The sequence below is a fragment of the Pseudomonas versuta genome (genome assembly GCF_001294575.1).
Taxonomy (GTDB): Bacteria; Pseudomonadota; Gammaproteobacteria; order Pseudomonadales; family Pseudomonadaceae; genus Aquipseudomonas; species Aquipseudomonas versuta.
Genome location: NZ_CP012676.1, coordinates 4224992 through 4340334 on the forward strand (window position 1 = coordinate 4224992; position 115343 = coordinate 4340334).

Annotated in this window: 102 protein-coding genes and 2 tRNA genes (2 of these 104 running past the window's edge); 56 read left to right on the forward strand and 48 right to left on the reverse strand. The window is 58.5% G+C overall.

Translation table 11 applies throughout. The features are described from left to right. Positions 1-1024: the 5' portion of a RecQ family ATP-dependent DNA helicase gene (locus AOC04_RS18880; protein ID WP_060696047.1), read on the reverse strand. Its footprint begins 938 nt before the window's first position; only the first 1024 of its 1962 coding nucleotides appear in the window; its start codon is at positions 1022-1024; its stop codon lies beyond the left edge, outside the window. A gap of 262 nt (positions 1025-1286) precedes the next feature. Between AOC04_RS18880 and AOC04_RS18885 the strand changes: the two genes are divergently transcribed. Together AOC04_RS18885 and AOC04_RS18890 are read left to right on the forward strand one after the other, a co-directional pair. Continuing rightward, complete coding sequence (locus AOC04_RS18885) at positions 1287-2321, forward strand: S8 family peptidase (protein ID WP_060696994.1); 1035 nt, start codon at positions 1287-1289, stop codon at positions 2319-2321. A 292-nt stretch (positions 2322-2613) separates the two neighbouring features. Then, complete coding sequence (locus AOC04_RS18890) at positions 2614-7659, forward strand: RHS repeat domain-containing protein (protein WP_060696049.1); 5046 nt, start codon at positions 2614-2616, stop codon at positions 7657-7659. Between the two features lie 139 nt (positions 7660-7798). On the opposite strand, the gene AOC04_RS18895 is transcribed toward AOC04_RS18890, so the two are convergent. The 3 genes from AOC04_RS18895 to AOC04_RS18905 form a co-directional block, all read right to left on the reverse strand. Then, on the reverse strand, positions 7799-9340 hold the full coding sequence (locus tag AOC04_RS18895) for a phosphoenolpyruvate carboxykinase (protein WP_060696051.1): 1542 nt from the start codon (positions 9338-9340) through the stop codon (positions 7799-7801). Between the two features lie 179 nt (positions 9341-9519). Next, complete coding sequence (gene hslO, locus AOC04_RS18900) at positions 9520-10422, reverse strand: Hsp33 family molecular chaperone HslO (protein WP_060696054.1); 903 nt, start codon at positions 10420-10422, stop codon at positions 9520-9522. A gap of 261 nt (positions 10423-10683) precedes the next feature. Then, on the reverse strand, positions 10684-11091 hold the full coding sequence (locus tag AOC04_RS18905; protein ID WP_060696056.1) for an RNA-binding S4 domain-containing protein: 408 nt from the start codon (positions 11089-11091) through the stop codon (positions 10684-10686). A 255-nt stretch (positions 11092-11346) separates the two neighbouring features. On the opposite strand from AOC04_RS18905, the gene rimB reads away from it, so the two are divergent. Together rimB and rimK are read left to right on the forward strand one after the other, a co-directional pair. Further along, positions 11347-11829, forward strand: a complete 483-nt coding sequence (gene rimB / locus AOC04_RS18910; protein ID WP_060696058.1) for a retropepsin-like aspartic endopeptidase RimB — start codon at positions 11347-11349, stop codon at positions 11827-11829. Beyond that, entirely contained in the window at positions 11826-12731 is a 906-nt protein-coding gene (gene rimK, locus AOC04_RS18915) for a 30S ribosomal protein S6--L-glutamate ligase (RefSeq protein WP_060696060.1), read from the forward strand. Before rimB ends, rimK begins: the two co-directional genes overlap by 4 nt. Before the next feature lie 65 nt (positions 12732-12796). Here rimK and AOC04_RS18920 read toward each other — a convergent pair whose 3' ends face one another. Both AOC04_RS18920 and ompR read right to left on the reverse strand, forming a co-directional pair. Next, positions 12797-14110, reverse strand: coding sequence for an ATP-binding protein (locus AOC04_RS18920; protein WP_060696062.1), 1314 nt, complete (start codon positions 14108-14110; stop codon positions 12797-12799). A 111-nt stretch (positions 14111-14221) separates the two neighbouring features. After that, positions 14222-14962 carry an osmolarity response regulator transcription factor OmpR gene (gene ompR, locus AOC04_RS18925; protein ID WP_003438667.1) on the reverse strand — a complete coding sequence of 247 codons (741 nt, stop codon included), beginning with the start codon at positions 14960-14962 and terminating at the stop codon, positions 14222-14224. Positions 14963-15319: 357 nt separating this feature from the next. Between ompR and AOC04_RS18930 the strand changes: the two genes are divergently transcribed. From AOC04_RS18930 to gshA, 3 genes are all read left to right on the forward strand, one after another. Further along, complete coding sequence (locus AOC04_RS18930) at positions 15320-17641, forward strand: Tex family protein (RefSeq protein ID WP_060696064.1); 2322 nt, start codon at positions 15320-15322, stop codon at positions 17639-17641. Beyond that, positions 17641-18024 (forward strand): PaaI family thioesterase, encoded by a 384-nt coding sequence (locus AOC04_RS18935; RefSeq protein ID WP_060696067.1) that lies wholly within the window; start codon positions 17641-17643, stop codon positions 18022-18024. Before AOC04_RS18930 ends, AOC04_RS18935 begins: the two co-directional genes overlap by 1 nt. A 206-nt stretch (positions 18025-18230) precedes the next feature. After that, positions 18231-19814: a glutamate--cysteine ligase gene (gene gshA / locus AOC04_RS18940; protein WP_060696069.1), complete on the forward strand. Its 1584-nt coding sequence runs from the start codon at positions 18231-18233 to the stop codon at positions 19812-19814. 52 nt (positions 19815-19866) lie between these two features. Here the strand turns inward: gshA and argA are convergent, their stop codons facing one another. After that, positions 19867-21165 carry an amino-acid N-acetyltransferase gene (gene argA / locus AOC04_RS18945; protein WP_060696071.1) on the reverse strand — a complete coding sequence of 433 codons (1299 nt, stop codon included), beginning with the start codon at positions 21163-21165 and terminating at the stop codon, positions 19867-19869. 149 nt (positions 21166-21314) lie between these two features. After that, positions 21315-22457 (reverse strand): acetylornithine deacetylase, encoded by a 1143-nt coding sequence (gene argE / locus AOC04_RS18950; protein WP_060696073.1) that lies wholly within the window; start codon positions 22455-22457, stop codon positions 21315-21317. A gap of 158 nt (positions 22458-22615) precedes the next feature. On the opposite strand from argE, the gene AOC04_RS18955 reads away from it, so the two are divergent. Then, positions 22616-24004 carry a CYTH domain-containing protein gene (locus AOC04_RS18955; RefSeq protein WP_060696075.1) on the forward strand — a complete coding sequence of 463 codons (1389 nt, stop codon included), beginning with the start codon at positions 22616-22618 and terminating at the stop codon, positions 24002-24004. Positions 24005-24053: 49 nt separating this feature from the next. Here AOC04_RS18955 and AOC04_RS18960 read toward each other — a convergent pair whose 3' ends face one another. From AOC04_RS18960 to AOC04_RS18975, 4 genes are all read right to left on the reverse strand, one after another. Further along, positions 24054-24620: a lipocalin family protein gene (locus tag AOC04_RS18960; RefSeq protein WP_060696077.1), complete on the reverse strand. Its 567-nt coding sequence runs from the start codon at positions 24618-24620 to the stop codon at positions 24054-24056. A 21-nt stretch (positions 24621-24641) separates the two neighbouring features. Further along, on the reverse strand, positions 24642-24896 hold the full coding sequence (gene bamE / locus AOC04_RS18965) for an outer membrane protein assembly factor BamE domain-containing protein (protein ID WP_060696080.1): 255 nt from the start codon (positions 24894-24896) through the stop codon (positions 24642-24644). A 212-nt stretch (positions 24897-25108) separates the two neighbouring features. Continuing rightward, positions 25109-26119 carry a class 1 fructose-bisphosphatase gene (locus tag AOC04_RS18970; protein WP_060696082.1) on the reverse strand — a complete coding sequence of 337 codons (1011 nt, stop codon included), beginning with the start codon at positions 26117-26119 and terminating at the stop codon, positions 25109-25111. Between the two features lie 235 nt (positions 26120-26354). After that, positions 26355-28802 (reverse strand): glycogen/starch/alpha-glucan phosphorylase, encoded by a 2448-nt coding sequence (locus AOC04_RS18975; RefSeq protein WP_060696084.1) that lies wholly within the window; start codon positions 28800-28802, stop codon positions 26355-26357. A 265-nt stretch (positions 28803-29067) separates the two neighbouring features. On the opposite strand from AOC04_RS18975, the gene AOC04_RS18980 reads away from it, so the two are divergent. Further along, positions 29068-29505: a YkgJ family cysteine cluster protein gene (locus tag AOC04_RS18980; RefSeq protein ID WP_029612548.1), complete on the forward strand. Its 438-nt coding sequence runs from the start codon at positions 29068-29070 to the stop codon at positions 29503-29505. A 175-nt stretch (positions 29506-29680) separates the two neighbouring features. Here the strand turns inward: AOC04_RS18980 and typA are convergent, their stop codons facing one another. Beyond that, positions 29681-31501 carry a translational GTPase TypA gene (gene typA / locus AOC04_RS18985; protein WP_003438614.1) on the reverse strand — a complete coding sequence of 607 codons (1821 nt, stop codon included), beginning with the start codon at positions 31499-31501 and terminating at the stop codon, positions 29681-29683. Positions 31502-31640: 139 nt separating this feature from the next. Then, complete coding sequence (gene thiI / locus AOC04_RS18990; protein ID WP_060696085.1) at positions 31641-33095, reverse strand: tRNA uracil 4-sulfurtransferase ThiI; 1455 nt, start codon at positions 33093-33095, stop codon at positions 31641-31643. Positions 33096-33427: 332 nt separating this feature from the next. Between thiI and glnA the strand changes: the two genes are divergently transcribed. The 4 genes from glnA to ntrC all read left to right on the forward strand — a co-directional run bounded on the left by glnA (position 33428) and on the right by ntrC (position 38142). Continuing rightward, the gene (gene glnA / locus AOC04_RS18995) at positions 33428-34834 is read left to right on the forward strand and encodes a glutamate--ammonia ligase (protein ID WP_003438610.1); all 1407 of its coding nucleotides are present in this window, start codon (positions 33428-33430) and stop codon (positions 34832-34834) included. A gap of 211 nt (positions 34835-35045) precedes the next feature. Further along, positions 35046-35402, forward strand: coding sequence for a DUF4124 domain-containing protein (locus AOC04_RS19000; protein ID WP_157883482.1), 357 nt, complete (start codon positions 35046-35048; stop codon positions 35400-35402). A 224-nt stretch (positions 35403-35626) separates the two neighbouring features. Continuing rightward, positions 35627-36712, forward strand: coding sequence for a nitrogen regulation protein NR(II) (gene glnL, locus AOC04_RS19005; protein ID WP_060696088.1), 1086 nt, complete (start codon positions 35627-35629; stop codon positions 36710-36712). Further along, positions 36709-38142, forward strand: a complete 1434-nt coding sequence (ntrC, locus tag AOC04_RS19010; protein WP_060696090.1) for a nitrogen regulation protein NR(I) — start codon at positions 36709-36711, stop codon at positions 38140-38142. Before glnL ends, ntrC begins: the two co-directional genes overlap by 4 nt. A gap of 407 nt (positions 38143-38549) precedes the next feature. Here the strand turns inward: ntrC and AOC04_RS19015 are convergent, their stop codons facing one another. Continuing rightward, positions 38550-38987 (reverse strand): hypothetical protein, encoded by a 438-nt coding sequence (locus AOC04_RS19015; protein ID WP_060696092.1) that lies wholly within the window; start codon positions 38985-38987, stop codon positions 38550-38552. Between AOC04_RS19015 and AOC04_RS19020 the strand changes: the two genes are divergently transcribed. Then, positions 38986-39441, forward strand: a complete 456-nt coding sequence (locus tag AOC04_RS19020; protein WP_060696095.1) for a tRNA (cytidine(34)-2'-O)-methyltransferase — start codon at positions 38986-38988, stop codon at positions 39439-39441. The two genes, AOC04_RS19015 and AOC04_RS19020, sit on opposite strands and share 2 nt — an antisense overlap. A gap of 137 nt (positions 39442-39578) precedes the next feature. On the opposite strand, the gene secB is transcribed toward AOC04_RS19020, so the two are convergent. Genes secB through AOC04_RS19035 form a run of 3 tightly spaced genes read right to left on the reverse strand, consistent with a single transcriptional unit; the run spans position 39579 to position 40776 of the window. Further along, the gene (secB, locus tag AOC04_RS19025; RefSeq protein WP_060696097.1) at positions 39579-40064 is read right to left on the reverse strand and encodes a protein-export chaperone SecB; all 486 of its coding nucleotides are present in this window, start codon (positions 40062-40064) and stop codon (positions 39579-39581) included. A 41-nt stretch (positions 40065-40105) separates the two neighbouring features. Then, positions 40106-40360 carry a glutaredoxin 3 gene (grxC, locus tag AOC04_RS19030; protein WP_060696099.1) on the reverse strand — a complete coding sequence of 85 codons (255 nt, stop codon included), beginning with the start codon at positions 40358-40360 and terminating at the stop codon, positions 40106-40108. Positions 40361-40362: 2 nt separating this feature from the next. Continuing rightward, on the reverse strand, positions 40363-40776 hold the full coding sequence (locus tag AOC04_RS19035) for a rhodanese-like domain-containing protein (protein WP_003438586.1): 414 nt from the start codon (positions 40774-40776) through the stop codon (positions 40363-40365). A gap of 148 nt (positions 40777-40924) precedes the next feature. Here AOC04_RS19035 and gpmI point away from each other — a divergent pair, with 148 nt between their 5' ends. The 4 genes from gpmI (at position 40925) to AOC04_RS19055 (ending at position 46084) form a co-directional block, all read left to right on the forward strand. Continuing rightward, positions 40925-42460 (forward strand): 2,3-bisphosphoglycerate-independent phosphoglycerate mutase, encoded by a 1536-nt coding sequence (gpmI, locus tag AOC04_RS19040; RefSeq protein ID WP_060696101.1) that lies wholly within the window; start codon positions 40925-40927, stop codon positions 42458-42460. A gap of 177 nt (positions 42461-42637) precedes the next feature. After that, the gene (locus AOC04_RS19045; RefSeq protein ID WP_060696103.1) at positions 42638-43924 is read left to right on the forward strand and encodes a murein hydrolase activator EnvC family protein; all 1287 of its coding nucleotides are present in this window, start codon (positions 42638-42640) and stop codon (positions 43922-43924) included. 35 nt (positions 43925-43959) lie between these two features. Beyond that, positions 43960-45273, forward strand: coding sequence for a S41 family peptidase (locus AOC04_RS19050; protein ID WP_060696105.1), 1314 nt, complete (start codon positions 43960-43962; stop codon positions 45271-45273). A gap of 1 nt (position 45274) precedes the next feature. Continuing rightward, positions 45275-46084 carry a divergent polysaccharide deacetylase family protein gene (locus tag AOC04_RS19055; RefSeq protein ID WP_060696107.1) on the forward strand — a complete coding sequence of 270 codons (810 nt, stop codon included), beginning with the start codon at positions 45275-45277 and terminating at the stop codon, positions 46082-46084. Positions 46085-46135: 51 nt separating this feature from the next. Here AOC04_RS19055 and AOC04_RS19060 read toward each other — a convergent pair whose 3' ends face one another. The 7 genes from AOC04_RS19060 to AOC04_RS19090 all read right to left on the reverse strand — a co-directional run bounded on the left by AOC04_RS19060 (position 46136) and on the right by AOC04_RS19090 (position 51849). Next, on the reverse strand, positions 46136-46891 hold the full coding sequence (locus tag AOC04_RS19060) for a substrate-binding periplasmic protein (protein WP_060696109.1): 756 nt from the start codon (positions 46889-46891) through the stop codon (positions 46136-46138). A 72-nt stretch (positions 46892-46963) separates the two neighbouring features. Further along, positions 46964-47734 (reverse strand): imidazole glycerol phosphate synthase subunit HisF, encoded by a 771-nt coding sequence (hisF, locus tag AOC04_RS19065; protein ID WP_003438568.1) that lies wholly within the window; start codon positions 47732-47734, stop codon positions 46964-46966. Positions 47735-47744: 10 nt separating this feature from the next. Then, positions 47745-48482, reverse strand: a complete 738-nt coding sequence (gene hisA / locus AOC04_RS19070; RefSeq protein ID WP_003438566.1) for a 1-(5-phosphoribosyl)-5-[(5-phosphoribosylamino)methylideneamino]imidazole-4-carboxamide isomerase — start codon at positions 48480-48482, stop codon at positions 47745-47747. A 39-nt stretch (positions 48483-48521) separates the two neighbouring features. Beyond that, on the reverse strand, positions 48522-48779 hold the full coding sequence (locus AOC04_RS19075) for a DUF2164 domain-containing protein (RefSeq protein WP_003438564.1): 258 nt from the start codon (positions 48777-48779) through the stop codon (positions 48522-48524). After that, positions 48779-49417, reverse strand: coding sequence for an imidazole glycerol phosphate synthase subunit HisH (hisH, locus tag AOC04_RS19080; RefSeq protein ID WP_060696111.1), 639 nt, complete (start codon positions 49415-49417; stop codon positions 48779-48781). The genes AOC04_RS19075 and hisH overlap by 1 nt, the downstream gene beginning before the upstream one ends. Beyond that, the gene (hisB, locus tag AOC04_RS19085; RefSeq protein ID WP_003438561.1) at positions 49417-50010 is read right to left on the reverse strand and encodes an imidazoleglycerol-phosphate dehydratase HisB; all 594 of its coding nucleotides are present in this window, start codon (positions 50008-50010) and stop codon (positions 49417-49419) included. The genes hisH and hisB overlap by 1 nt, the downstream gene beginning before the upstream one ends. 177 nt (positions 50011-50187) lie before the next feature. Then, the gene (locus AOC04_RS19090; protein ID WP_060696113.1) at positions 50188-51849 is read right to left on the reverse strand and encodes an OFA family MFS transporter; all 1662 of its coding nucleotides are present in this window, start codon (positions 51847-51849) and stop codon (positions 50188-50190) included. Between the two features lie 294 nt (positions 51850-52143). On the opposite strand from AOC04_RS19090, the gene AOC04_RS19095 reads away from it, so the two are divergent. The 6 genes from AOC04_RS19095 to AOC04_RS19120 all read left to right on the forward strand — a co-directional run bounded on the left by AOC04_RS19095 (position 52144) and on the right by AOC04_RS19120 (position 57423). After that, positions 52144-54357 carry an AsmA family protein gene (locus AOC04_RS19095; RefSeq protein WP_060696115.1) on the forward strand — a complete coding sequence of 738 codons (2214 nt, stop codon included), beginning with the start codon at positions 52144-52146 and terminating at the stop codon, positions 54355-54357. Next, positions 54354-55421 carry an A/G-specific adenine glycosylase gene (gene mutY, locus AOC04_RS19100; protein WP_060696117.1) on the forward strand — a complete coding sequence of 356 codons (1068 nt, stop codon included), beginning with the start codon at positions 54354-54356 and terminating at the stop codon, positions 55419-55421. The genes AOC04_RS19095 and mutY overlap by 4 nt, the downstream gene beginning before the upstream one ends. Continuing rightward, entirely contained in the window at positions 55418-55690 is a 273-nt protein-coding gene (locus AOC04_RS19105) for an oxidative damage protection protein (protein ID WP_003438557.1), read from the forward strand. The genes mutY and AOC04_RS19105 overlap by 4 nt, the downstream gene beginning before the upstream one ends. Positions 55691-55794: 104 nt before the next feature. After that, positions 55795-55870 (forward strand) — tRNA-Phe (locus AOC04_RS19110). Positions 55871-56035: 165 nt separating this feature from the next. Further along, positions 56036-56506 carry a hypothetical protein gene (locus AOC04_RS19115; RefSeq protein ID WP_060696119.1) on the forward strand — a complete coding sequence of 157 codons (471 nt, stop codon included), beginning with the start codon at positions 56036-56038 and terminating at the stop codon, positions 56504-56506. A gap of 59 nt (positions 56507-56565) precedes the next feature. After that, entirely contained in the window at positions 56566-57423 is an 858-nt protein-coding gene (locus AOC04_RS19120; protein ID WP_060696121.1) for an alpha/beta hydrolase family protein, read from the forward strand. An 81-nt stretch (positions 57424-57504) separates the two neighbouring features. On the opposite strand, the gene arsH is transcribed toward AOC04_RS19120, so the two are convergent. The 5 genes from arsH to AOC04_RS19145 form a co-directional block, all read right to left on the reverse strand. Beyond that, on the reverse strand, positions 57505-58197 hold the full coding sequence (gene arsH, locus AOC04_RS19125; protein ID WP_060696122.1) for an arsenical resistance protein ArsH: 693 nt from the start codon (positions 58195-58197) through the stop codon (positions 57505-57507). A gap of 12 nt (positions 58198-58209) precedes the next feature. After that, positions 58210-58680, reverse strand: coding sequence for an arsenate reductase ArsC (locus AOC04_RS19130; protein WP_060696124.1), 471 nt, complete (start codon positions 58678-58680; stop codon positions 58210-58212). A 3-nt stretch (positions 58681-58683) separates the two neighbouring features. Then, complete coding sequence (locus tag AOC04_RS19135; RefSeq protein ID WP_060696125.1) at positions 58684-59967, reverse strand: arsenic transporter; 1284 nt, start codon at positions 59965-59967, stop codon at positions 58684-58686. Positions 59968-59986: 19 nt separating this feature from the next. Beyond that, complete coding sequence (locus AOC04_RS19140; RefSeq protein WP_060696127.1) at positions 59987-60340, reverse strand: metalloregulator ArsR/SmtB family transcription factor; 354 nt, start codon at positions 60338-60340, stop codon at positions 59987-59989. Between the two features lie 80 nt (positions 60341-60420). Then, a complete protein-coding gene (locus AOC04_RS19145) occupies positions 60421-60669 on the reverse strand; it encodes a DUF1272 domain-containing protein (RefSeq protein ID WP_060696128.1) in 249 nt (82 codons plus the stop codon). A gap of 206 nt (positions 60670-60875) precedes the next feature. On the opposite strand from AOC04_RS19145, the gene AOC04_RS19150 reads away from it, so the two are divergent. Next, a complete protein-coding gene (locus AOC04_RS19150) occupies positions 60876-61481 on the forward strand; it encodes a biliverdin-producing heme oxygenase (RefSeq protein WP_060696130.1) in 606 nt (201 codons plus the stop codon). Then, the gene (locus tag AOC04_RS19155) at positions 61478-63715 is read left to right on the forward strand and encodes an ATP-binding protein (protein ID WP_060696133.1); all 2238 of its coding nucleotides are present in this window, start codon (positions 61478-61480) and stop codon (positions 63713-63715) included. The genes AOC04_RS19150 and AOC04_RS19155 overlap by 4 nt, the downstream gene beginning before the upstream one ends. A gap of 54 nt (positions 63716-63769) precedes the next feature. Here the strand turns inward: AOC04_RS19155 and gltS are convergent, their stop codons facing one another. The 4 genes from gltS to gabP all read right to left on the reverse strand — a co-directional run bounded on the left by gltS (position 63770) and on the right by gabP (position 68303). After that, positions 63770-64978: a sodium/glutamate symporter gene (gene gltS / locus AOC04_RS19160; protein WP_060696135.1), complete on the reverse strand. Its 1209-nt coding sequence runs from the start codon at positions 64976-64978 to the stop codon at positions 63770-63772. 58 nt (positions 64979-65036) lie between these two features. After that, complete coding sequence (gene hutG, locus AOC04_RS19165; RefSeq protein ID WP_060696138.1) at positions 65037-65975, reverse strand: formimidoylglutamase; 939 nt, start codon at positions 65973-65975, stop codon at positions 65037-65039. Positions 65976-65995: 20 nt separating this feature from the next. Further along, positions 65996-66721, reverse strand: a complete 726-nt coding sequence (locus AOC04_RS19170; RefSeq protein WP_060696139.1) for an IclR family transcriptional regulator — start codon at positions 66719-66721, stop codon at positions 65996-65998. A gap of 190 nt (positions 66722-66911) precedes the next feature. Then, positions 66912-68303, reverse strand: a complete 1392-nt coding sequence (gene gabP, locus AOC04_RS19175; RefSeq protein ID WP_060696141.1) for a GABA permease — start codon at positions 68301-68303, stop codon at positions 66912-66914. Positions 68304-68838: 535 nt separating this feature from the next. Here gabP and AOC04_RS19180 point away from each other — a divergent pair. From AOC04_RS19180 to AOC04_RS19200, 5 genes are read left to right on the forward strand one after another with little or no spacing between them, the layout of a single operon-like run. Next, positions 68839-69612 (forward strand): ABC transporter ATP-binding protein, encoded by a 774-nt coding sequence (locus AOC04_RS19180; RefSeq protein WP_003438521.1) that lies wholly within the window; start codon positions 68839-68841, stop codon positions 69610-69612. Positions 69613-69625: 13 nt separating this feature from the next. Further along, on the forward strand, positions 69626-70378 hold the full coding sequence (locus tag AOC04_RS19185) for a transporter substrate-binding domain-containing protein (protein WP_060696143.1): 753 nt from the start codon (positions 69626-69628) through the stop codon (positions 70376-70378). A 58-nt stretch (positions 70379-70436) separates the two neighbouring features. Next, complete coding sequence (locus tag AOC04_RS19190; RefSeq protein ID WP_060696145.1) at positions 70437-71129, forward strand: ABC transporter permease; 693 nt, start codon at positions 70437-70439, stop codon at positions 71127-71129. Further along, on the forward strand, positions 71129-71818 hold the full coding sequence (locus AOC04_RS19195) for an ABC transporter permease (RefSeq protein WP_060696148.1): 690 nt from the start codon (positions 71129-71131) through the stop codon (positions 71816-71818). The genes AOC04_RS19190 and AOC04_RS19195 overlap by 1 nt, the downstream gene beginning before the upstream one ends. After that, positions 71799-73022: a methyltransferase gene (locus AOC04_RS19200; protein WP_060696151.1), complete on the forward strand. Its 1224-nt coding sequence runs from the start codon at positions 71799-71801 to the stop codon at positions 73020-73022. The genes AOC04_RS19195 and AOC04_RS19200 overlap by 20 nt, the downstream gene beginning before the upstream one ends. Positions 73023-73060: 38 nt before the next feature. Here AOC04_RS19200 and uraH read toward each other — a convergent pair whose 3' ends face one another. After that, positions 73061-73471 carry a hydroxyisourate hydrolase gene (uraH, locus tag AOC04_RS19205; RefSeq protein WP_060696154.1) on the reverse strand — a complete coding sequence of 137 codons (411 nt, stop codon included), beginning with the start codon at positions 73469-73471 and terminating at the stop codon, positions 73061-73063. 30 nt (positions 73472-73501) lie between these two features. Continuing rightward, entirely contained in the window at positions 73502-73981 is a 480-nt protein-coding gene (locus AOC04_RS19210) for a GlcG/HbpS family heme-binding protein (RefSeq protein WP_060696156.1), read from the reverse strand. Positions 73982-74116: 135 nt separating this feature from the next. Here AOC04_RS19210 and AOC04_RS19215 point away from each other — a divergent pair, with 135 nt between their 5' ends. Beyond that, the gene (locus AOC04_RS19215) at positions 74117-74791 is read left to right on the forward strand and encodes a heavy metal response regulator transcription factor (RefSeq protein ID WP_010656843.1); all 675 of its coding nucleotides are present in this window, start codon (positions 74117-74119) and stop codon (positions 74789-74791) included. Further along, positions 74784-76163, forward strand: coding sequence for a heavy metal sensor histidine kinase (locus AOC04_RS19220; protein ID WP_060696159.1), 1380 nt, complete (start codon positions 74784-74786; stop codon positions 76161-76163). The genes AOC04_RS19215 and AOC04_RS19220 overlap by 8 nt, the downstream gene beginning before the upstream one ends. Here AOC04_RS19220 and AOC04_RS19225 read toward each other — a convergent pair. Together AOC04_RS19225 and AOC04_RS19230 are read right to left on the reverse strand one after the other, a co-directional pair. Further along, a complete protein-coding gene (locus AOC04_RS19225) occupies positions 76112-76864 on the reverse strand; it encodes a DUF72 domain-containing protein (protein ID WP_060696161.1) in 753 nt (250 codons plus the stop codon). The genes AOC04_RS19220 and AOC04_RS19225 overlap by 52 nt on opposite strands. Continuing rightward, positions 76861-77292 (reverse strand): HhH-GDP family DNA glycosylase, encoded by a 432-nt coding sequence (locus AOC04_RS19230; protein WP_060696164.1) that lies wholly within the window; start codon positions 77290-77292, stop codon positions 76861-76863. Before AOC04_RS19230 ends, AOC04_RS19225 begins: the two co-directional genes overlap by 4 nt. A gap of 147 nt (positions 77293-77439) precedes the next feature. Here AOC04_RS19230 and AOC04_RS19235 point away from each other — a divergent pair. The 5 genes from AOC04_RS19235 (at position 77440) to AOC04_RS19255 (ending at position 85320) form a co-directional block, all read left to right on the forward strand. After that, positions 77440-77515, forward strand: a tRNA-Thr gene (locus AOC04_RS19235). Between the two features lie 522 nt (positions 77516-78037). Then, entirely contained in the window at positions 78038-79378 is a 1341-nt protein-coding gene (locus AOC04_RS19240) for a GntT/GntP/DsdX family permease (protein WP_060696166.1), read from the forward strand. Positions 79379-79422: 44 nt separating this feature from the next. Beyond that, entirely contained in the window at positions 79423-80775 is a 1353-nt protein-coding gene (gene dsdA, locus AOC04_RS19245; RefSeq protein WP_060696167.1) for a D-serine ammonia-lyase, read from the forward strand. A 99-nt stretch (positions 80776-80874) separates the two neighbouring features. Beyond that, entirely contained in the window at positions 80875-81846 is a 972-nt protein-coding gene (gene dsdC, locus AOC04_RS19250) for a DNA-binding transcriptional regulator DsdC (protein ID WP_060696170.1), read from the forward strand. A gap of 534 nt (positions 81847-82380) precedes the next feature. Continuing rightward, positions 82381-85320, forward strand: coding sequence for a M66 family metalloprotease (locus tag AOC04_RS19255; RefSeq protein WP_060696171.1), 2940 nt, complete (start codon positions 82381-82383; stop codon positions 85318-85320). A gap of 283 nt (positions 85321-85603) precedes the next feature. Here the strand turns inward: AOC04_RS19255 and AOC04_RS19260 are convergent, their stop codons facing one another. Both AOC04_RS19260 and AOC04_RS19265 read right to left on the reverse strand, forming a co-directional pair. Then, complete coding sequence (locus AOC04_RS19260; protein WP_060696174.1) at positions 85604-86887, reverse strand: OprD family porin; 1284 nt, start codon at positions 86885-86887, stop codon at positions 85604-85606. Between the two features lie 249 nt (positions 86888-87136). Then, positions 87137-87835, reverse strand: coding sequence for a DsbA family protein (locus AOC04_RS19265; protein WP_060696177.1), 699 nt, complete (start codon positions 87833-87835; stop codon positions 87137-87139). A 259-nt stretch (positions 87836-88094) separates the two neighbouring features. Between AOC04_RS19265 and AOC04_RS19270 the strand changes: the two genes are divergently transcribed. Then, positions 88095-90167: a TonB-dependent receptor gene (locus tag AOC04_RS19270; protein ID WP_060696179.1), complete on the forward strand. Its 2073-nt coding sequence runs from the start codon at positions 88095-88097 to the stop codon at positions 90165-90167. A gap of 81 nt (positions 90168-90248) precedes the next feature. On the opposite strand, the gene aguA is transcribed toward AOC04_RS19270, so the two are convergent. After that, complete coding sequence (aguA, locus tag AOC04_RS19275; RefSeq protein ID WP_060696181.1) at positions 90249-91355, reverse strand: agmatine deiminase; 1107 nt, start codon at positions 91353-91355, stop codon at positions 90249-90251. A gap of 307 nt (positions 91356-91662) precedes the next feature. Between aguA and rfbB the strand changes: the two genes are divergently transcribed. The 5 genes from rfbB to AOC04_RS19300 all read left to right on the forward strand — a co-directional run bounded on the left by rfbB (position 91663) and on the right by AOC04_RS19300 (position 97504). Then, positions 91663-92745 carry a dTDP-glucose 4,6-dehydratase gene (gene rfbB / locus AOC04_RS19280; protein WP_060696183.1) on the forward strand — a complete coding sequence of 361 codons (1083 nt, stop codon included), beginning with the start codon at positions 91663-91665 and terminating at the stop codon, positions 92743-92745. 17 nt (positions 92746-92762) lie between these two features. Next, the gene (gene rfbD, locus AOC04_RS19285; protein WP_060696996.1) at positions 92763-93632 is read left to right on the forward strand and encodes a dTDP-4-dehydrorhamnose reductase; all 870 of its coding nucleotides are present in this window, start codon (positions 92763-92765) and stop codon (positions 93630-93632) included. A gap of 198 nt (positions 93633-93830) precedes the next feature. Next, a complete protein-coding gene (locus tag AOC04_RS19290; RefSeq protein WP_060696185.1) occupies positions 93831-95645 on the forward strand; it encodes a sensor histidine kinase in 1815 nt (604 codons plus the stop codon). After that, entirely contained in the window at positions 95642-97036 is a 1395-nt protein-coding gene (locus AOC04_RS19295; protein ID WP_060696187.1) for a sigma-54-dependent transcriptional regulator, read from the forward strand. The genes AOC04_RS19290 and AOC04_RS19295 overlap by 4 nt, the downstream gene beginning before the upstream one ends. 12 nt (positions 97037-97048) lie before the next feature. Then, a complete protein-coding gene (locus tag AOC04_RS19300) occupies positions 97049-97504 on the forward strand; it encodes a thioesterase domain-containing protein (RefSeq protein ID WP_060696189.1) in 456 nt (151 codons plus the stop codon). Positions 97505-97558: 54 nt separating this feature from the next. Here the strand turns inward: AOC04_RS19300 and cysQ are convergent, their stop codons facing one another. Together cysQ and nudE are read right to left on the reverse strand one after the other, a co-directional pair. Next, positions 97559-98392, reverse strand: a complete 834-nt coding sequence (cysQ, locus tag AOC04_RS19305) for a 3'(2'),5'-bisphosphate nucleotidase CysQ (RefSeq protein ID WP_060696191.1) — start codon at positions 98390-98392, stop codon at positions 97559-97561. Further along, positions 98389-98955 (reverse strand): ADP compounds hydrolase NudE, encoded by a 567-nt coding sequence (gene nudE / locus AOC04_RS19310; RefSeq protein WP_060696193.1) that lies wholly within the window; start codon positions 98953-98955, stop codon positions 98389-98391. Before nudE ends, cysQ begins: the two co-directional genes overlap by 4 nt. Positions 98956-99043: 88 nt before the next feature. Here nudE and yrfG point away from each other — a divergent pair, with 88 nt between their 5' ends. Next, entirely contained in the window at positions 99044-99706 is a 663-nt protein-coding gene (yrfG, locus tag AOC04_RS19315; protein WP_060696195.1) for a GMP/IMP nucleotidase, read from the forward strand. Positions 99707-99779: 73 nt separating this feature from the next. On the opposite strand, the gene lysM is transcribed toward yrfG, so the two are convergent. Beyond that, on the reverse strand, positions 99780-100220 hold the full coding sequence (gene lysM / locus AOC04_RS19320) for a peptidoglycan-binding protein LysM (RefSeq protein WP_003438388.1): 441 nt from the start codon (positions 100218-100220) through the stop codon (positions 99780-99782). 115 nt (positions 100221-100335) lie between these two features. On the opposite strand from lysM, the gene AOC04_RS19325 reads away from it, so the two are divergent. The 5 genes from AOC04_RS19325 to AOC04_RS19345 all read left to right on the forward strand — a co-directional run bounded on the left by AOC04_RS19325 (position 100336) and on the right by AOC04_RS19345 (position 106455). After that, positions 100336-101223: a LysR family transcriptional regulator gene (locus AOC04_RS19325; protein ID WP_060696198.1), complete on the forward strand. Its 888-nt coding sequence runs from the start codon at positions 100336-100338 to the stop codon at positions 101221-101223. 94 nt (positions 101224-101317) lie between these two features. After that, positions 101318-102157, forward strand: a complete 840-nt coding sequence (gene fdhD / locus AOC04_RS19330) for a formate dehydrogenase accessory sulfurtransferase FdhD (protein WP_060696199.1) — start codon at positions 101318-101320, stop codon at positions 102155-102157. After that, positions 102154-104502 carry an FdhF/YdeP family oxidoreductase gene (locus AOC04_RS19335; protein WP_060696201.1) on the forward strand — a complete coding sequence of 783 codons (2349 nt, stop codon included), beginning with the start codon at positions 102154-102156 and terminating at the stop codon, positions 104500-104502. The genes fdhD and AOC04_RS19335 overlap by 4 nt, the downstream gene beginning before the upstream one ends. Before the next feature lie 292 nt (positions 104503-104794). Then, positions 104795-105271 carry a glycine zipper domain-containing protein gene (locus AOC04_RS19340; protein ID WP_060696203.1) on the forward strand — a complete coding sequence of 159 codons (477 nt, stop codon included), beginning with the start codon at positions 104795-104797 and terminating at the stop codon, positions 105269-105271. A 251-nt stretch (positions 105272-105522) separates the two neighbouring features. Continuing rightward, positions 105523-106455, forward strand: coding sequence for a hypothetical protein (locus AOC04_RS19345; RefSeq protein WP_060696205.1), 933 nt, complete (start codon positions 105523-105525; stop codon positions 106453-106455). A 153-nt stretch (positions 106456-106608) separates the two neighbouring features. On the opposite strand, the gene AOC04_RS19350 is transcribed toward AOC04_RS19345, so the two are convergent. Continuing rightward, positions 106609-107073 carry an Lrp/AsnC family transcriptional regulator gene (locus AOC04_RS19350; RefSeq protein WP_060696206.1) on the reverse strand — a complete coding sequence of 155 codons (465 nt, stop codon included), beginning with the start codon at positions 107071-107073 and terminating at the stop codon, positions 106609-106611. A gap of 127 nt (positions 107074-107200) precedes the next feature. On the opposite strand from AOC04_RS19350, the gene AOC04_RS19355 reads away from it, so the two are divergent. From AOC04_RS19355 to AOC04_RS19380, 6 genes are all read left to right on the forward strand, one after another. Further along, on the forward strand, positions 107201-107557 hold the full coding sequence (locus AOC04_RS19355; RefSeq protein WP_060696207.1) for a hypothetical protein: 357 nt from the start codon (positions 107201-107203) through the stop codon (positions 107555-107557). A gap of 112 nt (positions 107558-107669) precedes the next feature. After that, positions 107670-109436 carry a type IV pilus assembly ATPase TfpB gene (gene tfpB, locus AOC04_RS19360; RefSeq protein WP_060696208.1) on the forward strand — a complete coding sequence of 589 codons (1767 nt, stop codon included), beginning with the start codon at positions 107670-107672 and terminating at the stop codon, positions 109434-109436. Positions 109437-109565: 129 nt separating this feature from the next. Beyond that, positions 109566-110486 (forward strand): SPFH domain-containing protein, encoded by a 921-nt coding sequence (locus AOC04_RS19365; RefSeq protein ID WP_060696209.1) that lies wholly within the window; start codon positions 109566-109568, stop codon positions 110484-110486. Between the two features lie 3 nt (positions 110487-110489). Continuing rightward, entirely contained in the window at positions 110490-110966 is a 477-nt protein-coding gene (locus tag AOC04_RS19370) for an NfeD family protein (RefSeq protein ID WP_060696210.1), read from the forward strand. A 37-nt stretch (positions 110967-111003) separates the two neighbouring features. Then, positions 111004-111318, forward strand: coding sequence for a DUF2388 domain-containing protein (locus AOC04_RS19375; protein ID WP_060696211.1), 315 nt, complete (start codon positions 111004-111006; stop codon positions 111316-111318). Between the two features lie 190 nt (positions 111319-111508). Then, positions 111509-112651, forward strand: coding sequence for a DegT/DnrJ/EryC1/StrS family aminotransferase (locus AOC04_RS19380; protein WP_060696212.1), 1143 nt, complete (start codon positions 111509-111511; stop codon positions 112649-112651). Between the two features lie 96 nt (positions 112652-112747). Here AOC04_RS19380 and gcvH read toward each other — a convergent pair whose 3' ends face one another. The 3 genes from gcvH to AOC04_RS19395 all read right to left on the reverse strand — a co-directional run. Beyond that, complete coding sequence (gene gcvH / locus AOC04_RS19385) at positions 112748-113131, reverse strand: glycine cleavage system protein GcvH (protein WP_060696213.1); 384 nt, start codon at positions 113129-113131, stop codon at positions 112748-112750. A 62-nt stretch (positions 113132-113193) separates the two neighbouring features. Beyond that, positions 113194-114276, reverse strand: coding sequence for a glycine cleavage system aminomethyltransferase GcvT (gene gcvT, locus AOC04_RS19390; RefSeq protein ID WP_060696214.1), 1083 nt, complete (start codon positions 114274-114276; stop codon positions 113194-113196). Between the two features lie 155 nt (positions 114277-114431). Continuing rightward, positions 114432-115343, reverse strand: partial view of an ABC transporter permease gene (locus AOC04_RS19395; protein ID WP_060696997.1) — the 3' portion only. The gene runs 705 nt beyond the window's last position; 912 of the gene's 1617 nt are visible here — the last part of the coding sequence; its start codon lies off the right edge, out of view; its stop codon occupies positions 114432-114434.

Below are 115343 nucleotides of genomic sequence, written 5' to 3' on the forward strand. Positions count from 1 at the left end.
CAAAATTTTCCAGCACGTTGAGACTGTCACGATTGGCCAGGACCAGACAGTCCGATGGCTGGCCATCGCGCCCGGCACGACCGATTTCCTGACTGTAGTTTTCGATCGACTTGGGCAAGTCGAAGTGCACCACATTACGGATGTCGCTTTTATCGATGCCCATGCCAAAGGCAATGGTGGCGACGATGCAATTCAATTGCCCGCCCATGAACTGACGCTGAATGCCCTCGCGCTGATCGTGGGGCAAACCGGCGTGATAAGCGTTGGCGCTGATTCCGTTCTGGTTCAGATGCGCGGCGATCTGCTCGGCGGTCTTTTGCAATGTGACATACACAATGCTCGGCTGGCCGATGCGTTCACCCATCCATTGCACCAGACGCTGGCGCTTGGCGGCCCCGGTGACCGGCTCGACCCACAGGTTGAGGTTGGCGCGATAGAAGCCGGTGGTGATGACATCCTCCTCGGCAATCGCAAATTTGGCCTGCATGTCGGCAATCACGTTGGGCGTGGCCGTTGCTGTGAGTAGTAAGGCTTGCGGGATGTTGAACTGGCGCTGGTAGTCCGGGAGCTTCAGGTAGTCCGGTCGGAAGTTATGCCCCCACTCGGAAATACAGTGCGCCTCGTCCACCACCAGCAATGAAATCGGCACCTGCTGCAAAAAGTTTCGAAAACGCTCGTTCTTCAGGCGCTCCACCGAAATCATCAGGATTTTCAATTCACCCGCCTTGGCCCGGGCCATGACGGCGCTGGCGTCATCACGGCTCTGCGCCGAGTCAATGCTGGCGGCTGCAATGCCATGGCGTTGCAAAAACGCCAGCTGGTCCTGCATCAGCGCCAGCAGGGGCGATACCACCAGCGTCAGGTGCGGCAACAACAAGGCGGGAAGCTGGTAGCACAGCGACTTGCCCGAGCCCGTCGGGAAAATCGCGGCCGCCGAACGCCCGGCCAGCACGGCACTGATCGCCGCCTCTTGCCCGGCACGAAACTGTGGATAACCGAAAACCTGTTCCAGGGTGTTGTGCATCACTGTCACTCCATTGACCGTCGCAAAGCGCAAAACTCTATCGCGGACTTTGCAGACGATCGAAAAAAGGCAGCAGGTTTAACGCCACAAATTGATACAGAGAAAACCTGCACACCCAAACAAAACCGCAGACATTAACACGCTTGACCGGCACTACCGCTCGCACTGTCGCGACGGGTCTGCTGCCCCTGGATATTTAACAACGATGGACCCGCACATGCCTCAAGCGCTACCCAAACATCCGTTTAAACAATCCTGTTCCATGCTGCAACGCACCACCCTGCTGCTCCTGCCCGCGCTGCTTCTGGGCTGTGCCACAGCGGGGGCTCCTCCGGCCGAGGAACTCGATACAAGCACGTTTGAAACAACCGAATACCGTGCCCAAAAAGCTCTTGCGGTGGTTAAAGCCTCGACGCTCTATGCCCGGGGCGGCACCGGCCAGAACGTCAAGGTTGCCCTGATTGATTCGGGCATCAACGACACCCTTCCCGAGTTCCAGGGGCGCATCGCCGACCCCGGTCATGACTTTGTACTCAAGCGCCCCGGCACCCTCGATATCAAGGGTCACGGGACCCAAATGGCGGGCATTCTGGCCGCCAACAAAGACGAAAAAGGCATGCATGGCATGGCCTTCAACGCCCAACTGATCCCTATGCGCTTTGGCGACGACAAGGAACCGTTCTACTTCGACTCTGAAATCGCTCAAGCGTGGCAGCTCAGCTATGACAAGGGCGCACGGATAATCAGCAACTCATGGGCCAACCCGATAGAAGCCAACACCAATGAAGCCGTTATTTATCAACGCTTGATGGGCGACTCGCTGGAGGCTGCCAAAAAGCTGGTAGCGGACGGTGCCGTTTTCGTATTTTCCACCGGCAATGAAGTCAAACGTGAACCCCTTGCCGAGCCGGGCCTGCCAGCCCTGTTTCCAGAACTGGAACATGGCTGGATTGCTGTCATGGCCCTCAAGAGCGACGGCACCGCCATCAACCAGAAGTCCAACTACTGCGGCCTGGCGGCACGCTGGTGTATTGCAGTACCCGGGGGCGACAGCGGGGATGGCTTGCTCACCACACAGCAGGACGGCAGCTATGGACCGACCATTGGCACCTCGCCTGCTGCAGCGCTGGTCAGCGGGGCTCTGGCGGCATTACAAAGCCGTTACCCGCAGATGACTGCACAACAGTTGCGCGAGCGCTTGCTCAGCACTGCCAATCGCAGCGGCATCTATGCCAACAGCGAGGCCTACGGCCAAGGCTTGATGGATCTGGAGGCAGCTTCGCGCCCGGCCCCTTAGCAGTAGATAAAAACTGAACACGCCCATGCCTCCAGGCATTGGGCGCCAACTGGCAAACGCTAAAGCCGTATTTGCGATTGGGCGCCGGATGGGCGTATTGAGCTGTGCCTGTGTGGTAATGCGCTATAAACAAACGCTGGAAGACACGGGGCTGACACCCGGCCGCACTTATAAAAACCTGGTTTCTTCAGGTTTTTTTGTAGTCACACCACCTACAGCCCTTGCTCGTTGTTCTCTCCAAGTCAGCGCTTCTATGTTGCCACTCCTTCAAGCGAACCAAGGAGTAGCAAGCATGCTTGCCCCATCTGAGCACACCCCCGCAATCCAATCCGCCGCCAGCCTGCTCAGCAGCGGCGACGTCTATTCCGGTGCCTACAACTTTATGAGCAGCGTCAGTGCCGGGGTTGATCCGCGCACCGGTTCGTTCTCGGCCTCGATCAGCCTGCCCACCGGCGCCGCCAACGACCTGCGCGGGCCCATCAGCCAGCTGCGCCTCGGTTACAGCCCTTTGATGACTGAAGACCAGGGTTTTGGCCTGGGCTGGGGGCTCGGCACCACCTCGTGGGACGGTGCCAGTCAGCAACTTCAGCTGAACTCCGGCGAGCGTTTTCGCGGTGAAATTGTCGGCCAGGGCATGCGTTTTCCCGATGTGCGCTTGCCGGTGGTAACAGTCACGGTGCAGCGCCAGGAGATGTGGGTCCGCCACAACGACGGCACCTCTGAACGCCTGACGCCGTTGGCCGGGCACCCGAGCCTGTGGGTGGTCCGCACCCTGGTCGGCGCTGATGGTAGCGCCCTGAACTTTGACTGGCGCTCGATTGGCAACGCGGCTTATTTGCAGCACGTCAGCGATGCCCAAGGGCGAGTCGTTGTCGCGCTGGACTATGAAGGCCCGACCCGTCTGACCTTGCAACCGGGCACGCCCTCACAAGTGGTGATGACTTTTCTGCGTATCTCCGGGCAGTTGCGCCGGGTAACGGTGGACGGGTTGCCTGACAATGGCTGGCAGTTTGACTACAGCACTTCAACCTCGGGCCTGTTGCTGCTGAGCAAATGCACCCAGCCTACCGGCAGCACCGAGGAGGTGACCTACAGCGAAGCCAACGGTCTGACGTTGCCGCCGGGAGCGCCGTTCGCACGCATGCCGGTGGTCATCCAGACCCGCAAGGACCCGGGTGACGGCCAGCCGGTGCAATTGGTGGGTTATGACTATGGCCTGCATAGCAGCAACAATTATTTCGGCTGGCCGGCGGTGCGCCAGTGGCGCAACCGCGAGGACAACCTCTACCACCTGACCGGGGCCGGCGATTTTCTGTATGGCTCCACCGAGACCCTGATGGATGCCCGGGGCACGCCGCTGCAGACCATCAGCCGCACCTTTAACCGTTTCCATCTGATGACCCGCGAACGCACGCTGCAAGGCCAGACGCTGCAGGAAACCGAGACCACCTATTACGACGAACCCTGGCTGCCGATTGCCCGGCAACTGCCTTATTTCCAGTTCCCGCACAAGGTGATTACCCGCAAGGCGCAGCTGGACGGGCAGCGGGTTTTGCGTGAATTGAGTACTGAGGAAGAGACCCGTTACGACGACTTGGGCAACCCGATTTGGCACCGCAATTCCCTGGGCGCGGTTGAGGTGTCCGAGTACTACCCGGTCAGTGGTGAGACCGATAACTGTCCGGCTGATCCGTTGGGCAGGATTACCCGTCTGAAAAGTCGCACAGTGAGTCCACCGCCCGGCACCGAAGGCCCGGTGAAGCAGACTCAATATCGCTATCAATCATTGCCAGTACGTCAGGATGCACCGGCGTTTGCGCTGCCGACTTTTATTCAGAGCAGTGAAGAACGTTTACTACAGGTGGAAGGTGAAAAGCGTACCGAGCTGGGTCGTTCCAGCCAGACCTTTATCGTCGATCCAGCCTCGCCCCATCACGGGCGCATGCTCAGTGAAATGCAGACCGTACAGGGTAAAAGCACCACCCGTTCCTACAGCTATCAGCTCAACCAAGCCCGCAATGCCCGCTCGCTTGAGCATGCGGTGCTGCAGGAAAACGTCACCGTCACCGGCCACGACGGGCATGAATCCAGCTCCCAATCCTCGCAGGATATTTACTCGGGCCTGATGGTGACCGAGCAGACCGATGAACAGATGCGCATCGCCTTTGCCCACGATGTATTGGGCCGGGTGGTGCAGGAAGTTGCCGCCCCGGATTCGGCGTTCGAGGCCGAGGTCAACTGGACCTATTCCTTGTCAGCAAGCGAGCGTTGCCAGAGCCGAATAGGCGCTTCGGGGCGTAAGGAAACCGTCTGGCTGGATGGTATGGGCCGGGAAATTCGTCGAGAAAAACAGACCGACAGCGGTGAGACTTATACCGCCTGGACTGGCGAATATGACGTGTTGGGCCGGGTATTTCGGGAGACCAGCTACGACCCCGGTAACGAAGACACTCCGGCCCTGAGCCTGAGCACCGAACGTACCTTTGATGACTGGGGCAATGTGCTGACCGAAACCGGGGCAGACGGCGTCACCCAACACACTGTTGCCGACCCGGTAGCCCTGACCGGCACCCGCTGGCAGACCGACGCCAATGGCGTGGCCGGGCCCAAAACCGTGACCACCCATGGTCTTAATGGACAGCCTTTAAAAGAACAGGTGTTTTGCGCCGACGGCGTGCTGCAGCACGAACTGAGCTGGGCCTATGACGGGCTGGGCCGCTGTGTCAGCCAGTCCGACGCCATGGGCCGCGAGACCTTGCAAGAATGGGATGTGCGCGATCGGTTGGTGTCGACCACGCTGCCAGATGGCAGTGTGATCAAGCGCACCTACGCCGAAGGCCATGACGGTGAACTACCGGCCACAGTGTCGATCACCCATCCTTCGCTAGGCAGCAATGAAGTGCTGCTGGGCGAGCGCAAATACGACGGTCTTGGCCGATTGGTGTGGGAAAAGATCGGCCAGAGTGTGTCTGAATGGCAATACGCCGAAGGACAAATCCACGCCCATACCCAGACACTGCCCGACGGCACCCAGGTCCTGACCGAACGCCAGCCGGAACTGGGCGGTGCGCTGCTGTCGATGCACGCGCCGGGCATCAGCGTGTTCAACAAATACGATCCTCTGAGTGGCCGGTTGCTGGAAGCGCAGGGCAACCTGGGGCTGCAAAAAGATCACTGGTCGCCGTCGGGCCAACTGACCAGGGCCGATTACGCCTGGCAAGGCGACCAACCACGCTCGCAACAGCAAACCGCCACGCCATCGGGCAAGGTCACACGGCTGACCGATGCCGACGGCGCCGAACAGCGCTGCCAGTACGACAAATTTGGGCGCCTTAGTACGCAGCAAGGCCCAGACGTCACGGTCACTATCACCTACGATGCGGCCTCGCGAATTCACCAGCAGCGCACCCAATCCCGTGATGGCTCGCGGGACATGACCGTGACCCTGGGCTACGACAGCCTCGGACGTCCGGCCCGTCGCACCACCGAAACCCACACACCCAGCGCACAACATGTAGAAGTCCAGACTCAGCAATGGCGCAAAGACGGCAAGCTGACCCAGCGCGAACTGACCCGGGACGGTGTTCTGGTACGTCGTGAAACCTTCGACTACGACATCCGTGGCCGCATGATCGCCCAGCGGCTCGTGGGCGAGGAATTGCCCGAAGACGCCCACGGCAAAACCTACCGCGAGCAGCACTTCGAATACGATGCGCTGGACAATGTGCGCCGTCTGGAAACGGTATTGGCCGACGCCAACGCAAACAATGTCACCACATTTACCTACAACCCCTCTGACCTCACCCAGCTGATAAACATCAGCCACAGCCGAAGCGATTACCCGGCACCGGTCACCCTGGAGTACGACGCCCTCGGCAATCTCAAACGCGACGAGAAAGGTAATCCACTGCACTACGACGCCCTCGGCCGACTGATCGGGGTCACCCTGCCTACAGGCGAGCGTCGTTGGCACTACGGCCCCGGTGGCAACATCATCAAGACCGAGGATGCTCGCGGGCCGCGCTGGCGTTACCACACCGGCGGCCAGCTCAGCTGCGAGACGGGTGAAGACACTCAAACCCGCTGGGTGCGGGCCGGTGCGGTGCCGGTGGCTGAAAGTCGACTGGCTTCGGCAGTGCGTGAAGTCATGCTGCTGGGCACCGATGCCCAGGGCTCGGTCACCACTGAAGCCCAAGACGGGATCAACCACCCGGTCTATGGCGCCTATGGTTCAAGCGTGGCCGGGACCAGCCGTCTGGGCTATGCCGGGAGCCTGCGCGAGGACGTCACCGGCTGGTATTTCTTGGGCGACTACCGCATCTACAACCCGGCGCTGATGCGTTTTCACAGCCGTGACAGCCTCAGCCCCTTCGGTGAAGGCGGCCTCAATGGCTATGCCTACTGCGCCGGCGACCCGGTCAACCGCATCGACCCCTCGGGCCATTCGTGGCTGGACTGGTTGCTGCCAGCGGTGGGGATTGCGTTCGGGGTGATGGGCGCGGTGGCCTCATTCGGTGCCCTGGCGGCTCCCGCTGCGGCGTTGACCGCCAGTTACATCACCGCAGTGACCACCGCGACCTTAAGCGTCGTGTCACTGGCCGCAGACGTGGCCTCGATAGCCTTGCTGGCCACCGGCAATGAAAGCGCGGGTCGGATTCTGGGTTTTGTGGGCATGGCCACAGGTCTGGCGTCGGCGGCGCCGTCAATCGCCGGGGCGGCGGCCAAGGGAGTGAAAAAAGTAGGCAAGTTTGTCGGTGGCTGGCAGCACAAGTTGCAGCATGCGGGGGGGGTGCCGGGAGGAGGACGGGCATTGCCAGGTCACGCTCAACGAGTTGGCTCGCGTTCGCCCATGCGCGACATGGACCTGTCTTACCTGCTGGAACAAGGGCCGACCAGGGAAAGTTTCTTGCCGCGTTTGTCCCGTGGCGATTTGCAAAACATAGGGCAGACCAACTCAGCTAACCGAACTTCTGTTTATGCGGCCAGGCCGCCTGAACCACTAGAGCTGCCTTTCCGTGGGAACGCTGGTGTGGTTGATGGGCAATTACAGCAATATGGTTATCCGGTTATTGCCAATCCCGAGTATGTAAATCAAGTAAGACAGACCATATCCGGCACTCATCCCAGGAATTACCCTTGGCAAATCGGTGAAGCGGGTATCGAGAATCCAAGTCAATTAAGGATCATAGACCGTCCGATTTTCGAGGACTATGCTGCGCAGAGACTGGCAGGGCAAGAACCTATGAGGTTAGGACTCTTGAATTTTGAGTCGGATTTTCGGTGGTTTTCACAACGCGGAGAAATAGCGCAAAGAGGATGGAACTGCCGGATCTTGTAACTCCTTTGAGATATCCAGCAGTCTGACATCCCCGGACATAACCCGCGAAGGTGTGAACCTTTTTCAGACCGGGGCACGATGCACAAAAAAGCCGCCCATTCAGGCGGCTTTTTCGTGGACCAACTGACTGACCGGATGCTTACAGCTTCGGGCCGGCAGCCTTGATCGCGTCGCTGACGTCGAACTTCTTGAAGTTCTCTACGAACAGGCCGGCCAAGGCTTTGGCAGCTTCGTCGTAGGCAGCTTTGTCTGCCCAGGTGTTACGCGGGTTGAGCAGAACAGTGTCAACGCCCGGTACGGCCAATGGCACGTCGAGGTTGATGGTGTCCAGGTGCTCGGTTTCTGCGCCGATCAGAGCACCGCTCTGGATCGCTGCAATCACGCCACGGGTGGTCGGGATGTTGAAGCGCTTGCCAACGCCGTAACCGCCGCCGGTCCAACCGGTGTTAACCAGGTAAACCTTGGAGCCGAAACCACGGATACGCTTGATCAGCAGCTCTGCGTATTCGCCAGCCGGACGCGGGAAGAATGGCGCACCGAAGCAGGTGGAGAAGGTCGACTTGATGCCGCTGCCCGAACCCATTTCAGTCGAACCCACCAATGCGGTGTAGCCGGACAGGAAGTGGTAAGCCGCCTGTTCTTCGCTGAGGATCGAAACCGGTGGCAGCACGCCAGTCAGGTCGCAGGTCAGGAAGATCACAGCGTTTGGCTCGCCGCCCAGGTTCTTCTCGGAACGCTTGGCAACGTGCTCCAGCGGGTAGGCGGCACGGCTGTTCTGGGTCAGGCTGACGTCGGCGTAGTCAGGGTGCTTGGCATCGTCCAGAACAACGTTTTCAAGCACGGCTCCGTGCTTGATGGCTTTCCAGATAACCGGCTCGTTCTTCTCGGACAGGTCGATGCACTTGGCATAGCAACCGCCTTCGATGTTGAACACTACGCCCTCGCCCCAACCGTGTTCGTCGTCACCGATCAGGTAACGGCTTTCATCGGCCGACAAGGTGGTTTTACCGGTGCCGGACAGGCCGAAGAACAGGGTCACATCGCCCGCTTCGCCAATGTTGGCGGCGCAGTGCATCGGCAGTACGTCGGCAGCAGGCAACAGGAAGTTCTGTACCGAGAACATGGCTTTTTTCATTTCACCGGCGTAACGCATACCGGCGATCAGCACTTTTTTCTGGGCAAAGTTGAGGATCACGCAACCGTCGGAGTTGGTGCCGTCACGCTCGGGCACGCATTCGAAGTTGGCCACATTGAGCACTTGCCACTCTTCACGACCGGCCGGGTTGTACTGAGCCGGGTTGATGAACAGGCAACGACCGAACAGGTTCTGCCAGGCAGTCTGGGTGGTCATTTTAACGGCCAGGTAGTGGTCTTCGGAAGCACCTACATGAACGTGGGAAACGAAATGTTCTTGCGCGTTGTTGAACGCCTCGACGCGGTCCCACAGAGCATCAAACTTGTCAGCCGGAAACTTGCGGTTGATTGGCCCCCAGGCAATGGCATCCTGAGTAGTCGGCTCTTCAACGATGAAGCGGTCAGCTGGCGAACGGCCTGTACGATGGCCAGTTGTAACCGCCAGTGCACCATTGTCGGCAAGCTCGCCTTCACCACGGCTCAGGGCTTCTTTGACCAGATCGTCGATGCTCAGATCGGTGTACACGGCGTTATTAGCTTGCGTCATGAGGTTCCCCGTCGGCCATTGGCCGAGTGCGCCAAACGTTTTGTAGTAGAAAAGTTTGCACTACTACCGCGAAAAAAGTGGGGCGGATTATGCCAGAAATGCCCAAAAAAAGTAGGGCCCACCTGTCAGAACCGCGCAAGAACGGGGTTTGACAGGTGTTTCACCTGGGCTGAAACGTTTTAGTGATGAGTGTCGGAGGGCGACTTTACACCGGCACCGGAGAACAATTGATCCACATCGGCAGCATCAAACAGGTAGCGCTCATTGCAAAACTGGCAGTCAATTTCGATATGGCCGCCATGTTCAGCTACAAGATTTTGCGCATCTTCAAGGCCCAGACTGGTCAATGCATTGCCCGAACGTTCACGCGAGCAGCTGCATTTGAACTCCACCGTTTCATCGTCAAACAGGCGCACGGTTTCTTCGTGGTAAAGACGATGCAGGATGGTTTCGTTATCCAGACCCAACAACTCTTCAGCTTTGAGGGTGTCGCCCAGCGCGAGCAATGTGTTCCAGCTGTCGACGCGCTCTTCTTCATCTTTAATTTTGTCGCCCGGCAGTTGCTGCAGGAACATGCCGCGCGCACGCTTGCCATCAGCGACCAGCCAGAAGCGGGTCGGCACTTGCTCGGACATTACAAAATAGTTGGTGAAACAGTCAGCCAGGGTTTCGCCGTTCAGATCCACGATGCCCTGATAGCGTTTGCCAACGGTCGGGTCGATAGTGATGGCCAATACGCCGTTGGGCAGCAGGTCTGCAAGGGTCGCATCCGGCGCAATCCGCTCGGCGTCAAAACGGGCAATACCGCGAATTTCACGGTCGCTGGTGCACTCGATCATCAACAACGGCACCGGACCTTCGGAGCGCGCTTGCAGGCTCAAAAGACCATCGATTTTCTGGTTGCCCACCAGCAACGCAGCCGCCGCCATCAGCTCGCCCAACAACTGCTGGACCGGCAATGGATAAGCATGCTTGGCCAATACTTCGGCGTAGCTGTGCTCCAGCGAAGCCAGCTCGCCGCGGGCATCGCAGGTGTCAAACATGAAGCGTTGGGTGGCATCGGTTTTGTTTAAGTCGGACATAGGAATAGGATTCTAAAAGTGGTTACTAAATGTGTACGCACCTGTAAACAGCATGCAGATTTAAGGCTAATAGCCCTATATGGCGCCACACCTGGATAGTTACAAGCCTTGGCTACCCGGACACGACGCACGGTCGGTGAGTCATTGATGCCCGGGCAGCCCTTGTGGGAGCCGGCTTGCCGGCGATGCCAGCGACGCGGTTCCGTGGTAATTCAATCGCTGGCAGGCCAGCTGCCGCAGGGGTCGAGATACGGTACAAACCTATTGCGCGGCGCCCGAATCTTGAAACTGATGCAACTGGCGGCGTTGCTTCTTGGTCGGTTTGCCGTCGCTGATAATGCCCATTGCCCCTGATTTGCGCATGGCGGCCATGCTTTCACGCTTGGCAATGCTTTGCTCGGTTTCGGCATACAGCAGCTGCGCCTCCGGGGCGCCTCGGCGTACAACTGAAAGTCCTTTGACCTCCACTGTACGCTCTTCGAGTCCGACACGAATTTGCAGCTCATCACCCAAACGGGGCTCTTTGCTCGGTTTGCAGCGTTCACCACGGCAGTGCACCTTGCCGCTTTCAATGGCGGTCTTGGCCAATGCACGGGTCTTGTAAAAACGCGCGGCCCAGAGCCACTTGTCCAGACGGACCTTGTCGTCCTCTTCCTGTTTCTGCGCCATTGGAATCTCCTTCACTCGATATTCGCAACTCTACTACTACTTTGGGTGAACCCAAGAAGGAACCTGCCCGATAGAATGCCGCCTGCTGCCATACCGCAACTAAAATACAGCACAGCGTGAACGCAGATAACTGTCGCCATTTACCGGATATTCTGCGTGAATACCGCCTTTATGCTTTCAAGTCGGCATTCGCCGGCTGCTTTACCTGCAGGGCCTGCCCTGCAGCCTGGATACGTTAATCGCCGGTTACCTATATTGAAGACTTTTGACCATTTGACCGTTGTCGGTCTGCGCGAGTGGGTGGCGCTTCCCGATTTGGGAGTCGCGGGCCTGCGGGCGAAAATCGACACCGGTGCCAGTACCTCCAGCCTGCACGCCACTGAAATCGAGCCATTTGTGCGCGACGGTGTCGAGTGGGTACGTTTCAATGCCCATTTGGGCACGCTTGTACAACTACGCCACCGCCGTTGCGAAGCGCCACTGGTGGCGATAAAAACGATTAAAAGCTCCAACGGTCATACACAGGTTCGTTATGTGATCCGTACCGGCCTTGCGCTGGGAGATCGGGTCTGGTCGGTGGAGTTCACCCTCGCCTGCCGCAAATCCATGCGTTACCGCTTGCTGCTGGGCTCCAAAGCGCTGATCGACGGCCAACTGGTGGTCAATCCAGCGTTTAAATACGTACAAGACAAGCCGGTGTTCCCGGTCACTACTACCTCTGCCACAGGTGTTGCATGAAGATCGCTGTGCTGTCGCGTAACCCGCGTCTGTATTCCACTCGTCGTCTGGTTGAAGCCGGTACTGAACGAGGCCATGAAATGGTAGTGATCGATACCCTGCGCGCCTATATGAACATCGCCAGTCATAAGCCGCAGATCCACTACCGCGGCAAGCCGCTGGAAGGCTTTGACGCGGTCATCCCGCGCATTGGTGCATCAGTCACGTTTTATGGCTGCGCGGTGTTGCGCCAGTTCGAGATGATGGGGGTTTTCCCGCTCAACGAATCGGTGGCAATCGCCCGCTCGCGAGACAAGTTGCGCTCGCTGCAACTGTTGTCGCGACGCGGCCTGGGCCTGCCGGTGACAGGCTTTGCCCACTCGCCGGATGATATTCCGGACCTGATCGAGATGGTCAATGGTGCGCCGCTGGTGATCAAGGTACTGGAGGGCACCCAGGGGATTGGCGTGGTGCTGTGTGAAACCGCCACGGCGGCGGAGTCGGTGATCGAGGCCTTTATGGGTCTCAAACAGAACATCATGGTGCAGGAATACATCAAGGAAGCCGGTGGTGCGGATATCCGCTGCTTCGTGGTGGGTGACAAGGTGATTGCGTCCATGAAACGCCAGGCCAAGCCCGGCGAGTTCCGCTCCAACCTGCATCGTGGCGGCAGTGCCAGCCTGATCAAAATCACCCCGCAAGAGCGCATGACAGCCATTCGCGCGGCCAAAGTCATGGGGTTGAGTGTGGCGGGGGTCGATATCTTGCGCTCCAACCACGGCCCGCTGGTGCTGGAGGTCAATTCATCGCCCGGACTGGAAGGTATCGAAACCACCACGGGCAAGGATGTAGCCGGGATCATCATTGAGCATCTGGAGAAAAACAGCACGCCGCACATGACCCGGACCAAAGGGAAAGGTTGAAAGCAGCCACCCCTGACAACTCTGCAAGAGCGAGCAAGCTCGCTCCTGCAGACAGGTCGAAGGCTTTAAACCGCCCCTCTGGGCAACATCAGGCCCAGCGGCAATCGCACCCGGGCCTCAAGGCCTCCGCCGGCACGGTTACGCAGTTCAACATTGCCGCCGTGCATGGAGGCGATGCGCTTGACGATGGCAAGGCCCAAACCTGTCCCCTTGCCGCCACGTGCACGGTCACCGCGGATAAACGGATTGAAGATGTCTTCAAGCTCTGAAGGGTCGATGCCCGCCCCCCGGTCCATCACACTCAGCACCACATACGGCGCACTGGTGTCGCCGGAGACGTAGGCGGCCACTTCCACGTTATCCCCCGCATGGTGCAACGCATTGCCGATCAGGTTGTTGAGCAGACGTTTCATCGACACCCGACGCAACGCAAACGGCTGAATCGGCTGCAGGCGCAGGCTCACTTGCTGTTCGTTCTGGTTGTAAGGCGCAACAACCTCGCGGATCAATTCGCACAAGTCGACTTCTTCGACCGGTTCATCGCGCCCGTCACGTATAAAGGCCAGGAATTGATCGAGAATCGCGTCCATGTCTTCAATGTCGCGCACCATGTCGTCGGTCAGGTCACTGTGGTTGCCCATCAGCTCCAAAGACAGACGCAAGCGGGTCAATGGCGTTCGCAGGTCATGGGACACACCGGCGAGCATCAGTTCGCGTTCGCGGCCTGCCTGCTCCACATCTTCTGCCATCTGATTGAAAGCGCTGTACACCTCGGTCATCTCGCTCGGTGTATCACTGATCGGCAGCCGTACACTGCGCCCCTGCCCCAGTTGCCTGGCCGCATAAACCAGACGCTTGAGCGGCTGGTTGAGCTGACTGACGAAAATCCATGCCGAGGCAGTCGATAACAAACCGATGGCCAGGAACCAGCCGAGCACACTCCAGATTTTCTGCCCGCGTAGCGGATGCGGATACAGCGGTACTTTCAGCCAGCCGTCGCCAAGGCTCGGAGCACGCACCCACAGCGCGGGTGGCGCGTGCATGCGCAAGCGCACCTCGGTGTCGGCCCCCAGCTCGGCCTGCATCTGGCGCTCATAAATTTCACTGTACGGCCAGTGCTGCTCGCCTTCGGGTACGCCACCACCGACCACCCGAATCAAACCGGCTGCATCGGCAATCTTTTCGCGATTCTCCTCGTCGGCAGCCCAATAAGCACGCAGGGTCAAGGCCGCGCCGTGGCTGTACTGGCGGTCGACCAGCATGTCTTCGTTCATCAACAGATAAACCAGGGTCAGTGCCTTGGAGAACAGCACGACAATGAGGACCAGCCACAGGGTGCGAGAGAAAAAACTTTGGGGGAACCACAGAGGGGTTTTCATAGACAGCCGTCTTAACACTTTGCAGGAGCGAGCTGTGAGGCTCGCATAATTTGGAATCGCGAGCCTTCGGGCAACCGGGTACCGGAAAGGCTCGCTCCTACAAATGATCCATCACTTGGTCGCGTTGCCATCCGGCACGAACACATAACCTACGCCCCAAACGGTCTGGATATAGCGTGGCTTCGACGGGTCCGGCTCGATCATGCGGCGCAAGCGGGAGATCTGGACGTCGATGGAACGCTCCAGTGCATCCCATTCACGGCCACGGGCCAGGTTCATCAGCTTGTCGCGGGTCAACGGCTCGCGGGCATGCATGACCAGAGCTTTAAGCACGGCGAACTCACCCGTGGTGAGCATGTGGACTTCGTCGCCACGCTTGAGCTCGCGAGTTGCCAGCGACAGTTCGTAATCACCGAACGTCACGCTTTCGTCTTCGCTACCCGGGGCACCCGGTACAGGAGCGGCCTGGCGGCGCAATACCGCGCGCACCCGCGCCATGAGTTCATCGGGGTTGAACGGCTTGGCCAGATAATCGTCGGCGCCCAGTTCCAGGCCCTTGATGCGGCTCAGCTCGTCACCCTTGGCGGTGAGCATGATGATCGGCACCCGGTTGCCCGCAGCACGCAAGCGGCGGCAAGCAGACAGCCCGTCTTCGCCGGGCAGCATCAGGTCCAGCACCACTAGGTTGAATACCTCACGGGCCAGCAAACGGTCCATTTGCTCGACGTTTGGCACAGCGCGGGCGCGATAGCCCTTGCTGACGAAGAAACGTTCCAGCAGGCTGCTCAGCCCGGGATCGTCGTCAACGATGAGAATTTTTTCGCCTTCTGCCGCTTGTGCAATGCTGCTCATTAGATGCTCCTGTGATCTCGGCGCGCATTATGGCTTAGCTGCTGTCATACGCATGGAGTGCATTGTTAGCAGATTTTTCCTTCACTAACAGCACGCAGACCAATGTGCTGCGCCGCGTAGCCCCCTGAATTCGGGAACGCTGGTTATAATGCGCCGCCTTTTGTGTCGGGCAACCTTGGATTTTCAAAGATCGCGTCAGGACTTATTTTTCCGGTGTCTGGCGTAATGTGCTGATTTCGCGGGTCAACAGGCCGCCCTTTTGGCCCAGGCAGCGGCCTCATTCAGGTCGCTCAACCAGCCTCGCAAGCCTAGAAACCCGGGCATGCGAGCCTGCTTCACAATTTGTCAGGTGGTTTTATGGACAGCATCAACAGCCGCATCGCCGAAGAACTTGGCGTGCGCCCGCAGCAGGTCGAAGCGGCCGTCGCGCTTCTGGATGAAGGCTCCACCGTACCCTTCATCTCCCGCTACCGTAAGGAAGTGACCGGCAGCCTGGATGACACCCAACTGCGTCATCTGGAAGAACGCCTGCGCTACCTGCGTGAACTCGACGAACGGCGTATCAGCATCCTCGCCAGCATCGAAGAACAAGGCAAATTAACCCCTGAACTGGCCCGCGACATCAAACTCGCCGAGACCAAGACACGCCTCGAAGACTTGTACCTGCCGTACAAGCAGAAGCGCCGCACCAAGGGCCAGATTGCCCTGGAAGCGGGTCTCGGCGAACTGGCAGACGGTCTGTTCAACGACCCGGCCCTGAGCCCCGAAACCGAAGCAGCCCGTTTTGTCGACGCCGAAAAAGGTGTGGCAGACGTCAAGGCAGCTCTGGACGGCGCCAAGTACATCCTGATGGAGCGCTTCGCCGAGGACGCCAGCCTGCTGGATAAACTGCGCAGTTTCCTGAAACAGGAAGCGATTCTCAGCGCCCGGGTAATTCCCGGCAAAGAAGAGGAAGGCGCCAAGTTCCGCGACTACTTCGAGCACGACGAACCGCTCAAAAGCATGCCGTCGCACCGCGCGCTGGCCATTTTCCGTGGCCGCAACGAAGGCATTCTCAGCTCCTCGCTCAAGGTCGGTGAAGAACTGCCCGGCACCCTGCATCCCGGCGAGATGATGATCAGCGAGCGTTTCGGCCTGCAAAATCAGAACCGCCCCGCTGACAAATGGCTGAGCGAAGTGGTGCGCTGGACCTGGAAGGTCAAGCTCTATACCCACCTTGAAACCGACTTGCTGGGAGAGTTGCGCGACGGGGCTGAAACCGAAGCCATCAACGTGTTCGCCCACAACTTGCACGACTTGCTGCTGGCCGCACCTGCCGGCCCGCGCGCGACCCTGGGGCTGGACCCGGGCCTGCGTACCGGCTGCAAGATTGCCGTGGTCGATGCCACCGGCAAAATGCTCGAATACGCCACCGTGTATCCGCACGTGCCGCACAACAAGTGGGACCAGACCATCGCCGTGATGGCCGCCCTGTGCGCCAAGCACTCGGTCGAACTGATCGCAATCGGCAACGGCACCGCCAGCCGCGAAAGCGACAAGCTGGTGATTGACCTGATCAAAAAGTACCCGGCCCTGAAAGTCACCAAAGTGATGGTGTCGGAAGCCGGCGCCTCGGTGTACTCGGCCTCGGAGCTGGCCGCCAAGGAGTTCCCGGACCTGGACGTATCGATCCGTGGCGCGGTGTCGATTGCCCGCCGCCTGCAGGATCCGCTGGCAGAGCTGGTGAAAATCGACCCTAAATCCATCGGTGTCGGCCAGTACCAGCACGACGTCTCCCAGCTCAAGCTGGCACGCGGCCTGGACGCCGTGGTTGAAGACTGCGTAAACGCCGTGGGTGTTGACGTCAACACCGCATCGGTGGCGCTGCTGGCCCGTATCTCGGGGCTCAATGCCACACTGGCGCAGAACATCGTCAGTCACCGCGATGAAAACGGCGCATTCAAAACCCGTGCTGCATTGAAGAAAGTCAGCCGTCTGGGCGAAAAAACCTTCGAACAGGCAGCCGGTTTTCTGCGTGTCATGAATGGCGACAACCCGCTGGACGCTTCGGCGGTTCACCCCGAGGCCTACCCGCTGGTCAAACGCATTGCCTCGGACACCGAGCGCGACATTCGCTCGCTGATCGGTGACGCAAGCTTCCTCAAGCGTCTTGATCCGAAGAAATTCACTGACGAAACCTTCGGCCTGCCGACGGTCACCGACATCCTCCAAGAACTGGAAAAACCCGGCCGCGATCCGCGTCCCGAGTTCAAGACTGCCGAGTTCCAGGAAGGCGTCGAAGATCTCAAGGACTTGCAACTGGGGATGATTCTGGAAGGCGTGGTGACCAACGTGACCAACTTTGGTGCCTTCGTCGACATCGGTGTCCATCAGGACGGCCTGGTGCATATCTCGGCATTGTCCGAGAAATTCATCAAGGACCCGCGTGAAGCCGTTAAAGCCGGTGACGTCGTCAAGGTCAAGGTCATGGAAATCGATATCCCGCGTAAACGCGTGGGGCTGTCGATGCGCATGAGCGACACCCCCGGCGAGAAAATCGACGGTGCCCGTGGCGCGCGTCCAGGTTCGGCACCGCGCCAGCAAAACACCGCGCCGCGTAAAGAAACCGTGGCTGCGGCCCCGGCCAACAACGCGATGGCGTCACTGTTTGCCAACGCCAAACAGATGAAAAAACGCTAATGACGCTCCCGGACGGCCTGACCCAAAGCGCCTTCAGTGATCTGATCGGTTGCCGCGTGCAGTGGGTGGAAGACGGCGTGGCGCACGTGGCGCTAAGCCTGGAACCGCAACTGCGTAATCGCGGCGGGAAAATGCACGGCGGGGTTTTATTCAGTCTGGTGGATATCAGCATGGGGCTGGCGTGTTCCAGCGCCCATGGCTTTGACCAGCAGAGCGTGACCATCGAGTGCAAAATCAACTACATCCGGGCGGTGTCCGATGGCGAAGTGCTGTGCATCGCCAAAGTCATTCACCCCGGAAGACGCACCCTGGTCGTCGAAGCAGACGTGCTGCAAGGCGACAAACTGGTGGCCAAAGCACAAGGCACCTTCGCCGTCCTGTAGCCGCCGGCAGGTGATTTGAGTTAATTTCGGCGCATAAGGGTCAATAGACCCTTGTGCGGCACCGAAATGCGCTTCAAGCGCCGAGGGCCGAACAAGGACGGGCGACATCATTACAAGCCAGGCGACCACGCCAGTTTCAACTTCACCCTTGTAGACCGTCCTGACCACCCCCATATTGGGGCGACTGACGCGTGAAGGAATCCAACTTGAGCCAACTTCTCAACCGCCGCCTGGCTCTGCTCAGCGAGCGCGCTAACCTCTCACTGCTGGAGCAGTGCTTGCATGGTATCGAGCGCGAATGCCTGCGCGTTACGGCCGATGCCCGACTGGCGCAGACCCCGCACCCCGAAGAACTGGGCTCGGCCCTGACCAACGATCAAATCACCACTGACTATTCCGAGTCGCTGCTGGAGTTCATCACCCCGGCCCTGCCTGATCCGGCAGAGACGCTGGCCAGCCTCGACAAGATTCACCGTTTTGCCTACAGCAAACTCGGTAACGAGTTCCTGTGGAGCCCTTCGATGCCGTGCCCGTTGCCGGCCGAAGAAGACATCCCGATTGCCTACTACGGCACATCCAATATCGGTCAGCTCAAGTACGTGTACCGCAAAGGCCTGGCCCTGCGTTACGGCAAGACCATGCAGTGCATCGCCGGCATTCACTACAATTTCTCCCTGCCTGAAGTGCTGTGGCCGGTACTGATGAAGGATGAAGGCTTTGTCGGCACCGAACGCGACTACCAGTCCAATGCCTACATCGCGCTAATTCGTAATTTCCGTCGTTACAACTGGCTCCTGATGTACCTGTTTGGTGCTTCGCCTGCGCTGGATGCGGGTTTCCTGCGCGGTCGTTCACACCAGCTGGAACAACTGGACGCCGATACGCTGTACCTGCCTTACGCCACCAGCCTGCGCATGAGCGACCTGGGTTACCAGAGCAACGCCCAGGCCGGTCTGACCCCCTGCTACAACGACCTCAACAGCTACACCGACAGCCTGCGCAAAGCGGTGGCAACACCTTATGCGCCGTATGTTGAGATCGGCACGCACAAAGATGGCGAATGGGTGCAACTGAACACCAACATTCTGCAAATCGAAAACGAGTACTACTCCAATATCCGCCCCAAGCGCGTGACCTACACCGGCGAACGGCCGATTCAGGCGCTGGTGGCCCGTGGCGTGCAGTACGTTGAAGTGCGTTTGCTGGATATCAACCCGTTCCTGCCCGTGGGCATCGACTTGCCTGAAGCGCGTTTTCTGGATGCGTTCCTGCTGTATTGCGCCTTCCAGGAAAGCCCGCAATTCGACAACACGACCTGCAGTGATTGCTCGTCGAACTTCATGAGCGTGGTCAAGGAAGGTCGCCGTCCGGGCCTGCAATTGCAGCGCGATGGCCAGCCGGTCGACCTGAAGGAATGGGCAGCAGAACTGCTGGAGCAAATTGCACCACTGGCCGCTTTGCTCGATGCAAGCCACGGCGGCGATGCTCACAGCAAAGCGCTCGACGAACAGCTAGCCAAGGTCAAGGACGTCTCACTGACGCCGTCCGCCAAAGTCCTGGCCAGCATGATCGAGCACAAGGAAAGCTTCTCCCAGTTCTCGATGCGCCAAAGCCTGGCCCATGCCGAGTTCTTCCGCAGCGAACCGCTGAGTGCTGAAGACCAGGCTGCGTTCGAAGAGAAGGCCCGCAGTTCGCTGGTACAGCAGACCGAACTGGAACAGCACGAAGTCGGAGACTTTGATTTGTTCGTCGCCTCGTACCAGGCGAGCATTCTGGCGATCAGTAACTAAAAGCCCCTCACCTGGGGCCCCGCCCTTTGAGGCGGGGCCGAGGGAGCGCGAGTTACAACGCCTTCTCGAATATCTTGGAATTACGCTGAAAGTTGTACAGCGACGCGCGCGCTGCCGGCAGGCGTTCGACGCTGCTCGGCTCAAAGCCGCGCTCGCGGAACCAGTGGGCTGTGCGGGTTGTAAGCACGAACAGGGTTTTTAGCCCCTGGGCCCGAGCACGGTTTTCGATGCGCTCCAGCAGCTCGTCACCGCGACGACCATGGCGGTACTCCGGATTCACCGCCAGACACGCCAGCTCCCCCGCATCCGAGTCGGCAATCTGATACAGCGCCGCACAGGCGATGATCATGCCTTCACGCTCAACCACACTGAATTGCTCGATCTCGCGCTCCAGCACTTCGCGTGAGCGACGTACCAGAATCCCCTGCTCTTCCAGCGGGCTGATCAGGTCGAGCAAACCGCCCACGTCTTCAATCGCCGCTTCACGGGTGACTTCGAATTGCTCCTGGGCCACCAGCGTACCGCCACCATGACGGGTAAACAGTTCCGTCAGCAGCGCACCATCTTCGGCGTAGCTAACGATGTGGCTACGCGCCACGCCGCCACTGCAGGCCTCGGCAGCCGCTTCCAGCAGTTCGGCCTGATAATCGCTCCCCAGACGCTTCATGTGCGCCGGTATCTGTTGCGGACGTAACTCACGGACCAGATGCCCGGTCTCGTCGAGCAGGCCCGATTCGGCACCGAACAACAGCAGTTTGTCAGCGCCCAGGTCGATAGCGGCGCGGGTGGCGACGTCTTCGCAGGCCAGGTTGAAAATCTCACCGGTCGGTGAGTAGCCCAACGGTGACAACAGCACGATCGAGCGCTCGTCCAGCAGACGGTTGATACCCTTGCGGTCGACCCTGCGCACTTCGCCCGTGTGGTGATAATCCACGCCATCGAGCACACCGATCGGGCGCGCCGTGACCAGGTTGCCGCTCGCCACCCGCAGGCGTGAACCCTGCATCGGCGAAGAAGCCATGTCCATCGACAGGCGCGCCTCAATCGCAATACGCAACTGGCCCACGGCGTCGATCACGCACTCCAGGGTCGGCGCATCGGTAATGCGCATACCTTCGTGGTAATGCGGCATCAGGCCACGGGCTTCAAGCCGGCTTTCGATTTGCGGGCGCGAACCATGGACCAGCACCAGCCGCACGCCCAGGCTGTGCAACAGCACCAGGTCGTGAACGATATTGCCAAAGTTTGAGTGCGCTACGCCGTCGCCGGGGAGCATGACGACGAACGTGCAGTCGCGGTGAGCATTGATGTAAGGGGAAGCATGACGCAGCCAATTAACGTAATCGTGCATAACCGGAGCCTGTAAAAAATGAGCAGCCTGAAAAGGGCAAAAAACAGCAAACGCACAACGGGCTGGTGGTTATCGTCGAAACATACTTGGCAACACGCGTGCTCTCCTCATGTGTGGAAGTGGTGGGCGATGGCGCTCCCGCCTTTTTGTCAGGTCAGACAATAGTGTTCGATCAACTGGCTTAATAGACGCACTGTCGGCTTCAAACGTGACATTTCCAGGTGTTCTCCCGGCTGATGAGCACAACTGATGTCGCCGGGGCCCAGCACAATGGTTTCGCAGCCAAGCTGCTGAAGATAAGGCGCTTCCGTGCCAAACGCCACTGCTTGTGCGCGATGTCCGGTGAGGCGCTCGGCTACACGTACCAGTTCAACATCGGCCGCCTGCTCAAATGGCGGGACACCGGCAGCAATCGGAGCGAAATCGATCTTCACTTGATGGCGCTCGGCCAAAGGCTGCAATTTGCCCCGAATGATCGCCCGCAGTTCGTTCGGGTCCATGCCCGGCAAAGGCCGCAGGTCAAACTCCAGCGAACATTGACCGCAAATGCGGTTTGGATTGTCGCCACCGTGAATGCAGCCAAAGTTCAGGGTCGGCTGCGGCACGCTGAACTGCGGGTTGCGGTATTCGTTGAGCCATTGCTGACGCAGACCCTTGAGTTCGCTGATCGCATCGTGCATGGCTTCCAGAGCGCTGTGACCAAGGCTAGGGTCGGAGGAATGGCCGCTACGCCCCAGAATGTCGATACGCTCCATCATCACGCCTTTGTGCATGCGGATCGGCTTGAGCCCGGTTGGCTCGCCGATCACCGCAGCACGTCCCAGCGGGCGCCCGGCTTCGACCAGAGCCCGGGCACCGGCCATCGAGGTTTCTTCGTCGCACGTGGCCAAAATCAGCAGTGGCTGCTTGAACGGCTGATCGAGCAGCGGGCGCACGGCCTCGATCACCAGCGCGAAAAACCCCTTCATGTCACAACTGCCAAGGCCTACCCAGCGATTGTCGACTTCTGTCAGTTTCAGCGGATCGGTCTGCCACAGCGCTTCGTCATAAGGCACGGTATCGCTGTGCCCCGCCAGCACCAGCCCCCCGGGGCCGCTGCCAAAGCTGGCGAGCAAGTTGAATTTCCCCGGGCTGACCTGCTGGATATCGCAACTAAAACCCAGCTCGGCGAGCCAGGTGGCCAACAAATCGATCACCCCTCGATTGGATTGATCCAGATGAGGCTGGGTGCAACTGACCGATGCAGTGCCGATCAAGGCAGCGAATTGCTCTTTCATGGAAGGTAAAGGCATGCGCTGACTTCCTGTTAGCTGGGCGAGGCCCATCATAGAGCCATCTGGCGGGCAGAATAAACCCGTGCGACGCGTCGGAGCGGCGAGTCCTGTACACTGCACGGCCTTGGCAGCCACACCTTTTCCCGGCTGCGCAACCGTTCCTGGATTTTCCGGCCATGCAAAAAGAAACCGAAATCAAACTGCGCGTCAGCCGCGAAACCCTCGCCGCCTTGCGCGAGCACCCACTGCTGAAAAAGCGCAACAAAAGTGGCTGGGAAAGCCGTGAGTTGTTAAACCAGTACTTCGACACACCTGAGCGCGACCTGGCCAAGGCCAAAGTTGCCCTGCGCCTGCGCCGCGATGGCGAAGAAGTGATCCAGACCCTCAAGACCCGCGGCCAGAGCATTGCCGGCCTGTCGGAGCGTAACGAGTACGACTGGAAGCTGCCTAAAGCCAAGCTCGATACCAAAAAACTCGACGGCGAATGCTGGCCCGAAGAGTTGGCCGAGCTGGACAAGAAAACCCTGAAACCAATCTTCACCACCGATTTTGTCCGCGAGCGCGCAGAAATTTCGTGGGGCCGCGGCAAGGCCAAAGTCGTGATCGAAGCGGCGCTGGATCTTGGCCACGTGATTGCGGGCAAGCAGAAAGAAGAAATCTGCGAGCTGGAACTCGAACTGCGCGAAGGCGAACCGTCTGCGTTGCTGGAACTGGCAGCCGAGCTGGCCGAGAAGCTGGCCCTGATGCCATGCGATATCAGCAAGGCCGAGCGCGGCTATCGCCTGTTCGATGCCAACAGCTATGCCGTCAGCCTGCCGGCACCTGTTTTGACCCCGCAAACACCGCTGGACGACGCCTTTGCCGCGCTGGCCTGGCACTTGCTGGGCAGCAGCCAGCGCCTGGCCGAACAGTACCGCTTCAATGGCCACTGGCGTTTGTTGCAAGACTGGGTTCAACAACTGACTGACCTGCGTGCCCTGGTCAGCAGCCTGGGTCAGGCCGCGCCACGCCAATCCACCAGCGCGCTGCGCGCAGAGCTCGATGCCTTGCTTGAAGACTGGCGCCCGCTGGTACAAATCGGCCAGGACGACGAAGACGTGCGTAAAGCCGCTCCCGAGCAGTTCCTGGAAGAGCTGGAAGACCCACGCTGGGGCCAGTTCTCGCTGAACACCTCACGCTGGTTGATGGGTCGCAGCTGGACCATTGATCGCGGCACCACCCGTGGCAATCGCCAGGGTGCTGCACAGTTGGCCAGCTGGTTGCCGCGCCTGCTCTCGGACGAAGCCATCGCCCTGCGCCTGAACCGCTACCAGCAGCAACCCGAAGATCTGGCCGAGCAACTGCCGCGTATCGAGCGGATTCAGGCATGGCTGCGCCTGGCGCGTAACGTGCTGGAAATCCCGGAAGTCGATCGTTTGTACGGTGAACTGAACAAGCTGCAGGAATTGGCCAACCAGCCAATCTCTGAAGATGCCGAGAGCAATGACCTCTTGCTCAACGCTCGCAAGCAGCAAGCGATTGCCGTGTACCAGAACCGCGCCTGGAAGACCCTGCTGCGCGCCTAAGCGCACGCCCCCTGCAGGAGCGAGCTTGCCGGCTCCTGCAACTGCGGCCCTACTTCGTGCCTTTGGGCATGTCCGCGTCTGGCGTTCGCCAAATCAGTCGCGTGGTGTCATACCCCTGTTGTTGAGCCTTGCTCAGCAACTCCTCCCGGGTTTGCTGATCAATCTGCGGCTTGCGTGACAGCAGCCACAAATAACGCCGATCAGGATTACCCACTAGCGCCGTGCTGTAGCCATCGCCCAGGTACAACACCCAGTAATCGCCCTTGGTCACCCCCGGTAGCACCGCTGACACCCAGTTATCGAACTCGACCCACAGTTTGTCGGTTTTACCCGCAACCTGAGGCGTAGCCGTACCCTTGGCCTCTTCCCACTCGCCTTCAGCGGTCTGGCAACGGTTCAGTACCGCCACGTTGCCGTCCGGCTTGAGGCTGTAGTGCGCCTCGGATTGCACGCAGTTACGCTGGAAGAACATTGGCAATCTCGCCTGCTCATACCAGGTACCCTGATAACGTTTGAGATCAACGCTTTCGACGGTTTTGGGGGCCAGCGAATTGTCGGAGGTGCTGCATCCGGCTAACAGCAGTGCAGCGCCGAACGTGGCTAAAAGACCTTTCATCGCAGATGCTCCTGATCAGCCTTACTTAAGACCTTGCCCGGAAAAAATCAGCACTTTATCGCCAGCGTATTGCACGCTGATAAAGCTGGTTTTATCACCCCAGGTGCAGCTCGACATACCCAGTGCACCGGAACAATCGGTTGGGCTACCCAACAACTTCTCTACCTCGGCCTTGGTCATGCCGGCCGACAGTTTTGAGTAGTTTTCCTGGTTGACCTTGCTGCATGCCGCCAGCAATACGCAAAACGACAACATTGCCAGAGAACGCAACTTCATGGAAAAGCTCCTGATTGAGAAAGTCGGCCGAGCCGCTTGATGCAAGCTTAGAAGAGAAAAGTACGGGGTGGTTCCCGATAGGCGGGGGGATTTGTTCCGAGGCCGGAAACAACTGTAGGAGCGAGCTTGCTCGCGAGCTGTTGGGGACGCTCGCGAGCAAGCTCGCTCCTACATGGGCAAGCTCGCTCCTGCAGGAGAGGAAGCGGTGCGTCTTACTTGTTGTGGTACGAGGTCACGCGTGCCACTTCTTCTTTCGAGCCCAGGAACACCGCTACACGCTGGTGCAGGCCTTCCGGCTGGATGTCGAGGATACGCTGGTGGCCGTCAGTGGAAGTACCGCCAGCCTGCTCCACGAGGAACGACATCGGGTTGGCTTCATACATCAAACGCAATTTGCCCGGCTTGGACGGCTCGCGGCTGTCACGCGGGTACATGAACAGACCGCCACGGGTCAGGATCCGGTGTACGTCGGCAACCATCGCGGCAACCCAGCGCATGTTGTAGTTCTTTTCCAGCGGGCCTTCTTCGCCAGCCAGCAACTCGTCAACATAGCGTTGTACCGGAGCTTCCCAGTGACGCTGGTTGGACATGTTGATGGCGAATTCCTGGGTGCTCTCAGGAATGGTGATGTCTTCGTGGGTCAGTACGAAGCTGCCCATTTCACGGTCCAGGGTGAAGCCTTTGACGCCATCGCCCAAGGTCAGCACCAGCATGGTCTGAGGACCATAAATGGCGTAACCGGCAGCTACCTGCTGCGTGCCCGGCTGCAGGAAGGCCTTTTCATTCAAAGGCTCGTTCTGGGTCAGGTATTCGTTCGGGCAACGCAGCACCGAGAAGATAGTACCGACCGGGGCGTTGATATCGATGTTCGACGAACCGTCCAGCGGGTCGAATACCAACAGGTATGCGCCTTTCGGGTATTTGCCCGGGATCTGGTAGGCATTGTCCATTTCTTCGGACGCCATACCGGCCAGGTGACCGCCCCACTCGTTTGCTTCAAGCAGGATTTCGTTGGAAATCACGTCGAGCTTCTTCTGCACCTCACCTTGCACGTTTTCGGTGCCCATGCTGCCCAGAACACCACCCAGGGCGCCTTTGGACACGGCGTGGCTGATCTCTTTGCAAGCACGCGCCACCACTTCGATGAGGAAACGCAAATCAGCAGGCGTGTTGTTGCTGCGGGTCTGCTCGATCAAATAGCGACTCAGGGTAACGCGGGACATGTAAGGCTCCGAACAATGGGGAGGGGGGCGAAAAACCCGCGCAGTTTAACGCGTGTTGCCGTGCAAATCTTCTAATCAGACTCAGAACCGGCCAAGCGGGTTCAGCTGAATCCTTAAATCATCCGCAAAAAAACGTGTAGTCGCCGCCGAAGGCTGCGAAGGGTTGCGGAGCAACCCGTTCTCTCAAGGGCAAAGATGCCCCCTTCGCAGCCTGCGGCAGCGACTACAAAGAGCTCTACAACGCTTTCCAGATTTCAGTCGCATACTCGCGAATGGTGCGGTCAGAGGAGAACCAGCCCATGCGCGCCGTATTGAGCACGGCTTTGCGCCACCAGGCGTCCCTGTCGTGCCACAGGGTTTCAACCCGCATCTGGGCAGCCCAGTACGCATCGAAATCCGCGCAGACCAGAAAACGGTCGTAATCAATCAGAGAGTCTACAAAGCCGGTGTACCGCGCCTGGTCGTCATGGGAAAAGACCCCGCCGCGAATGGCCTGCAATACGTCATTGAGTCGATGGGAGGCGGCAACATCAGGCCCGGCGTGAAACTCGCCATTGCGCTTGCGGGCTTCGACCTGCTCTGCGCTGAGGCCGAAAATAAACATGTTATCGGCGCCAACCCGCTCGCACATCTCCACGTTGGCGCCATCCAGGGTGCCGATGGTCAACGCTCCGTTGAGGCCGAACTTCATGTTGCTGGTACCCGAGGCTTCGAAACCTGCAGTGGATATCTGCTCGGACAGATCCGCAGCCGGAATGATGCTTTCGGCCAGGCTGACGTTGTAGTTGGGGATAAACACCACTTTGAGCAGGCCGCGTACGGTCGGATCGTTGTTCACCGTGCGGGCGATATCGTTGGCCAGTTTAATGATGAGCTTGGCCTGCTCATAACTGGCCGCCGCCTTGCCCGCGAAAATCTTGACCCGGGGCACCCAGTGGTTGCCCGGCTCGGCGCGAATGGCCTGGTACAGCGCGACGGTGTGCAACAGGTTGAGCAGTTGGCGCTTGTACTCGTGAATCCGTTTGACCTGCACATCGAACATCGCTTCAGGATTGACCACGATACCCAGGCGCTCATAGATCAGCGCTGCCAAGGTGCACTTGCTTTGCAGGCGCTGCGCGGCAAATTGCCTGCGAAAATCTTCGCGTTCGGCAAAAGGCTCCAGCTTGATCAGCTTGTACTCGGTTTCATCAAGGACATCGGGCCCCAGCGCTTCAACCAGCATCGCGGTCAATGGCGGGTTGGCCTGAAACAGCCAGCGGCGGAAGGTCACGCCATTGGTCTTGTTATTGATCCGGTTCGGATAGAGCTTGTGCAACTCGGAGAAAACCGTGCTGCGCATCAACTGAGTGTGCAACCCGGATACGCCGTTGACGCTGTGGGAGCCGAGAAACGCCAGATTACCCATGCGTACCCGGCGGCCGTTTTCCTCTTCAATCAGCGACACGGCACGCAGCACATCGAAATCATGCACCCCTTTGTCGCGCAGAGAATCGATGTGATAGCCATTGATCAGGTAGATGATCTGCATATGGCGCGGCAACATGCGCTCCATCAACCCGACAGGCCAGGTTTCAAGTGCTTCGGGGAGCAAGGTGTGATTGGTGTACGACAAGGTGTCGACAGTGATTTTCCAGGCGGTTTGCCACTCGATGGCGTGTTCATCGACCAGGATGCGCATCAATTCCGCAACGGCGATCGAGGGATGAGTGTCGTTGAGCTGGATGGACACATGCTCGGCCAGGTTCAGCAGCGTGTCGTGAACGTGCAAGTGCCTGCGCAACAGATCCTGCAGCGAGGCCGAAACAAAGAAAAACTCCTGGCGCAGGCGCAGCTCCTGCCCGGCCTCGTTGCTGTCTGCCGGATACAGCACACGGGAAATACTTTCGGCGCGCACCACCTCGGCCACCGCACCCAGATGGTCACCGGCGTTGAAACGCCCCAGGTTCAGGTCATGCAGCGCCCTGGCGCGCCACAGCCGCAAGGTGTTGACACTGGCACCGCGCCAGCCCACGACGGGGGTGTCATAGGCGATGGCCCTCACCGTCTCGCTGGGCTCCCAGACCTGCCGTGACTGGCCGTGCTCATCCTGCCGGGTTTCAACCGCACCGCCAAAGCCGATCGAGTACAGCACTTCGGCGCGCTCAAACTCCCAAGGGTTACCGAAGTCCAGCCAGTTCTCGGTTTGCTCCTGCTGCCAGCCGTCGACGATGCTCTGCCGGAACAACCCGTGCTCATAACGGATGCCGTAACCATGGGCGGCGATGCCCAGGGTCGACATGCTTTCCATAAAGCAAGCGGCCAGACGACCCAGTCCGCCGTTGCCAAGCGCCGCATCGGGCTCCAGCAGGCGGATGCGCTCCAGATCGACCCCAAGCTCGGTCATTGCCTGGCGCGCGACCTCCAGCAGCCCCAAATTGCTCAGGCTGTCATACAGCAGGCGCCCGATCAGAAATTCCAGCGACAGGTAGTACACCCGCTTTTGGTCCTTGCGATAAATCTGCCGCGTATGGTCCATCCAGTGCTCGACCATATGGTCGCGGGCAGCCAGTGCGATAGCTTCGAACCAGTCATGGTCAAACGCGTGATCCGGGTCCTTGCCCACCGCGTAAGTCAGTTTGGCTACCACAGCGGCACGAAAAGCCGCCACCTGTGCGTCACGAACAAGCGGTTCCTGGGGCATCGATACAACCTCGAACGAGAAGGAGCGATTTGAAGAACGAATGGTGTCAGCCTAGACCGTTCGACATGAGGAAAGCGCTTTGATTCGGGGTTTTAGGGCTGTTTTTACAAATAAAACTGACGAAATGAATATCGCCCCAAAACGAGGCGCGAACGCCAGTGAGCGCTTTAAAACATGGCCCTGATCGAAAAACCGGCAAATGGTTGTTCACACATTCACCAACCCCGGTATCATCGCGCGCCCTGATGCACGCCGGAATACAAGCCTGATGAAGTCCAACCTGATCGCCGCCGCGGAAATCGACCGTATCGATACCTGGGCCAAATACTCCGCGCCCATGTGCGGTTCCTGCATTTCCAGCTGCTGCACGCTGCCGGTCGAGGTCAAAATCAAAGACCTGATCCGCATCGGCATCGTCGATGAGTTTGAGATGGGCGATCCGCCGAAGAACATCGCCAAACGCCTGCAGAAAGAAGGCATCGTGGAGCGCTTCAATCAGAAGTCCGGGATTTTCACCCTGCAGCGCATGAGCAATAACGACTGCTTGTACCTGGATCGCAAGTCGCGCATGTGCACCATTTACGAAAAGCGCCCGGACACTTGCCGCAACCACCCACGGATTGGCCCGCGCCCGGGTTATTGCGCCTATGTGCCCAAAGCGGTTGAACGCAAAAACAGCAGCGAGAAACTGATGGTGTTTTAACCCGCTCTTGATCCATGGGCGAGCTGGCCTGCGTCGCTCTGCCTGATAAACCGCACCTGCCCCGTCGCTGGCAAGCCAGCTCCCACCAGGCCCGCGCAGTACACAAATCCCGGACACAAAAAAACGCCCCCGACCGCAAGGCCGGGGGCGTTTTTTGTTCAGCTAACTAAATAGCTTATTTGCTGCTTTTCTTGCTAGCGCGGGTACGCTCGCTTTCGCCCAGGATCTTCTTGCGAAGACGGATGGACTTAGGCGTCACTTCGCACAATTCGTCTTCTTGAACGAATTCCAGAGCTTGCTCCAGTGTGAAGCGGATAGGCGGAACCAGAGCGATGGTTTCGTCTTTACCCGAAGCACGCATGTTGTCGAGCTTCTTGCCTTTGGTTGGGTTAACGCCCAGGTCGTTGTCGCGGCTGTTGATGCCGACGATTTGACCTTCGTACACGTCTTCACCGTGACCCAGGAACAGTTTGCCGCGAGCCTGCAGGGTTTCGAGCGAGTAAGTCAGAGCCTTACCGGTAGCAACCGAAACCAGAACGCCGTTCTGACGGCCGGACATGTCGCCCGACTTCATCACGTCGTAACGGTCGAAGATCGAGGTCAGGATGCCAGCGCCCGAAGTCAGAGTCAGGAACTCGTTACGGAAACCGATCAGGCCACGTGCAGGGATGTTGTATTCAAGACGAACACGGCCCTTGCCATCCGGAACCATGTTGGTCAGATCGCCTTTACGGATACCGATCTGTTCCATGATTGCGCCCTGCGATTCTTCTGGCAGGTCGATGGTTACGTTTTCGTACGGTTCGTGCTTAACGCCGTCAACCATGCGGATGATTACTTCCGGACGACCAACACCCATTTCGAAGCCTTCGCGACGCATGGTTTCGATCAGTACGGACAAGTGCAGCTCACCACGACCCGACACTTTGAACTTGTCAGCGGTGTCGCCTTCTTCAACGCGCAGAGCAACGTTGTAGAGCAATTCTTTGTCCAGACGTTCCTTGATGTTACGGCTGGTTACGAACTTGCCTTCACGGCCGCAGAACGGCGAGTCGTTAACCTGGAAGGTCATCGAAACGGTAGGTTCGTCAACGGTCAGCGGCTTCATCGCTTCGACGTTCAGTGGGTCGCACAGAGTGTCGGAGATGAACAGCTGGTCGAAGCCGCTGATGCAGACGATGTCGCCGGCAGCTGCTTCTTCAACGTCAATACGGTGCAGACCGTGGTGACCCATCAGCTTCAGGATACGACCGTTACGGCGCTTGCCGTCAGCATCGATAGCTACAACCTGGGTGTTCGGCTTGACGCGACCACGAGCGATACGGCCAACGCCGATGATGCCCAGGAAGCTGTTGTAGTCCAGTGCCGAGATTTGCATCTGGAACGGGCCGTCACGGTCAACTTTTGGAGCCGGAACGTGGTCAACAATCGCCTGGTACAGCGGGGTCATGTCTTCAGCCATGTCGGTGTGGTCAAGACCAGCAATACCGTTCAGGGCAGAGGCGTAAACCACTTTGAAGTCCAGCTGTTCTTCGGTAGCACCCAGGTTGTCGAACAGGTCGAAGATTTGATCCAGAACCCAGTCCGGACGTGCGCCTGGACGGTCAACCTTGTTGATAACCACGATTGGACGCAGGCCGGCTTCGAAAGCCTTCTTGGTCACGAAACGGGTTTGCGGCATAGGGCCGTCTTGAGCGTCAACCAGCAGCAGAACGGAGTCAACCATCGACATTACACGTTCAACTTCGCCGCCGAAGTCGGCGTGGCCCGGGGTGTCCACGATGTTGATGTGGTAGCCGTTCCAGTTGATAGCGGTGTTCTTGGCAAGAATGGTAATGCCGCGCTCTTTTTCCTGGTCGTTGGAGTCCATCACGCGCTCGTCGTTGAGCTCGCCGCGTTCCAGAGTGCCGGATTGACGCAAGAGTTTGTCTACCAGGGTGGTTTTACCGTGGTCAACGTGAGCAATGATGGCGATGTTACGTAGATTTTCGATCACTTGTGTATCTCGATCAGAGGATTCGGTGTGCTGACAGGTCGTGGCAGCGATTAACAGTAGAGTCAGGTCAAGCCGTTACAACTTGACCTCGGCGTCGGGGGGCCGGTGACGCAGGCCACAGGCATACAGCCCCGGGCTCTTAGCTCGGTCGATAAACGCGCACATTGGCATGTCCCTCACTGAGCAAATGGTGAGCATGCAGGCGACTCATCACGCCTTTGTCGCAATACAACAGGTACTGACGGGTGTCATCCAGTTCCTTGAAGCGGCTGTTCAATGCATAGAACGGCAACGCTTGTACTTCGATGCCAGCCAGTTCCAGCGGTTGATCTTCCTGAGCATCCGGGTGACGGATGTCTATCACGATCTGGCCCGCCAGCACTTCGCTGACCTCTTCGACTTGCAAGTCCTGGCCCAATTCATCGATCACCCGATCAATCGGCACCAGTTTGGCCCGCTCAAGTGCACGCTCGAGCACGGCCATATCGAACTGTTGTTCTTCGTACTCCACGCGGTTGCGTTTGGCGTGGGTCTTGGGGTTGACCGAAATCACCCCGCAATATTCAGGCATGTGCTTGGCAAAATCGGCCGTACCGATTTCAACCGCCTGATCAATGATGTCCTGCTTGTGGCTCGCGATCAGTGGACGCAGGACCAATTTGTCAGTAGCCGAGTCAATCAGCGACAAATTGGGCAGGGTCTGGCTCGATACCTGGGAAATCGCTTCGCCGGTTACCAGCACTTCGATATCGAGACGCTCAGCGATACGGGTTGCAGCGCGCAACATCATACGCTTCAAAATGACGCCCATATGACTGTTATCGACTTTGCCGAGAATTTCGCCCAAAACTTCTTCGAACGGAACGCTGACAAACAGCACGCGCTGCGAGCTGCCGTACTTCTTCCATATATAGTGCGCGACTTCCATCACGCCCAGTTCATGGGCACGTCCGCCCAGGTTGAAGAAGCAAAAGTGGCTCATCAGGCCGCGACGCATGATCTGGTAGGCCGCAACGGTAGAATCGAAACCACCGGACATCAACACCAAGGTCTGTTCCAGAGAGCCCAGCGGGAAGCCGCCGATGCTGTCGTGCTGGCTGTGAATCACAAACAACCGTTGGTCGCGAATTTCGAAGCGGACTTCAATTTGCGGATTTTTCAGGTCAATTCCTGCCGCACCGCATTCACGACGCAGCTTGCTGCCGACGTATTTCTCGATTTCCATCGAAGTAAACGGGTGCTTGCCGCCGCGCTTGCAACGCACGGAAAAAATCTTGCCCGCCAGCGCATCACCGAAGTGCAATTTGCACTTTTCAACCACGTCATCGAAGTCACCCAGCGGGTACTCGTCGACTTGCAGGAAATGGGTGATGCCCGGCATGCAGCTAAGGCGCGCAGTCATCTCCTTCAGGGCTTTGGGGTCACTTACGCGCGTTTGCAGCTCGATGTTGTCCCACACGCCCGTCACCACCACAGCCGGATCCAGATCGCGGAGCACAGCGCGGATGTTTTTAGCCAATTGGCGGACGAAACGCATCCGAACCGGACGGCTCTTAATAGTGATTTCGGGGAAGACTTTTACGATTAGTTTCATGAAAACAGCGCGCGAGCAGCCTGCCAAAAAAGGGGGGCGCGGATTATAGCGGAAATTGCTCAAGGTTTAACCAGTTATCGTACAAACGGTTTTCACCGCACCAAAATGGGTCAAAAGACCCGGATTTCGCTTCATTTGAGTGCGGCAAAGCTTCTTAATCGGTAGTCTGCGGCGCTGACCTGCTTAAGATTGGGGCATTAAGCCCAAGTCGGGGCACTGGCATGCAATTTGCTCTCTTGTGAGGCAGGTTGCCTTGGCAGAGTATTCGCGCCGGCATCAACCACCTTTAACGGGCTCTCCACTACTCAGCCCGAAGCCACCCGGAGGACACTATGTCGAAGTCGGTTCAACTCATCAAAGATCATGACGTCAAGTGGATTGATCTGCGCTTCACTGACACTAAAGGCACTCAGCACCACGTGACCATGCCGGCCCGTGATGCGCTGGATGAAAACTTCTTCACCGACGGCAAAATGTTCGACGGCTCCTCCATTGCTGGCTGGAAAGGCATCGAAGCGTCCGACATGATCCTGCTGCCAGACGACAGCACTGCCGTTCTGGACCCGTTCACCGAACAGCCAACGCTGATCCTGGTGTGCGACATCATCGAACCTTCGACCATGCAAGGCTACGATCGCGACCCGCGCGCCATCGCCACCCGTGCCGAGGAATACCTGAAGTCCACCGGTATCGGCGACACTGTGTTTGTGGGTCCTGAGCCTGAGTTCTTCATCTTCGACGAAGTGAAATTCAAGTCCGACATCTCCGGTTCCATGTTCAAGATCTACTCCGAACAAGGTTCGTGGATGTCCGACCAGGACGTGGAAGGCGGCAACCGTGGCCACCGTCCAGGTATCAAGGGCGGCTACTTCCCTGTTCCTCCGTTCGACCACGACCATGAAATCCGTACCTCCATGTGCAACGCCATGGAAGAGATGGGCCTGGTCATCGAAGTACACCACCACGAAGTGGCAACTGCCGGCCAGAACGAAATCGGCGTGCAGTTCAACACCCTGGTGAAAAAGGCTGACGAAGTTCAGACCCTGAAGTACTGCGTACACAACGTGGCAGACGCCTACGGCCGTACCGCTACTTTCATGCCTAAGCCTCTGTACGGCGACAACGGCTCGGGTATGCACGTACACATGTCCATCTCCAAAGATGGCAAGAACACCTTCGCTGGCGAAGGTTATGCCGGCCTGTCCGACACCGCCCTGTACTTCATCGGCGGCATCATCAAGCACGGTAAGGCCCTGAACGGCTTCACCAACCCGGCTACCAACTCCTACAAGCGTCTGGTACCAGGCTTCGAAGCCCCGGTAATGCTGGCCTACTCGGCTCGCAACCGTTCCGCTTCGATCCGTATTCCTTACGTGTCCAGCCCTAAGGCTCGCCGTATCGAAGCACGCTTCCCGGACCCGGCTGCCAACCCGTACCTGTGCTTCGCAGCACTGATGATGGCTGGTCTGGACGGTATCCAGAACAAGATCCACCCGGGCGACGCAGCTGACAAAAACCTGTACGACCTGCCGCCTGAAGAGGCGAAAGAGATCCCGCAGGTTTGCGGCAGCCTGAAAGAAGCCCTGGAAGAGCTGGATAAAGGTCGTGCCTTCCTGACCAAAGGCGGCGTTTTCAGCGACGATTTCATCGACGCTTACATCGCTCTGAAAAGCGAAGAAGAAATCAAGGTTCGCACCTTCGTACACCCACTGGAATACGAGCTGTACTACAGCTGCTAATCCAGCAACGACTGCCCACGCAGGCGTTACCAAGAGGCCTCCTTCGGGAGGCCTTTTTTATGGCCGCGGTTTTATCGCTTGCGCACGCACAGAAAAAAATCCGACCGGTGCTGCAGCCATCGACCCAGTCAATAAAGGCCGCAGCTGACATCAATCCCCTCGACACTAGCCCAGGCTGACGCCCCCTGTTTCTCACAAGGTGGCCCCGGCAATGCCCCGCGAAAGTACTGCGACTCCAACAGACCCCACCGGAATTTCCCGAGTGAGACAGCAGGCAACCCTGCTTTTATTTGTACTGCTTTGTGCCCAGCCGGCGGCAGCGCAGATCTATCGCCACAGCGATATCAACGCCAGCGTGACATTCAGCGACGTACCGGCGACGGGCGGCCACTCGCAGCAGATATCTGTTTTGCCGGCAAACCGGATCGCAGCGTTCCGGCATTCACCTGCCAGCATCCCCCCTTACATGCTGCTGCCCGAACAGGAGCTCGCCCAGCCGCCCAACCCCGATCGCTACAGGCATCGTCAGCCACAGCAGGCCGCGCAGGACAATTTAGAGGCGAACTGAATCTATTCAGCATTTCTGCACTATATTGGTGCGACTGCTGATCTATTACACACTTATCAGCCCAGTTTGGTTCAAAACGACCCACGCCAATTGCATTAACGCCATCTAAAAGGGCTGTAACTCCTTATTTCAGGCGAATCGCGCTTCTTTTCGGAGCCTTGGTTTGTTTTTTGCATTTTCCTTGTCTCAGCGCCTCACCCGCGCATGCAATCCGGGATCGGCCCATGACCATCAGTGACGCCCTGCACCGACTGCTACTCGACAATCTGACCACTGCCACCTTGTTGCTCAATGCCGATCTGCGCCTTGAGTACATGAACCCGGCAGCGGAAATGCTGCTGGCCATCAGTGGCCAACGCAGTCATGGGCAATTCATCAGCGAACTGTTTACTGAGTCGACGGAGGCCTTGCACTCGCTGCGCCAGGCCGTTGAACAGGCCCACCCGTTTACCAAGCGCGAAGCCATGCTGACGTCGCTGACCGGCCAGAGCCTGACGGTCGACTACGCCGTGACCCCGATCCTGAGCCACGGCGACACAATGCTGCTGCTTGAAGTGCACCCGCGCGACCGGCTGCTGCGTATCACCAAAGAAGAAGCACAGCTGTCCAAGCAGGAAACCAGCAAGATGCTGGTGCGCGGCCTGGCCCACGAAATCAAGAACCCGCTGGGCGGCATTCGCGGCGCGGCGCAGTTACTGGCCCGCCAGTTGCCCGATGAAAGTCTGCGTGACTACACCAACGTCATCATCGAAGAAGCCGATCGCTTGCGTAATCTGGTTGATCGCATGCTGGGCTCCAACAAACTGCCTTCGCTGGCCATGACCAATGTCCATGAAGTGCTGGAGCGGGTGTGCAATCTGGTCGAGGCCGAGACACAGGGCAGCATCACGGTAGTGCGCGACTATGACCCCAGCCTGCCCGACCTGCTGATCGACCGCGAACAGATGATTCAGGCCGTGCTCAATATTGTGCGTAATGCCATGCAGGCCATTGGCAGCCAGAACGAACTGCGCCTGGGCCGCATCAGCCTGCGTACCCGGGCCATGCGCCAGTTCACTATTGGCCATGTGCGCCATCGACTGGTGACAAAAATCGAAATAATCGACAACGGCCCGGGCATCCCGGCCGAGTTGCAGGACACCCTCTTCTTTCCAATGGTCAGCGGCCGCCCTGACGGCACCGGGCTGGGGCTGGCCATTACCCAGAACATCATTAGCCAGCACCAGGGATTGATCGAGTGTGAAAGCCACCCTGGCCACACACTCTTCTCGATCTTTCTACCACTGGAACAAGGAGCCGCATCGACATGAGCCGAAGTGAAACCGTGTGGATCGTCGACGACGACCGTTCTATCCGCTGGGTCCTGGAAAAAGCCTTGCAACAGGAAGGCATGACCACACAGAGCTTCGACAGCGCCGACGGAGTGATGAGCCGACTCGCCCGCCAGCAGCCCGACGTGATTATTTCTGACATTCGCATGCCCGGCGCCAGCGGTCTGGACTTGCTGGCCAAGATTCGCGAACAGCATCCGCGCCTGCCCGTAATCATCATGACCGCCCACTCGGACCTCGACAGTGCGGTAGCGTCTTATCAGGGTGGCGCGTTCGAATACCTGCCCAAGCCGTTCGACGTCGACGAAGCTGTATCCCTGGTCAAGCGAGCCAACCAGCATGCCCAGGAGCAACAAGGCCTGGCCGCCCCTCCGTCACTGGCACGCACGCCGGAAATCATCGGTGAAGCACCGGCGATGCAAGAGGTATTTCGCGCCATTGGCCGACTCAGCCACTCCAACATCACCGTTTTGATCAACGGTGAGTCGGGCACCGGCAAAGAACTGGTCGCCCACGCCCTGCATCGCCACAGCCCGCGCGCGGCATCGCCTTTTATCGCGTTGAACATGGCAGCCATCCCCAAGGACCTGATGGAGTCCGAGCTGTTCGGCCACGAGAAAGGTGCCTTCACCGGAGCCGCCAACCTGCGCCGCGGACGGTTTGAGCAAGCCGATGGCGGGACCCTGTTTCTGGACGAAATCGGCGACATGCCTGCCGACACCCAAACGCGCCTGCTGCGGGTTTTGGCCGATGGCGAGTTCTACCGGGTCGGTGGCCATACGCCGGTCAAGGTCGATGTACGGATCATTGCCGCGACACACCAGAACCTCGAAACCCTGGTGCAGGCCGGCAAGTTCCGCGAAGACCTGTTCCACCGCCTGAACGTGATCCGCATCCACATCCCGCGCCTGTCGGACCGTCGCGAAGACATCCCGACCCTGACCCGCCACTTCCTCAGCAGCGCCGCGCAAGAGCTGTCTGTCGAGCCCAAGCTGCTCAAGGCCGAGACTGAGCAATACCTGAAAAACCTGCCGTGGCCGGGCAACGTACGCCAGCTGGAGAACACCTGTCGCTGGATCACCGTGATGGCTTCAGGTCGCGAAGTGCATATCAGCGACCTGCCGCCCGAGCTGTTGAACCTGCAGCAAGACACGTCGCCGGTCACCAACTGGGAGCAGGCCCTGCGCCAGTGGGCTGACCAGGCGCTGGGCCGTGGCCAGTCCAACCTGCTCGACAGTGCGGTGCCGACGTTTGAACGGATCATGATCGAGACCGCCCTCAAGCACACCGCAGGCCGTCGCCGCGATGCAGCCGTGCTGCTGGGCTGGGGCCGCAACACCCTGACCCGCAAGATCAAGGAACTGGGGATGAAGATTGATGGCGACGAGGATGACAGCGACGAGGCATAACTCGCCATCGGGATGATGGGGGAGCTGGCTTGCCAGCGATGGCACCCCTGTGATCCGCCTGAAAGATCGCGAGCAAGCTCGCGCCTACAGAACCGCACCAGCTTCAGGCAACACGCACTATTTGTGTGCACAGCTCTAGATCAATGGTTACAGCAACATCGGCAACCCAAAACAGCAGTCCCAAAAAAGCCCCGGATTCCGGGGCTTTTTTGTATGGATGAAAAAAATAACATCGAAAAACCAAAACTGGCATGCACCCTGCAATAACCCTGACAACGCTTTAGGGGACCTTGATACAGGCAGGTCAAGACTCCCCACTTTTACATCCGCAGCCTTGATGCCTTCTGCATCAACGCGCACAACGCTTTTGGGGAACCGGTACAGGCAGGCCGCAATTCCCTCTTTTATTACTCTCGCAGGTTTACCTGCAACCGCCAGCGCCCTTCCTGCGGCGCTCCGGCCCAGTCGCCCCGCAGAGCACGGGCCGCCACCAACGTGAGCAGCAACCCGCCATCGGTATGACGTAGCCGCCAGTTCACAACCTTGTCAGCGAGCTTCAACTGGCCATTTTGCGGCGTGCCCCTGGCATCGAACAGCAACCCCAAGGTGCCATCAACCAACTCGCCATGCAGCTTGGGCTCAGCGCTGAACCACACCACCAGCGCGCCGGGCAACACGTCCACCTGCTGCAGCTCAACCGGCACAGGCGCGGTCAAACGCCCTATCATCATCCCCACCATTACACCGACTATCGCCAAAGAACCTAAAACCCGTGGCCATAGTTTCGGTCGCGGGTCCTCTTCAGGCGTAGAATGCTGCCCATCTTTAAGTTCGGAGCCGTGCATGTTTCACGTCATCCTTTTTCAACCAGAAATTCCGCCGAATACCGGCAACATTATCAGGCTGTGCGCCAACAGCGGCTGCCACCTGCATTTGATCGAGCCTATCGGTTTTGAGCTGGACGACAAGCGCTTGCGCCGCGCCGGGCTCGATTACCACGAGTACGCGCCGCTCAAGCGCCATGCCGATCTGGCCAGCTGCCTCGAAAGCCTTGGCCATCCCCGACTGTTCGCTTTTACCACCAAAGGTTCACGACCGTTCCACGACGCCCGGTTTGCCGAAGGTGATGCCTTTATCTTCGGCCCTGAAAGCCGTGGCCTGCCGCCAGAGGTGCTGGATGCGCTGGACAGCGAACACCGCCTGCGCCTGCCGATGCGCGAAGGCTGCCGCAGCCTGAACCTGTCCAACACTGTGGCCGTGGCTGTGTACGAGGCCTGGCGCCAGCTGGACTTCAAGTAATACGCCAAAAACTGTAGGAGCGAGCTTGCTCGCGAGCTCTGTGGGGCCAGCTTGAAGAGCTCGCTCCTACAGGTTGCCTTTGGACAGAGGCAATAAAAAAGCGCCATCAAGGCGCTTTTTTATTGGGCATCGACTATTTATTGAACAGTCGGGCTGCCTTCTTCCTGCATGCGCTGCAATTCTTGCGCGTACAAGGCATCGAAGTTCACCGGAGCCAGCATCAACGCCGGGAACGAGCCACGGGTAACCAGGCTGTCCAGGGTTTCACGGGCATACGGGAACAGGATGTTCGGGCAGAACGCGCCCAGCGTGTGGTTCATCGACGCAGGATCAAGGTTTTTGATCAGGAAGATGCCAGCCTGCTGGACTTCAGCAATGAACGCCACTTCTTCACCGTTTTTGACGGTAACCGACAAGGTCAGAACCACTTCGTGGAAGTCGCCTTCCAGCGGCTTTTGACGGGTGTTCAGGTCCAGGCCAACGCTCGGCTCCCACTGCTGACGGAAGATCGCCGGGCTTTTAGGGGCCTCGAACGACAAGTCGCGCACGTAGATACGCTGCAGGGAAAATTGTGGAGCGGTGTCTTCATCGCTAACAGCAGCGGTGTTCTGTTGGTCAGTCATCACAGATCCTTGTTGATCTTGGGGCTTATAGAGAATGAGAGTCAGACGTTCAGCAGCGCATCCAGTTTACCCGCGCGGTCCAGGGCAAACAGGTCATCGCATCCGCCGACATGGGTCTCGCCAATCCAGATTTGCGGGACTGACGTACGACCTGCCTTCTTGGCCATCTCGGCACGTACCTGAGGCTTGCCGTCGACCTTGATTTCTTCAAAGGCAACTTTCTTGCTTTCCAGCAGGTACTTGGCGCGGCTGCAGAACGGGCAATAATCGCTGGAGTAAACGATGACCTTGGACATTTTTACTTCACCACTGGCAGGTTGTCGGCGCGCCAGCTGCCAATACCGCCGGACAGTTTGGCAGCGTTGTAGCCGGCCTTGAGCAGCTCACGGGCGTGGGAGCCTGAATGCTGGCCCTGGGCATCAACCAGGATGATGGTCTTGCCCTTGTGCTTGTCCAGCTCGGCAATACGCGCCATCAGCTTGTCTTGCGGGATATTCAACGAGCCCACGATGTGGCCGGCGGCAAAGTCTTTAACCGGGCGAATATCAATCACCACGCCTTCGTCGCGATTGACCAGACCGGTCAGTTCGCCCGTGCTGATGCTGCGCCCGCCGCGGCTCATCTCGTGGGCGATCAACAACGCCAACAGGATGACAAACGCGCCTACAAGCAGGTAGTGAGAAGTCGCAAATGCAATCAGGTGCTCAACCATCAGAAGGTTCCAGGGTCGTAAAATGTGGGCCAGTATACACAGCCGCCTTGGTCGGCCAAACCCCGCCCGGCGGTGACGTCACATGAACTTCGCTTTAAACTGCGCGTCTTCTTCACACCTTCCAATAAACCAGCCACGAGTGGGATCTATGACTACCACGCCTAAACCTTTGGTCCTGATCATCCTGGATGGCTTCGGTCACAGTGAAAGCCACAAGGGCAACGCCGTCTATGCGGCCAAAAAACCGGTGCTCGATCGTCTTTGCGCGAACATGCCAAACGGCCTGATTTCGGGTTCGGGCATGGATGTGGGCCTGCCAGACGGCCAAATGGGCAACTCCGAGGTTGGCCACATGAACCTGGGCGCCGGCCGCGTGGTGTATCAGGATTTCACCCGTGTCACCAAGTCGATCCGCGACGGTGAGTTCTTCGAGAACCCGACCATTTGCGCGGCGGTCGACAAGGCCGTGGCTGCAGGCAAGGCCGTACATATCATGGGCCTGCTGTCCGAAGGTGGCGTTCACAGCCACCAGGACCACCTCGTGGCAATGGCCGAGCTGGCGTTCAAGCGCGGCGCTGAAAAAATCTACCTGCATGCCTTTCTGGATGGCCGCGACACGCCGCCAAAAAGCGCGGCGTCGTCCATCGAGCTGTTGGACGAAGCCTTCAAGGCGCTGGGCAAAGGCCGTATCGCCAGTCTGATCGGGCGCTACTTCGCCATGGACCGCGACAACCGTTGGGACCGCGTGGCCCAGGCCTACAACCTGATTGTCGACGCCAAGGGCGAGTTCAACGCCGCCACCGCCCAAGAGGGCCTGGAAGCCGCCTATGCCCGTGGCGAGAGTGATGAATTCGTCAAAGCCACCACCATTGGCGAGCCGGTCAAGGTAGAAGACGGCGATGCCGTGGTCTTCATGAACTTCCGCGCCGACCGTGCCCGCGAACTGACCCGTGTATTTGTTGAAGACGACTTCAAGGAATTCGCCCGCGCCCGCCAGCCAAAACTGGCCGGTTTCGTGATGCTGACCCAATACGCCGCCAGCATCCCGGCGCCAAGCGCATTTGCCCCCGGCAGCCTGGAAAACGTCCTCGGCGACTATCTGGCGAAAAACGGCAAAACCCAGCTGCGCATTGCCGAAACCGAAAAATACGCCCACGTGACCTTCTTCTTCTCCGGTGGCCGTGAAGAGCCGTTCCCGGGTGAAGAGCGCATTTTGATCCCGTCGCCTAAAGTAGCCACCTACGACCTGCAACCGGAAATGAGCGCGCCCGAAGTCACCGACAGGATTGTCGATGCCATCGAGCACCAGCGTTACGACGTGATTGTCGTTAACTACGCCAACGGCGACATGGTCGGTCACAGCGGTGTGTTCGATGCTGCAGTCAAGGCCGTTGAGTGCCTTGATGCCTGTGTCGGCCGCATCGTCGAGGCGCTGGACAAGGTCGGTGGCGAAGCCCTGATCACCGCCGACCACGGCAACGTGGAGCAGATGTCCGACGACACCACCGGCCAGGCGCACACCGCCCACACCTGTGAACCCGTACCGTTCATTTATGTAGGCAAGCGTGCATTCAAGGTGCGTGAAGGCGGGGTTCTGGCCGACGTAGCGCCGACCATGCTCAAACTGCTGGGTCTGCCACAGCCCGAGGAAATGACCGGCAAGACCATTTTGCTCGACGCCTAAAGCCATGCACCTGTAGGAGCGGGCTTGCTCGCGAGCTTTTAAGGCTCGCGAGCAAGCTCGCTCCTACAGGAGTTTCGCGTACAGGATCTGCAGCTACTATTTCACTTTCATCCATTTCTTATAGGTAACGATGGCGGGCATACTAGGCCGTCCCGTTCCCCAGGTGTCGCCCGCCCCATGCTTCGCGCCCTTATAGCCCTGACCCTCGCATGCCTGCTCCAACCGGCGTTTGCCGACGAGCGCGCACAAACCCAACAACAGCTGGAAGTTACGCGCCAGGACATCGGCGAGCTTAAAAAACGCTTGGGCCAGCTCCAGCAAGAACAATCGGGCGTGCAAAAAGAACTGCGCGGCACCGAAACCGAAATCGGCAAACTGGAGAAGCAGGTAGACGCCCTGCAAAAAGAACTAAAAAAGAGTGAAGGCGAGCTGCTGCGCCTAGATAGCGAGAAAAAAAAACTCCACAGCGCAAAACTTGAACAGCAACGCCTGATCGCCATTCAGGCCCGTGCCGCCTATCAGGGCGGACGTCAGGAATACCTGAAGATGCTGCTCAACCAGCAAAACCCCGAGAAGTTCGCCCGGACCCTCACCTATTACGACTACCTGAGCCAGGCCCGTCTGGAGCAGCTCAAGGGTTTTAACGAAACCCTGCGCCAACTGGCCAATGTCGAAGCCGACATCAACTTGCAACAAGCCCAGTTGCTGACCCAGAAAAGCAGCCTCGATGAGCAGCGCGCCGCACTCGATAAAGTCCGCGCAGAGCGCCAGCAAGTGCTGGCCAAACTAAGCTCCGATGTCAAAGACCGCGATCAAAAGCTGCAAGCTCGCGAGCAGGATCAGGCCGATCTGGCCAAAGTCCTCAAAACCATTGAAGAAACCCTCGCCCGCCAGGCCCGTGAGGCCGAAGCAGCGCGGCAAAAAGCCCTGATTGCACAGCAGGAAGCAGAGAAAAAACGTCAACGGGAGGCTGAATCGGTTGCCACCGACGCCCCGCGCAAACCGGTCAAATCGACACCGGGTGCCCTGGTGTCGAGTGCCGGCGTCTCCTATGGCGGACCTTTTTCTCAAGCACGGGGCAAACTTCCTTGGCCAGTTGATGGTCGATTGCTTGCGCGCTTCGGTGAAAGCCGTGGTGATGATGCCCGAACCAAGTGGGACGGCGTGATGATCAGCGCCGGTGCAGGCACTCCGGTCCACGCGGTACATGGTGGGCGCGTCGTGTTTGCCGACTGGCTGCGCGGCGCTGGACAGCTGGTGATTCTGGACCACGGCAACGGCTATTTGAGCCTGTATGGCCACAACCAGACGCTGCTCAAGTCGGCCGGCGATATCGTTAAAGCCGGAGAAGTGATTTCCACCGTCGGCAACAGCGGTGGTCAGGCTACACCCGCACTGTATTTTGCTATTCGTCAGCAGGGCCGCCCCAGCGACCCTGCACAATGGTGTCACGCTCAAGGATGAGCCCATCACCTTTAATACGTAGGAGTTTGTTCAACATGCCGCATTTGTCCCGCCTCAACTCGCTGGCCCTGATGATCGCTCTGGTGATCGGCTCGCCTCTGGCATTTGCTGCCGAACCCGTCGCTCATCCGGCACCGGCAAACAGCGCCAAGGCGCCACTGCCGCTGGACGAGCTGCGCACATTCGCCGAGGTCATGGACCGGATCAAGGCTGCGTATGTTGAACCTGTAGATGACAAGACCCTGCTCGAAAACGCCATCAAGGGCATGCTCAGCAACCTTGATCCGCACTCCGCGTATCTGGGCCCTGAAGATTTTGCCGAGCTGCAAGAGAGCACCAGCGGCGAATTTGGCGGGCTGGGCATCGAAGTCGGCGCCGAAGACGGCAATATCAAAATCGTCTCGCCGATCGACGACACCCCGGCAAGCAAGGCCGGGATTCAGGCGGGCGACTTTATCGTCAAGATCAATGGTCAGCCCACCCGCGGCCTGAGCATGACCGAGGCGGTCGACCTGATGCGCGGCAAGATCGGTCAAAAAATCACCCTGACCCTGGTACGCAACGGCGGCACGCCTTTCGACGTAACCCTGACCCGCGCCAACATTCAGGTCAAAAGCGTCAAGAGCCAGCTGCTTGAAGACGGCTACGGCTATATCCGCATTACCCAGTTCCAGGTCAAGACCGGCGAAGAAGTTGCCGCCGCGCTGTCCAAACTGCGTCGTGAAAACGGCAACAAAAAACTCAAGGGCATCATTCTCGACCTGCGCAACAACCCGGGCGGCGTCCTGCAATCAGCCGTTGAAGTGGTGGATCACTTCATCACCAAAGGCCTGATTGTTTACACCAAAGGCCGCATCGCCAACTCCGAGCTGCGCTTCTCCGCGACCGGCAAAGACCTGAGCGAGGGCGTTCCGCTGGTGGTGTTGATCAACGGCGGCAGCGCCTCGGCATCAGAAATCGTCGCCGGCGCCTTGCAAGACCAGAAACGCGGCGTGGTGATGGGTACCACCAGCTTTGGTAAAGGCTCGGTGCAAACCGTACTGCCGCTGAACAATGACCGCGCACTGAAGATCACCACTGCGCTGTACTTCACCCCCAACGGCCGTTCAATCCAGGCCCAGGGCATCGTGCCGGACATCGAAGTCAGCCGCGCCAAGATCACCCGCGAGCAAGACACCGAGTACTACAAAGAGGCCGACCTGCAAGGTCACCTCGGCAACGGCAATGGCGGGGCAGACAAGCCCACCGGCTCCGGCCCCAAAGCCAAACCCATGCCGCAGGACGACGACTTCCAGCTGAGCCAGGCCCTGAGCCTGCTCAAAGGCCTGAGCATTACGCGCGGCAACTGAGATGCGTTTTTCGTCGGCACTTGCCCTGCTCTGCTGCCTGACCGGTGCCGCCCATGCGGCGCCGGCCAGTCCCACCACAACACCGCACAAGGCTTACCTGAGCCTGATCATTGATGACCTTGGGCAAAACCTGCCACGCGACCGCCGCGTGCTGGCCTTGCCCGGCCCGGTCACCACCGCCGTGATGCCCGACACCCCGCACGCCGCCGAATTCGCCCGCGAAGCCTACAAGGCCGGCAAGATCGTCATCCTGCATATGCCCATGGACCCGGCCACCGGCCCGTTTGCCTGGCACCCCGACTTGCCCCTCGACGAGCTGGCAAAGCGTCTCGACGCCGCCTTCAAGGCCGTGCCCTATACCAGTGGCATCAACAACCACATGGGCAGCCGCATGACCTCACAGCCGCAGGCCATGGCCTGGCTGATGGAGAACCTGCAGCAGCGGCACAAATTCTTCGTCGACAGCCGAACCAGCGCCCAGACGGTCGCAGCGGCCCACGCACAGAAGATCGGCCTGGCCAGCGTGTCGCGGGATGTGTTTCTGGATGATGTGCGTACGGAGGAAGCGATTGCCAATCAACTGCAAACGGCGATCAAACTGGCGCGCAAACAAGGGTCGGCAGTGATGATCGGTCATCCGTATCCCCAGACCCTCGCCGTGCTGGAACGCGAACTGCCCAAGCTCAAGACCCAGGGCATTGAGTGGATCGATATCAGGCAAATGATCGGCGTGCGCAGTAACAAGGCCATGTCCGGACACGGCAAGGACGGGGTCTACCGGGCTACCCCCCTGATAATCCGACCCTTGTAGGAGCGAGCTTTACCTTGAAGAGCTCGCTCCTACAGATAGGTCAGGTCAGGTTCAGAGGTATTTGGCGCGGATCTTGTCAACCACACCTTCGGCCCGTAACTGATCCAGCGCCTTCTGTAACCTGGCGACCACCTCATCCGGCACCTCTTTGTTCAACGCCAGAAAAAGTTCGGCCTGATTGAAGCGCAGCACGGTCTTGAACCCTGAAATCCCTACCTGACGCGCTAAAAAGCGCCCGGCCGGGTCGCCGGTGGCCCAGAGGTCAATCTGACCGGCCAGCAGCTTTCTGGCGTTGTCCTGATCGCGCAGCACAATGACCGGCGCCATTCCTTTCTCTTCCAGGGCCAAGGCGATCGCATCGCCCTTATAGGCGCCCACTTTGTATTGGCGGGCCTGCTCAAGGGAGGTCAGGGTTATCGGGCTATTGGCCCGCGCCAACAACACCCAGTCATCCGGGCCGATGGGGCCGACCCATTTGAACAAGGCTTCGCGCTCGGGAATCCGGGCCGTGACGAATACGCCATAACCGGGGTTATCCAGGGCAAGGTGATAGATACGCTCCCAGGGAAAGCGCAGGGTCATGCTGTAACCGATATCTGCACGCTTGAAGGTTTCGCGCAGGACATCGACGGCAATGCCTTCCAGGTTCTGGTTTTGAGCGAAATTTTTACCGTTCTTCGCCATGTTGTAAGGCGGGAAGTTTTCAGTCAGCAGCACCAGCGAGTAACGCGAAGTATCAGCTGCAAAAACAGTACTCGTCAGGCACAGGGCAGAACTGGCGAGAACGAGTAAAAAACGTTTAAACATGACAGACGACCTAAATCCATGGCGTGCCCAAGAGTGCCGTGGGCCCGCCATGCTGTCCAGTAGCCTTTGGGCTTAGCGCACCACAATCCCGCGCTCGGCCATGTAGGCCTTGGCCTCTGGCACGGTGTATTCGCCGAAGTGGAAAATACTCGCCGCCAGTACCGCGCTGGCGTGGCCTTCGAGGATGCCGTCAGCCAGATGCTGCAGGTTGCCGACACCGCCCGAAGCGATCACCGGGATGCCCAGCGCATCGCTGATGGCACGGGTCACGCCCAGGTCGAAGCCGCTTTTCATGCCGTCCTGATCCATGCTGGTCAGCAGGATCTCACCGGCACCCAGACCTTCCATCTTCATTGCCCACTCGACTGCATCGAGCCCGGTCGGCTTGCGCCCGCCGTGGGTGAAGATTTCCCAGCGCGGGGTTTCGCCCGGCAATGAAACCTTCTTCGCATCAATCGCCACCACGATGCACTGCGAACCAAAATGCTGCGCCGCCTCACCCACAAACTCCGGGTTAAACACCGCTGCCGTATTGATCGAGACCTTGTCGGCACCGGCATTGAGCAAGTTGCGAATGTCCTGGATGCAGCGCACGCCACCGCCCACGGTCAGCGGGATGAACACCTGGCTGGCCATGCGCTCGACGGTATGCAACGTGGTGTCGCGGCCATCGACGCTGGCGGTGATGTCGAGAAACGTAATCTCGTCGGCACCCTGCTCGTCATAGCGACGGGCAATTTCCACCGGGTCACCGGCATCGCGAATGTTCTCGAACTTGACGCCCTTGACGACCCGGCCGTTATCCACGTCCAGGCAAGGGATGATGCGTTTGGCCAGCGCCATGCCGTTCTCCTCAGGCCTTGTAGGCGTCGCAGAAGGCTTGCGCCTCAGCTACATCCAGGGTGCCTTCGTAAATCGCACGGCCGGTGATGGCGCCGACGATACCGGGCGCTTTGGCGTCCATCAGGGCTTTGATATCGCCCAGATTGTGGATGCCGCCCGAAGCGATCACAGGAATGCTGGTGGCTGCTGCCAGTGCCGCGGTGTAGCTCACGTTGCAGCCCTGCATCATGCCGTCTTTGGCAATGTCGGTATAAACGATGGCCGATACGCCGTCAGCCTCAAAACGCTTGGCCAGGTCGATCACCTGAATGGTGCTCACTTCAGCCCAGCCGTCAGTTGCGACGAAGCCGTCCTTGGCGTCCATGCCGACAATGATTTTGCCGGGGAAGGCGCGGCAGGCTTCAGCCACGAACTCAGGGTTCTTCACCGCTTTGGTGCCCAGAATCACGTAGCTGACGCCAGCCTTGACGTAATGCTCGATGGTTTCCAGCGAACGGATGCCGCCACCGATCTGGATCGGCAACTGCGGGTAACGCCTGGCGATGGCAGTCACCACCTCGCCATTGACCGGCATGCCTTCGAAGGCGCCGTTCAGGTCAACCAGGTGCAGGCGGCGGCAACCGCCCTCTACCCATTTGGCGGCCATGCTCACCGGGTCATCGGAGAACACGGTGGAGTCTTCCATACGGCCCTGGCGCAGACGTACACAGGCACCGTCTTTAAGATCGATAGCGGGGATAATCAGCATCTGGCAAACCTTCAAATTCGGGAGTCAGTGACTCGCAAGTCAGTTCTTTTCGAGCGCCCACAGGTCGCTTTCGATGCTCTCGAACCTCTCTTTGAGGTGCGTCTGCACATCGAAAATCGCGCGATTGTAGTAATGCGGCGCGATTTCGCGGGTGAACAGCTCAAGGATTTCAGCCGCTTCGAATGAACCCAGGTCCAGTTCGAAGCGGTCTTGCATAAAGCGTTTGATCTTGCTGTTGGCTTCGTTCTCTTGCTCGGGGGTGAGCGTGAGAATCGGCGGCTTCTTACGAGGCGCCATTACCAGCGCCCGTCCCAGGCCATGAAGTTTTCCAGCAGTTGCAAGCCGTGGGTATGGCTCTTCTCTGGATGGAACTGCACCGCAAAACGCGAACCGTCAGCCAGCGCGGCTGCAAAGTCGACGCCATAGTGCCCGCCACCGACCACCTGGCGAGGATTACCCGCCGCAATGTAGTAGCTGTGGACAAAATAGAAGCGCGCCATATCGGGAATGCCATGCCACATAGGGTGATCGACCCTTTGCTGCACCTCGTTCCAGCCCATGTGCGGCACCTTGAGGTGCTCGCCGTCTTCGTGCAGATCCTTGCCGAAAAATTTCACCTGACCGGGGAACAGGCCGATGCAATCAACGCCACCGTTCTCTTCACTGCTATCGAGCATGGCTTGCATGCCGACGCAAATCCCGAGAAAAGGACGGTCCTGACTGACTTCACGCACCAGCGAATCAAACCCCAGACGACGGATCTCGGCCATGCAATCGCGAATGGCGCCCACACCGGGGAACACCACGCGGTCAGCTTCGCGAATCACATTGGCATCGCTGGTAATCACTACCTGCCCGGCGCCAACGTGCTCCAGCGCCTTGGCCACCGAGTGCAAGTTACCCATGCCGTAATCGATAACCGCCACTGTCTGCATCAGAGCACGCCCTTGGTCGATGGCATTTGCCCTGCCATACGCTCGTCCAGCGCAACGGCCATGCGCAGCGCGCGGCCGAATGCCTTGAACACGGTTTCGATCTGGTGGTGGGTGTTGGTGCCGCGCAGGTTGTCGATGTGCAGGCTGACATTGGCGTGGTTCACGAAGCCCTGGAAGAACTCCTGAAACAGATCGACGTCGAAGCCGCCCACGGTGGCGCGGGTATACGGCACATGCATTTGCAGGCCCGGACGGCCCGAAAAGTCGATGACGACGCGCGACAGCGCTTCGTCCAGCGGCACGTAGGCGTGACCGTAACGGGTCATGCCTTTTTTATCGCCGACTGCCTGGCTGAAGGCTTTACCCAGGGTAATGCCAACATCCTCGACGGTATGGTGATCGTCGATATGCAGGTCGCCTTTGCACTCGATGTCCAGGTCGATCAGCCCGTGTCGGGCGATCTGGTCGAGCATGTGCTCAAGAAAAGGAACGCCGATATCAAATCGGGCCTTACCGGTACCATCCAAGTTGATCGAGGCTTTAATCTGGGTTTCCAGAGTATCGCGCTCGACTGACGCCTTACGTTCGGCCATCACCAGCTCCGCAAAATCATTGGGCGAAAAAGGTGGCCATTATAGGCACGGGTCAGGCAAACAGAAACATGGAAGGGGATATGACTGACGGACTGAGTCATTCGGTAGGAGCGAGCGTGCTCGCGAGCCCTTTAAAAGCTCGCCAGCACGCTCGCTCCTGCGGGTCAGGCATCGGTATTAATGAAACAACACTGCCGTCTTCTGCACTGTCACCCACACACCCCACAGCAGCGGAATGCCCACTGCCAGCCAGGCTGCGATGACCAGGGGCAGACTGCCGGAGGCCGCTTTCCATTCCAGCGAGGTGCTGGCATCGGCGCCTTTGTCGTGACCCAGCGCCTGTTCAGCCGCCAGTTGCGCGTCAGTCATGAAGTACTTGTCATCCACCGGGCGTACCAGCAAGTTGCAGATAAAGCCCAGCACCAGCAGGCCGGCCAGGATATACAAGGTGATGTCATAGGCCGCCGCACGCTCGACCCCGATGCTGAGCTGATACTCACGCAGATAGTTGACCAGCACCGGCCCAAGCACACCCGCGGCCGCCCAGGCAGTCAGCAGTCGACCATGAATCGCACCCACCATTTGCGTACCGAACAGATCCGCCAGGTAAGCCGGAACCGTGGCAAAGCCGCCGCCGTACATCGACAGGATGATGCAGAACGCAGCCACAAACAGCGACACGTTGCCCAAATGACCCAAGTTCGGAATCATCGCGTACAACGCAAAACCCAGGGCGAAGAACACGAAGTAGGTGTTTTTACGCCCCAGGTAGTCGGAGAACGACGCCCAGAAAAAACGCCCGCCAATGTTGAACAGGCTCAGCAGACCGGTAAAACCGGCCGCAATCGCCGCGATTTGGGCCAACTGCGCCGCATCCAGCTGGCTGAATGTCAGGTCATTGCCCAGCAATTTGCCCGCGAACACTTCCTGCAACAGCGGTGAGGCCATCCCCAGAATGCCGATACCGGCCGACACGTTCAGGCACAACACCAGCCACACCAGCGCAAACTGCGGGGTTTTCCAGGCAACGCTCACGTGTACATGGCGCTGGGTAATCATCGCATTGGCGGCTTTCTTCGCCGGCGGGGTCCAGCCCTCAGGCTTCCAGCCGGTAGGCGGAACGCGATACGACAACGCGCCACCAATCATGAACACGAAGTAAATCGCCGCCATCACCACAAAGCTCTGCCACACGCCCACGCCATCGGGGCCGGCGAAATGGCCCATCAACGCAGCTGCCAGCGGCGCACCCACCATGGCGCCACCGCCGAAGCCCATGATCGCCATACCGGTCGCCATGCCGCGCTTGTCCGGGAACCACTTGATCAACGTCGAGACCGGCGATATATAGCCCAGGCCCAGGCCTATACCGCCAATCACCCCCGAACCCAACCACATCAGCCAGATCTGGTGGGTATAAATGCCCAATGCTGAAACCAGCAGGCCACCACACCAGCACAGTGCCGAGACCACACCGGCCTTGCGCGGCCCGGCATGCTCAAGCCAGCCGCCCCACACGGCTGCCGAGCAACCGAGGAAGATGAAAAACAGGGTGTAGATCCAGCCGAGCATGGATATCGGCCAGTCACATTGCGACGAGAACACCTGCGCGATGAAGCTCATGTCCGGCGCACAAGCCACTGGCGCGGTGACGCCCAGGGCTTTGGACAGAGGCAGCCAGAACACGGAAAAACCGTAGGCCATGCCAATACACAAGTGAATGGCCAGTGCGGCCGGCGGAACCAGCCAGCGGTTGAAACCGGGCCTGGCGATGATGCGCTCCTTTGACAAGAACCCGGGCTGTGAGGCAAGACTGCCCGCAGCGGTGCTGTTATTCATTGTTGTTTCCCCCATGGATGAAGTGATCCCCGGGCACGCTAAACCCCCGACTTTGGCACCTTGCGGCACGAGTCATTTTTGTAGGATTTATTTCGAGGCGCGACAAAGCGCCGCAGAAGGCCCGAAAAACTGCCGAAGATTACCACTTGAACACAGGAAAATGCCCACGCTGATTCGGTGTTTGATAGCCAGACTGATCCGCCACTATCCACCCCACAGTCGGCCTGCCCGTGACGCTATACTCTGCGACCAACTTTAAAATTTCCCTTCACTCAGACTTACAAGGACTCGCCCATGAAAGCGTTCGGCAAAATCCTGGGTCTGGTGCTTCTCGGATTGTTGCTGATCATCGTGGCTCTGGGCTTTGCTCTGAGCCATCTGTTCGATCCCAACGACTATAAAGACGAGATCCGCCAGATAGCCCGCGACAAAGCCCACATTGAGCTCACGCTCAATGGCGACATTGGCTGGAGCCTCTTCCCCTGGCTCGGACTGGAACTGCACGACGCCAGCGTCGCAACCCTGGCGGCACCGAACCAGCCCTTTGCCGATCTGCAAATGCTGGGCCTGTCAGTACGCGTACTGCCCCTGCTGCGCAAAGAAGTGCAGATGAGCGATGTACGGGTCGAAGGCCTGAACCTGCGCCTGACCCGCGACAAGGACGGCCACGGCAATTGGCAGGACATCGGCCAACCGGCACCTGCCACCGCCAGTACCGATGCCGGCAGCGCCAGCACCGAAACCGCAAACAAGCCGGACAGCGTCAGCCAGCCACTCAAGCTGGACATCGACAGCCTGACCGTGAATAACGCGCGGGTTGAGTACAACGACGAGCGGAACGGCCAGCAGTTCAGCGCCGAAAGCATCCAGCTGAGCACCGGCCCGATTCACGAAGCGACCAGCACCCCGGTCAAACTGACTGCGTTCCTGGGCACCAACAAGCCAGTGATGCGGGTCAAAACCGAAGTCGACGGCAAGCTGCGCTTTGACCGCGTACTCAAGCGCTATCAGTTTGAAGACATGAAAATGGTAGGCGAGGCCTCTGGCGAACCGCTGCAGGGCAAAACCATGACCTACGCAGTTCAAGGGCAGATACTGGTAGATCTTGCAGCCAACGTCGCCGAATGGAGCGGCCTGAAGGTATCAGCCAACCAGCTGCGCGCCCTGGGTGAACTCAAGGCCAGCAACCTGGACAGCACGCCACAGATCAGCGGCGGCCTGTCGATTGCCCAGCTCAATCTGGCCACCTTCCTCGACAGCATCGGCCACACCCTGCCCCAGATGGCACCGGGCAGCCTGAGCAAAGTCGAACTGGTCAGCCGCCTGTCCGGCAGCCCCACCAGCCTGGCCTTCGACGAACTCAATCTGAAAGTCGATGACAGCACCTTTACCGGCCGTATCGCCATTGACGACTTCGCCAGACAAGCCCTGCGTGTGCAGCTCAAAGGCGACACGTTCGACGCCGATCGCTACCTGCCGCCTAAATCGGCCGCAGCCAACAGCGCTGCAGCCGCGCGCAAAACCGAAGTTCAAGGCAGCGAAGCAGGCGCATTGGCAGCATCAGGCGATACGCCATTGCCAGAGGCACCGACCAAGAGCGGCTGGAGCACGACCAAGATCATTCCCGTGACTCGCCTCAAGGCGCTGGACCTGGAGGCCGACCTCAGTTTTGGCCAACTCACCCTGACCCGGCTGCCGATCCAGAATGCAGCGCTCAAGGTCAGCAGCAAAGACGGCCTGCTGACCCTGCAAAACCTCAGCGGCAACCTCTACAAAGGCACGTTTGCCGCCAACGGCAGCCTCGATGTACGGCCCATGCTGCCACTGGCCAACCTGCAAACCCGGATCAACAACGTGCCGGTCGAAAAAATCCTCCAGAGCCAGGGGCAAAAACCGCCTGTAACCGGCCTGCTGACCCTCAACAGCAATGTCACAGGCAGCGGCAACAGCCAGAGCGCGCTGATTCAAAGCCTTAACGGCACGGCAAACTTTGTGCTCAACGACGGCGTGCTGCTGAACGCCAACCTTGAACAACAGCTGTGCAAAGGCATCTCTGTGCTTAACCGCAAAACCCTGAGCGGCACACCACCGGGCAAAGACACTCCGTTCAAGGAGCTCAAGGGCAGCCTGGTGTTCCGTAATGGCGTGGCCAGCAACCCGGACATGATCGTGCGCATTCCCGGCATGAGCGTAAAAGGCGATGGCGACATCGACCTGCGCGTACTGGGCATGGATTACCGCATCGGCATCATCATTGAAGGCGACACCCGCGCCATGCCGGACCCGGCGTGCCAGGTCGGCAAAAACTTCGTCGGTATCGAGCTGCCATTGCGCTGTCGCGGTCCGCTGGAGCTGGGCGCCAAGGCCTGCCGCCTGGACAAGGAAGGGCTGGGCAAAGTCGCTGCCAAAGTGGCGGGCAATAAAATCAGCGAGAAGCTTGAAGAGAAACTCGGTGACAAGGTCAGCCCGGAACTCAAAAATGCCCTCAAGGGGCTGTTTAGCCGATGAAAGACGAGCAATTTTCTGTGGCGGTACTGGACTGGTATGACCGCCACGGCCGCCACGATTTGCCCTGGCAACAGGGCATCACCCCATACCGGGTATGGGTCTCGGAAATCATGTTGCAGCAGACCCAGGTCAGCACCGTGCTCAACTACTTCGACCGGTTTATGGCCTCGCTGCCAACAGTCCAAGCCCTGGCCGCCGCCCCCGAAGACGAAGTGCTGCACCTGTGGACCGGGCTGGGCTACTACACCCGCGCGCGCAACTTGCAGAAGACCGCAAAAATCGTCGTCGCTGAATATGGTGGTGAATTTCCGCGGGATGTCGAAAAACTGGTGGAACTGCCCGGCATTGGCCTGTCCACTGCAGGTGCGATCGCCAGCTTGAGCATGGGCCTGCGCGCCCCGATCCTCGACGGTAACGTCAAGCGGGTGCTGGCGCGCTATACGGCGCAAGAGGGGTACCCCGGCGAGCCCAAGGTCGCCAAACAGCTGTGGGCCACCGCAGAACGCCTGACGCCCCGGGACCGGGTCAACGCCTATACCCAGGCGATGATGGACATGGGCGCCACGCTTTGCACCCGCAGCAAGCCCAGTTGCCTGCTGTGCCCGCTTGAAAGCGGCTGCCAAGCGCACTTGCTGGGCCTGGAGACACGCTACCCGATCCCCAAGCCGCGCAAGACCATCCCGCAAAAACGTACCCTGATGCCGATGCTGGCGAACGCCGAGGGCGCGATCCTGCTTTACCGTCGCCCGTCTACCGGCCTGTGGGGCGGGCTCTGGAGCCTGCCCGAGCTGGATGACCTCAAAGACATCGAGCATCTGGCATTGCAGCACGCCCTGAAGCTGGGCCAGCAACACGAACTGCCCGGCCTGACCCACACGTTTAGCCATTTCCAGCTGGCCATCGAACCCTGGCTGGTCCACGTCGAAGAGTCCGGCCATCACATGGCCGAGGCTGACTGGCTCTGGTATAACCTCGCCACCCCGCCGCGCCTGGGCCTTGCTGCCCCGGTCAAGAAGCTGCTCAAACGCGCAGCCGAGCTATTGAATCCAGGAGAGTCGTCATGACCCGCACCATCATCTGCCGCAAGTACAAAGAAGAATTGCCCGCCCTTGAGCGCGCTCCGTTCCCGGGCGCCAAAGGTCAGGACATTTTTGATCACGTCTCGGCCAAAGCATGGGCAGACTGGCAAAAACACCAAACGCTGCTCATCAACGAGAAGCGTTTGAACATGATGAACGCCGAAGACCGAAAATATTTGCAGGGCGAAATGGATAAGTTCTTCAGCGGAGAGGAATACGCACAAGCTGAAGGCTATGTTCCGCCAACCGAATAACCCCCGGTTTTATTGGGTTTGGCCCGTAAGCGACGGTAATAGTTAAATATTTTTCAAAAAAGTGTTTGACGGATAACCGAAAAAGGCTTCTAATGCGCCCCGTTGCCCAGATAGCTCAGTCGGTAGAGCAGGGGATTGAAAATCCCCGTGTCGGCGGTTCGATTCCGTCTCTGGGCACCACATTCAGCATTGATGTGGTGTTCGCACCACCTCAAAGCAAACAAGAAACCCGCCTAGTGCGGGTTTTTTGTTGGGCGCGATTTATACCCGGTGGCGCCACCTCTCTTGGCGATTGCAAAGAGATGGGGTTCAATCCTCTCCTCAGCCTGCAAAGGACACACGTTCATGGCAACGCCAAAGAAACAGCAAAAACACGCGCAGCGGGCCAAATCCAAAGCCAAACAGAACCGCATCGGCAAACCGGCCAAGGCTTCGGCTGCGACCCTGATCGACAATCCGTTCGATGACGTAAAAATCGACCTCAGCACCTTCAACTTCCAGGACATCCTCGACAACGGCTTTGACCCGGCCGATTACGACGATCTGTTCCAGGTGATGAAGGCCGCCGAAGCCATCAACCTGCAAACCATGTGCACGGTGTTCCTGCAATACCCGGTGCTGGAGCTGGTGATCTCCGAAGAGGAAGAAGAGCCCGCGACCGACTTCCTGATGGGCCTGCTGATCGAGTACCGGATTGCCATCCATGGCGACGATGAAGACAGCGCCGTGGCCTGGATCGAAACCCCGGCATTTCACAAAGCCTACGTCGAAGCTTCACGCCTGTTGCAAGAACGCAACACCCGGAGCAGCCACTGACAGCTGCCCTGCCCCGACCTGTCAGCCGGGCGTTCACCGAGGCTGCTGCTGACGGTTACTTGCTGGGCGGTCTTGAATGGCGCCAGCACACGCCGCACGCCTCGCGCGCCGTAGTCATCATCAATGCCGCCACCTCGGTGCGCTGCTGCTACTACACGCGCTTTGCCGAGTATCTGTTCAGCCATGGCATGGACGTGATGCTGTTTGACTACCGCGGCATCGGCGCCTCGCGCACAGGATCACTGCGCGGCTTCAAGGCCTCATGGTCGGACTGGGGATCACTGGACTTTGAAGCGCTCCTCAAGCGCGCACAGCGCCAATACCCGGGGCAGCCGATCGATGTGGTCGGACACAGCTTTGGCGGCTGTGCAGCAGGCCTGGCAGCGTCCGGGGCGGTTATTCGCCGTGTAGTGACCGTAGGGGCGCAATTTGCCTGCTGGCGTGACTATGCGCCCGCACAGCGCTGGCAGATGGTTACCAAGTGGCACGCCGTCATGCCTTTGCTCACCGGGCTCTGCGGCTACTTCCCGGGCAAGCGCCTGGGCTGGCTAGAAGACACCCCGGCAGGCGTGGTCAAGGACTGGGTGACGTTCGGCACGCGCTTTGAGCAACTCCCCAGCGCCCGCCACCTCGGGGCCCTGCCCTTTGCTTCGGTAAAGGCCAAAACCCTCGCCATCAGCCTTAGCGACGATCCGTTCGGCACCGTGGCGGCCATCGAGCGCTTGCTGAGCCATTTCAGCGCCAGCTCCCGCACACATTTACGCATCAGCCCGGAAGATATCGGTGTAACAGAGATCGGCCATTTCGCGTTTTTTCATAACCGATTCCATGACAGCTTATGGCCGATTGCCCTGCAATGGTTACAAACGGGGGCATTGGCAATCGATGTGCCCGGATCCATACAATACCCCCTGTAGGAGCGAGCTTGCTCGCGAGCTCTTCCTGAGAGCCGGATAGAGCTCGCGAGCAAGCTCGCTCCTACAGGGGGTTGAGACCCTTTAGATCGCCCGCTGGTTAACCCGGTCAGACAACTCTTCAGCCGTTTCCTTGCGTTCCGAATAGCGATCTACCAGGTCCGGACGGTCGCGCAGGAGCAAGGTGAATTTGACCAGTTCTTCCATCACATCTACCACGCGGTCGTAGAGCGCCGAGGGCTTCATCCGGTCCTGATCGTCAAATTCCATGTAGGCCTTGGGCACCGAGGACTGGTTGGGGATGGTGAACATGCGCATCCAGCGCCCCAAATTACGCAACTGGCTGACGGTATTGAACGACTGCGAGCCACCCGAGACCTGCATCACCGCCAGGGTCTTGCCTTGCGTGGGACGCACCGCCCCCAGCGCCAGCGGCACCCAGTCAATTTGTGCCTTGAACACGGCAGACATGGCGCCGTGACGCTCGGGTGAGCACCACACCTGCCCTTCTGACCATTGCATCAACTCCAGCAGCTCCTGGACCTTGGGATGGTCGCGGGGGGCATCATCGGGCAGCGGCAACCCGGACGGATTGAAGATCCGGGTCTCGGCACCCAAGTGACGCAGCAAGCGTGCAGCCTCTTCAACCAGCAAACGGCTGAACGAGCGCTCCCGCGTCGAGCCGTACAGCAGCAAAATGCGCGGCGGATGCGGTTGCTGCTCCGCACCGGGCTGATCGAGCAGTCCGAGGTTGAGGTTAGGCATCTGTTCGCTCATCAAAGTCTCCTGTTACAACGTGGAAATTCGCTCAAGCTCAAGCCTGAGCCCAGGCACCGAAAGGGATTCAAACGGTAGCTCGAAAAAAGTCCGGCAGCGCCTCTCAATCTGCGCCAGGGTGGCTCGAAATGCCTGATCAATCCCGGCTTCGTCAGCCACAACCTCGGAAGGGTCGGCAAGCCCCCAATGGGCTTTGACTGCGGGGCCGAAATACACCGGGCAGGCCTCACCGGCCACCTTGTCACACACCGTAATTACGATGTCGGGGGGCGCTCCTTCGAAGGCCTCGTTGCCTTTACTGTACAAACCCGCCGTGGCTATCCCGGCGTCTTGCAGGGTGCTCAGGCTGCGCGGCAGCACCCGGCCTTTGGGAAAGCTGCCGGAACTGACAGCCTCAAAGCCTGGCGGTGCCAAATGGTTGAACATCGCCTCGGACAAAATGCTTCGGCAGCTATTGGCCGTACACATAAACAGAACTTTCATCACCTACCCTCCCAACCGCACGGCCAACGCCGCCAACGTGATCAACAGCACCGGTAACGTCAGCACGATCCCGACCTTGAAATAGTAACCCCAGGTAATGCGTATCCCTTTGCGCGCCAGTACGTGCAGCCACAGGAGAGTGGCCAGACTGCCGATCGGGGTGATTTTTGGCCCAAGGTCGCTACCGATCACGTTGGCGTAGATCATGGCCTCCTTGATCACCCCGGTAGCGCTGCTGGCGTCAATGGACAGGGCTGCGATCAGCACGGTGGGCAGGTTGTTCATGATTGATGACAGCAACGCCGTCAACAGGCCAGTACCCAGGGTCGCGCCCCACACACCGTAGCGGGCAAAGCCGTCGAGCCAGCCGGCCAGGTAATCGGTGAGCCCGGCGTTACGCAGGCCGTAGACCACCAGGTACATGCCCAGGGAGAAAATCACGATCTGCCACGGCGCCTCCTTGAGTACCTTGCGGGTGGAGATTTTGTGCCCCCACGCCGCGATGCCCAGCAACAACGCCGCGCACAAGGCCGAGATGGCGCTGATGGGAATCCCCAGCGGTTCCAGAGCGAAACAGCCCGCCAACAAAATCCCCAGCACCCACCAGCCCGCCACGAAAGTGGCTTTGTCATTGATGGCACTGGCCGGGTCATCAAGCTGCGCAGGGTCGTAATCGGCGGGAATGTCGCGCCGGAAAAACCACAACAACATGCCCAGCGTGGCCGCCACGCTCACCAGGTTGACCGGCACCATCACCGCGGCGTACTGGTTGAAGCCGATGTTGAAGTAATCCGCCGAGACGATATTGACCAGGTTCGACACCACCAGCGGCAAGCTTGCGGTGTCGGCAATAAAGCCTGCCCCCATCACAAAAGCCAGGGTTGCCGCCGGCGAAAAACGCAGCGCCAGCAACATGGCGACCACGATAGGGGTAAGAATCAACGCCGCGCCGTCGTTGGCAAACAGCGCCGACACCAGGGCACCCAGCAACACCATATAGGCGAATAAACGTTTACCGCGGCCTCTACCCCACCGCGCCACATGCAAGGCCGCCCAGGCAAAGAACCCGGCTTCATCGAGCAACAGGCTGATGATGATCAACGCCACGAAGGTGCCTGTGGCATTCCAGATGATCGACCACACAACCGGGACATCGCCCGGTTGCACCACACCAAAAATCAGGGCCAGCAGCGCCCCCAGCGAGGCGCTCCAGCCCACCCCGAGCCCCCGGGGCTGCCAGATGACCAGCACAATCGTGAACACAAAAATCGCAATGGCAGCCAACATAAAACTCTCCCGACCCGGCTCAGCAGCAGCGGTTGCGTTGAGGGCGGTCGCCCATGGCTTCAAGGCGCAACACATCGTCGCGCAACCATTGCCCGTTGGCATTCAAGGTGGTGTCGAGGACCGACATGACCCACTGCGGCAGCGCCGGATTAAGCCGGTAATAAACCCACTGGCCCTGGCGACGGTCCAGCAGCAGCCCGCAATTGCGCAATTGCGCCAGGTGACGGGAGATTTTGGGCTGGCTGTCATTGAGCGCACACATCAGCTCACAGACGCACAACTCACCTTCTTGCACGATGAGCAGCGCAGAGCGCATTCGGGTGGCATCAGCCAGACACTTAAAAATCGCCGGAGGGGGAAAATCGTCCGTCATCTCGCATCGCCTTACATATGGAAAACCGAATATATGGATTTCCATATGTATTGGCAACCGGCCGGGATAAGCGGTGCAGGTCAGTTGCGGGCGGTGCAGCCTTCAGGCTTGGTCACTCGCGTTTTGGAGGCCGGGTTATTGCCCAGCTTGTTGACCGGTCGACGCGGCCGCACCATCAGCTCGCCCCCGCAGTTAGGGCAAAGCCCGCCCAGTTTTTGCTCCGAACAGGAGGCGCAAAACGTGCATTCGAATGAACAGATCCGCGCAAGGGAAGAATCAGGCGGTAGGTCACAATCACAGCATTCGCAATTGGGGCGTAATTCGAGCATGAGCACCTCATCTAGACGGAAACATTCGTTGTTGTAGTTAAGACGCTTCCAACAAAAAGCCAATCGTTAATTTGCGCGTAAAAATGCCGGAGCAGTGCCTGATATCAAAACCTTCTATCTGAATGAATGGCACTTTTTGATTATCACGCCTTCAAATCCTGATCAGCGCTCCTTTCAAAGCGTACACAGAGAGCCCGTCACACGGCATGCCATACGAATCCAGCTCCCCGCCAACGCCTTCGGTTTTGAACGAGCTCCGCTCAGGCACCCGGACCCTGCATGTTGCGCTTGAGAAGCGCCTGCCGTTTTTCTCGGACAGTCTTGACCTGCAACGTTACACACGTCTGTTGGCGGCCTATTACGGGTTCTATCAGGCAATGGAAAACCGGCTTGAACACAGCACGTTGATCCCGCCGGGTTTTGACTTGCATGCTCGCCTCAAGACCCGGGCCCTGGTGCAGGACCTGCGCGCCCTGAACATCAGCCCCCGGTCACTGTCGCTGTGCCCGGCACTGCCGCAACTGGGCAGCGAAGCCAGTGTGCTGGGGGTTTTATATGTGCTCGAGGGCGCCACGCTGGGCGGCAATATTTTGCGCAAACAGATTGCTGAACGCCTGGGGCTGCAAGCCCATGACGGCTGTGCCTTTCTTTACGTTTATGGCGAAGCCACTGGCCGCTACTGGAAGTCTTTCCTGGATTTTCTCTGTGCAGTGCCACTGGACGCCCGGGCACGCGATGAAGCCGTGAAGGCGGCCTGTTCTACATTTAGCTGCTTCGAGCAATGGCTCGAACGTCAGGAGGTGTTGTTATGAACCCACTGGACCCTGAAACCTTTGAAACCTTGCTGACCAATTGTGCAGACGAGCCCATTCGCTTTCCGGGGGCCATTCAACCCCACGGTCTTTTAGTGACCCTGCGTGGGCCCGATCTGCACATCCAGCAAATCAGTGCCAACGTCGAGGCGCTGTTCGGCGTAGCGCCTGCGGCCTTGCTGGATCAACCGCTGTCGATGCTGACCGGACCGCAGGCGGCAGCCGCAGTGCTACAGGCCAGTCACTTCATCGAACAGGTCGAGGTGCCGCCGCTGGAGCTGCACCTGCAGGGGCTGACCTATGAAGGTTTATTGCACTGCAACAATGGCATCCTGATTCTGGAGCTCGAATTAAAGCCCGATGAAACCGAGCTCAACCATACGATGGCCAAGGTGCGCAACCTGAGCCGGGTACTGCAACGCCTGCAAACTGGCAAGACCCTGCCCGCGCTGTATGAAACCTGCGTCAGCGAGATTCAGGCGCTGACCGGGTATGACCGGGTACTGATATACCGTTTTCAGGAAGAGGGGCACGGCCAGGTCATCGCCGAAGCATCAGCCCCTGCGATGGAGCTGTTCAACGGCATGTTCTTTCCTGCATCAGACATCCCCGAGCAGGCGCGCGAGCTTTATCGCACCCATTGGCTGCGCATCATTCCCGACGCGGCCTATGAGCCGGTACAGCTGGTCCCCAAATTGCGCCCTGACACGGGGCAAGCACTGGACCTCAGCGGGGCAGTCTTGCGCAGCGTGTCGCCGATCCACTGCCAATACATGCAAAACATGGGCGTACTGTCTTCGATGAGCATCTCCCTGATGGATGGCGAACGCCTCTGGGGCCTGATCAGTTGCGGCCATCGCACCCCTCTGCATGTGCCGCACGAACTGCGCATGGCGTGCCAGACGATTGGCCAGGTCCTGTCCTTACAGATCAGCGCCTTGCAAACCCTGGAAATCAGCCGCCAGCGAGAAGCAAAAATAGACGCTTTGGTGCACTTGAATAGCGCCATGGAGCAAGGCCCGGAAAACGTGTTCGACGGTCTGGCGCTGGAGCCCCGATTGTTGATGGAACTGACCCGGGCCAGCGGTGTAGCCATCATCGAAGACAAAGTGCTGCACCGTTACGGCCAATGCCCGCACCCCGAACAAATCCGTGATCTGTACCAATGGTTCAAGCAATCCGGCGACCCTGTGTTTTCCACGCACAGCCTGTCGACGCTTTATGCCCCGGCCGCCGAGTACAAGGATGTCGCCAGCGGCCTGCTGGCCATGTGTCTGCCCAAGCCTGTCGATAATGCCGTGCTGTGGTTTCGCAGCGAGATCAAAGAAAGCATGCCGTGGAGTGGCGACCCGAAAAAACCTCTCAACCTGGAACGCAGCGCTACCGGCTTGCGACTAAGCCCGCGCACCTCGTTCGAGCTGTGGAAGGTCGAGGTGGACGGTATCTGCGACAAATGGAGCCACGGCGATTTGTTCGCCGCCAACGACCTGCGCCGCTCGGCACTGGAAAACGACCTGAGCCGTCAGGTTCTGCGCGAACAGCAGGCGGTACGGGCACGGGATGAGTTGGTGGCGGTGGTGTCTCATGACTTGCGCAACCCCATGACCATCATCTCCATGCTGTGCGGGATGATGCAGAAAACCTTCAGCAGTGACGGCTCCCATGCTTCACGGCGCATCACAACCGCCATCGACACCATGCAACAGGCCACCAGCCGCATGAACATCCTGCTCGAAGACTTGCTCGATACGTCCAAGATAGAAGCCGGGCGCTACACCATCTCCCCGCAATCACTGGACGTGACCCAGATCTTTGAAGAAGCGCTGTCGTTGCTGACGCCATTAGCCACCGACAAGGGGCTCGAGCTGACCTTCCACTCAGAGCCCGATCTGAAAATTCATGCCGACCCCGAGCGCCTGTTCCAGGTGCTGTCCAACTTGATCAGCAACGCGATCAAGTTCACCCCTGCTCAAGGCACCATCCAAGTGGCCGCCATAACGAGCGGAGACGACATCGTGTTCAGCGTGCGCGACTCCGGCAAAGGCATCCCGGCCGAGCAACTGCCGCACATCTTTGAACGCTACTGGACGGCGAAGGAAGGCAATACGTCTGGCACTGGCCTTGGGCTGTACATTTCTCAAGGGATCATCAAGGCCCACGGCGGCCTGTTAGTTGCACAAAGCACCCCGGGCCAGGGAAGTGAATTCCGCTTTACCGTGCCTAAATTTGCGTGACGCCCGTCGCCGGCAAGCCAGCTCCCACAAGAGCTGGCCTGCCACTGCCTGACCTCAGCTGAACGCGTTGATAAACCAGGTGATCATCGGGATCGCCACAATGTCGATCAGTACTGCACCGCATAACGGCACGATGATGAAGGCTTTGTAGGAGAACACTTTGTAGTGATCGCAGATGGCGCCCATGTTGGCCACGGCATTGGGCGTCGCTCCCAGCCCGTGCCCCATGAAGCCTGCACACAGGACGGCGGCGTCGTAGTTGCGGCCAAACAGGCGGAACAGGACGAACACGCAGAGCAGGATCATGATCACCACTTGCACCACCAGAATCACCAGCAGCGGCAACCCCAGCTTCTCCAGCTCCCAGAACTTCAGGCTCATCATGGCCATGGTCAGGAACATGCCCAGGCACACGTCACCAATGGTGCTCACGGCATGGTCAGGCATCTCGACAGCCTGGGTGCGGTCATTGAGGTTGCGCAGAATGATGGCCACAAACATCGCGCCCACATAGCTTGGCAACACGATGCCCAAATGCTGCTGCAAGCTGCCGCCCAGCCAGAAACCCAGCACCATGATCACCACGATGCAGGTCAGCAGCCGCAGCAGGGTCGCCGCGTCCAGAGCCGCCGGCGGGGTGTGGACCACTTCTTCAAAGGCCTTGAGGTTACCCACCGCTTCAGCCTTGACCGTGAGCTTGTTGCGTTCAATCAACCAGCGCGCCAGCGGACTGCCCAACAAACCGCCGGCCACCATGCCGAAGGTCGCTGCCGCCAGAGCGGCAGTGGTCGCGCCTACCGCACCGAGGTTCTCGGCAATCGGGCCGAACGCGGCCGCTGCACCGAAACCGCCTTCCAGCGACACGGCACCGGCCATGATGCCCAGCAACGGATCAATCCCCAGCAGCTTGGCCACGCTGACCCCCACCACGTTTTGCACCAGGGCCAGGCCCCAACACGCACCCAGGTAGATAAACAGCAACTTGCCGCCCTTGCGCAGCAGGCCCAGGCTGCCACCCAGACCGACAGTGGTGAAAAACGCCACCATCAGCGGGGTTTGCAGGCTGGTATCGAGGGTCAGGTTGAGCAGTTGCTGATCGCGTAACAGCCAGATCACCAAGGCAAAACCAAAGCCGCCAATCACCGGCGCCGGAACACAAAGTTGGCGCAGCCAGTAGCTGCGTTTTTTCAGCTGGGCACCCAGGCCCAGCAGGAGCAACGCGAGAGCGAGGGTGCTCAGCGCATCCAGTTCGAATGTCAGCATGGCGAATTTCTCTTTTTCTTATGATTCAACAAGCGGTTTCAGGGATGTACGGAAAAACTTAATCAACCAGGCTGGCGAGCAGACGCGCGCCAATCCGGGCGGTGCGGTTATCGGTGTCCAGACTCGGGTTGAGCTCGGCAATATCGGCCATGCGCAATTTGCCGCTGGCTTTGGCATGGCGTACCAGATGCTCGACGATCTGCATGTCCACCCCATGGGCAGACGGCGCGCTGACCCCGGGCGCCTGGCTGGCGGGCAGGACATCAAGGCAGATGGTCATGTAAAGGTGGTCGACGTCTTGCAAGAAATCGTCGATCAGGGCTTCGCAGGCACAGATGTCCCAACTGTTCATCTGTCGGTCGAGGCGGTAGCGCACCTTCAGTTGCTCGGCCTGCTCAAAGAGCGCCGCAGTATTGTTCAGTTGGCTGACGCCCAGGCAGCAATAGGCGAATGGCATTTCTGCGCGCTGGCAATATTCGGCAATCTGGCGGAACGGCGTGCCCGAACTGCTTTGCCCGGCATGGCGCAAATCAAAATGGGCGTCGAAGTTGAGAACCCCGATCCGCGCTTGCGGGTTGCGCTGGCGCAAGTGATCGGCCAGACCACTGAAGCTGGCAAAAGCGATTTCATGCCCGCCACCCAACCCCAACGGCAAGTGCCCCTGATCGAGCAGGTAGCTGACGTGGTGGGCGTAGATCTGCTGCGCGCCTTCCAGGTTGCTGTCGGTGCAGCTCACATCGCCCGCGTCATACAGCGGCGCGTGGCCGTGCCATGCCAGATTGGCCAGGGCCTTGCGCAAGGCCGACGGCCCCTCGCGGGCACCGGTGCGGCCCTGATTGCGCTTGACCCCCTCATCGCAGGCCAGCCCGATCAGCGCCGCGCCCGCCGGCTGGCTCCGGGCAAAGGGTTTGACCCATTGATGCCAGCGCAATGCGCCCTGCCCTTCGGCAGCGTCTATGCGGCCTGTCCACACGTGCATGTCAGGAACAACGGTCATGCTTGAAACTCCAGTCAAAATCAGTCGAGCCGGGCGCTCAGGCGCAGCGCGACATCCTGGGTCCAGCGGATCAGGCGTTCACTGCGGTGTTGCGCCCGGATGGCCGGGGCCATGAGGCTGATAGCGCCGAGCAGGCGATTGCGACTGTCGATCACCGGGGCACTGACGCCCCAGATGCCGTCGTCGATTTCGCTCAGACTCACGGCATAGCCGGTCGCCCGGATCTCGGCAAAACTGCGCTGATAGGCGGCGATTTCTTCGCTTTCCAGGCCCTGTGCCTGAAGAATTGGCAGGCTTTGCGCCTCATCCATGTGCGCCAGTAACACCCGGGCCGAGGCGCCGACCAACAGCGGCTGGGCCAGCCCTTTCTGGTAGCAGCAGCGCAGTGGCTGCGAGCTGTCGACCAGTTCAATGCAAATCGCCTGGCCGTTACTTGGCACCATCAACGCCACGCTTTCCTGGCTTTGCTCTGCCAGGCGTTTGAGCGCTGACTTGGCCAGCGTTACCAGCACGGCTTCACGATCGAACTTCTTGGCCAGCTGCAAACAGGCCGGCCCCGGCAAATAGCGGCCCTGACCGTTTTCTTCGGCCAGACCCCAGCGCAGCAGGGTTTTGAGATGCCGATAAGTGCTGCTGAGCGGCTGTGACAATTGCTCGGACAGTTCTTTGGCGGAGATCGCCTCACCGGATTGACCCAGGGTGACGAGGATCTGCAGCAAGCGATCAGTGGGCGTGTTGTAGTTCATATCGGCCTCATGCTCTTGCCCGCATGGTGCACGGAGTTTCCCATTAGCTGAAACTTGATTCCCACCCAGTGAGAAAAAACCCTCAGATAACGATCAGCGGTAGGCCATGGGTATTCCTGCGCCCACAAAAAAGGCCGCGATCCCTAGGGATCGCGGCCCGGTGTACTGAACGTCGAGCGCCGTCCTGGCGTCAGTTCAGTACAGTTGCCCCCAGCTTCTCAATACGTCGACGACGTGCCACCAGCAGGCCCGCCGTTACCACCAGAATACTCAGCAAGCCGGTGGCCATGATTTCAACCCGGTGCGACTCCTGGAACAGCATGATGGTCAGGATCGCCACGATAAACACGATGACCGCCCAGGTCAGGCCCGGGAACAGCCACATTTTAAAGGAGATGGTCTCGCCCAGCGCCATACGCTTTTGACGCATGCGCAATTGCGAAATGGCAATCACCAGGTACACCAGCAGCGCAATGGCGCCGGAGCTGGCCAGCAAGAACTCGAACACGGCTGCCGGTGCTACATAGTTGGCGAACACGGCCAGGAAGGCTGCACCGGTCGACATCATCACCGCCCAGTAAGGGGTGCCGCTGGCGTTGGTACGCTTGGCCGCAGCCGGTGCGTCACCGCGTTTGCTCAGGGAGTAGAGCATGCGCGACGAGGTATAGAGCGCCGAGTTCAGGCAGCTGGTCACCGCGATCAATACCACGATATCGACAATCAGCTTGGCATTCGGGATGCCCATGCGCTCAAGCACGGTCTGGTAGGAGCCGAACTGGGCCAGGCCCGGATCGTTCCATGGCACCAGTGCCACAACGATGAAGATCGACACCAGGTAGAACAAGCCGATACGCCAGATCACCGAGTTGGTGGCCTTGGTGATTTGCTTGCTCGGATCTTTGGATTCTGCCGCCGCGATGGTCACGATTTCTGTGCCCATGAACGAGAACATAGTGGTCAACATGGCGGCAAGTACCGCGCCCATGCCGTTGGGCATAAAGCCTATGGTGTCGACCAGATGCGAAACGCCGCTGACCTGACTGGTCGGCAGCAGGCCGAAAATGGCCATCAGGCCCAAGATAATGAAGCCGATAATCGCCAGCACTTTGACCAGCGCAAACCAGAACTCGAACTCGCCGTAGTTCTTGACGCTGAACAGGTTGGTCACGGTCAGCAACAGGGTGATGACCAGGGTAAAGACCCAGATCGCAGTGCCAGGGAACCATGCATGCAGGATGGTGGCGGCGGCGACGGCTTCCAGCGGGATAACCAGCACCCAGAACCACCAGTACAGCCAGCCAATGGTGAAACCGGCCCAGTGCCCGATGGCACGGTCGGCGTAAGTCGAGAACGAACCGGTGTCAGGGGATGCGACGGCCATTTCGGCCAGCATGCGCATCACCAGCACCACCAGCGTACCCGCTGCGGCGTAAGCCAGCAGTACGGCAGGACCCGCCTGTGCAATCGCGTGTCCGGAGCCGACAAACAAGCCGGCACCGATGACCCCGGCAATCGACAGCATGGTTACATGCCGTGGTTTGAGACCTTGCTCCAGGCCGTTAGGAGTTTGCGTATTGCTCATTGGGACTACCTTTGCAGTGAAAGCCATTCCGAGCGCCGCGCTTGTTTACCTTCTCGTAAAAAGTAACCAACGGGGCGTTTAGAATTATTTACGCAATAAATGAGCCAAAATGTGACAGATGCACGGTTTGCGCGGGCTGCATCGGTTCACCTCTGGGTTTGCAACTTGTTGAGAGTGATGGCTTTTTGCCTATTCGTTACCGTAACACTCAGTCACAAGTTCCGGAGCGCACCAAAAATACCCAATTTTGCCCATATGGTGCAAAAGCAGTGCACATCTTTAACCTTTAGTAGGTTCGCGCTTCCAACACCGGGCCAAAGCTGGCAACATCGCGACCTTTTTTAAGCGACACCTGTCTGGCCGAACGGCAAAATACAGGGTCAGTTGTAGTTCGCGCGACAGTCAGCTGTCGGGATGCGACAAACGACCACCCTGTCGCCTTTTGTTCCCCAGGAGCGGCTGGTTGCCTTTGTGGCCCTATGCTAGCTTGGCCGCCCAACAGCAGGATCGCTCCCGAACACAATGAGGAACGCACATGGCTTTGGCCACGCCCGCGCTTGAAATCCGCAACTTGCATAAACGCTACGGCGAGCTTGAGGTACTTAAAGGTATCTCGCTGACCGCACGCGACGGCGACGTGATCTCGATCCTGGGTTCTTCCGGCTCCGGCAAGTCCACCCTGCTGCGCTGCATCAACCTGCTGGAAAACCCGCACGAGGGCCAGATCCTGGTTGCCGGCGAAGAACTCAAGCTCAAGAAAGCCAAAAATGGCGAACTGGTCGCTGCCGATGGCAAGCAGATCAATCGCATGCGCAGTGAACTGGGTTTTGTATTTCAAAACTTTAACCTGTGGCCGCATATGACCATCCTCGACAACATCATCGAGGCCCCGCGTCGTGTTCTGGGTCAGAGCAAGGCTGAAGCGATCGAAGTTGCCGAAGCGTTGCTGGCCAAGGTTGGCATCGCCGAGAAACGTCACGCCTATCCGTCCGAATTGTCCGGTGGCCAGCAACAACGCGCCGCCATTGCCCGCACATTGGCCATGCAACCCAAAGTAATCCTGTTCGATGAACCGACATCGGCACTTGACCCGGAAATGGTCCAGGAAGTACTTAGTGTTATCCGCGCGCTCGCCGAAGAAGGCCGCACGATGCTGCTGGTCACCCACGAAATGGGCTTTGCCCGTCAGGTGTCCTCGCAAGTCGTGTTTTTGCACCAGGGCCTGATCGAAGAACAAGGGTCGCCAGAACAGGTGTTCGACAACCCGGTTTCAGCGCGCTGTAAACAATTCATGTCCAGCAACCGCTAACGGAGCAACACGAATGCAAAACTATAAAAAGCTTCTCCTGGCCGCTGCCGCCACCCTGGTTTTCAGTGCCAATGCCTTGGCTGTTGATAAGTACAAAGTGGGGATTGAAGGCGCTTACCCTCCGTTCAACAACAAGAACGCCAGCGGGCAAGTGGTTGGTTTTGACTACGACATTGCCATGGCCCTGTGCGCCAAGATGAAAGCCGAGTGCGAAGTTGTGACCTCGGACTGGGACGGCATCATTCCCGCACTGAACGCCAAGAAGTACGACTTTATTGTCTCCTCCCTGTCGATCACTGACGACCGCAAACAGGCTGTCGACTTCACCGACCCGTACTACTCCAACAAACAGCAGTTTGTGGCCAAGAAAGGTGTCGATTTCAAAACCGACATTGAATCGCTCAAAAGCAAGAAACTGGGCACCCAGCGTTCAACCCAGGCCGCAACATGGCTGGAAGATAACGTGGGTGGGGACATCGCCTTGTATGACACCCAGGAAAACGCTTATCTCGACTTGTCCTCGGGCCGTGTGGACGCACTGCTGGCCGACAAGTACGCCATCTATGGCTGGTTGAAGGATGATCCGGCGGGCAAGGACTATGAGTTCAAGGGCAACCCGATCAACGAAGACGACAAGGTCGGCATTGCTTTGCGTAAAGGCGAAAGCGACTTGCGCACCAAGTTGAACCTGGCGCTCAAAGAAATCAAAGAAGACGGCACCTACAAAAAGATCAACGACAAGTATTTCCCATTCAGCATTGAATGACCTGCCTGACCGGCGCGCCGCAAGGCTGCGCCGGTCCCTAGCAAAGCCTGCCTAATTTATGACTATCGACTTATACGGATTCGGCCCGGCGCTTGCCGCTGGCGCGCTGATGACCGTCAAACTGGCACTCACTGCGCTGTGTCTGGGCCTGGTGCTCGGGCTGCTCGGTGCACTGGCCAAAACTTCATCCTACAAACCACTGCGATGGCTGGGCGGTGCGTATTCGACTCTGGTGCGCGGCGTCCCGGAACTGCTGTGGGTCTTGCTGATTTACTTCGGCAGCGTGAATGCCGTACGTGCCCTCGGCGAATTCATCGGCATGCCCGACCTCACCCTCAGTGCCTTCGCGGCGGGCGTGCTGGCTCTGGGCCTGTGCTTTGGCGCTTATGCCACTGAGGTTTTTCGCGGCGCCATTCTGGCCATCCCCAAAGGCCACCGCGAAGCGGGCCTGGCGCTGGGCCTGACCAGGCCGCGGATTTTCACCAAGCTGGTTTTGCCGCAAATGTGGCGCATTGCCCTACCCGGCCTGGGCAACCTGTTCATGATCCTGATGAAAGACACCGCGCTGGTATCTGTCATCGGCCTGGAAGAAATCATGCGTCAGGCACAAAACGCCGTAACCTTCGCCAAACACCCGTTCACCTTCTACATGGTGGCTGCCGTGATGTACCTGGGCCTGACCGTACTGGCCATGGGCACCATGCATGTGCTTGAAAAACGCGCGGCGCGCGGCTTTGTGAGGAGAACGTAATGGTCCTGGAACTCTTCCTCAAGTGGCTGCCCAAGCTGATTCAGGGCGCGACCCTGACACTGGAGCTGACTGCCCTTTCGGTCATCGCCGGTCTGATCGTGGCCATCCCGCTGGGTATCGCCCGCTCCTCCAGGCTCTGGTACGTGCGTTCTCTGCCCTATGCCTACATCTTTTTCTTCCGCGGCACGCCGCTGCTGATCCAGCTGTTTCTGGTCTATTACGGCCTGTCGCAGTTCGATGTAGTGCGTGAAAGCGTGTTGTGGCCGTACCTGCGCAGCCCGTTCTGGTGTGCGGTGATCACCATGACCTTGCACACCGCGGCGTACATCGCCGAGATCCTGCGCGGTGCAATCCAGGCCATCCCGCCGGGTGAAATCGAAGCCGCACGCGCCCTGGGCATGTCGCGCTTCAAAACCCTGGTGCATATCGTGCTGCCGCGTGCTGCGCGTATCGGCCTGCCGGCCTACAGCAACGAAGTGATCCTGATGCTCAAGGCCAGCTCGCTGGCGAGCACCGTGACCCTGCTGGAACTGACCGGCATGACCCGCACCATCATTTCCCGCACCTACCAGACGGTGGACATGTTCCTGATTGCCGGTGTGATCTATCTGGTGATGTCGTTTGTCCTGATTCAGGGCTTCAAATTACTGGAGCGCTGGTTGCGCGTTGATGCCTGCCAAGGGCGTTAAGCCCCGGGGCGAGCCCCTGCTCGCCCGCTTCGAGGCACTGGACAGGTTTTTGCGTGACCACCAGCACCTGTGGCGCCCACGGCCATTCACTCAGCTGAATATGCCGTGGGAAGCGCAACACCCTGAACTCGCCCGATGGCTGCGCAGTCGTTCGCTGCAAGACGCCGAAGACAGTCACAACCCTCTACTGGATCTGCCTGCTCCCGCGCCATTCCCGGAACTGGCAGCCACTGCCCTTGCCCTCAGCCGCGTCGAACGCTTGCCCGCGCAAGCCCTGCCACCTGCCGCCCAACGCCTGCAAGTGGATGTACCGGGGCGCAAATGGCAGCAAATAGAAGCCTTCGCCCAAAGCCTGAACTTCAGGCAAACACCCGTTCACTGGCTGGACTGGTGCTCGGGCAAAGGGCATTTGGGCCGTCGGCTATTAACTGAAGGACAACAGCTGACGTGCCTGGAATACGACTGCGCACTGATCGATGCCGGTCAGGCACTTAGCCTGCGTCACCACTTGCCGGCCCGCCATGTACAACAGGATGTCCTCGCCCCGGACGTCGGATTACACCTGCGGGCCGATATGACTCCAGTCGCCTTGCATGCCTGTGGCGATTTGCATGTGCGCCTGCTGCAACTGGCCAGCGCGGCGGGCTGTGCACAACTGGCGATTTCGCCCTGCTGCTACAACCGTATCAGCGCGAGCCACTATCAGCCGTTATCCACAGCTGCCCGCGCCTCGACCCTGCGCCTGTCACTGCAGGACCTGAGCTTGCCGATGAGCGAAACCGTGACCGCGGGCAGCCGGGTACGGCGCCAGCGCGATGAATCAATGGCGCGCCGTTTGAGCTTCGACGTGTGGCAACGCCAGCGCCGTCAATGCGACGAGTACTTATCCACACCCTCACTGCCCGGCACCTGGCTCAATAAGCCTTTCGCTCAATACTGCGAAGATCTGGCAGCGCTGAAGAACTTATCCACAACCGGCGAAGAAGACTGGCCGGCGCTGCAGGCTGCGGGTCGGGAGCGGTTGGCGCAGGTGCGCAATCTGGAGCTGGTACGCGGCTTGTTCCGCCGCCCGCTGGAGCTGTGGCTGGTGCTGGATCGAGCCTTGTTCCTGAGTGAACGCGGCTATGAGGTGCAGCTTGGCGAGTTTTGCGACAGCCACCTGACGCCACGCAATTTGCTGTTACTGGCGCAGCGTTGTGGATAACTTGTGGGAGCACCGCTCCCACAATGATTAGCTGCGGTTTACGAGCCGCGATAGGTCGAGAACCCGTAAGGGCTCAGCAGCAACGGAATGTGATAGTGCTGATCCACATTTTTCACTTCAAAAATCACCGGGATTTCCGGAAAGAAGGTATCTCGCCCCGCTTTCTTGAAGTAATCGCCCGTTTTGAATACCACCCGGTACTGACCCGCTTCCATTGCCTGTTTATCCGGGAACAACTCGCCGATGCGCCCCTGTTCGTTGGTCACACCCTGTGCCAGCGGCTGCCAGTTCTGGCCAACGTATTTTTCCAGGGTGACGTTAACGCCTGGCGAAGGCAGACCGTTTTCAAGGTTGAGCACATGCACGCTCAACGGGTTGCCCGCCGCCAGTGCCAGGCTGGATATCGCGCTCAGGCTCAAGGCCGTCAAAGTGATTCGTAAAGCTTTCATCGGTTTTCCTCAATGGTTAAAACATTCAATTCAGCGTTGAGTCGTCAGACCGATCTGTTCGGCGGCCTTGATTGCGCAGGCTTCGTCCTGCTCCGCACCACCCGCCCCCGCTACACCCAGCGCGCCCACAAGCTCACCGTCTGCAAACAGCGGCACACCACCGCCCAGCAGTAACAGTTCAGCAATGGAGTTGAGGTTCGCAGCTTCGGGATTGCTGCGCGCACGCTCGGCAAACAGACGGGTCGGGGTTTTAGTCGACAGCGCGGTAAAGGCTTTACGCTGGCTGGCCAGCAGGTTGTGCGGGCCTACCCCCTCGGGGCGCATGGCCGTCAGCACGTTGCCACCACGATCCAGCACGCTCAGCGCCCCGGAGCAGTGCTTGAGCGTGGCATCGGCCAGCTGGCGGGCGGTGGCCAGGTCCAGATCAGCATGACGCGCCAGGTTTGGCGCAGCCTGGGCCGCACCGGCAACGCCAACCGCAGTCCATAACAGCAAAGTTTTCAGCATCATCGGCAAGCTCCTTAACGAGTGCCGACACCTTAGCCAGCGGGCTCCGTCAAAAGCCCGTCAGTTGCATTACAAGTTTGTAATAGGCAATGCCACAGAAGACGCCTAGCCTGTGCAGACGATTGATCGAGGTGTGCGATGCGTTTGTTACTGGTTGAAGATGAGGCCAAGACGGCAGATTTCCTGGCCAAAGGCCTGGGCGAGTCCGGCTTTGCGGTAGATGTGGCGCTGAACGGGCTGGACGGCCGCTACTTTGTTGAGCAGCAGGAATACGACCTGATCATCCTGGACGTGATGCTGCCGGGGCTCAACGGCTGGCAACTGCTGCAGTTGATCCGTCAGCGTGGTGCCACCCCAGTATTGTTCCTGACCGCCAAAGACGCGATCGAAGACCGGGTTCGCGGCCTGGAACTGGGCGCCGACGATTACTTGCTCAAACCCTTCGCCTTTGCCGAATTGCTGGCCCGGGTACGCACCCTGCTGCGTCGCGGGCCGTTGCGCGAGGCCGAGTCTTACACCATTGCCGACCTCGAAATCGATGTGCTGCGCCGGCGCGTCAGCCGTGGCGGTCAACGCATCAGCCTGACCAACAAGGAGTTCGCATTGCTGCACCTGCTGGCCAGCCGCCAGGGTGAAGTGTTATCGCGCACCTTGATCGCCTCCCAGGTCTGGAACCTCAACTTCGACAGTGACACCAACATGGTTGAAGTCGCCGTACGCCGCCTGCGCTCCAAGGTCGACGACCCGTACATGCCAAAACTTATCCACACTGTGCGCGGTGTCGGCTACCAGCTCGAAGCCCCGGATGAATAGATCCATCGCCTGGCGTCTGGCCCTGGCGATTGCCTTGACCTGCGCTCTGGTGCTGAGTGTGATCGGAGTGTTTCTGTATCGCTCGCTGGCCTCGGAACTGACCTTTCGGGACGATCAGGCACTGCTCGGTCGCCTCGAGCAGGTCCGGGCCCTGCTGCATGACAGCGACAGCCTCGAAGCCCTGCAGGAGCGTCCGCGCCTGTATCAAAACATGCTGGGTAATCTGGACAGTGTGTTGCTGGTCAAACGTAGCGATGGTGGTCGGGTCATCGCCATCAATCCGCATCAGCAAACACTGCCCGACCTGCCACCCATTGCTCAAGATTCGTCGCCGCTACGGTCTGACATCCAGACTGTGGATAACATCGCCTTGCTCACAGGGGTGGCACAAGGTCCGAGGGACGAGCCTTTGATTGTCACCGTCGGCAAACGCCTGCAAGAGCGTGAGCAAATGCTCGCCAGCTACCGGGGGCGCCTGTACATGGCGGTAGGCTTTGGCGCAGTACTCGCCTTCGGCCTTGGCTTGCTGTTGTTGCGGCGCGGTCTGGTACCTCTGCGTGAACTGGCGCAGGCCATGCGCGACATCACCCCCCGCAGCCTCGATCAACGCATGCCCGCCGACGATGTTCCGGCAGAGCTGAAAGAGCCCGTACAGGCACTTAACGCAATGCTGGTTCGTCTCGAAGACAGCTTTGGCCGACTGTCACAGTTCTCTGCCGACCTGGCCCATGAAATTCGCACGCCGCTGCACAACTTGCTGGGCAGTAACAGCCTGGCACTGAACCAGCCGCGCAGCCCCGACGAGTACCAGGAACTGCTGGCGTCGAATATCGAAGAGTACGAACGGCTCAACCGTATGGTCGAAAACCTGATTTTCCTGGCCCGTGCCGATCACGGCCAACGGCCCCTGCAACTGCAAACCCTGGCCTTGCAGACCGTGGGCGACGAGTTGTGCGATTACTTTGAAGCCTTGGCAGAAGACCGTCAGTTACAGCTGAATAACTCACTTTGCGGCGAACTGAACGTCGACCAGCAGTTGCTGCAACGGGCCTTGGGTAACTTGCTGGCCAATGCCGTGCGCCATGCCGAAGCCGGGACCACCATCACCTTGCAACGCCTTGATGACGCCCAATATTGCTGGGTTGGCGTACATAACCAGGGCCCGCCCATTGACCCGCAGCATCTGGACAGACTATTCGACCGGTTTTACCGCGTCGATCCCTCCCGTGCAGAACCCGGTGACAGCGGCGGGTTGGGGCTGGCGATCGTGCGCTCGATCATGCTGTTGCATCACGGACAAGTGCGGGTACGCAGCGACGCTCAAGGAACGTTGTTTGAGCTGGGGTTCCCGGCGTTGCCCAGGAGCGCTTGAAAGGTTAGCGCGTCGTTGATGGCGAAACCGCTGGCCGTGTTATCGAAAATGAACCAGTACTCGGTCGTTGACGCTGCGCCCATCAGTACCTGTTCTGACAACGCCCTGAGTCGGGCCACGCCATATTCACTGTGATAAATACGCGGCGAGCCATGCAGCCGCCAATACTGGACGCCAGGCCACCCGCCCGGTTGAAAGCCTGCGCTTAATACCGCCGGATCAGCGGCAACCCGGCCGATATGCAGTGTCTGTAACAGCTCATCGGCCGCCAGCCATGAGTCGTTACGCGGCTCCAGCACCAATGAGCCCTTGTACCGAAGGCGCACCTCCCGGAAAAACGCCCGTGCAATCTGCGGTTCATAAATCAATCCGGGCGGTAATTGCACCAACACACATCCCAGGCGATCGCCCAACTGCGTGCATTGTGCAAAAAAACTGTCCAGCTCGTCTTCACAGCTCTGCAAGCGCCGTTCATGGGTGATCGATTTGGGTAATTTGACCGAGAATCGAAAATCCGGCCCTACGCTGTCAGCCCACCGCTGGTAAGTCTGCGCACGGTGGGGCCGGTAAAATGAACTGTTAATTTCGGTGGCCGAAAAGCGCCCGGCGTAACGCTGCAAATGCGTACCGTCACTGGCAAAACGTGGCCAGTATTCACGCCCGATGCTCCATCCGGCGCAGCCTGTGAAGACGCGGTTCAAAACAACACCGCAGCGGCATCGCGCATAAAGATTTCCACAGTCTTTGGCCCCACACCGTCGAATTCCAGCAAGCGACGCTCAAAGGTGTGGCGATCTTTACTGGTGCGACAGAGGGCGCCGAATTTACCGTCATATTCATCGACCAGTTTCTGGGCCAGGGCAGACAGACGGGTGGCGGTAGTTTCGTCGTAGCGCACGTAATGTGCCTTACCGAGAATCGACACCAATTGCCGATGGGAAAACTGCGCCAGACGCTGAGCAGAGTCACAGCCGTGCTCTTCGACCAGAACCTGATAAGCCCTGGCGGCAATCGGTGCCTGAATTCGCTTGCCCATCAAAAAACTGGCTACGAACCATTTGAACAAGGCGGTCTCATCGCTGGCCTGCAACCTGATGCCCAGATCGTTGGCGGTGATCACTTCAGTCATGACGCGCTCCCTCATTAACCCTGTGTAGATATGAAAAACACCAGGTGCGCAAGTTCGTTTTTTCGGGTCCACTGACGCGCGCGTAAAAATAGTCTGTTATCAGGGGTTTACAACCTAAAACATCCGGGTATACTCGTCGCCCATAACGCCGGTATAGCTCAGTTGGTAGAGCAACTGACTTGTAATCAGTAGGTCCCGAGTTCGACTCTTGGTGCCGGCACCATACAAGGTTCCAAAGACAGCCAACACAGTCTTTGAAACCCCCGAAAAACCCGCCTTCTGGCGGGTTTTTTCGTTCTGGGGTTTTTTCGGATTCCAGCCGGTTCAAGGGTCGAGTTTTTTTGGGGAAGGTCGCTGCGGTAAAAAGCCCCCCCCTTATGTTGCGCACCACTGCGGGACCGGAATCCGGATAGGCCTGCGGTTCAACCAGCAGTGCCAGCACACGACGGCTTGGTGGGAGTGCCACACCACGCGGACGCAGCCTCGTTTAACTCGTCAGCTGCTACGGGAATTTTGGCTGCGCAACAGGCCCCTAACTCAAGGTCCGGCGACCCTTATCGCAGCCTCGTGCCTCGTCAGCGACTACGGGTTCAAACCATTATCCGGGTTCTTATAGATGACCCCACATCACCCGTCCCTTGAAGATCCATCCTTTGTCAGTCCCCTGAGATGTAACTTCTAATTGCTGGAAGCAAAGTGACTCCGATCACTGATTTCAACAATAAAAGCGCTTCCAGGAGATTCCATGCACAGTGCTCCCACTCTATTGCTGGTGCTGTTTTGTGCCATCGCTCTGATTGTTTTCCTGATCGTCAAAGTCCGCGTCCACGCCTTCCTGGCCTTGACCGCCGCAAGCTTTGTGGTGGGTATTGGTTCGGGCATGCCGCTGACGCACATGGCTGCTTCCTATGAAAAAGGGGTCGGCGGCACGCTCGGGTTTCTGGCAACCATCATTGGTCTGGGCGGGATTCTGGGCAAGATGCTGGAAGAGTCCGGCGGCGCGGAGCGCATCGCTCAGGCACTGCTCAAGGCTCTGGGTAAGGAACGTGCCTCTTGGGCCATGATGCTCGTAGGATTTATTGCCGGCATACCGGTGTTCTTTGAGGTGGGCTTTGTTCTGCTGATTCCGCTGATCTATGTGGTCGCGAAAGAAACCAGAATCAATCTGTTGTACCTGGGCGTGCCCCTGGCCGTGTCGCTGATGGCTGTGCATTGCATGTTGCCGCCACACCCGGCCGCAATGGCAATCACCGGGATGCTGGGGGCCGATGTCGGCAAAGTGATCATCTATGGCCTGATTGTCGCCCTGCCGACTGCCATGATCGCCGGGCCGCTATGGGTCAGGCTGGTCTGCAAGCGTGATGCGCCGGACTCCCAGGAAGCGTTTTTGAACGAGCACTGTGATGACAGCAAAACCCGTGAGTTACCGGGCCTTGGCCTGACCCTGCTGACCATTGTGTTGCCACTGCTGCTGATGGTCGGGAAAACCTTCGCGGCCGGACTGCCCCAGGACTCCATGGCATTCAGCGTCATTTCATTTCTGGGCACTCCCCTGATCGCCCTGTTCATTGCCGTGGTGTTCGCCTATTGGGCGCTGGGCTTGCGCCGCGGGTTATCCATGCCTGAGCTGCTCGCTCACACCCAGAAGAGCTTCCCGCCTCTGGCCAGCATCCTGTTGATCATCGGCGCCGGCGGGGCATTCAACGGCATTCTGGTGGACAGCGGCGTGGGTGACGCGCTGTCCGGCACGCTGGCCCAACTGAATATGAACCCCATCGTCCTGGCCTGGCTGGTGGCCGGCCTGATGCACTTCGCCGTCGGCTCGGCAACGGTGGCCATGATCAGCGCAGCGGGCATGGTCCTGCCCATGCTCGGCGCCCATCCGACAGTGAGCAAGGAAATCATCTGCGTGGCCATCGGCGCCGGTGCCATGGGCTGGACCCATGTCACGGACTCGGCCTTCTGGGTGGTCAAGGAGTACCTGGGGGTCTCGCTGACCGACGCCCTGAAGACATTTACCACTGCCACGGTACTGGCCTCGTTGGTCGCGCTGGGCCTGACCCTGCTGCTGTCGCACTTTGTTTGATCCAACCCGTATTTTTTAGCCTGATTGTTTAAAGGGACCACGTCATGATTTTGGGAAAACCCCTTGAAAGCTGGTATGCCAGCTACCCGCTGATTCGCGATCTGGTCGCGCTGCAAGAAACCACCTGGTTCAATCCCGGCGTGGCTCCGGTCGCTCAAGCGATTGGCGATGTGGGGCTGACCGACGCCGATGTCGCCGATGCCAGCGCCCGGCTCGCGCGATTTGCTTCTTACTTGCGCCGGGCGTTCCCGGAAACCGCCAGCAGTGACGGCATTATTGAATCGGACATTGTGCCGGTGCCCCATCTGCAGCAACTGCTGGGTGAACGCTACCGCCAGGCATTGACCGGCTCGCTGTGGCTCAAACGCGACAGCCATCTGCCCATCTCGGGCTCGATCAAGGCCCGTGGCGGGATCTATGAAGTGCTCAAGCATGCCGAAGATCTGGCACTGGCCGAGAACTTTCTGACCCTCGAAGACGACTACGCGCTGCTGCACAGCGACAAGGCCCGGGCGTTTTTCGGGCAGTACAAAATAGCCGTCGGTTCGACCGGAAACCTTGGCATGTCGATCGGGATCATGGGCGCGGCCTTGGGCTTTCAGGTCACCGTGCACATGTCGGCCGATGCCCGCCAATGGAAGAAGGACAAGTTGCGCTCACACGGTGTGACCGTCATCGAGTACGCCAGCGATTACAGCGTGGCCGTGGCCAAGGGCCGTGAGCAGGCAGAGGCCGACCCCGCCTGCCATTTCGTCGACGATGAAAACTCGGTCAATCTGTTTCTGGGTTACGCCGTCGCCGCCGAGCGCCTGCAACAGCAGCTGGCAGCGGCGCGGATTACGGTGGATGCGCAGCACCCCCTGTTTGTGTATTTGCCCTGTGGCGTGGGCGGCGCACCGGGTGGTGTGGCTTTCGGCCTGAAGCTGGCGTTCGGTGACGCCGTGCACTGCATCTTCGCCGAACCCACCCATTCGCCCTGCATGATGCTGGGCGTCTACACCGGCCTGCACGATGAAGTCAGTGTGCAAGACTTCGGCATTGATAACGTCACCGCTGCAGACGGCCTGGCGGTTGGCCGCGCTTCCGGCTTTGTGGGTAAGGCCATGCAACGCCTGCTTGATGGTTTTTACACCGTTAGCGATGAGCACATGTACAGCCTGCTGGCACTGATGGAGCGCAGCGAAGGCATGCGTCTTGAGCCTTCCGCGCTCGCCGGTGTACCCGGGATTGCCAGGGTGCATGCCGATCAGCAAGGCTACCTGGCTCGCGCCGGCCTGGACGCCCCTGCCATGGCCAATGCCACTCACCTGATCTGGGCTACCGGCGGCAACATGGTGCCTGACGACGAGATGGACGCTTATCTGACCAAGGGCCGTGAATTGCTCGCCAGGGGCTGATTCTGTTCGCTGACTCAAAGGCCGGACCGGATGTGGCAAGATGCACGCCTTGCCACATCCGGCAGGCCTGACCGGCCTTTTGGCTTGAGGGGAAAACACGTGCTCAACCTTCCGCCCCGCATCAGCTCCAGACTCAACAGCAGCCAGTTCGCCAATTTGCATACTTTTCTGGTTGCCGCACGCCATCTGAGCTTTGCCCGCGCCGCACAGGAACTGTGCCTGACCGCCAGCGCCGTCAGCCACCGTATCAGCCGGCTCGAAACCGCCCTGAACATGAAGTTGTTCCAGCGCCTGACCCGCCAGGTCAGCCTGACCGACGAAGGCGAACGCATCTTCGAAATACTGCAGAATGCGATGGGCGAATTGTCCGAGGCCCTTGAGCAGTCGTCACAGGCAGAAGTTGCCGGCTCCATTGCGCTTTATGTAAGGCCTTCGGTCGCCCAATGCTGGCTGGTGCCCAGACTGGCTGATTTCGTCGAGCGTTACCCGCTGGTCTCGCTGGATCTGCGGGTAGGCAATGACAATGTCGACTTCCGCACCCGTAAAATTGACCTGGCCCTGTATTACGCCAACGGCGAATTTCCCGGACTGACCAGTCACCGCTTGATGCAGGAGCGTCTGGCCCCGGTCTGCAGCCCGCAATACGCGAAGCGCCACGGCCTGCTGCAAAGCCCGGAAAACTTGAGACACTGCACCACCTTGCACGACTCACTGGCCTGGGATCATGCAGCCTTTGATGCCGAGTGGAGGTTGTGGGCCGAACAACACAACATGCTCCAAGCCCTGCCCAAACGTACCCTGACCTTCGATCGCTCTGACCTGAGCGTGACGGCAGCCATCAACCATGCCGGCATCGCCATCGGCCGTCAGCAGCTGGTACAAACGCGCGTCAATCGCGGCGAACTGATACTGCCCTTCGCTGACTTCAGCGTGTGCGGCCACTACGACTATTATCTGGTTCACCCACCGCTCAGCACCCTCCCCAAGCGCTTGCTGGTGTTTATGAACTGGCTCAAAGAGTGTGCCCTACAGTCATCGTCTGTGGATCAGCGTGATCCGGTGATCAATTGAGGCTGCGCAGCCCTCTACATTATTCCCGGACAAAATACGACTCGAACCGAGTCGAACGTTAATTAGTTCAGACATCCGCCCTCTTTAACAGGCCGTAGCCTCATATGATGGGGATCGAAATACACTTAATAAATCAATCTGTCACTATTCGTGAAGCTTACAGGCACGCACCCAACAACTACTCTTTATCTGTTAGCGCCGAGGGGAAATACAGATTACTTCTTCGTGCCTGATGGCACAGGCTTCTACAGTTTTACTTAAAATATAACTTTCCTCGACTTGTAGGCGCCCCTTGTACAAAGTACACATTCACCACAGGCTAGATAATTCGCCACAAAAATGCATAATTAACAACACTGCTAACTAAAACATTATCACCATCTTGGCTTCCAATTAATTTTTACGTTTTTCATTCTAGAACACCTATCGAGTTCAAACTCAGCGTCCCAAAGCCTAAGTTTTTTACCGCATAAAAAAACGTCTATACTAACTTATATAACATCTCCGCAACTCTTATCATGGAAATATTTTAATATGAAAAATATACTCACACTGACTCTAGAAGACAACAAATTCTACGGCCAGCCTTACGTGGGATCACCATCTCAAAGCTTCAACATTGTTCCGTCCTCTGATGGCTCGGTAAGCATTCGCCATTTTTATCAAGATCTGGCGCTATCCATGTCAGGCAATGAGGCATGGGCATCACCTTACACAGGGGATCACACGCAACGCTTTAATCTTGAGAAACACAAAGATGGTTCCAGCACCCTACATAGCGCCTACTATTCCGTGGTGCTGGAGATGACAGACTCAGGCGTGGAAGTCAAAACTTACATTCCCGGTGACCAAAATCAACGCTTCAGCTTTACGACTAATTCAGCTGAGGGTTCAACGAGGATTCAGACTGCCAATCTGGTGTTTAACACCAATGAGGTAATTAATAATTTGCAAGGGTCACTGGTGGCTAATGTTCAATTTGCCCAGAGTCAAATTTTTCCGACCATCCCTAAGGCCGCAGACCCACAACCTTATTTAATCGCCAAGCGTAAAATGCTACTAATGGTCAAACCTCGAGACAATATTGACTCACTGGAAGTCAGTGTTTTTGATAAGGAGGGGAAAACACTTGGTTCATTGCCCATGAACAGTCCTGATCAACTGCCTGACACTGTCTACCATCTGGACGGGGACTTGGGCGATATCGATTTCACCCCTTTACCAGGCACTATTTACCTTCTGAATGACAGCAGCGAACTCGAACTGCTGAGCGATCCTGCAGGGACCTTCCTACTACAAAAACTTCAACTAAATTCTGTCGTAGATATTCATACTACCGATGGCGCTTGGGTTGACGAGATCCATTTACCCAGCAGCGCTGCCCTGGAAGGAAAAATCGTCCGCTTCAGTTCCACTGCCGGTTATGAAACCACTGTTATCTACAGTGGCCGAGAGGTCTTAGTCTCACAACAAGAAGCTTATGAATTCAAATTCACTTCCGAACAATGGATCAGCGATGCCGAGGCGGCCAACCAGGGGCTTTTATACTCAGAAAACACTTGGAGCGTTGATATTCCATCCGAATGGATAACACCAGGCATTGGCATATTTTTGGAAACAGGTGACTTGATAGGCCTGTTAAATAATATACAGGTCGGCGGAGCAACAGAGTTAATCCTCAATACCATCGACATTGGTATGCTCACCCCCCCGCGTGACGCTTATATCTTTGCAAAAGACCCCGCCGCGCACAGGGAGTATTTCCAGACCCTCCCTGCAGCGCGTATGATCGTTAGCGACTTTGAGTCGATTTATCTAAACGAAGTAATGTTACCTGATGGCACTTTACTGACTGACTTTGATCCGAGCGAGGGGGGATGGCACGAAGGTACAATGCGTCAGACAATTGGCAAGGAACTGATATCACTAGGCATTAACCACGCCAACTATGGTATCAACTGCTCAGAGGGAGAGGGGGAGTGGAGCCCTTATATGGCGGCTCTGATCACGGCCCACAATAGCTGTGGGAAATACTCCAATGGTATTCAGGTGCATGGAGGCTCCGGCGGTGGAGGAATCGTCACGCTTGAGAATTCAATCGGGAACGAGTTTAGCCACGAAGTAGGACACAACTACGAGCTAGATCACTACCCTGGTGGTTTCGATGGGTCTGTGCACCGCGCGGCTGATCAGATCAACTCGACCTGGGGCTGGGACAGTGATCTTAACCGGTTTATACCTAACTTTAGTGCGGAAGTTACTAATCAGGACGTTTGCCTGGTAGATGAATGCCAATCCCCCTTTCATGGTCGCGCTTTCGGTGCTGATCCAATGGCTGGCGGCGAGCCGATGTCGCAGGCCAACCGATTCACTCTGCATACGCCTTATACGGCGGCAATTACTCAGGGGTTCATGGAAAGCAAAGTTGTGTTTGCGAGCGACTCGAGCACAGGTTTTCGCAAATGGGACCCAGCTACTAAAACCATGGAGCCCTTCGTCCATCGGGTAGATCTGTACGAACCAGCGATTGCTTCCAACGACGATCTGAGTGAAGCCGCGCTCTCGAGATTATTCATTAAAAACCAAATAGTTAAAGTGGTCATGTCGGACGGTAATTGGGCTGAGACTATCCATGTACCGCCTGCGTCATCGTCTAATGCCCAATGCATTCTCTCAATTGATCATGATGCCGGCTATGACAGCGATCTCTATATCAACGGGCGGATTATTTCTGTCGCGCAGGGCTTCAAGAAAAATTACGTCTCAACTGGCTTTAGCTGGAACGAATGTATTTTATTAGACACGAGCATGACGCGAGTAACTGCCCGCAACGAATATTTGAGCCAATCTGATATCGCGAGTCTCTTAGCCCTATACAATGTCGTAAATATTAGTATGACCGACGGAAACTGGGCCGCCTCAATTAATGTACCACCCGCCTCACAAATCAATGGCGAACGAGTCGTCACGCTTGCAAATTCTGCGACCTACAGCACACAACTTTATATTAATGGCCTGTCCATTGAACTATCAAAAGACGACAAAAAATACTACCTCAGTGACGGAGAAAACTGGCGTGAATATCTTCACCTTAATGACATCAGCATTGAACGCTCGCCACAGGAATTCGGGGTACCTGTCACCACGTTAGTTGGCTATTACGACCCCCGGGGAGAGTTACAAAGCTATATTTACCCAGCCTTGCACGGTGCCTACGGCTTTATTTATGCGGACGATAGCAGCATGCTGCTCGAAACTGACTACCAATTGTGGGTGGAGTCGGAAGATAAAATTCTTCGTTTTAAATTAAATGGCAATCGTATCCACAACCACGTCATGAACAAATTCCATATTAATATTGCAGAGTCTGAGCAGACTCGAACCGTCTCCCTCGTCTGCAATGGCAATGTCATTATACGGCAGGCCATTGAACCCGCTAAACGGCCCCTTACTTATACAATTAACGGGGCATAAATCATCAACGACAGCGGGTGTAAACCATTCCTGCGGCACATGCACTTTAACCGCAAGACCTAGAGCTGCCCCCAACATTCAGGATATCTGTCCTGCATGTTGGGGGCTTTTTTCATGGCTAAATTAGTGGCACAACTGAAGCAGCAGCTAAAAGGGCCGTGGATCAGTACAGACCCCGGCCCTTAAGACGCCTCGCCATGAACTGTCCAACTTGTTGGGATCAGTTCAAACTGAACGGGGCGTTTTTATTCAGATGTCCGGCCTGTGCAGCAGGCCGGTGGCATCAGAAGATGCTGATCGGATAATCAACAAATACGCGTACTTCGTTGCCGCCGACGTTGTAGTCGCTGGCGTTGTTCGACACGCGCAACCACGAACCGCGCAGACGCACGCTCAAATCCTTGACCGGGCCGCTTTGTACGACGTACTTGGCCTGGTTGAAGATTTCGCGCTCGGTACCACGACCACGGTCGGAACCGTCGTCGATGTTGCTGCCGCGTACGTAGGCGATGTTGTAGGTCAGGCCCGGAATGCCAACGGCACCGAAGTCGAAGCCATAACCCAGCTGCCACGAACGTTCGTCTTTGGCGTTGAAGTCGGACCAGTAAGAGTTGGCCAGCAGGATGGTGTTGCCGCCATCGCCCACGCCGCCTGCATTGCGGTAGCCGCCGTACGGGTAGCCGATCTCGCCGGTGCTGCTCTGGTAAGCCAGGGTCAGGGTGTGTGCGCCAAACGCGTAGGTGGTCGCCAGGCTCCAGATCTTGTTGTCCTGACCGTCAACTTGCAGTACGTCGCGAGCGTAGTCTTCTTTGACGTGGGTACGGTAGCCGTTGAAGTCAAACGTCAGGGACTGTTTGTCTTGCAGCGGCATGACGTAGTTAACACCCACGTACTGCTTGTTCAGCTCATCGACCATCTGCGAGCCGTACAGCGAAGCCGACAGGTTGTCGGTGAACTTGTAGCTACCGCCGAACACATTGATGCTTTTCAGGTCGCCGCTGTCCCGTGCGTCAGCGCTTTTACGCGACTCTGCGGTGAAACGACCGACATTGATCTCCAGGCCGTTGATTTCCTTGGAGGTCAACAAAGTACCGGTGAAGCTTTCTGGCATCAGACGCGAATTGTCGTACATCAGCACCGGCAGAGCAGGCATTTGATCGCCGTACTTGAGCACCGTGTTGGACACACGGAACTTCACTGCAGCGCCAGCCTTGGAGATGTCGTCAGCAGCCTTGCCGTCGGCATCCTGCTTGAAGAAATCGATGCCGCCCGCGCCGCTTTTTCCACGACCGCCATCCAGACGCAGTGCGTAAATGCCGAAGGCATCCACACCGACGCCAACGGTGCCCTGGGTGAAGCCCGAGCTGAACGTGCCGAGGAAGCCTTGGCCCCATTCAGCCTTGTCCTGTTTATGGTTTTTGTAGTCGCGGCTGATGTAGGCGTTACGCGCCAGTACATTCAGGTGGCTGTCTTCTACAAAACCTTTTGCATCAGCTTGATCGTTAGCCATGGCGTGGGTAGCACTAAGTACGCCCAACGCGAGCAGGCCTATCCGTTTGTTCAACATATTATTTTCCTTATTTCTGAATACGAAGCGCGCTGTGGGTATCAAGCTGAAACATTGAGTGGTGGTTGCTTCACATAAACAAAAAAAACCTGCACGACGACTGAGTGCAGGTCTTTCGAAAAGTTGGTGTATGGCTGTTAGCCACAGGCGTTGGCGGGAATCCTAGCCGTCGTGAAGGTAAAGTGTCAATTTCGTGAAAAAATTGTTAATTGGCAGGACTTTCCTGAACTTTGAGCCAAGCGTCAGTAATTATTCCCCGCAGCCATTCAGGCCGCAGGCTGGAGCTGAACTGTTTGGGTGGCGAACAGCCACGCCATCCAGTTGGCGCAACCAGTCTGCAAACGCCTGGGGCTTACCCAGGTACCCCCCCAAATCGATGACCTGATACCGACCGGACTGCTCCAGCACGGCCGTCGGAAACCCCTGACCACCGACCCGCGCCAGCATTGCCCGGCTGTCCTTGAAGTGCGCCTGGGTCAGGCCACCAAGGGCGGCGATAAAAGCCGCCTTGAATGCTTCGGCATCCAGACCGATGTCAGCAGCCAGCGCCAACAACACGTTTTCATCGGCAATACGCCGGCCTTCCACGTAGTGCGCCGTTTGCAGACGCCCCAACAGCTCAAGTCCGCGCCCAGCCACTTGCTCCGCTGCCAATATCGCGCCGGTCGGCGGCTCTGAATCAAAGACGGCCGTGGTATCGCGCAGCAAGCCTTCAAAGTACGCCTCACCAAAAGGCTGACCGGTAAGTTCGGCAATCCGCTGATCGTGGGGCATCACATAGTCACGCAGTTGCGCCGTCACCGGACGGCGATGGGCACCGGTCATCATGCCGCCGCCATGGGCCACAACCGGCAAGATGCCGCGTGCAGCTTCAATCAACGGTTTGGCGCCATAGCACCAACCGCACAGTGGGTCGTAGATGTAATGCAAGACAGGGGTGGTGCTCACGGGTGGCTCCAAATGATCAACAAGATAGAGCGCCAGCTTAGCTTTGGGTCACGAGGGGAAAAACGCCGGTATGGCTTTTAGTGTGTTTCGTGAATCGGGCGAATCAGGTGCAGCAAGGGACCGGGTCAAGAGAAACAAATTGATACATATCTGCCGATCGCACTAATAGCAATAATTAACATAAAGCAACAAGAACCATTACCATTCGCACCCTAAAAAATATAACCCCCGATCCCACCCGCCCGGACACTTCTCAACCATGCTCTCCCCTTGCCGCTTCACGCCTCTGAATCTGGGGCTGTGTGCCTTGCTGTACGCCGGATTTGGCACGGCTGCCACCACCCTCCCCGAGCTGTCGATTAACGCCAGCGAAGCTGAGGCCGATGACCCCCGGGTCAGAGATGTCACCACCGCCACCCGTACTTCGACCCCTGCGCGTTATGTGCCGCAAGCCATCGATTCGGTGAAAACCAGCAACGTGCTGGATTACGGAATCAACAGTCTGGGCGAAGCCCTGAGCGGTATTCCCAACGTCAGCAGCACCGCTGATACACGCTTCGACAGCCTGCGCATTCGCGGTTTTGACGCCAGCAACGACTTTTATCTGGATGGTATTCGCGACGACAGCCAATACGTTCGCGACCTGCATAACATCGAGCGGATTGAAGTGCTCAAAGGCCCGGCAGCGGTACTTTACGGGCGTGGCAGCCAGGGCGGGATCATTAACCGCGTGAGCAAAATGCCGCACTGGGGGCGCCAGTCCAGCCTGCAGGCCCAAGGTGGCAGCGAAGATTTACGCAGCCTCTATGCCGACCTCAGCGCTGACCCGAGTGACACCGTCAGCCTGCGTCTGAACATGGGCAACGAAGACAAAAACAGCTTCCGGGACCACGTCAGCGGCAATCGCCAATTGTTCGCACCGTCGATGAGCTGGCAGATCACCCCGGACTTGAACTGGTTGGTTCAATACGAATACAGCCGCTACAACCGCACCCCGGATCGCGGGATCCCCAGCATCAACGGACGGCCGGCAGATGTCCGTCGCGGCACCTCGTATGGCGGGCAGAACGATTTTATCGATGATAAAACCCAGAACCTGCGCTCGCGCCTGAGCTATGAGTTGAGCGACAACTGGCAACTGCGCCACACCCTGGGGGTGTTCAAGCTCGACAGTCAGTTCGAGAACACTTACCTGGTGGGCTACGACCCGAAAATTGACAAGGTCAATCGTCAGAGCTGGCAGCAAGACATGACCACCCGCAACATTTTCAACAACCTTGAAATCGAAGGCGGTTTTGACACCTTTGGCCTGGAACACCGCCTGTTGACCGGCCTGGAAATCGGCAGCCAGCGCCGTGATCCCAAGCTCTACAGTGCCAAGGGCGTCCCCGCCCTCGATGTGTACAACCCGGATCGAAGCCTGCGCCCGACCGGGCCGATGCTGATTTCCAGCGACAACCACACCGAAGTCGAAAGTCAGGGCCTGTATGTGCAGGACCAGATTCGCCTCAACGATCAATGGCAAGTGCTGGCAGGCTTGCGCCATGACCGCTTTGAAGTCGAGTCCACCAGCAATCTCAAGGACATCACCGAAGAACGCAAAAGCCACAGCACCAGCCCGCGGCTTGGCGTGGTCTGGACACCGCTGCAAAACCATTCGTTTTACGCATCGTGGACCAAGACCTTTTCGCCGGTGGGCGGCGGCTTGATCGGTATCACGCCGGGTGCTTCAGGGAACGCCAACGATCTGAGCCCGGAGCTGACCAGGCAGAAGGAAATCGGGGTCAAAAGCGACTGGCTGGATGAGCGTTTGAGCACCACGCTGGCCGTCTACGAGCTGGAACTCTACAACCGTCGGACCAAAGACCCGGATGACCCCACCATCACCCTGCTCTCGGGCCTGCAACGTTCACGCGGCATTGAGCTGACCGCCAGCGGCAAGCTGGGTGGCAACTGGTACATGCGCGGTGGAATTGGCCTGCAGGACGCGACCGTGGTCAAGGACAACAACGGCTTTGAAGGCAAACGCATCAACGGCGTTGCCAGGCACAATGGCAGCGTGTTTTTGACCTGGAAACCGGAAATGGGCTGGTACGCAGAGACTGGCCTGACCCTGGTGGGCCAACGTTATGCGGACAACCAGAATACCGTGGTGTTACCGGGTTACGGCCGCTGGGATGCACTGGCGGGCTATCGCGAAAAGGACTGGGATGTAAGCGGCGCGCTGACCAACCTCACCGACCGTTATTACTATGCCTCAGCCACCAGCGGCTCCCAGATCATGCCGGGCGAGCCCCGCAGTCTGGTGATGACGGGGACGTACAAGTTTTAAACACCTGTAGTCGCTGACGAGGCACGAGGCTGCGATCGAGCGCGCAGCCTCGTGCCTCGTCAGCGGCTACAGAGCCTTGCATTACGCCTTGCGCGGCGCCGGCTGCTGCTGGGTCAGGCAATGGATGTTGCCACCGCCCAACAGCAACTCACGACCCGGCACCATCACCACTTCATGTTGCGGGAAGAGGTTTTGCAGGATGTCTTTGGCCTGCGCGTCCATCGGATCATCAAAGCTCGGTGCAATGATGCCGCCGTTGACGATCAAGAAATTCACGTAAGACCCGGCCAGCCGCTCCGACGGATTACGATCCTGACTGCCGGCAACCTTGTCGACGCCGTCGCACTCTTGCTGTGTGGCAAACATCGGCCCCGGAATCGGCATTTTATGCACGACAAACGGACGACCTTTGGCATCGGTGCTGGTTGCCAGTACGTTCATGGCGGCATGGCAACGCACATAGTTGGGGTTCTGTTCATCGTCAGTCCAGGCCAGCAGTACTTCGCCCGGTGCAACGTAGCAGCAGAAGTTATCCACATGGCCGTCGGTTTCGTCATTGAACAGGCCGTCCGGCAGCCAGATGATCTTATCCACAGCCAGATGCGAACGCAGTACGTCTTCAATCTCTTCACGGGACAGATGCGGGTTGCGGTTGCGGTTCATCAGGCACTCGGCCGTGGTGATCAGTGTGCCTTCGCCATCCACGTGGATCGAGCCACCTTCAAGCACGAAGCCGGGAGTGTGATAACGCGCAATGCGTTCGATTTCGAGGATCTTGCTACCCACTTGACGGTCGCGGTTCCACGGGAAGTACAAACCGCCATCAAACCCGCCCCAGGCGTTGAAGTCCCAGTTCACACCGCGCACTTCACCGCTGTCATTGATGACAAAGGTCGGCCCGCTGTCACGCACCCAGGCGTCGTCGCTGGAGATCTCGACCACTCGAATATTGGGTACATCGAGGTGCGCACACGCATTTTCGTACTGGGCGGCCGACACGCCGACGGTCACCGGTTCGAAGCGCGCAATGGCCTTGGCCACGGCCACGTGAGCCGCCTGAGCAGGCTTGCCACCCAACCGCCAATTGTCCGGGCGCTCTGGCCAGATCATCCAGGTCTGGGTCTGCGGAGCCCATTCCGCCGGCATGTGAAAACCGTCAGCGCGGGGCGAACTGTTCAAAGTGGTCATCGGGATCAGGACTCCTGGGAGGCGGCTAAAGGGAAAAATCGAATACGACTAATTCTGAAACAGTGAACACAGGCCAGCCATGCGTCAACCGCAGGCGCTTTTATAATCGATAAATATCGGTAACAACACGTTTATTTAGCATGGAAAGAAAAATAAAAGCATTAATAGCCGATATAAATCGGTAATGGCATCTACCAACTGACGGGGGACGTCCTGTGCCGGATGACTTGTACTTGCACCACCTCGTCACTGCCCACAAGCTATGCGCCACACGTTTAAAGACCTTCAAGGAATAAGGAATATCCACATGCGCATTTTAGTCACCGGCGGTGCCGGTTTTATTGGTTCGGCGCTAATCCGGCACCTTATCCGGAACACCGCACACGAAGTGCTCAACCTCGACAAGTTGACCTACGCCGGTAACCTTGAATCGCTGCAAAGCATTGCAACCGACACCCGCTACGAATTCGTCCAGGCCGACATCGTCGACCAGGCAGCGGTCAGTGCAATCATCGAGCGTTTCCAGCCACAGGCCATCATGCACCTGGCCGCCGAGTCCCACGTTGACCGCTCCATCGACGGGCCGTCGGACTTTATCCAGACCAACATTGTTGGCACTTACAGCCTGCTGGAAGCCACCCGCGCGTACTGGCTGACACTCCCGGAGCCGGCCAAAAGCGAGTTTCGCTTCCACCATATTTCGACTGACGAAGTGTATGGCGACCTGCATGGCGTCGACGACCTGTTCACCGAAACCACGCCTTACGCGCCAAGCTCGCCCTACTCGGCCAGTAAGGCGGCGTCCGACCACCTGGTCCGCGCCTGGAACCGCACTTACGGCTTGCCGGTGTTGCTGACCAATTGCTCGAACAACTACGGGCCCTTCCATTTCCCGGAAAAACTCATTCCGCTGGTGATCCTCAATGCCCTGGCGGGCAAACCGCTGCCGGTGTATGGCAACGGCCTGCAAGTACGTGACTGGCTGTTCGTTGAAGACCACGCCCGCGCCCTGCTTAAAGTCGTGACTGAAGGCGTGGTCGGCGAGACTTACAACATCGGCGGCCACAACGAGCAAAAGAACATCGACGTGGTGCGCAGTATTTGTGCCCTGCTCGAGGAACTGGCGCCAGAGCATCCGCCCGGCGTTGCTCAATTTGCTGACCTGATTACCTTCGTGACCGACCGTCCAGGCCACGACCAGCGCTACGCAATCGACGCCAGCAAAATCGAACGTGAACTGGGCTGGGTGCCTGAAGAAACATTCGAAACCGGCCTGCGCAAAACCGTGCAGTGGTACCTGGACAACCTGGAGTGGTGCAAACGCGTCCAGGACGGCAGCTATCAGGGTCAACGCCTGGGCTTCACCGAGCCCAAGGATCTGCTGGCATGAGTAATGGCACTGCGCCTTTGAAAATCCTGATCAGCGGCAAGACCGGCCAGGTCGCCCTCGAACTGCAAAAGCACCTTGGCGGTCTGGGCGAGCTGATTGTGCTGGGTCGTAACGATCTTGACCTGAGCAAACCCGAGCAAATTCGTGCACAGGTACGGGCCCACCGGCCCGACCTGATCATCAATGCGGCCGCGCACACCGCGGTGGATCTGGCCGAAAGCGAGCCTGAGCTGGCATTTGCCATCAATGGCGTTGCGCCCGGTGTGTTTGCTGAAGAAGCGGCGGCACTGGGCATTCCGCTGATTCACTACTCCACTGACTATGTGTTCGACGGCAACAAGCCTGCGCCTTACACCGAAGACGACACCCCCAACCCGCTGGGTGTCTATGGCAAGAGCAAGCTGGCGGGCGAGCGAGCAATTGCAGCGACCGGCGCTGAGCACCTGATTTTGCGCACCAGTTGGGTGTACTCCACCCACGGCAAGAACTTCCTGCTGACCATGCAGCGTTTGCTGCAAGAAAGGCCGGAGTTGCGCGTGGTGGCAGACCAAATCGGGGCGCCTACCTGGGCAGGCACTATCGCCCGCAGCACGCGCCTGTTGATCGAACGCTGGCAAGCCGCAGAAGCCGGAGCCTGGGGGGTTTACCACCTGACGGCCCAGGGCGAAACCTCGTGGTTTGGTTTTACCCAGGCCATCGCCGAACACCTGTCAGCCCAGGGCAAGCCTTGCGCAACCCTGGAGCCGATACCGGCCAGTGCTTATCCGACACCGGCTGCCCGGCCACAAAACTCGCGTCTTGATTGCAGCCGCCTCGAGCGCGAGTGGCACGTTGCTCAGCCCGCCTGGCAAAACGCATTGCGTGAGTGCCTGGCCGCGCAACACTAACCTGCGCAAAAACTGTTGCCTGCATCGCGGGCAAGCCAGCGCCTACAACAAAGGCCGGGTATAACTGACCTGTGCAAACCCTGTGGGAGCTGGCCTGCCAGCGATAGCGGCAACGCGGTCGACAGTGCACCCTCGCCGTCTGCATCGCTACAACAAAGGCTGGGTATACTGCGCCGTACTCTCGCGGCGCAGTATTCGATGATCACGACCTCTTCAGTTCCTCGCAGACCCCGCTGGCGCAGCCTGGCCTTGCTGGCATTGTGTCTGGCGCCTTTGTTGTGGCCGCTGCAACACCTGGCCGAGCGTTATTATCGCAGTGAGCTGGCCGGGCAAAACCGCCAGACTCTCGACCTCTACGTCGCCAACCTGCTGGGAACACTGCATCGTTATGAAGTGCTGCCGCAGATCCTCGGCGAACTGCCAGCCCTGCGTGCCGTGCTGGCAAACCCCGAGGATTCGCAGGCTCAGGCCAGGGCCAATGAATTGCTCAATGGCATCAGCACCCAGACCGGTGCGGTGGTCATGTATCTGCTGGATACCCATGGCGACACCCTGGCTACGTCTAACTGGGATAAAAACGACAGTTTTATCGGCCGCAATTTCGCCTTCCGCCCTTATTTCAGTGAAGCGATGGAAGGCAAGCTGGGGCGTTTCTTCGGCCTGGGCACCACCTCCGGCAAGCGCGGTTATTACTTTGCCGCGCCGGTCCTGGAGGGCGAGAAAAAAATCGGCGTGCTGGTGGTCAAGGTCGACCTCGATCACACCGAACAGTTGTGGGGCAAGACACCCGAGCAACTGCTGATGACCGACCACAACGGCGTGGTCATCCTTACCTCGCGCCCGGAATGGCGTTTTCGGGCTACCCGCGATCTGTCGCCAGAAGAGCGTGAGGCCATATTCGCCATCTTGCCCTACCCGACCCGCGACCCGCAGCCGCTCAAGCTCGACTTGAATGCCTGGCTGGTGCAGACCCAGAAAATCGACGAGACCGGCTGGAGCGTCAACATTCTTGCCCCACGCACGCTGATCGACCGGCCGGTGCGCACAGTACTGGCTATCGGGGCGGCAACCTTGCTGGTGGTGATGCTGTTGATCAGCCTGATGATGCAGCGCCGTCGCCATTACCTGGATCGCATCGCCTTCGAAGGCAAGGCGCGCCGCGAGCTGGAAATGCGTGTGGCAGAACGCACCAGCGACCTCGAAGGCCTCAACCAGCGGCTGCGCAAGGAGGTGCTGGAGCGCGAGCACGCGCAACAGGAGCTGGTGCGCGCTCAGGACGATCTGGTGCAGGCGGGCAAACTGTCAGCGCTGGGCACCATGTCTGCCAGCATCAGCCACGAACTCAATCAGCCCCTTGCGGCCATTCGCAGTTATGCCGAAAACGCAGAGGTGCTGCTGGATCACCAGCGCATCGAAGACGCGCGCGGCAATCTCAAACTGATCAACGAACTGACCGGACGCATGGCATCGATCATCGCGCACCTGCGCGCCTTCGCCCGCCGTGATCGGCATGCGCCGGAAAGCGTCGCCCTGCAACCGGCGCTGGATGATGCCCTGGCGCTACTGGCCAAACGCCGTCGCAGCATGGAGGTCGAGCTGATTCGCGACTTGCCTGCCGCCACGTTATGGGTCGAGGCGGGTGAAACGCGGTTGCGCCAGGTGCTGGGCAACTTGCTGGCCAACGCGCTCGATGCCCTGACCGAGAAAGGTCCGCCCCGGCGTTTGTGGCTAAGTGCCCAATCCACCCCGGAAGGCGTCACTGTGTACATTCGCGACAATGGCCCGGGCTTTTGCATGGAAGCTCTGGGCCGCGCCGGTGAGCCGTTCTACACCACCAAAACCCGCACTCAGGGGCTGGGGTTGGGACTGGCCATTTGCGACACGCTAATCCGCGCGTTTGGCGGCGAGTTGCTGTTCGCCAACCACAAGGAAGGCGGCGCCTTAATTACCCTACGACTGCGCGCAGGTGCGCCGGGCGTCAGCTTGCAAGCTTCCGAGGACTCCAGGTCATGAGCCAGCCCATCGATCCCCATGTACAGATCATCCTGATCGATGATGACCCGCATCTGCGTCAAGCCCTGTATCAAACCCTGGACCTGGCCGGGCTCAAGGTCTTGCCACTGGCGCAAGCCACCGGTCTTGGCGAGCGCATAGGCCGGGACTGGCCGGGCGTGGTGGTCAGTGACATTCGCATGCCGGGCATGGACGGGCTTGAGTTGCTGGCCCAGCTTCACGCCCAGGACCCGGAGCTTCCGGTGCTGCTGATCACCGGCCACGGCGATGTACCGCTGGCAGTGCAGGCAATGCGTTCAGGGGCCTACGACTTTCTGGAAAAACCTTTTGCCAGCGACGCACTGCTCGACAGCGTGCGCCGGGCACTGGCCCTGCGCGCTCTGGTACTGGACAACCGCAGCCTGCGCCTGGCCCTGAGCGATCGCCAGCAACTGAGTACCCGACTGGTCGGCCATTCACCGGCCATGCTGCGCCTGCGAGAGCAAATCGGCGCGCTGGCTGCGACCAAGGCCGATGTACTGATTCTGGGCGAAACCGGTTCTGGCAAAGAAGTGGTCGCACGGGCCCTGCATGACTTGTCGAACCGTCGCAATGGACCTTTTGTTGCGATCAACGCGGGCGCGCTGGCGGAGTCGGTGGTTGAAAGCGAGCTGTTCGGCCATGAACCCGGGGCTTTTACCGGTGCGCAAAAACGCCGTATCGGCAAATTTGAGTTCGCCAATGGCGGCACGCTGTTCCTCGATGAAATCGAAAGCATGAGCCTGGATGTGCAGGTCAAGCTGCTGCGCATGCTGCAAGAGCGGGTGGTTGAGCGTCTGGGTGGCAATCAGTTGATCCCGCTGGACATCCGGGTAATCGCCGCCACCAAGGAAGACCTGCGCCAGGCCGCTGACCAGGGGCGGTTCCGCGCCGACCTGTATTACCGGCTCAACGTTGCACCGTTGCGCATTGCGCCCTTGCGCGAGCGTGGTGAAGACGCCTTGATGCTGTTTCAACATTTCGCCGACGAGTCCAGCCGCCGCCACGGTCTTACACCCAATGTGCTGCAACCAGCGCAACGCGCACTCTTATTGCGTCACAACTGGCCGGGCAACGTGCGCGAACTGCAAAACGTGGCCGAACGCTTTGCCCTGGGACTTGAGCTGGCGCTGGACGATGACTCGCCCGACGGTTCGCAATCGACTGGTGCTGAAGTGTCGGGGGGCCTGAGCGAACAGGTCGAGCATTTCGAAAGAAGCCTGATTGCCGCCGAACTGGAGCGCTCCCATAGCTCCATGCGCAGCCTGGCCGAAGCGCTGGGCGTACCGCGTAAAACCTTGCACGACAAACTGCGCAAACACGGGCTGAACTTCGAAAGTGGCAGTCACCCACACACCGATGAACTTGATTGAAGAGGCCATGGCATGAATCGCGACAGTCGTTATCTGGAATCTGTACTCCATCACGACATTCCGCTTACCCGTGAAATGGGCCTGAAGGTCATAGGCTGGCACCAGCACCAACTGCGCCTGCAGATGCCGCTTGCGGCCAACATTAACCACAAAAGCACCATGTTCGGCGGCAGCCTGTACTGCGGCGCGGTGCTTGCAGGCTGGGGCTGGCTGCACCTGAGCCTGCGTGAGGCGGGGATCGAAGACGGGCACATCGTGATTCAGGAAGGTCACATCAGCTACCCGCTGCCCGTGACCCGGGACGCTATCGTGCTGTGCGATGCACCTGCCGATGCGGCCTGGAACAAGTTTCTGGCCATGTACAAACGCCATGGCCGTGCACGCTTGTCTCTCGATACACGGGTCATCAATGCCGAAGGCGAAGAGGATGCGGTGAGGTTTAGCGGGCAGTATGTGTTGCACCGCTAACCCGCAGAAACGCGTTGCTCGCGAACTGTTAAAAGATCGCGAGCAAGCTCGTTCCTACAGGTCGCTTTGCGCCAGGGCCAGCAACTGTTCGCGCCACGGCGCCTTGGCCGGCAATGCCAGAAAATAGTCATTGAGCAGCGACTCGCGCGCCGGGTAGTTGAACGGCTCGCCATCCAGTTGCAGGACCACCCCGCCCGCGCCCTCCAGCACGCCCTGGGCTGCTGCAGTATCCCACTGGGAAGTCGGCGCCAGACGCGGATAACAATCGGCAGCGCCCTCGGCCAGTAAGCAAAACTTCAACGAACTGCCTACGCTGGTCAGTCGCAATTCACCCAAGTGTTCACTCAGACCCGTTAACAAGCGTTCTTGCCGGGGACTGGAGTGCCGGCGACTGGCGACCACCGTTAACGGCTCGCCTTCAGGCGGGGTGTTGCGCACGCTGATGGGCGATCTCTCGCTGCCATCTTCACGCCATGCACCCAGCCCTGCGCCGCCGTAGTAACAACGGCCGCTGGTGGGCATTGAGACCACACCGAAGACCACGCGACCCTGTTCGATCAGCGCAATATTGACGGTGAATTCTTCACTGCCCGAAATAAATTCCTTGGTGCCATCCAGCGGATCAACCAGCCACCAGCGGGTCCATGCGGCGCGCACGCTTTGCGCAATATTGGCGTCTTCTTCCGACAAGACCGGGATGTCCGGGGCCAACGCCGTCAGGCCATCCAGCAACACGTGATGCGCGGCAAGATCGGCAGCGGTGACCGGCGAATCGTCCGCCTTGGCGGTAACGGCAACGTCCGCACGCCAGAATGGCAGGATCGCGTCGCCTGCGGCATGGGCCAGCGCGATCACGCCTGCAAGCAAGGGGTGGGGGAAATCACTCACGGCACAAATACTCCGCGCTGGGTCAACAAATCCCGCGCCAGATACAGTGCAGCCAGAGCACGGCCTTCGCTGAATTGCGGGTTTTGCACCAGACTCGACAGCTCGCGCAGATTGACCCGCTCAACCCGCATCGGCTCGGGTTCATCACCTTCCAGACGCTCTTCATAGAGGTCGGTGGCCAGTACCACCTGGATTTTCTGACTCATGTAACCCGGCGACAGCGACAGCTCGGTGAGGTGTTCCAGCTGGCGGGCGCCATAACCGGCCTCTTCCTTCAGTTCACGTTCGGCGGCAGCCAGCACATCTTCGCCCGGCTCAATCAGGCCTTTGGGCAATGAGATTTCATACTCATCAGTGCCGCCGCAGTACTCTTCAACCAAAACGGCGTGATCAGCGTCGATCATGGCCACAATCATGACCGCGCCATAACCGTTGCCACGCCCCACCAACCGTTCGTAAGTGCGCTCGACACCATTGGAGAAGCGCAACTGCACTTCTTCGACGCGAAACAATCGGCTACTGGCAACAATTTCACGGGCAAGTACGGTGGGTTTTTGGCGCATAGCGGCTCCTCAATATGAACGGGTTACTATACCCCGGCTTTTCCGATTGTCTGTGTCGGAAGTTTTTCAACTGCGGGAGAAGTTTTGCATGACAGCGTTACCTTGGGGCGACATTGATACCGTACTGCTGGACATGGACGGCACCCTGCTCGACTTGCATTACGACAATCACTTCTGGCTGGAACACCTGCCCCGGCGCTATGCCGAGTTGCATGGCATCAGCCGGGCAATGGCCGACCTGGAGCTGACACCGCTGTTTGAACGCAATGCTGGCCAGTTGCAGTGGTATTGCCTGGACTTCTGGAGCACCGAGCTGAAGATACCGGTGCGTGAACTCAAGCTCGAAACTGCCAACCTGATTGCTCTGCGCCCCGATGCCGATACTTTTTTAGCGGCGATCAGGCAGGCCGGCAAGCGGGTGATCATGATCACCAATGCACACCGCGATTCGTTGTCGTTAAAAATGGAGCGCATCGAGCTGGCGCCTTACTTCGAACGCCTTATCAGTTCCCACGATTATGGTTTCCCCAAGGAAAGCCCGGCTTTCTGGGACGCTCTGCAGGCCGATATCGGCTTTGATCCGCAGCGCAGCCTGTTTATCGACGACACCCTGCCGATCCTGCGCAGTGCCCGTGATTTTGGCGTGGCCCACTTGCTGGCGGTCAAACAGCCGGACAGCAAAAAAGGCCCGAAAGATACCGAGGAGTTTACAGCGTTAGGGGATTATCGGGATTTGCTGGAAGGGCTTTGAAAAAACGCCCTGTCTGTGTAGGAGCGAGCTTGCTCGCGAGCCTTTAACAGCTCGCTCCTACAATTGGCAGGGGTTACTCAGGAATACGCAGTGTCTGCCCCGGGTAGATTTTGTTGACGTCTTTTAGCAGTGGCTTGTTGGCTTCAAAAATCTTGTTGTACTGGTTGGCATTGCCATACACCCGCAGCGAAATCGCGCTCAGGGTGTCGCCTTTTTCTACCACTACAAATTTGGAAGCCACAACCACCGGCCCGGTGACGGTGATCTTGTCTTCAACACTGGCCACACCGGCAATGTTGCCCGCCGCCAGAATGATTTTTTCTTTCTCTTCCTGCGTGGCCACTTCACCGCTGACGGTCACTTTGTCGCCATCCACGGTGGCCGTGATGTTCGGGTTGCCCAGACCTACCTGTTCAACGTGTTTCTTGAGTTCTTCACTGGCATTGGCATTGCCCGGTGTCAGCAGGTCGATCAATTTTTCGCCGGCTTCTTTCACAAAGCTAAAAATACTCATGAATCACGCTCCAAGGGTTGAGATATCCAGATCCACTAGCGTAGACCATCATTGGCGAAGCCGGCTGCGGACCAGGCGCGCTAGAATCGGGCGGTGAATAGCGCGTGGAGCGACGATGGACATTAAACAGCTGAAATTCCTCATAGCCCTGGATGAAACCAGGCATTTCGGCCAGGCCGCCGCCCGCTGCCACATCACTCAGCCCACCCTGTCCATGCGCCTGCGCAGCCTTGAGCAAGAACTCGGCCTGCAACTGGTCAACCGCGGCCAGCGCTTCGAAAGCTTTACCGCCCCCGGCGAGCGGGTACTGGCCTGGGCCAGAACCGTGCTCGCCGCCTATGACGGCTTGCAGGCAGAAGCCGCGGCATGTCGTGGCAATTTGATCGGTACGCTGCGTCTGGGCGTGGTGCCACTGTCGAGTTTTGATCCACTGCCTTTATTACAGCGCCTGCATCAGGAACATCCTGAACTGCGATTTGAGCTGTCCGCCCTGAGCTCCGAGCAAATCCTCGAGCATCTGGCCAGTAACCGGCTGGACGTGGGCGTGTCCTACCTCGATCGTCTGGATCAGGAGCGCTTTGACTTCCAGCCCCTAGGCGAAACCCGCATGGGGCTGCTTTACGACCAGCGGCACTTCAACTTTGGGGAGCAACCCCTGAGCTGGGAGGCCTTGATTGAACTGCCTCTGGGCCTGCTGAGCGGTGGCATGCACTTTCGCCAGTCCATCGATCACAACTTTCATAGCCGTGGCCTTACCCCTCAACCGATCTTGCAAACCGACGCAGTCCATCAACTTTTGCAGGCCGTGCATGGCGGCTTTTGTTGCGCGGTAATGCCTCTGGAGGGCGGGCTTGAAGCCCTGACCGACAATTTGCGCCTGCACCCGATTCAGGATGCAAATACCTTGTCCCGCCTGGGTTTGATCATGCGGCGGGCCGCACCGCGCTCGGCTCTGGCCGAGGCTTGCTTCGAGATGTATCAAAAATCAGCAAGCCACTCTTGATCGACGCCATCTATCAATAGATAAGGACTAGCGATTAGACGTGACACTGTGTCGCGCCTAGGCTAGTGCTGACCCAAATGTCGGTACTAGCCCTATGAACGCCAAGCGCCCCCAGTGCGCGGCACCTGCCTCTGTCATGCCCGCGCCCGCTGCCAGCCAGAACTATCACTACGTCACACTGGACCGCAGCAGCGGCGGTGAAACCGCGCTGGCCGAAGAAGTCGCTCTGGCGATTGCCTACAACGGCATCAGCCAGGCCGTAATGCTGGTCACCCCCACCGATCTCGAAGACTTTATCGTCGGCTTCAGCCTGGGCAGCGGCATCATTCAGGACCCCGACGAAATCTATGACCTCAAGCTTACGGGGGCAGGTTCTGCCCAGTACGCGCAGGTCGAAATCGCCAGCCGGGCATTCTGGAATCTCAAGCAACAACGCCGACAACTGGCGGGCACCAGCGGCTGCGGGTTATGTGGCGTGGAAGCGGTGGAACAGGCCCTACCAGATCTAAAGGTACTGCCCGGCGCCCCGTTACCGCCCGCCCGCTGGCTTGAAGGTTTGCGCCAGCGCATCAGTGATTTCCAGCCGCTGGGCCAGCACTGCGGGGCGGTCCACGCAGCTGTTTATATGAACGGCCAGGGTGAGTTGCTGATGGGCCGCGAAGACATTGGCCGACATAATGCCCTCGATAAACTGATCGGTGCACTGGTACGCCAGCACATCGATCTCACCGGCGGGGCGGCAATCGTTACCAGCCGTTGCAGCCTTGAACTGATTCAAAAAGTGTTACGCGCCGGAATCCAGACCCTGATCAGCCTGTCCTCGCCTACCGGCCTGGCGCTGCAATGGGCCCGTCGCCATAACCTCAACCTCATTCATCTGCCACAAAAGAGCGCACCACGGGTGTACAGCCCGGCGCAGGAGAGTCAAGCGTGAGCACTCATCATCAAGCCGATAAAACCCCTACCCCACGCTACAAGCCCTACAAAGGCCCGGCAGGGGGCTGGGGCGCGCTGATCAGTGTGGCGCAGGCCTGGTTGACCAGCGACAACGCGCTGAAAAACCTGCGCATGATGCTCAAGACCAACCAGAATGGCGGCTTTGACTGCCCGGGTTGCGCATGGGGCGACTCGCCGGAAAGCGGCCTGGTCAAGTTCTGTGAGAACGGTGCCAAAGCGGTGAACTGGGAAGCCACCAAACGCCGGGTGGATGCCCCGTTCTTCGCCAAGCACAGCGTCAGTGCCCTGCTGGAGCAGAGTGATTACTGGCTGGAATATCAGGGTCGCCTGACCGAGCCAATGACTTACAACGCTGAAACCGACCACTACACACCCATCAGCTGGGACGCCGCGTTCGCGTTGATCGCCAAGCATTTGTTGAACCTCTCCAGCCCCAACGAAGCCGAGTTTTACACCTCGGGCCGGGCCAGCAATGAAGCGGCGTATTTGTATCAACTGTTCGTGCGCTCATTCGGCACCAATAACTTCCCCGACTGCTCAAACATGTGCCACGAAGCCAGCGGCGTGGCCCTGGCGCAAAGTATTGGTGTCGGCAAAGGCACAGTGACGTTTGACGACTTCGAACACGCCGACGCGATATTCGTGCTCGGCCAGAACCCCGGCACCAACCATCCGCGAATGCTTGAGCCATTGCGTGAAGCGGTTAAACGCGGTGCCCAGGTGGTGTGTGTGAACCCGCTCAAGGAGCGCGGTCTGGAGCGTTTTCAACATCCGCAGCACCCACTGGAAATGCTCACCAACGGCGACCGCCCGACCAACACTGCCTACCTGCGCCCCGCATTGGGCGGCGATATGGCATTGCTGCGCGGTATGGCCAAGTTCCTGCTGCAATGGGAGCGCGATGCCCAGGCAGCGGGTGCACCTGCTGTGTTTGATCACGCTTTTTTGAATGAACACACCGATGGCGTGCTTGATTACATCGCCAGCCTGGATGCCACCTCGTGGGACCACATCGTTGAGCAATCGGGCCTGACCCTGGTCGAAGTCGAGCGCGCTGCGCGCATGTACCTCAAAGGGAAAAACGTCATCATGTGCTGGGCGATGGGCATTACCCAGCATCGCCATTCGGTGCAGACCATTCAGGAAATCGCCAACCTGATGCTGCTGCGCGGCAATATCGGTCGCCCGGGTGCCGGCCTGTGCCCGGTACGTGGCCACAGTAACGTGCAGGGCGACCGCACGATGGGCATCAACGAGCGCCCGCCGGTGGCTTTCCTTGATTCGCTGGAACGGCGCTTCAACTTCAAGGTACCGCGTGAGAATGGCCATAACGTGGTCGAAGCCATTCACGCCATGCTCGAAGGTCGCGCCAAGGTGTTTATCGGCTTGGGCGGCAACTTTGCCCAGGCCACCCCGGACAGCCCGCGCACCGCCGAGGCGCTGCGCAATTGCGACCTGACGGTGCAAATCAGCACCAAGCTCAACCGCAGCCATCTGATGCACGGCAAAGAAGCGCTGATCTTGCCGTGCCTGGGCCGTACCGATATCGACATCCAGGCTGAAGGCCCGCAGGCCGTCACTGTCGAAGACTCGTTCAGCATGGTTCACGACTCCAATGGCCAGTTGCAGCCATTGTCGAACCTGATGCGCTCGGAACCCTCGATCATCGCCGGTATTGCAGCTGCCACCCTGGGAACTCACCCCATTGACTGGACGTGGGTGGTTGCCGACTACAGACGCATTCGCGACTTGATTGCCGACACCATCCCCGGCTTCAAAGACTTCAACACCCGGATCCAGCACCCGGGCGGCTTCTACCTTGGCAACTCGGCCGGGGAGCGGCAGTGGAATACCCCAACCCGGCGCGCTAACTTCCGGCCCAACGTGCTGCCTCAGGATCTGGTGGATGCCCGCACCCGTGCGACCGGAAAGCTGCCTGACCTGATCCTGCAATCAATGCGCTCCCACGATCAGTACAACACCACCATTTATGGTCTGGATGACCGTTATCGCGGGGTTAAGGGCCAGCGTGACGTGCTGTTCGTCAACGAAGCCGACATCATCCGCCTGGGCTTCAAGCCGGGGCAGAAAGTCGACATCGTGTCGATCTGGAACGACAACCGTGAGCGCCGGGTCAAGAACTTCACCCTGCTTGCATTCGATATCCCTGCAGGCCAGGCTGCCGCCTATTACCCTGAAGTCAATCCGCTGGTGCCGCTTGAAAGCACGGGGGATGGCAGCCATACGCCAACTTCCAAGTTCGTGGCTATATGCCTTGAGATGGCAAGCCCGTCGAAACTGATTATGGCCAAGGCGGGTTAACCCTCCTCAAGTCTGTAGAGCGGGCTTGTTCGCAGTTGCGCAGGCCTTGCTCCGACAGGATCGCGGAATCTCTCCCACAAAGAGGTTCAGGAATTTCAGACACAAAAAAGGCCGTTTTCCTGTGAAAACGGCCTATGCGAACTTATTAAAAGACCCTCGAACCGGCATTAAGTTCCCGATACAAAACAACAAGTTACCGAATTGTGTACAACTCGTGTTACTGGTCGGAATTCGATTGTAACCACTCCCCTGCAGCCTCAGGATCGCGTCGTCATCCCTTTGAGGCTCAATTATGAAGCTCACCTCGATTCTCTTGTTGTCCCTTGGCCTGGTCAGTGGCGTTGCCTCGGCCGGTGGCACCACCGAAGCCGGTGTAGGCGGCGCATTAGGCGGGGTACTTGGTGCCGTAGTCGGTCAACAACTCGGCGGCTCGACCGGATCAGCGATTGGTGCTGGCGTCGGCGGCGCAGCGGGTAGTGCCGTAGGTGCCGACAAACGCAGCCGGGGCGAAGCGGCCATTGGCGGCGCGCTCGGCGCAGCTGGCGGCAACGTACTGGGCCGCAGTGTCGGCGGCAGCACTGGCGGCCTGGTCGGCGCAGCGGCTGGCGGCGGCGCGGGTGGCGCGCTGGGTAACTACATGGGCAATAAGAGCGATGCCGATGATCGCCGTTACAGCAACCGCGACAATCGCCGTTACTACCATGACGACAACCGTGGTCGCGGCCATGCTTATGGCCATCGCAAGAAAAACAAGCATCGTCACCATTGATTGATCGCTTGAGAACGGGAGCCCAAAGGCTCCCGTTTTTCGTTTGGGGCCTGTACCCGTCCGCCAGGTTGTTTCAATGCATTTCGCCCGTCTGTTTTAACTTCAATCATGCAACCTGCATGACCGCCCATTTCGCTAAAACTTCTAACTCATTGAAAAATATGAAACTAGTGCCAAATAGTTAATTGGCATACCCCCTGCAATCTCTTGAATGAACGCTGCACTTCCTACCATTCAGGAGCACAACAACAATGATCGGGACAACTGAGCACTATCCCGCTGCCCTGCAAGACTCGTCTGGCCACTCAGGTGTTTCCTGGGCCGCCATCTTTGCCGGCGCGGCTGCCGCAGCTGCACTCTCCTTGCTACTCATCATGCTGGGCGCCGGTCTGGGCTTTTCGGCCGTTTCGCCGTGGGCCAATGAGGGCGTGGGCGCCAAGGGGCTGGGTATCACAGCCATCATCTGGCTGGCCGTGACACAAATCATCGCCTCAGGCATGGGCGGCTATCTGGCCGGGCGTCTGCGGGTCAAATGGGCCAACATGCATGGCGATGAGGTTTACTTTCGTGATACCGCCCACGGCTTTTTAGCCTGGGCAGTTGCCACGCTGGTTACGGCCACGCTAATCGCGGGTTCGGTCAGCAGCATAATCGGTAGCGGCGTTCAGGCCGGCGCCAGCGTTGCCTCGGGCGCTGCCACGGCCATGAGCAGTGCGGCCGGTAGCGCTGCAGGCAGTCACGCCAGCCAGGGTTCGGGCAACAGCTCTGACTACTTTATCGACACGCTGTTTCGTGATGACCGTGGTACGGCTGTCAGCGAAGACGCTGCCCATGGTGTCGTGACTCGCATCTTTGTCCGCAGCCTGGGCAATGACGGCCAACTGAGCGCCGAGGATCGTACCTATCTGGCGCAAATTGTCGCCCAGCGTACCAACCTCAGCCAGCCTGAAGCCGAACAACGGGTAGACCAGGTCTATGCCAAGGCCCATCAAGCCGTTGCCGACGCCAAGGTAAAAGCCAAAGAGGCCGCTGACACCGCTGCCAAAGTGGCCGCCTGGACCACCCTGTGGATGTTTATCGCCCTGCTGCTCGGTGCGTTCTTCGCCAGCCTGTGCGCCACATTCGGTGGCCGTCGCCGCGATGCAGTGACGTATCTGACCACGACCACCACTCCGCTTGTTTAACCCTGGACCTTCTGTCTACTGGAGAATGAAATGCGCTCACTTCTGCTGTTTTTTCTCGGCATCCCAATCCCGATCATCATCCTGATTGCGCTGTTTGTTCACTGATGTAGGGGCACAAACCTGACAACGGCCTTCCTTGAGAAGGCCGTTTTTTTATACCGGCAAGCACGTAGTGGATTTGATTTCGGACAGGGCGACAATCGAATTCACCTCTTGAATACCCGGCACCATCGACAGTTTTTCGAAGAAAAACCGCTCATACGCCTCAATGTCAGCGGTAACAATGCGCAGTAGAAAATCCACCGCGCCCATTAGTACGTAGCACTCCAGGACCTCAGGAAAGCCGCGAATGGCATCGGTAAACTCGGTGAAGTTGGAACGACCGTGGGCGTTGAGTTTGATCTCGGCAAAAATCTGCGTGTTGAGACCGATTTTCTTGCGATCGAGCAGGGTCACCTGGCCGCGGATAATTCCTTCGTCTTTCATCCGCTGAATACGCCTCCAGCATGGCGATTGCGACAACCCGACCTGCTCCGCGATTTGCGCACTGGACAGCGAGGCGTCCTCTTGCAGCAGCGCCAGAATGCGCCGGTCATAAGCATCCAGCTCACTTCGCATAGAACAACCTCCATATGGCATTTCTAAGACTTGGATAAGTCTTAATTTCGTTTAATCGCTGCATCTTAGATAAAAAATTCCTGCCGTGGCGTGTAAATATTTCCCTAGCCAAATCAGGAGTTTTTGCATGCCGCCTCTGCAAGCCGTCACCCACTCAGCCCGCCCCGACGTCTGGGCCAGCAACGCCGCCCCATGCCCGGTGTATTTTGGTATCCAGGCTGAGGCCGAGGCCGATGTGCTGTGCCGCGTACTGAATCTGTTTGCCTTGCAGCAACTGATTCCCCGACACGTCAACGTGGTACGCGACAACGACAGCCTCAGCATTGAAATTGTGAGTGATGAGCAAAGCTGGCACCGGGCTCAGGTGATTGGCGAAAAACTGCGCAACCTGGTCAGTGTCTTCGAGGTGCAATTGCTACCGGCCAAATCCCGGGACGCTGATTTCAAGGGTGGCGCCATAAACCACCAGCGCGTTGCCGGGTAATAGCCTGCAACCATTGTTCAGGTCAGGGCAAAGGGGTGACAACTAGGCTTTGGACTTCACGCCCCGGACAAGGATATGTCCGGGGCGATGCTTAGAAGTCCAAGGAGGTTTTATGCACTTCGCCCCTTCACGTGACCACTGGCTGGATCTCAAAGAGCTGGTAACCGCACTCCTCGCCCAAGGGCACCTGGAGCAAGATGGTGCCGAACAGGCATTGAGCGCAGGTCGCCAGCCGCATCACGTACCGGTGCATCCCCTGGTGTTTCTGGCCAGGCAGCAACTCGTCGACCCCAGTCGCCACGGCAAGACCCTCGACCTTGAGACCCTCACCGCCTGGCTGGCAGATCAATGCCAGCAGCCTTATATGCGCATAGATCCGCTTAAAATTGACGTTGCAACAATTACCGGACTTATGTCTTTGGCATTTGCCCAACGCCATGAAATCTTTGCGGTGGCAGCCGATCAGCAGTCCATCACCATTGCCAGTACGCAACCGTGGGTCACCAGTTGGGAAACGGACCTCAAACAAGTGCTCAAAAGGCCCATCAAGCGGGTAATTGCCAATCCTCTGGATATACAGCGCCTGAATGCAGAGTTTTTTCAGCTGGCCAAATCGGTCAATGGCGCCACGCTCAATGATCAAAAAGCCAGCAGTCAGGCCAACCTCGAACAGTTACTCACCCTCGGTAGCAATCAGGCACCCGATGCCAATGACGCGCATATTGTGAATATCGTCGACTGGCTGTTTCAGTACGCCTTTGAGCAGCGTGCCAGCGATATCCACATTGAGCCGCGTCGCGAACAGGGCGGTGTGCGCTTTCGCATAGATGGCGTGCTGCATAACGTTTATCAGTTCCCGGTGCAGGTGACAGTGGCCGTTGTTAGCCGCCTCAAAAGCCTGGGCCGGATGAACGTCGCAGAAAAACGCAAACCTCAGGATGGCCGGGTCAAAATCAGAACCCCGGCCGGAGCAGAGGTGGAACTGAGGCTCGCCACCTTGCCCACTGCCTTTGGCGAAAAAATGGTAATGCGTATCTTCGATCCGCAGGTGCTGCTCAAGAGCTTCGACCAGCTGGGTTTCACCCCGCAAGACCTGCAACGCTGGCAGCACATGACTCGCCAGCCCCACGGCATTATTTTGATCACCGGCCCTACCGGCTCGGGGAAAACCAGCACCCTCTATGCGACGCTAAAGCAACTGGCCACTGCACAGATCAACCTCTGTACCCTGGAAGACCCCATCGAAATGATTGAACCTGCGTTTAATCAAATGCAGGTGCAACCGGGCATCGACCTGACGTTCGCCAGTGGCGTACGCGCCCTGATGCGCCAGGATCCGGACATCATCATGCTCGGAGAAATACGCGATCTGGAAACTGCCGAAGTCGCGATACAGGCTGCCTTGACCGGACATCTGGTGTTGTCGACCCTGCACACCAACGATGCCCCCAGTGCCATCAGCCGCCTGCAAGAGCTGGGCGTAGCGCCCTATTTGATCAAGGCCACGCTGCTGGGCGTCATGGCGCAACGACTGGTGAAAACCTTGTGCCCCGAATGTAAAAGCCAGACGCCGCTGATGCCGGACGACTGGCAGGGTTTCGCTCCAAAATGGTCAGGGCCAACCCCCGGCCATGCCTGCAGGGCGACCGGCTGTGTTGTATGCAGGGATACGGGTTACCTGGGTCGAGCTGGCGTCTATGAAATCATGCAGATGAATGACGCGCTCAGAGCCCTGATCAGCCCCCGGACCGACTTGAACGCCGTACGTCGCGCAGCATGCGCCGAAGGCATGCTGCCCTTGAGACTGGCAGCTGCCAATAAAGTCGCTGCAGGCATGACCACTCTGGAGGAGGCATTGCGCGTTACTCCTGCGTATTGAATTGTTTTGACTAAAATCTAAACAGTCGCGCAGTTTGCATACAGGAGTGAGCTTGCTCGCTAGCCTTTGACGTTAAGTGCATACAACCAGATCAATATTTTCCCCTTACACCTTGAACAAGGAATGGCTATGCAAGCGGGTACAGTGGTTCTGTTATTTGTAGCCTTGGCGATCGCCGTGCTTTTCATGGGGTTCAAGGTCGTGCCGCAAGGCTATCAGTGGACGGTAGAACGCTTCGGACGCTATACCAACACCCTTAAACCGGGCCTGAATATCATCATTCCGGTAATGGATCGCATCGGCCGCAAGATCAACGTGATGGAAAGCGTGCTGGATATCCCGCCCCAGGAAGTGATTACCGCCGACAACGCCACCGTACAGATCGATGCCGTATGTTTTTTCCAGGTGGTCAATACGGCCCAGGCTGCCTATGAGGTCAATAACCTTGAGCACGCCATTCGTAACCTGCTGCAAACCAATATCCGCACAGTGCTTGGCTCCATGGAACTGGATGCCATGCTCAGCCAGCGTGACGGCATCAATGAAAAGCTGCTGCGCACGGTTGATGAGGCCACAGCCCCCTGGGGTATCAAGATCACCCGGATCGAGATCAAGGACATCAGCCCGCCAGCAGACCTGATGGCCGCCATGTCCGGCCAGATGAAAGCCGAGCGTATCAAGCGTGCGCAAATCCTTGAGGCTGAAGGGCTGCGGGCCTCGGCAATTTTAACCGCCGAAGGTAAAAAGCAGGCCCAGATCCTCGAAGCTGAAGGCGGCCGCCAGGCTGCATTTCTCGAATCCGAAGCCCGTGAGCGCCAGGCCGAAGCTGAAGCCCGGGCGACACAGGTAGTGTCCGAAGCCATTGCCAATGGCAATGTGCAGGCGATCAACTACTTCGTCGCGCAAAAATACATTGATGCACTCGGGAAACTGGCCTCTGCCAATAACAGCAAGGTCATCCTCATGCCGCTGGAGGCCAGCCAGGTCATTGGCGCAGTGGGCGGCATCGGTGAAATAGTCAAAGCCACCTTTGATAACAAAAAGGTCTGAGACATGTGGGAGTTCCTGCAAAACCTGAGCTATTGGGACTGGCTGGCACTTGGCACAGTGCTGCTGATCCTGGAAGTTTTCGGGGCCGGCGGTTATCTGCTTTGGGTTGCAAGTGCAGCGATCATCGTCGGGGCCGCGACCTTCCTGATACCGGGCCTGTCCTGGACCCTGCAGTTCCCGCTGTTTGGCGTGCTCGCGGTTCTCACTGCGGTGTACTGGTGGCAGCGCCAGCGCGGCACGGTTAACAGTAGCGATCAACCAGACCTTAACCGCCGGGGACACGAGCTGATCGGCCGTACGTTTGTCGTTCAACAAGCGATTGTCGGGGGCCGGGGCAAGATCAAGGTCGGGGATGGGGTATGGATGGTTACAGGGCCCGATGCTGACGTGGGCACACCGGTTCGCGTGACAGGCCAGAACGGGACCGTGCTAAGCGTAGAAGTTGCGCATGAAGTTACGGAACTCCCGGGCAGGAACTAGAATCAAAGTTGGTATTAACCTATTCGGAGTCACTGTCATGCGTCTCAAATATGCTGTAGCCGCGATCGCCTTGCTGTCCCTTCCTGTTGGTTCTGCAATGGCCGACAGCTTTTGGCGCAATGTGTTGTCTTCTGGTGCAACCACAGGTTCCACCTACCTGACCTTCAAAAAAGACCGAAAAGTCATCGCCGCTCAGGATGATGCGGGGAGCTTTGTTGCCAGCAACGGTTCGATCCGGGGCCCTTATCTGGAATCCGCCATGCAACAAGTGCGCGCCGATAACCCCCAGCTGAAAGTCAGTGACATGGACCTGGCCAACGCAATCCTGGCGAAAAACGCATCGGTAGAGTAAAGCTTCCCTTTGCTCGCGATTCGGGGAACACGGGGCTTCAAGTCCAACCGGGTTATCCAGTCGCGAGCAAGCTCTAGCTCCATGCCCGTTGCCACGCTTGATTCAGCCTCTATACAGAAATTTCACCCGATGTGGGCCATGCTATGGGTATGCTTTGCCCACTCAAACTCACATCGGACGTATTGCTTCCATGAGCTCACTGCCTTTCCTGCCGTTTTCCAAACCCACCATTGATGAAGCCACCATCGCTGCGGTAGGCGACGTGTTGCGCTCAGGCTGGATCACCAGCGGGCCCAAGGTTCAGGCGTTTGAAGCGCAACTGTCCGAGTATTTTGGCGGGCGCCCGGTGCGCACGTTCAACTCCGGCACCTGCACCATGGAAATCGCCCTGCGCATCGCGGGTATCGGTGCCGGTGATGAAGTCATCACCACCTCCATTTCATGGGTCGCCACGGCCAACGTGATTATCGAAGTGGGCGCCACCCCGGTATTTGCCGATATCGACCCGATTACACGCAATATCGATCTGGCCAAGGTCGAAGCCGCTATAACCCCGCGTACCAAAGCAATCATTCCTGTGTATCTGTCGGGCTTGCCGGTGGACATGGACGCGCTGTACGCGCTGGCCAAAAAATACAACCTGCGGGTTGTCGAAGATGCCGCCCAGGCTCTGGGTTCCAGCTGGAACGGGCAACGCATTGGCGCACGCGGCGATTTTGTTTCTTTCAGTTTTCAGGCCAACAAAAACATCACCTCGTCCGAGGGCGGCTGTCTGGTACTGAACAACGAAGAAGAGGCGCGTCTGGCTGAGAAATATCGCCTGCAAGGCGTCACCCGTACCGGTTTCGACGGTCTGGATGTCGACGTGCTCGGTGGCAAGTTCAACATGACCGATATTGCAGCGGCGATTGGTCTGGGTCAGTTTGCCCATATCGAAGCCATTACCGCCCACCGCCGGGAACTGGCCAAACATTATTTCGAATGTTTTGGTCCGGACTTTGAGGCCGAGTACGGCGCACAACTGCCGATCGCTGACTTCAACAATACCAACTGGCACTTGTTCCAACTGGTGCTGGCGGAGCGTAAAGATGGTCAGCCTGCACGTGCGACCTTTATGAAAGAGATGCAGGCACTGGGCGTCGGCGTCGGCTATCACTACCCGCCGATCCATTTGCTGAGCTTGTATCGTGCACAAGGCTTCAAGGAAGGGATGTTGCCGATTGCCGAGCGCGTGGGCCGGCTGATCGTGTCACTGCCGATGTTTACCGCCATGACCAAGGCAGATGTGGAACGCTCTGTGGCGGCGGTTAAAGCGGTGTTGAAAGACGCTTAAGTATTTAGAACAACTGCAGGAGCAAGGCTTGCCTCGCGATCTTTTGATCTTCTAAAAGATCGCGAGCAAGCTCGCTCCTACAGGAACAGGCTGGGGTTACTCGCCGATTGCGGCTTTGTAACCGGCAGCATCCAGCAGTTTTTCCAGTTCCGCAGTGTTGCTTGGCTTGAGCTTGAAGATCCAGCTGGCGTAAGGTGCCTCGTTCAGCGACTCAGGGCTGTCCGCCAAGGCTTCGTTAATGGCAATGACTTCGCCCGACACCGGCGAGTAGATATCCGAAGCAGCTTTTACCGACTCAACGACCCCGGCAGTATCGCCAGCGGCAAATACTTTGCCGACCTCGGCCAACTCAACAAACACCACATCCCCCAAGGCTTCCTGAGCGTGATCGCTGATACCTACGGTAACCGTACCATCAGCTTCCAGACGGGCCCACTCGTGACTTTCAGCAAAGCGCAGGTCAGCAGGGATATCGCTCATATTCAGTGTCCTCAAGAAGAAATTTCAGCGGCTTACACACCGTGTTAGTCCGCCAGTAAACGTTAGATCAAGGCTTTGCCAAGACGAACAAATGTTGGTTTAACCACTCGAACCGGGTACCACTTACCACGAATCTCGACCTCGGCACGGTCAGCCGTTGCCATCGGAACTCGTGCCAAAGCGATCGATTTGCTTAGCGTGGGAGAGAAACTACCACTGGTTATCTCTCCTTCGCCAACATCAGCGATACGAACCACCTGATGAGCACGCAATACACCGCGCTCTTCGAGCACCAGACCCACAAGCTTTAGCTTCACTCCGTTGGCCTTTTCAGCCTCCAGCGCTTCGCGCCCGATGAACTTGCGCGAAGCAGGCTCCCACGCGATGGTCCAGGCCATATTGGCTGAAAGTGGCGAGACAGACAGATGAATATCCTGCCCATAGAGGTTCATGCCAGCTTCAAGACGCAAGGTATCGCGAGCGCCCAAACCAATAGGGGAGATACCGGCACCGACCAGGTCGTTAAAGAAAGCCGGGGCCTGATCGGCCGGAAGCAGAATTTCCAGGCCATCTTCACCGGTATAGCCTGTGCGCGCGATAAACCAGTCACCACAGCTCTGCCCTTCGAAGGGTTTTAGTTGGTGAATCAGCTGGCTGCGGGCCTGACTCACCAGCTCGGCCACTTTATGCCGGGCTTGAGGCCCCTGAATGGCCAGCAACGCCAGCTCGGGGCGCTCCTGCAGCTCAACGGCATAGCCCTGAGCCTGAGCCGCCATCCAGGCCAGGTCCTGGTCACGGGTCGCGGCATTGACGATCAGCCGATACCCCGCGGGCATCAGGTAGACAATCATGTCATCGACCACGCCGCCCTTCTCATTGAGCATGGCGCTGTATAAAGCACGGCCGGGTGTGTTCAGACGTTCGACATCGTTTGCCAACAAATGCTGTAGCCATTCCTTGGCCTGATCCCCGGTGACGTCAATCACGGTCATATGCGAGACATCAAAAACCCCACAGTCACGGCGCACCTCATGGTGCTCCTCAACTTGCGAGCCGTAATGCAAGGGCATATCCCAACCGCCAAAATCGACCATCTTCGCGCCAAGGGCGAGATGCAGGTCATACAGAGGCGTACGCTGTCCCATGGGTTTCTCCTTCCGGGCTTGGCGAAGGTGCGGACAGGCTTGTTGTTGGCCCAAGACCTCTAAAAGAGGGCTTTATGCGTTAACAGAGAACCTGGCCTGACAGACAGACCGCACCGAATGCCGCGCATTGTAGCCGCATGGGGAGGGACTGGCACCTAGCCGATTCGATGGGCCGAGCGACGAATCAACCCGATGACCGGCAATAAGCCGACCAGCACCAATGTCAGTGCAGGCAACGATGCCCGCGCCCACTCACCTTCACTGGTCATCTCAAAAATCCGCACCGCCAGCGTGTCCCACCCAAACGGGCGCATCAGCAAGGTTGCCGGCATTTCTTTGAGCACATCGACAAATACCAGCAGCGCTGCACTCAGGGTGCCCGGGAGCAATAACGGGAGATACACCTTGATAAACAGTCGCGGGCCACTCACACCCAAACTGCGGGCGGCTTCTGGCAAAGAAGGACGAATGCGCGCCAGGCTGTTTTCCAGAGGGCCGTACGCCACAGCGATAAAGCGCACCAGATACGCCAGCAGCAGAGCCGACAGGCTGCCCAGCAATAGCGGCTTGCCAGCCCCTCCAAGCCAGCCTGATACCGGGATCACCAGTTCACGATCCAGATAGCTGAAAGCCAGCATGATCGACACCGCCAGTACCGATCCCGGCAATGCATAACCGAGGTTGGCCAGGCTCACCCCGGCGCGGATAGCCGTTGTGGGCGCCTGTCGCCGGGCAAACGCCAGCACCAGCGCCACACTTACGGTGATCAGCGCGGCCATGGCCCCCAGATACAGGGTGTGCAAAATCAGGCCGCTATAGCGCTCATCAAGATCAAAGCGCCCGCGCTGCCAGAACCACACCACCAATTGCAGCATCGGGATCACAAACGCGCAGGCGAACACCAGCATGCACCAACCACTGGCCAGCCACGCCTTGGGGCCCCGCAAGTGATACAAGGCCTTGCCCCGGGGCCGTTCGTTACTGGCGCGACTGGCGCCCCGGGCACGGCGTTCGCCATAGAGCACCACCATCACTACCAGCAGCAGCAAACTGGCCAGTTGCGCAGC

Bases quoted from the DNA above. Each gene is read 5' to 3' on its own strand.
- yrfG (WP_060696195.1), top strand. From the start codon at position 99,044: ATGACAGCGTTACCTTGGGGCGACATTGATACCGTACTGCTGGACATG.
- AOC04_RS19190 (WP_060696145.1), top strand. From the start codon at position 70,437: ATGACTATCGACTTATACGGATTCGGCCCGGCGCTTGCCGCTGGCGCG.
- hisA (WP_003438566.1), bottom strand. From the start codon at position 48,482: ATGCTGATTATCCCCGCTATCGATCTTAAAGACGGTGCCTGTGTACGT.
- AOC04_RS19255 (WP_060696171.1), top strand. From the start codon at position 82,381: ATGAAAAATATACTCACACTGACTCTAGAAGACAACAAATTCTACGGC.
- AOC04_RS19370 (WP_060696210.1), top strand. From the start codon at position 110,490: ATGTGGGAGTTCCTGCAAAACCTGAGCTATTGGGACTGGCTGGCACTT.
- AOC04_RS19095 (WP_060696115.1), top strand. From the start codon at position 52,144: ATGAAAGCGTTCGGCAAAATCCTGGGTCTGGTGCTTCTCGGATTGTTG.
- AOC04_RS19195 (WP_060696148.1), top strand. From the start codon at position 71,129: ATGGTCCTGGAACTCTTCCTCAAGTGGCTGCCCAAGCTGATTCAGGGC.
- AOC04_RS19380 (WP_060696212.1), top strand. From the start codon at position 111,509: ATGAGCTCACTGCCTTTCCTGCCGTTTTCCAAACCCACCATTGATGAA.
- AOC04_RS19200 (WP_060696151.1), top strand. From the start codon at position 71,799: ATGCCTGCCAAGGGCGTTAAGCCCCGGGGCGAGCCCCTGCTCGCCCGC.
- AOC04_RS19365 (WP_060696209.1), top strand. From the start codon at position 109,566: ATGCAAGCGGGTACAGTGGTTCTGTTATTTGTAGCCTTGGCGATCGCC.
- AOC04_RS19230 (WP_060696164.1), bottom strand. From the start codon at position 77,292: ATGACTGAAGTGATCACCGCCAACGATCTGGGCATCAGGTTGCAGGCC.
- argE (WP_060696073.1), bottom strand. From the start codon at position 22,457: ATGCCTTTACCTTCCATGAAAGAGCAATTCGCTGCCTTGATCGGCACT.
- AOC04_RS19215 (WP_010656843.1), top strand. From the start codon at position 74,117: ATGCGTTTGTTACTGGTTGAAGATGAGGCCAAGACGGCAGATTTCCTG.
- AOC04_RS19090 (WP_060696113.1), bottom strand. From the start codon at position 51,849: ATGAATAACAGCACCGCTGCGGGCAGTCTTGCCTCACAGCCCGGGTTC.
- bamE (WP_060696080.1), bottom strand. From the start codon at position 24,896: ATGAAGTTGCGTTCTCTGGCAATGTTGTCGTTTTGCGTATTGCTGGCG.
- AOC04_RS19340 (WP_060696203.1), top strand. From the start codon at position 104,795: ATGAAGCTCACCTCGATTCTCTTGTTGTCCCTTGGCCTGGTCAGTGGC.
- AOC04_RS18955 (WP_060696075.1), top strand. From the start codon at position 22,616: ATGCAAAAAGAAACCGAAATCAAACTGCGCGTCAGCCGCGAAACCCTC.
- AOC04_RS19325 (WP_060696198.1), top strand. From the start codon at position 100,336: ATGGACATTAAACAGCTGAAATTCCTCATAGCCCTGGATGAAACCAGG.
- AOC04_RS19260 (WP_060696174.1), bottom strand. From the start codon at position 86,887: ATGTTGAACAAACGGATAGGCCTGCTCGCGTTGGGCGTACTTAGTGCT.
- AOC04_RS19345 (WP_060696205.1), top strand. From the start codon at position 105,523: ATGATCGGGACAACTGAGCACTATCCCGCTGCCCTGCAAGACTCGTCT.
- gcvH (WP_060696213.1), bottom strand. From the start codon at position 113,131: ATGAGCGATATCCCTGCTGACCTGCGCTTTGCTGAAAGTCACGAGTGG.
- glnL (WP_060696088.1), top strand. From the start codon at position 35,627: ATGACCATCAGTGACGCCCTGCACCGACTGCTACTCGACAATCTGACC.
- nudE (WP_060696193.1), bottom strand. From the start codon at position 98,955: ATGCGCCAAAAACCCACCGTACTTGCCCGTGAAATTGTTGCCAGTAGC.
- thiI (WP_060696085.1), bottom strand. From the start codon at position 33,095: ATGAAACTAATCGTAAAAGTCTTCCCCGAAATCACTATTAAGAGCCGT.
- AOC04_RS18885 (WP_060696994.1), top strand. From the start codon at position 1,287: ATGCTGCAACGCACCACCCTGCTGCTCCTGCCCGCGCTGCTTCTGGGC.
- AOC04_RS19020 (WP_060696095.1), top strand. From the start codon at position 38,986: ATGTTTCACGTCATCCTTTTTCAACCAGAAATTCCGCCGAATACCGGC.
- argA (WP_060696071.1), bottom strand. From the start codon at position 21,165: ATGCACGATTACGTTAATTGGCTGCGTCATGCTTCCCCTTACATCAAT.
- AOC04_RS18930 (WP_060696064.1), top strand. From the start codon at position 15,320: ATGGACAGCATCAACAGCCGCATCGCCGAAGAACTTGGCGTGCGCCCG.
- AOC04_RS19375 (WP_060696211.1), top strand. From the start codon at position 111,004: ATGCGTCTCAAATATGCTGTAGCCGCGATCGCCTTGCTGTCCCTTCCT.
- dsdA (WP_060696167.1), top strand. From the start codon at position 79,423: ATGATTTTGGGAAAACCCCTTGAAAGCTGGTATGCCAGCTACCCGCTG.
- secB (WP_060696097.1), bottom strand. From the start codon at position 40,064: ATGACTGACCAACAGAACACCGCTGCTGTTAGCGATGAAGACACCGCT.
- AOC04_RS19295 (WP_060696187.1), top strand. From the start codon at position 95,642: ATGAGCCAGCCCATCGATCCCCATGTACAGATCATCCTGATCGATGAT.
- AOC04_RS19180 (WP_003438521.1), top strand. From the start codon at position 68,839: ATGGCTTTGGCCACGCCCGCGCTTGAAATCCGCAACTTGCATAAACGC.
- gpmI (WP_060696101.1), top strand. From the start codon at position 40,925: ATGACTACCACGCCTAAACCTTTGGTCCTGATCATCCTGGATGGCTTC.
- AOC04_RS19210 (WP_060696156.1), bottom strand. From the start codon at position 73,981: ATGATGCTGAAAACTTTGCTGTTATGGACTGCGGTTGGCGTTGCCGGT.
- rfbB (WP_060696183.1), top strand. From the start codon at position 91,663: ATGCGCATTTTAGTCACCGGCGGTGCCGGTTTTATTGGTTCGGCGCTA.
- AOC04_RS19355 (WP_060696207.1), top strand. From the start codon at position 107,201: ATGCCGCCTCTGCAAGCCGTCACCCACTCAGCCCGCCCCGACGTCTGG.
- AOC04_RS19105 (WP_003438557.1), top strand. From the start codon at position 55,418: ATGACCCGCACCATCATCTGCCGCAAGTACAAAGAAGAATTGCCCGCC.
- hisF (WP_003438568.1), bottom strand. From the start codon at position 47,734: ATGGCGCTGGCCAAACGCATCATCCCTTGCCTGGACGTGGATAACGGC.
- AOC04_RS19155 (WP_060696133.1), top strand. From the start codon at position 61,478: ATGAACCCACTGGACCCTGAAACCTTTGAAACCTTGCTGACCAATTGT.
- AOC04_RS19300 (WP_060696189.1), top strand. From the start codon at position 97,049: ATGAATCGCGACAGTCGTTATCTGGAATCTGTACTCCATCACGACATT.
- aguA (WP_060696181.1), bottom strand. From the start codon at position 91,355: ATGACCACTTTGAACAGTTCGCCCCGCGCTGACGGTTTTCACATGCCG.
- rimK (WP_060696060.1), top strand. From the start codon at position 11,826: ATGAAGATCGCTGTGCTGTCGCGTAACCCGCGTCTGTATTCCACTCGT.
- AOC04_RS19045 (WP_060696103.1), top strand. From the start codon at position 42,638: ATGCTTCGCGCCCTTATAGCCCTGACCCTCGCATGCCTGCTCCAACCG.
- AOC04_RS19150 (WP_060696130.1), top strand. From the start codon at position 60,876: ATGCCATACGAATCCAGCTCCCCGCCAACGCCTTCGGTTTTGAACGAG.
- hisB (WP_003438561.1), bottom strand. From the start codon at position 50,010: ATGGCCGAACGTAAGGCGTCAGTCGAGCGCGATACTCTGGAAACCCAG.
- AOC04_RS19170 (WP_060696139.1), bottom strand. From the start codon at position 66,721: ATGAACTACAACACGCCCACTGATCGCTTGCTGCAGATCCTCGTCACC.
- AOC04_RS19050 (WP_060696105.1), top strand. From the start codon at position 43,960: ATGCCGCATTTGTCCCGCCTCAACTCGCTGGCCCTGATGATCGCTCTG.
- AOC04_RS18905 (WP_060696056.1), bottom strand. From the start codon at position 11,091: ATGGCGCAGAAACAGGAAGAGGACGACAAGGTCCGTCTGGACAAGTGG.
- AOC04_RS19060 (WP_060696109.1), bottom strand. From the start codon at position 46,891: ATGTTTAAACGTTTTTTACTCGTTCTCGCCAGTTCTGCCCTGTGCCTG.
- ntrC (WP_060696090.1), top strand. From the start codon at position 36,709: ATGAGCCGAAGTGAAACCGTGTGGATCGTCGACGACGACCGTTCTATC.
- hslO (WP_060696054.1), bottom strand. From the start codon at position 10,422: ATGTCCGACTTAAACAAAACCGATGCCACCCAACGCTTCATGTTTGAC.
- AOC04_RS18895 (WP_060696051.1), bottom strand. From the start codon at position 9,340: ATGACGCAAGCTAATAACGCCGTGTACACCGATCTGAGCATCGACGAT.
- AOC04_RS19035 (WP_003438586.1), bottom strand. From the start codon at position 40,776: ATGGTTGAGCACCTGATTGCATTTGCGACTTCTCACTACCTGCTTGTA.
- mutY (WP_060696117.1), top strand. From the start codon at position 54,354: ATGAAAGACGAGCAATTTTCTGTGGCGGTACTGGACTGGTATGACCGC.
- AOC04_RS19075 (WP_003438564.1), bottom strand. From the start codon at position 48,779: ATGGCGCCTCGTAAGAAGCCGCCGATTCTCACGCTCACCCCCGAGCAA.
- grxC (WP_060696099.1), bottom strand. From the start codon at position 40,360: ATGTCCAAGGTCATCGTTTACTCCAGCGATTATTGCCCGTTCTGCAGC.
- AOC04_RS19220 (WP_060696159.1), top strand. From the start codon at position 74,784: ATGAATAGATCCATCGCCTGGCGTCTGGCCCTGGCGATTGCCTTGACC.
- gcvT (WP_060696214.1), bottom strand. From the start codon at position 114,276: ATGGGACAGCGTACGCCTCTGTATGACCTGCATCTCGCCCTTGGCGCG.
- AOC04_RS19240 (WP_060696166.1), top strand. From the start codon at position 78,038: ATGCACAGTGCTCCCACTCTATTGCTGGTGCTGTTTTGTGCCATCGCT.
- AOC04_RS18890 (WP_060696049.1), top strand. From the start codon at position 2,614: ATGCTTGCCCCATCTGAGCACACCCCCGCAATCCAATCCGCCGCCAGC.
- AOC04_RS19055 (WP_060696107.1), top strand. From the start codon at position 45,275: ATGCGTTTTTCGTCGGCACTTGCCCTGCTCTGCTGCCTGACCGGTGCC.
- AOC04_RS18935 (WP_060696067.1), top strand. From the start codon at position 17,641: ATGACGCTCCCGGACGGCCTGACCCAAAGCGCCTTCAGTGATCTGATC.
- AOC04_RS18920 (WP_060696062.1), bottom strand. From the start codon at position 14,110: ATGAAAACCCCTCTGTGGTTCCCCCAAAGTTTTTTCTCTCGCACCCTG.
- arsH (WP_060696122.1), bottom strand. From the start codon at position 58,197: ATGAGCGAACAGATGCCTAACCTCAACCTCGGACTGCTCGATCAGCCC.
- AOC04_RS19185 (WP_060696143.1), top strand. From the start codon at position 69,626: ATGCAAAACTATAAAAAGCTTCTCCTGGCCGCTGCCGCCACCCTGGTT.
- lysM (WP_003438388.1), bottom strand. From the start codon at position 100,220: ATGAGTATTTTTAGCTTTGTGAAAGAAGCCGGCGAAAAATTGATCGAC.
- gabP (WP_060696141.1), bottom strand. From the start codon at position 68,303: ATGAGCAATACGCAAACTCCTAACGGCCTGGAGCAAGGTCTCAAACCA.
- AOC04_RS18960 (WP_060696077.1), bottom strand. From the start codon at position 24,620: ATGAAAGGTCTTTTAGCCACGTTCGGCGCTGCACTGCTGTTAGCCGGA.
- AOC04_RS19135 (WP_060696125.1), bottom strand. From the start codon at position 59,967: ATGTTGGCTGCCATTGCGATTTTTGTGTTCACGATTGTGCTGGTCATC.
- AOC04_RS18975 (WP_060696084.1), bottom strand. From the start codon at position 28,802: ATGCCCCAGGAACCGCTTGTTCGTGACGCACAGGTGGCGGCTTTTCGT.
- hisH (WP_060696111.1), bottom strand. From the start codon at position 49,417: ATGCAGACAGTGGCGGTTATCGATTACGGCATGGGTAACTTGCACTCG.
- AOC04_RS19115 (WP_060696119.1), top strand. From the start codon at position 56,036: ATGGCAACGCCAAAGAAACAGCAAAAACACGCGCAGCGGGCCAAATCC.
- AOC04_RS19000 (WP_157883482.1), top strand. From the start codon at position 35,046: ATGCCCCGCGAAAGTACTGCGACTCCAACAGACCCCACCGGAATTTCC.
- AOC04_RS19015 (WP_060696092.1), bottom strand. From the start codon at position 38,987: ATGCACGGCTCCGAACTTAAAGATGGGCAGCATTCTACGCCTGAAGAG.
- AOC04_RS19270 (WP_060696179.1), top strand. From the start codon at position 88,095: ATGCTCTCCCCTTGCCGCTTCACGCCTCTGAATCTGGGGCTGTGTGCC.
- fdhD (WP_060696199.1), top strand. From the start codon at position 101,318: ATGAACGCCAAGCGCCCCCAGTGCGCGGCACCTGCCTCTGTCATGCCC.
- uraH (WP_060696154.1), bottom strand. From the start codon at position 73,471: ATGAAAGCTTTACGAATCACTTTGACGGCCTTGAGCCTGAGCGCGATA.
- AOC04_RS18970 (WP_060696082.1), bottom strand. From the start codon at position 26,119: ATGTCCCGCGTTACCCTGAGTCGCTATTTGATCGAGCAGACCCGCAGC.
- glnA (WP_003438610.1), top strand. From the start codon at position 33,428: ATGTCGAAGTCGGTTCAACTCATCAAAGATCATGACGTCAAGTGGATT.
- AOC04_RS19290 (WP_060696185.1), top strand. From the start codon at position 93,831: ATGATCACGACCTCTTCAGTTCCTCGCAGACCCCGCTGGCGCAGCCTG.
- tfpB (WP_060696208.1), top strand. From the start codon at position 107,670: ATGCACTTCGCCCCTTCACGTGACCACTGGCTGGATCTCAAAGAGCTG.
- AOC04_RS19130 (WP_060696124.1), bottom strand. From the start codon at position 58,680: ATGAAAGTTCTGTTTATGTGTACGGCCAATAGCTGCCGAAGCATTTTG.
- AOC04_RS19140 (WP_060696127.1), bottom strand. From the start codon at position 60,340: ATGACGGACGATTTTCCCCCTCCGGCGATTTTTAAGTGTCTGGCTGAT.
- ompR (WP_003438667.1), bottom strand. From the start codon at position 14,962: ATGAGCAGCATTGCACAAGCGGCAGAAGGCGAAAAAATTCTCATCGTT.
- AOC04_RS19350 (WP_060696206.1), bottom strand. From the start codon at position 107,073: ATGCGAAGTGAGCTGGATGCTTATGACCGGCGCATTCTGGCGCTGCTG.
- AOC04_RS19145 (WP_060696128.1), bottom strand. From the start codon at position 60,669: ATGCTCGAATTACGCCCCAATTGCGAATGCTGTGATTGTGACCTACCG.
- hutG (WP_060696138.1), bottom strand. From the start codon at position 65,975: ATGACCGTTGTTCCTGACATGCACGTGTGGACAGGCCGCATAGACGCT.
- gltS (WP_060696135.1), bottom strand. From the start codon at position 64,978: ATGCTGACATTCGAACTGGATGCGCTGAGCACCCTCGCTCTCGCGTTG.